At 66.6% G+C, this 111,611-nt stretch carries 105 protein-coding genes (1 of these 105 cut by a window edge); 56 read left to right on the top strand and 49 right to left on the bottom strand.

Translation table 11 applies throughout. The features are described 5' to 3' along the window. Positions 1 to 140: 140 nt before the first annotated feature. From ACQY46_RS22435 to ACQY46_RS22405, 7 genes are all read left to right on the top strand, one after another. Complete coding sequence (locus ACQY46_RS22435) at positions 141 to 1,691, top strand: extracellular solute-binding protein (RefSeq protein ID WP_428698176.1); 1,551 nt, start codon at positions 141 to 143, stop codon at positions 1,689 to 1,691. Positions 1,692 to 1,893: 202 nt separating this feature from the next. Further along, entirely contained in the window at positions 1,894 to 2,835 is a 942-nt protein-coding gene (locus ACQY46_RS22430; RefSeq protein WP_428698175.1) for a carbohydrate ABC transporter permease, read from the top strand. Between the two features lie 3 nt (positions 2,836 to 2,838). After that, positions 2,839 to 3,681, top strand: a complete 843-nt coding sequence (locus ACQY46_RS22425) for a carbohydrate ABC transporter permease (protein ID WP_428698174.1) — start codon at positions 2,839 to 2,841, stop codon at positions 3,679 to 3,681. Positions 3,682 to 3,685: 4 nt separating this feature from the next. Continuing rightward, positions 3,686 to 4,741, top strand: coding sequence for an ABC transporter ATP-binding protein (locus ACQY46_RS22420; protein ID WP_428698173.1), 1,056 nt, complete (start codon positions 3,686 to 3,688; stop codon positions 4,739 to 4,741). Further along, the gene (locus ACQY46_RS22415; protein ID WP_428698172.1) at positions 4,738 to 5,685 is read left to right on the top strand and encodes a carbohydrate kinase family protein; all 948 of its coding nucleotides are present in this window, start codon (positions 4,738 to 4,740) and stop codon (positions 5,683 to 5,685) included. Before ACQY46_RS22420 ends, ACQY46_RS22415 begins: the two co-directional genes overlap by 4 nt. Before the next feature lie 68 nt (positions 5,686 to 5,753). Then, a complete protein-coding gene (locus ACQY46_RS22410) occupies positions 5,754 to 6,446 on the top strand; it encodes a hypothetical protein (RefSeq protein WP_428698171.1) in 693 nt (230 codons plus the stop codon). Positions 6,447 to 6,453: 7 nt separating this feature from the next. Then, complete coding sequence (locus ACQY46_RS22405; protein WP_428698170.1) at positions 6,454 to 7,074, top strand: hypothetical protein; 621 nt, start codon at positions 6,454 to 6,456, stop codon at positions 7,072 to 7,074. Positions 7,075 to 7,084: 10 nt separating this feature from the next. Here ACQY46_RS22405 and ACQY46_RS22400 read toward each other — a convergent pair whose 3' ends face one another. From ACQY46_RS22400 to dctP, 4 genes are all read right to left on the bottom strand, one after another. Next, positions 7,085 to 7,540 (bottom strand): type II 3-dehydroquinate dehydratase, encoded by a 456-nt coding sequence (locus tag ACQY46_RS22400; RefSeq protein WP_428698169.1) that lies wholly within the window; start codon positions 7,538 to 7,540, stop codon positions 7,085 to 7,087. A 4-nt stretch (positions 7,541 to 7,544) separates the two neighbouring features. Then, entirely contained in the window at positions 7,545 to 8,840 is a 1,296-nt protein-coding gene (locus ACQY46_RS22395) for a TRAP transporter large permease (RefSeq protein WP_428698168.1), read from the bottom strand. After that, positions 8,837 to 9,340: a TRAP transporter small permease gene (locus ACQY46_RS22390; protein WP_428698167.1), complete on the bottom strand. Its 504-nt coding sequence runs from the start codon at positions 9,338 to 9,340 to the stop codon at positions 8,837 to 8,839. Before ACQY46_RS22390 ends, ACQY46_RS22395 begins: the two co-directional genes overlap by 4 nt. A 96-nt stretch (positions 9,341 to 9,436) precedes the next feature. Next, positions 9,437 to 10,423 (bottom strand): TRAP transporter substrate-binding protein DctP, encoded by a 987-nt coding sequence (gene dctP / locus ACQY46_RS22385; protein ID WP_428698166.1) that lies wholly within the window; start codon positions 10,421 to 10,423, stop codon positions 9,437 to 9,439. Between the two features lie 194 nt (positions 10,424 to 10,617). On the opposite strand from dctP, the gene ACQY46_RS22380 reads away from it, so the two are divergent. From ACQY46_RS22380 to ACQY46_RS22370, 3 genes are all read left to right on the top strand, one after another. After that, a complete protein-coding gene (locus ACQY46_RS22380) occupies positions 10,618 to 11,304 on the top strand; it encodes a GntR family transcriptional regulator (protein ID WP_428698165.1) in 687 nt (228 codons plus the stop codon). A 37-nt stretch (positions 11,305 to 11,341) separates the two neighbouring features. Then, positions 11,342 to 12,028 carry a GntR family transcriptional regulator gene (locus ACQY46_RS22375; RefSeq protein ID WP_428698164.1) on the top strand — a complete coding sequence of 229 codons (687 nt, stop codon included), beginning with the start codon at positions 11,342 to 11,344 and terminating at the stop codon, positions 12,026 to 12,028. Positions 12,029 to 12,150: 122 nt separating this feature from the next. Next, positions 12,151 to 13,005 carry a shikimate dehydrogenase family protein gene (locus tag ACQY46_RS22370; protein ID WP_428698163.1) on the top strand — a complete coding sequence of 285 codons (855 nt, stop codon included), beginning with the start codon at positions 12,151 to 12,153 and terminating at the stop codon, positions 13,003 to 13,005. 19 nt (positions 13,006 to 13,024) lie between these two features. Here ACQY46_RS22370 and ACQY46_RS22365 read toward each other — a convergent pair whose 3' ends face one another. Further along, complete coding sequence (locus tag ACQY46_RS22365) at positions 13,025 to 13,699, bottom strand: methyltransferase domain-containing protein (RefSeq protein ID WP_428698162.1); 675 nt, start codon at positions 13,697 to 13,699, stop codon at positions 13,025 to 13,027. Between the two features lie 4 nt (positions 13,700 to 13,703). Next, the gene (locus ACQY46_RS22360) at positions 13,704 to 14,837 is read right to left on the bottom strand and encodes a CaiB/BaiF CoA transferase family protein (protein WP_428698161.1); all 1,134 of its coding nucleotides are present in this window, start codon (positions 14,835 to 14,837) and stop codon (positions 13,704 to 13,706) included. A gap of 243 nt (positions 14,838 to 15,080) precedes the next feature. Here ACQY46_RS22360 and ACQY46_RS22355 point away from each other — a divergent pair, with 243 nt between their 5' ends. Continuing rightward, positions 15,081 to 15,917 (top strand): HpcH/HpaI aldolase/citrate lyase family protein, encoded by an 837-nt coding sequence (locus tag ACQY46_RS22355; RefSeq protein ID WP_428698160.1) that lies wholly within the window; start codon positions 15,081 to 15,083, stop codon positions 15,915 to 15,917. 60 nt (positions 15,918 to 15,977) lie between these two features. On the opposite strand, the gene ACQY46_RS22350 is transcribed toward ACQY46_RS22355, so the two are convergent. The 8 genes from ACQY46_RS22350 to ACQY46_RS22315 all read right to left on the bottom strand — a co-directional run bounded on the left by ACQY46_RS22350 (position 15,978) and on the right by ACQY46_RS22315 (position 23,951). Then, positions 15,978 to 16,727 carry an SDR family oxidoreductase gene (locus ACQY46_RS22350; RefSeq protein WP_428698159.1) on the bottom strand — a complete coding sequence of 250 codons (750 nt, stop codon included), beginning with the start codon at positions 16,725 to 16,727 and terminating at the stop codon, positions 15,978 to 15,980. Between the two features lie 9 nt (positions 16,728 to 16,736). Then, positions 16,737 to 18,191: an aldehyde dehydrogenase family protein gene (locus ACQY46_RS22345; RefSeq protein WP_428698158.1), complete on the bottom strand. Its 1,455-nt coding sequence runs from the start codon at positions 18,189 to 18,191 to the stop codon at positions 16,737 to 16,739. Further along, complete coding sequence (locus ACQY46_RS22340; protein ID WP_428698157.1) at positions 18,191 to 18,868, bottom strand: ABC transporter ATP-binding protein; 678 nt, start codon at positions 18,866 to 18,868, stop codon at positions 18,191 to 18,193. The genes ACQY46_RS22345 and ACQY46_RS22340 overlap by 1 nt, the downstream gene beginning before the upstream one ends. Further along, entirely contained in the window at positions 18,868 to 19,617 is a 750-nt protein-coding gene (locus ACQY46_RS22335; protein ID WP_428698156.1) for an ABC transporter ATP-binding protein, read from the bottom strand. Before ACQY46_RS22335 ends, ACQY46_RS22340 begins: the two co-directional genes overlap by 1 nt. Beyond that, positions 19,614 to 20,582: a branched-chain amino acid ABC transporter permease gene (locus ACQY46_RS22330; RefSeq protein ID WP_428698155.1), complete on the bottom strand. Its 969-nt coding sequence runs from the start codon at positions 20,580 to 20,582 to the stop codon at positions 19,614 to 19,616. Before ACQY46_RS22330 ends, ACQY46_RS22335 begins: the two co-directional genes overlap by 4 nt. A 10-nt stretch (positions 20,583 to 20,592) precedes the next feature. Next, positions 20,593 to 21,498 carry a branched-chain amino acid ABC transporter permease gene (locus ACQY46_RS22325; protein WP_428698154.1) on the bottom strand — a complete coding sequence of 302 codons (906 nt, stop codon included), beginning with the start codon at positions 21,496 to 21,498 and terminating at the stop codon, positions 20,593 to 20,595. A 142-nt stretch (positions 21,499 to 21,640) separates the two neighbouring features. Next, positions 21,641 to 22,930: an ABC transporter substrate-binding protein gene (locus ACQY46_RS22320; RefSeq protein ID WP_428698153.1), complete on the bottom strand. Its 1,290-nt coding sequence runs from the start codon at positions 22,928 to 22,930 to the stop codon at positions 21,641 to 21,643. A 58-nt stretch (positions 22,931 to 22,988) separates the two neighbouring features. Continuing rightward, positions 22,989 to 23,951 (bottom strand): cyclase family protein, encoded by a 963-nt coding sequence (locus tag ACQY46_RS22315; protein WP_428698152.1) that lies wholly within the window; start codon positions 23,949 to 23,951, stop codon positions 22,989 to 22,991. Between the two features lie 212 nt (positions 23,952 to 24,163). Between ACQY46_RS22315 and ACQY46_RS22310 the strand changes: the two genes are divergently transcribed. Continuing rightward, the gene (locus ACQY46_RS22310) at positions 24,164 to 25,288 is read left to right on the top strand and encodes a zinc-binding dehydrogenase (RefSeq protein WP_428698151.1); all 1,125 of its coding nucleotides are present in this window, start codon (positions 24,164 to 24,166) and stop codon (positions 25,286 to 25,288) included. Positions 25,289 to 25,394: 106 nt separating this feature from the next. After that, positions 25,395 to 26,333: a LysR family transcriptional regulator gene (locus tag ACQY46_RS22305; RefSeq protein ID WP_428698150.1), complete on the top strand. Its 939-nt coding sequence runs from the start codon at positions 25,395 to 25,397 to the stop codon at positions 26,331 to 26,333. A gap of 59 nt (positions 26,334 to 26,392) precedes the next feature. Here the strand turns inward: ACQY46_RS22305 and ACQY46_RS22300 are convergent, their stop codons facing one another. The 3 genes from ACQY46_RS22300 to ACQY46_RS22290 are packed head-to-tail and all read right to left on the bottom strand — an operon-like array spanning position 26,393 to position 29,714. Beyond that, entirely contained in the window at positions 26,393 to 27,217 is an 825-nt protein-coding gene (locus tag ACQY46_RS22300) for an FAS1-like dehydratase domain-containing protein (RefSeq protein ID WP_428698149.1), read from the bottom strand. 2 nt (positions 27,218 to 27,219) lie between these two features. After that, positions 27,220 to 28,536 (bottom strand): MmgE/PrpD family protein, encoded by a 1,317-nt coding sequence (locus tag ACQY46_RS22295; protein ID WP_428698148.1) that lies wholly within the window; start codon positions 28,534 to 28,536, stop codon positions 27,220 to 27,222. Next, complete coding sequence (locus ACQY46_RS22290) at positions 28,533 to 29,714, bottom strand: acyl-CoA dehydrogenase family protein (RefSeq protein ID WP_428698147.1); 1,182 nt, start codon at positions 29,712 to 29,714, stop codon at positions 28,533 to 28,535. The genes ACQY46_RS22295 and ACQY46_RS22290 overlap by 4 nt, the downstream gene beginning before the upstream one ends. A 237-nt stretch (positions 29,715 to 29,951) precedes the next feature. Here ACQY46_RS22290 and ACQY46_RS22285 point away from each other — a divergent pair, with 237 nt between their 5' ends. Both ACQY46_RS22285 and ACQY46_RS22280 read left to right on the top strand, forming a co-directional pair. Then, positions 29,952 to 30,275 (top strand): 2Fe-2S iron-sulfur cluster-binding protein, encoded by a 324-nt coding sequence (locus ACQY46_RS22285; protein ID WP_428698146.1) that lies wholly within the window; start codon positions 29,952 to 29,954, stop codon positions 30,273 to 30,275. 93 nt (positions 30,276 to 30,368) lie between these two features. Beyond that, positions 30,369 to 31,556, top strand: a complete 1,188-nt coding sequence (locus tag ACQY46_RS22280; protein WP_428698145.1) for a cytochrome P450 — start codon at positions 30,369 to 30,371, stop codon at positions 31,554 to 31,556. A gap of 47 nt (positions 31,557 to 31,603) precedes the next feature. Here ACQY46_RS22280 and ACQY46_RS22275 read toward each other — a convergent pair whose 3' ends face one another. From ACQY46_RS22275 to ACQY46_RS22260, 4 genes are all read right to left on the bottom strand, one after another. Beyond that, on the bottom strand, positions 31,604 to 32,665 hold the full coding sequence (locus ACQY46_RS22275; protein WP_428698144.1) for an ABC transporter ATP-binding protein: 1,062 nt from the start codon (positions 32,663 to 32,665) through the stop codon (positions 31,604 to 31,606). Further along, positions 32,665 to 34,785, bottom strand: coding sequence for an ABC transporter permease (locus ACQY46_RS22270; RefSeq protein ID WP_428698143.1), 2,121 nt, complete (start codon positions 34,783 to 34,785; stop codon positions 32,665 to 32,667). Before ACQY46_RS22270 ends, ACQY46_RS22275 begins: the two co-directional genes overlap by 1 nt. 136 nt (positions 34,786 to 34,921) lie before the next feature. After that, the gene (locus ACQY46_RS22265) at positions 34,922 to 35,965 is read right to left on the bottom strand and encodes an ABC transporter substrate-binding protein (RefSeq protein WP_428698142.1); all 1,044 of its coding nucleotides are present in this window, start codon (positions 35,963 to 35,965) and stop codon (positions 34,922 to 34,924) included. Positions 35,966 to 36,042: 77 nt separating this feature from the next. Continuing rightward, positions 36,043 to 36,858, bottom strand: coding sequence for an inositol monophosphatase family protein (locus ACQY46_RS22260; RefSeq protein ID WP_428698141.1), 816 nt, complete (start codon positions 36,856 to 36,858; stop codon positions 36,043 to 36,045). Between the two features lie 306 nt (positions 36,859 to 37,164). Between ACQY46_RS22260 and ACQY46_RS22255 the strand changes: the two genes are divergently transcribed. From ACQY46_RS22255 to ACQY46_RS22205, 11 genes are all read left to right on the top strand, one after another. After that, positions 37,165 to 38,883 carry a Na/Pi cotransporter family protein gene (locus ACQY46_RS22255; protein ID WP_428698140.1) on the top strand — a complete coding sequence of 573 codons (1,719 nt, stop codon included), beginning with the start codon at positions 37,165 to 37,167 and terminating at the stop codon, positions 38,881 to 38,883. A 205-nt stretch (positions 38,884 to 39,088) separates the two neighbouring features. Further along, positions 39,089 to 39,421, top strand: a complete 333-nt coding sequence (locus tag ACQY46_RS22250; protein WP_428698139.1) for an ArsR/SmtB family transcription factor — start codon at positions 39,089 to 39,091, stop codon at positions 39,419 to 39,421. 11 nt (positions 39,422 to 39,432) lie between these two features. After that, positions 39,433 to 39,939, top strand: coding sequence for an arsenate reductase ArsC (locus ACQY46_RS22245; RefSeq protein ID WP_428698138.1), 507 nt, complete (start codon positions 39,433 to 39,435; stop codon positions 39,937 to 39,939). Further along, positions 39,939 to 40,355: an arsenate reductase (glutaredoxin) gene (gene arsC, locus ACQY46_RS22240; protein ID WP_428698137.1), complete on the top strand. Its 417-nt coding sequence runs from the start codon at positions 39,939 to 39,941 to the stop codon at positions 40,353 to 40,355. Before ACQY46_RS22245 ends, arsC begins: the two co-directional genes overlap by 1 nt. Positions 40,356 to 40,405: 50 nt before the next feature. Next, the gene (arsH, locus tag ACQY46_RS22235; RefSeq protein ID WP_428700551.1) at positions 40,406 to 41,083 is read left to right on the top strand and encodes an arsenical resistance protein ArsH; all 678 of its coding nucleotides are present in this window, start codon (positions 40,406 to 40,408) and stop codon (positions 41,081 to 41,083) included. 144 nt (positions 41,084 to 41,227) lie between these two features. After that, the gene (locus ACQY46_RS22230) at positions 41,228 to 42,115 is read left to right on the top strand and encodes a LysR family transcriptional regulator (protein ID WP_428698136.1); all 888 of its coding nucleotides are present in this window, start codon (positions 41,228 to 41,230) and stop codon (positions 42,113 to 42,115) included. A gap of 383 nt (positions 42,116 to 42,498) precedes the next feature. Continuing rightward, complete coding sequence (locus tag ACQY46_RS22225; protein ID WP_428698135.1) at positions 42,499 to 43,197, top strand: TetR/AcrR family transcriptional regulator; 699 nt, start codon at positions 42,499 to 42,501, stop codon at positions 43,195 to 43,197. A gap of 2 nt (positions 43,198 to 43,199) precedes the next feature. Further along, positions 43,200 to 43,862: a dihydrofolate reductase family protein gene (locus ACQY46_RS22220; RefSeq protein WP_428698134.1), complete on the top strand. Its 663-nt coding sequence runs from the start codon at positions 43,200 to 43,202 to the stop codon at positions 43,860 to 43,862. A gap of 157 nt (positions 43,863 to 44,019) precedes the next feature. Beyond that, a complete protein-coding gene (locus ACQY46_RS22215; protein ID WP_428698133.1) occupies positions 44,020 to 44,475 on the top strand; it encodes a YybH family protein in 456 nt (151 codons plus the stop codon). A 56-nt stretch (positions 44,476 to 44,531) separates the two neighbouring features. After that, positions 44,532 to 45,020, top strand: a complete 489-nt coding sequence (locus tag ACQY46_RS22210; protein WP_428698132.1) for a VOC family protein — start codon at positions 44,532 to 44,534, stop codon at positions 45,018 to 45,020. A gap of 259 nt (positions 45,021 to 45,279) precedes the next feature. Further along, positions 45,280 to 45,489, top strand: coding sequence for a cold-shock protein (locus ACQY46_RS22205; RefSeq protein WP_306029541.1), 210 nt, complete (start codon positions 45,280 to 45,282; stop codon positions 45,487 to 45,489). A 134-nt stretch (positions 45,490 to 45,623) separates the two neighbouring features. On the opposite strand, the gene ACQY46_RS22200 is transcribed toward ACQY46_RS22205, so the two are convergent. Continuing rightward, entirely contained in the window at positions 45,624 to 46,373 is a 750-nt protein-coding gene (locus tag ACQY46_RS22200; RefSeq protein ID WP_428698131.1) for an SDR family oxidoreductase, read from the bottom strand. A 14-nt stretch (positions 46,374 to 46,387) separates the two neighbouring features. Between ACQY46_RS22200 and ACQY46_RS22195 the strand changes: the two genes are divergently transcribed. Then, entirely contained in the window at positions 46,388 to 47,377 is a 990-nt protein-coding gene (locus ACQY46_RS22195) for an AraC family transcriptional regulator (RefSeq protein ID WP_428698130.1), read from the top strand. A gap of 40 nt (positions 47,378 to 47,417) precedes the next feature. Here the strand turns inward: ACQY46_RS22195 and uxuA are convergent, their stop codons facing one another. The 9 genes from uxuA to uxaC form a co-directional block, all read right to left on the bottom strand. After that, entirely contained in the window at positions 47,418 to 48,611 is a 1,194-nt protein-coding gene (gene uxuA, locus ACQY46_RS22190; protein WP_428698129.1) for a mannonate dehydratase, read from the bottom strand. Continuing rightward, the gene (locus ACQY46_RS22185; RefSeq protein WP_428698128.1) at positions 48,604 to 50,049 is read right to left on the bottom strand and encodes a mannitol dehydrogenase family protein; all 1,446 of its coding nucleotides are present in this window, start codon (positions 50,047 to 50,049) and stop codon (positions 48,604 to 48,606) included. Before ACQY46_RS22185 ends, uxuA begins: the two co-directional genes overlap by 8 nt. Beyond that, complete coding sequence (kduD, locus tag ACQY46_RS22180) at positions 50,039 to 50,797, bottom strand: 2-dehydro-3-deoxy-D-gluconate 5-dehydrogenase KduD (protein WP_428698127.1); 759 nt, start codon at positions 50,795 to 50,797, stop codon at positions 50,039 to 50,041. The genes ACQY46_RS22185 and kduD overlap by 11 nt, the downstream gene beginning before the upstream one ends. Beyond that, entirely contained in the window at positions 50,794 to 51,618 is an 825-nt protein-coding gene (kduI, locus tag ACQY46_RS22175) for a 5-dehydro-4-deoxy-D-glucuronate isomerase (protein WP_428698126.1), read from the bottom strand. The genes kduD and kduI overlap by 4 nt, the downstream gene beginning before the upstream one ends. Before the next feature lie 68 nt (positions 51,619 to 51,686). Then, the gene (locus ACQY46_RS22170; RefSeq protein ID WP_428698125.1) at positions 51,687 to 52,004 is read right to left on the bottom strand and encodes a cupin domain-containing protein; all 318 of its coding nucleotides are present in this window, start codon (positions 52,002 to 52,004) and stop codon (positions 51,687 to 51,689) included. A gap of 16 nt (positions 52,005 to 52,020) precedes the next feature. Next, positions 52,021 to 53,301 (bottom strand): TRAP transporter large permease, encoded by a 1,281-nt coding sequence (locus ACQY46_RS22165; RefSeq protein WP_428698124.1) that lies wholly within the window; start codon positions 53,299 to 53,301, stop codon positions 52,021 to 52,023. Positions 53,302 to 53,306: 5 nt separating this feature from the next. Further along, positions 53,307 to 53,786, bottom strand: coding sequence for a TRAP transporter small permease (locus ACQY46_RS22160; protein ID WP_428700550.1), 480 nt, complete (start codon positions 53,784 to 53,786; stop codon positions 53,307 to 53,309). A gap of 111 nt (positions 53,787 to 53,897) precedes the next feature. Further along, positions 53,898 to 54,878, bottom strand: a complete 981-nt coding sequence (locus ACQY46_RS22155) for a TRAP transporter substrate-binding protein (protein WP_428698123.1) — start codon at positions 54,876 to 54,878, stop codon at positions 53,898 to 53,900. Between the two features lie 32 nt (positions 54,879 to 54,910). Beyond that, on the bottom strand, positions 54,911 to 56,317 hold the full coding sequence (gene uxaC / locus ACQY46_RS22150) for a glucuronate isomerase (protein WP_428698122.1): 1,407 nt from the start codon (positions 56,315 to 56,317) through the stop codon (positions 54,911 to 54,913). 276 nt (positions 56,318 to 56,593) lie between these two features. Here uxaC and ACQY46_RS22145 point away from each other — a divergent pair, with 276 nt between their 5' ends. From ACQY46_RS22145 to ACQY46_RS22135, 3 genes are all read left to right on the top strand, one after another. After that, complete coding sequence (locus ACQY46_RS22145) at positions 56,594 to 57,295, top strand: GntR family transcriptional regulator (RefSeq protein ID WP_428698121.1); 702 nt, start codon at positions 56,594 to 56,596, stop codon at positions 57,293 to 57,295. 87 nt (positions 57,296 to 57,382) lie between these two features. Beyond that, positions 57,383 to 59,098, top strand: a complete 1,716-nt coding sequence (locus tag ACQY46_RS22140) for a type I secretion system permease/ATPase (RefSeq protein ID WP_428698120.1) — start codon at positions 57,383 to 57,385, stop codon at positions 59,096 to 59,098. After that, entirely contained in the window at positions 59,095 to 60,420 is a 1,326-nt protein-coding gene (locus tag ACQY46_RS22135) for an HlyD family type I secretion periplasmic adaptor subunit (protein ID WP_428698119.1), read from the top strand. Before ACQY46_RS22140 ends, ACQY46_RS22135 begins: the two co-directional genes overlap by 4 nt. 33 nt (positions 60,421 to 60,453) lie before the next feature. Here the strand turns inward: ACQY46_RS22135 and ACQY46_RS22130 are convergent, their stop codons facing one another. The 7 genes from ACQY46_RS22130 to ACQY46_RS22100 all read right to left on the bottom strand — a co-directional run bounded on the left by ACQY46_RS22130 (position 60,454) and on the right by ACQY46_RS22100 (position 68,540). Beyond that, positions 60,454 to 61,536, bottom strand: coding sequence for a D-TA family PLP-dependent enzyme (locus ACQY46_RS22130; protein WP_428698118.1), 1,083 nt, complete (start codon positions 61,534 to 61,536; stop codon positions 60,454 to 60,456). After that, on the bottom strand, positions 61,526 to 63,037 hold the full coding sequence (locus ACQY46_RS22125; protein WP_428698117.1) for a M81 family metallopeptidase: 1,512 nt from the start codon (positions 63,035 to 63,037) through the stop codon (positions 61,526 to 61,528). Before ACQY46_RS22125 ends, ACQY46_RS22130 begins: the two co-directional genes overlap by 11 nt. Then, a complete protein-coding gene (locus ACQY46_RS22120) occupies positions 63,037 to 64,035 on the bottom strand; it encodes an ABC transporter ATP-binding protein (protein WP_428698116.1) in 999 nt (332 codons plus the stop codon). The genes ACQY46_RS22125 and ACQY46_RS22120 overlap by 1 nt, the downstream gene beginning before the upstream one ends. Further along, positions 64,032 to 65,021, bottom strand: coding sequence for an ABC transporter ATP-binding protein (locus ACQY46_RS22115; RefSeq protein ID WP_428698115.1), 990 nt, complete (start codon positions 65,019 to 65,021; stop codon positions 64,032 to 64,034). The genes ACQY46_RS22120 and ACQY46_RS22115 overlap by 4 nt, the downstream gene beginning before the upstream one ends. A gap of 4 nt (positions 65,022 to 65,025) precedes the next feature. Beyond that, a complete protein-coding gene (locus ACQY46_RS22110) occupies positions 65,026 to 65,877 on the bottom strand; it encodes an ABC transporter permease (protein WP_428698114.1) in 852 nt (283 codons plus the stop codon). A 58-nt stretch (positions 65,878 to 65,935) separates the two neighbouring features. Beyond that, positions 65,936 to 66,883 (bottom strand): ABC transporter permease, encoded by a 948-nt coding sequence (locus tag ACQY46_RS22105; protein ID WP_428698113.1) that lies wholly within the window; start codon positions 66,881 to 66,883, stop codon positions 65,936 to 65,938. 115 nt (positions 66,884 to 66,998) lie between these two features. Beyond that, positions 66,999 to 68,540, bottom strand: coding sequence for an ABC transporter substrate-binding protein (locus ACQY46_RS22100; RefSeq protein WP_428698112.1), 1,542 nt, complete (start codon positions 68,538 to 68,540; stop codon positions 66,999 to 67,001). Positions 68,541 to 68,777: 237 nt separating this feature from the next. Between ACQY46_RS22100 and ACQY46_RS22095 the strand changes: the two genes are divergently transcribed. The 15 genes from ACQY46_RS22095 (at position 68,778) to ACQY46_RS22025 (ending at position 87,034) form a co-directional block, all read left to right on the top strand. Then, positions 68,778 to 69,167, top strand: coding sequence for a RidA family protein (locus ACQY46_RS22095; RefSeq protein ID WP_428698111.1), 390 nt, complete (start codon positions 68,778 to 68,780; stop codon positions 69,165 to 69,167). Between the two features lie 52 nt (positions 69,168 to 69,219). After that, on the top strand, positions 69,220 to 70,098 hold the full coding sequence (locus ACQY46_RS22090) for a MurR/RpiR family transcriptional regulator (protein ID WP_417769031.1): 879 nt from the start codon (positions 69,220 to 69,222) through the stop codon (positions 70,096 to 70,098). Between the two features lie 80 nt (positions 70,099 to 70,178). Continuing rightward, positions 70,179 to 70,766: an ANTAR domain-containing response regulator gene (locus ACQY46_RS22085; protein WP_428698110.1), complete on the top strand. Its 588-nt coding sequence runs from the start codon at positions 70,179 to 70,181 to the stop codon at positions 70,764 to 70,766. 8 nt (positions 70,767 to 70,774) lie between these two features. Then, entirely contained in the window at positions 70,775 to 71,956 is a 1,182-nt protein-coding gene (locus ACQY46_RS22080; protein WP_428698109.1) for a CmpA/NrtA family ABC transporter substrate-binding protein, read from the top strand. Positions 71,957 to 72,348: 392 nt separating this feature from the next. Beyond that, positions 72,349 to 73,716 carry a CmpA/NrtA family ABC transporter substrate-binding protein gene (locus ACQY46_RS22075; RefSeq protein WP_428700549.1) on the top strand — a complete coding sequence of 456 codons (1,368 nt, stop codon included), beginning with the start codon at positions 72,349 to 72,351 and terminating at the stop codon, positions 73,714 to 73,716. A gap of 82 nt (positions 73,717 to 73,798) precedes the next feature. Next, entirely contained in the window at positions 73,799 to 74,881 is a 1,083-nt protein-coding gene (locus ACQY46_RS22070) for an ABC transporter permease (protein ID WP_428698108.1), read from the top strand. Positions 74,882 to 74,889: 8 nt separating this feature from the next. After that, positions 74,890 to 76,668 (top strand): ABC transporter ATP-binding protein, encoded by a 1,779-nt coding sequence (locus tag ACQY46_RS22065; protein WP_428698107.1) that lies wholly within the window; start codon positions 74,890 to 74,892, stop codon positions 76,666 to 76,668. A gap of 11 nt (positions 76,669 to 76,679) precedes the next feature. Continuing rightward, a complete protein-coding gene (gene nirB / locus ACQY46_RS22060; protein WP_428698106.1) occupies positions 76,680 to 79,130 on the top strand; it encodes a nitrite reductase large subunit NirB in 2,451 nt (816 codons plus the stop codon). A 5-nt stretch (positions 79,131 to 79,135) separates the two neighbouring features. Then, on the top strand, positions 79,136 to 79,468 hold the full coding sequence (nirD, locus tag ACQY46_RS22055) for a nitrite reductase small subunit NirD (protein WP_428700548.1): 333 nt from the start codon (positions 79,136 to 79,138) through the stop codon (positions 79,466 to 79,468). Between the two features lie 6 nt (positions 79,469 to 79,474). After that, on the top strand, positions 79,475 to 82,183 hold the full coding sequence (locus ACQY46_RS22050) for a molybdopterin-dependent oxidoreductase (RefSeq protein WP_428698105.1): 2,709 nt from the start codon (positions 79,475 to 79,477) through the stop codon (positions 82,181 to 82,183). Then, positions 82,158 to 83,303: an NAD(P)-dependent oxidoreductase gene (locus tag ACQY46_RS22045; protein WP_428698104.1), complete on the top strand. Its 1,146-nt coding sequence runs from the start codon at positions 82,158 to 82,160 to the stop codon at positions 83,301 to 83,303. Before ACQY46_RS22050 ends, ACQY46_RS22045 begins: the two co-directional genes overlap by 26 nt. Positions 83,304 to 83,441: 138 nt before the next feature. After that, positions 83,442 to 83,984, top strand: coding sequence for a 3-hydroxyanthranilate 3,4-dioxygenase (locus tag ACQY46_RS22040; protein WP_428698103.1), 543 nt, complete (start codon positions 83,442 to 83,444; stop codon positions 83,982 to 83,984). 96 nt (positions 83,985 to 84,080) lie between these two features. Then, a complete protein-coding gene (locus tag ACQY46_RS22035; protein WP_428698102.1) occupies positions 84,081 to 85,067 on the top strand; it encodes a TRAP transporter substrate-binding protein in 987 nt (328 codons plus the stop codon). A 144-nt stretch (positions 85,068 to 85,211) separates the two neighbouring features. After that, positions 85,212 to 85,775 carry a TRAP transporter small permease gene (locus tag ACQY46_RS22030; protein ID WP_428698101.1) on the top strand — a complete coding sequence of 188 codons (564 nt, stop codon included), beginning with the start codon at positions 85,212 to 85,214 and terminating at the stop codon, positions 85,773 to 85,775. Next, a complete protein-coding gene (locus tag ACQY46_RS22025; RefSeq protein WP_428698100.1) occupies positions 85,772 to 87,034 on the top strand; it encodes a TRAP transporter large permease in 1,263 nt (420 codons plus the stop codon). Before ACQY46_RS22030 ends, ACQY46_RS22025 begins: the two co-directional genes overlap by 4 nt. Before the next feature lie 31 nt (positions 87,035 to 87,065). On the opposite strand, the gene ACQY46_RS22020 is transcribed toward ACQY46_RS22025, so the two are convergent. Both ACQY46_RS22020 and ACQY46_RS22015 read right to left on the bottom strand, forming a co-directional pair. Further along, positions 87,066 to 88,019, bottom strand: coding sequence for a LysR substrate-binding domain-containing protein (locus ACQY46_RS22020; protein ID WP_306029575.1), 954 nt, complete (start codon positions 88,017 to 88,019; stop codon positions 87,066 to 87,068). 74 nt (positions 88,020 to 88,093) lie between these two features. Then, positions 88,094 to 88,894: an aspartate dehydrogenase gene (locus tag ACQY46_RS22015; protein WP_428698099.1), complete on the bottom strand. Its 801-nt coding sequence runs from the start codon at positions 88,892 to 88,894 to the stop codon at positions 88,094 to 88,096. Between the two features lie 185 nt (positions 88,895 to 89,079). Between ACQY46_RS22015 and ACQY46_RS22010 the strand changes: the two genes are divergently transcribed. Together ACQY46_RS22010 and ACQY46_RS22005 are read left to right on the top strand one after the other, a co-directional pair. Next, the gene (locus ACQY46_RS22010; protein WP_428698098.1) at positions 89,080 to 91,260 is read left to right on the top strand and encodes a xanthine dehydrogenase family protein molybdopterin-binding subunit; all 2,181 of its coding nucleotides are present in this window, start codon (positions 89,080 to 89,082) and stop codon (positions 91,258 to 91,260) included. A 4-nt stretch (positions 91,261 to 91,264) separates the two neighbouring features. Next, positions 91,265 to 92,218 (top strand): dihydrodipicolinate synthase family protein, encoded by a 954-nt coding sequence (locus ACQY46_RS22005; protein ID WP_428698097.1) that lies wholly within the window; start codon positions 91,265 to 91,267, stop codon positions 92,216 to 92,218. A gap of 62 nt (positions 92,219 to 92,280) precedes the next feature. Here the strand turns inward: ACQY46_RS22005 and ACQY46_RS22000 are convergent, their stop codons facing one another. The 3 genes from ACQY46_RS22000 to ACQY46_RS21990 are packed head-to-tail and all read right to left on the bottom strand — an operon-like array spanning position 92,281 to position 97,088. After that, positions 92,281 to 93,447, bottom strand: coding sequence for an osmoprotectant NAGGN system M42 family peptidase (locus ACQY46_RS22000; protein WP_428698096.1), 1,167 nt, complete (start codon positions 93,445 to 93,447; stop codon positions 92,281 to 92,283). Beyond that, positions 93,444 to 95,303: an N-acetylglutaminylglutamine synthetase gene (gene ngg, locus ACQY46_RS21995; RefSeq protein WP_428698095.1), complete on the bottom strand. Its 1,860-nt coding sequence runs from the start codon at positions 95,301 to 95,303 to the stop codon at positions 93,444 to 93,446. The genes ACQY46_RS22000 and ngg overlap by 4 nt, the downstream gene beginning before the upstream one ends. Before the next feature lie 9 nt (positions 95,304 to 95,312). Continuing rightward, positions 95,313 to 97,088, bottom strand: coding sequence for an N-acetylglutaminylglutamine amidotransferase (locus ACQY46_RS21990; protein ID WP_428698094.1), 1,776 nt, complete (start codon positions 97,086 to 97,088; stop codon positions 95,313 to 95,315). A 166-nt stretch (positions 97,089 to 97,254) separates the two neighbouring features. Between ACQY46_RS21990 and ACQY46_RS21985 the strand changes: the two genes are divergently transcribed. Beyond that, a complete protein-coding gene (locus tag ACQY46_RS21985; protein ID WP_428698093.1) occupies positions 97,255 to 97,755 on the top strand; it encodes a MarR family winged helix-turn-helix transcriptional regulator in 501 nt (166 codons plus the stop codon). Between the two features lie 91 nt (positions 97,756 to 97,846). On the opposite strand, the gene ACQY46_RS21980 is transcribed toward ACQY46_RS21985, so the two are convergent. The 3 genes from ACQY46_RS21980 to ACQY46_RS21970 form a co-directional block, all read right to left on the bottom strand. Then, on the bottom strand, positions 97,847 to 99,217 hold the full coding sequence (locus ACQY46_RS21980; protein WP_428698092.1) for an aspartate aminotransferase family protein: 1,371 nt from the start codon (positions 99,215 to 99,217) through the stop codon (positions 97,847 to 97,849). Between the two features lie 60 nt (positions 99,218 to 99,277). After that, on the bottom strand, positions 99,278 to 100,765 hold the full coding sequence (locus tag ACQY46_RS21975; RefSeq protein WP_428700547.1) for an NAD-dependent succinate-semialdehyde dehydrogenase: 1,488 nt from the start codon (positions 100,763 to 100,765) through the stop codon (positions 99,278 to 99,280). A 147-nt stretch (positions 100,766 to 100,912) separates the two neighbouring features. Beyond that, entirely contained in the window at positions 100,913 to 101,398 is a 486-nt protein-coding gene (locus ACQY46_RS21970) for an Lrp/AsnC family transcriptional regulator (RefSeq protein WP_306029583.1), read from the bottom strand. A 160-nt stretch (positions 101,399 to 101,558) separates the two neighbouring features. Between ACQY46_RS21970 and ACQY46_RS21965 the strand changes: the two genes are divergently transcribed. Together ACQY46_RS21965 and argE are read left to right on the top strand one after the other, a co-directional pair. Beyond that, positions 101,559 to 102,740 (top strand): M24 family metallopeptidase, encoded by a 1,182-nt coding sequence (locus tag ACQY46_RS21965; protein WP_428698091.1) that lies wholly within the window; start codon positions 101,559 to 101,561, stop codon positions 102,738 to 102,740. 37 nt (positions 102,741 to 102,777) lie between these two features. Then, positions 102,778 to 103,941 (top strand): acetylornithine deacetylase, encoded by a 1,164-nt coding sequence (gene argE / locus ACQY46_RS21960; protein WP_428698090.1) that lies wholly within the window; start codon positions 102,778 to 102,780, stop codon positions 103,939 to 103,941. Between the two features lie 13 nt (positions 103,942 to 103,954). Here argE and ACQY46_RS21955 read toward each other — a convergent pair whose 3' ends face one another. Further along, positions 103,955 to 104,308: a DUF5368 domain-containing protein gene (locus tag ACQY46_RS21955; RefSeq protein WP_428698089.1), complete on the bottom strand. Its 354-nt coding sequence runs from the start codon at positions 104,306 to 104,308 to the stop codon at positions 103,955 to 103,957. A gap of 11 nt (positions 104,309 to 104,319) precedes the next feature. Beyond that, positions 104,320 to 105,594 (bottom strand): NAD(P)/FAD-dependent oxidoreductase, encoded by a 1,275-nt coding sequence (locus ACQY46_RS21950; protein WP_428700546.1) that lies wholly within the window; start codon positions 105,592 to 105,594, stop codon positions 104,320 to 104,322. 274 nt (positions 105,595 to 105,868) lie between these two features. Here ACQY46_RS21950 and ACQY46_RS21945 point away from each other — a divergent pair, with 274 nt between their 5' ends. Together ACQY46_RS21945 and ACQY46_RS21940 are read left to right on the top strand one after the other, a co-directional pair. Next, the gene (locus ACQY46_RS21945; protein WP_428698088.1) at positions 105,869 to 106,399 is read left to right on the top strand and encodes a hypothetical protein; all 531 of its coding nucleotides are present in this window, start codon (positions 105,869 to 105,871) and stop codon (positions 106,397 to 106,399) included. Positions 106,400 to 106,402: 3 nt separating this feature from the next. Next, positions 106,403 to 107,644 carry an HlyD family secretion protein gene (locus tag ACQY46_RS21940; RefSeq protein ID WP_428698087.1) on the top strand — a complete coding sequence of 414 codons (1,242 nt, stop codon included), beginning with the start codon at positions 106,403 to 106,405 and terminating at the stop codon, positions 107,642 to 107,644. A 23-nt stretch (positions 107,645 to 107,667) separates the two neighbouring features. Here the strand turns inward: ACQY46_RS21940 and phnF are convergent, their stop codons facing one another. Continuing rightward, complete coding sequence (gene phnF, locus ACQY46_RS21935) at positions 107,668 to 108,417, bottom strand: phosphonate metabolism transcriptional regulator PhnF (protein WP_428698086.1); 750 nt, start codon at positions 108,415 to 108,417, stop codon at positions 107,668 to 107,670. 331 nt (positions 108,418 to 108,748) lie between these two features. On the opposite strand from phnF, the gene phnG reads away from it, so the two are divergent. The 4 genes in view from phnG to ACQY46_RS21915 are tightly spaced (each overlapping or abutting the next) and all read left to right on the top strand, a layout consistent with a single transcriptional unit that may run on beyond the window. Next, positions 108,749 to 109,240, top strand: a complete 492-nt coding sequence (gene phnG / locus ACQY46_RS21930; RefSeq protein WP_428698085.1) for a phosphonate C-P lyase system protein PhnG — start codon at positions 108,749 to 108,751, stop codon at positions 109,238 to 109,240. Further along, positions 109,240 to 109,866: a phosphonate C-P lyase system protein PhnH gene (phnH, locus tag ACQY46_RS21925; protein ID WP_428698084.1), complete on the top strand. Its 627-nt coding sequence runs from the start codon at positions 109,240 to 109,242 to the stop codon at positions 109,864 to 109,866. The genes phnG and phnH overlap by 1 nt, the downstream gene beginning before the upstream one ends. Beyond that, positions 109,866 to 110,990 carry a carbon-phosphorus lyase complex subunit PhnI gene (locus ACQY46_RS21920; protein ID WP_428698083.1) on the top strand — a complete coding sequence of 375 codons (1,125 nt, stop codon included), beginning with the start codon at positions 109,866 to 109,868 and terminating at the stop codon, positions 110,988 to 110,990. The genes phnH and ACQY46_RS21920 overlap by 1 nt, the downstream gene beginning before the upstream one ends. Continuing rightward, positions 110,987 to 111,611, top strand: the 5' portion of a protein-coding gene (locus ACQY46_RS21915; protein ID WP_428698082.1) for an alpha-D-ribose 1-methylphosphonate 5-phosphate C-P-lyase PhnJ. Its footprint extends 305 nt past the window's final position; 625 of the gene's 930 nt are visible here — the first part of the coding sequence; the start codon lies at positions 110,987 to 110,989; the stop codon falls past the right edge of the window. Before ACQY46_RS21920 ends, ACQY46_RS21915 begins: the two co-directional genes overlap by 4 nt.

The following is a 111,611-nucleotide window of genomic DNA, read 5'->3' as shown; positions in this document are numbered from 1 at the left end:
AACATTAGTGTCTATGCAATCTCATATGTTCATGTGGGGTGTGGCTGATCTTGCCACGAGGAGGAGCATCGTCGACAGTCGGCCGACCTGAGGTGATTCAGGGCCGGCCGCGGGAATTCCAATGGGAGGAAAGACAAGTGATGCAACAGACACTGATCTCACGCCGGTCGCTTCTGAAGACCGGTGCCGCCGCCGGCGCGATGGGAATGTCGCTGGGCGGCGTGGCCCTGCCGGCCTTCGCGCAGTCCGATCTGCCCGATCCCGCGAAGGTCCTGGCCGACATCTCGGTGCCCAAATATGTGCGCGCCGACTACCGCGAACTCTACAAGATGGGCGATGCGCCGCTCTGGGATCCGGCGATCGACTGGATCCGCACCGTCGACTGGGAGGCGGTGCGCAAGGAGCTGGCCGGCACGACGGTCCGTTTCGCGATCGGCGCGGCCGATCAGGAATCCGCCGCCGAGGGGCTCGTTCCCTTCGAGCTGCTGTCGGGCATCAAGGTCGAGCTGGTTCCCATCCCCGACGACAGTTTCTACGACAAGGCGCTGGCCGAATTCATTTCCGGCAATGCGAGCTTCGATGCGCTGCAGTTCTTCTCGCCCTGGCTCGGCGATTTCGCCGCGCCCGGCTTCCTTGCCCCGCTCCAGGAATATGCCGACAAGTGGAAGCTGCCGCTCGACGACTTCTATGACACCTATCGCCTGAACTACGGCTATTTCAACGGCGAGATGTACGGCATCCCCTTCGATTGCGACGTGCAGATGGTGCATCTGCGCAAGGGCTATGTGGAGAAGGTGCTCGGCGGGCCGATCGACACCTGGAACTCGGTGCCCACCTATGACGAACTGATCCGCCTGTCGGGCGAGCTCAACAAGGTGGAGCCGGGCGTTTCCGGCGTCGGCCTGCTCGGCGCGCGCGGCTTCTGGTCGACCTATACGTGGGAACATGTCGCCGCGCAGGCCGGCATGATGCTGTTCGACGAGAACTGGGAGCCGGTCTTCAACGGCGATGCCGGGCAGAAGGGTCTCGAGGTCATTCTCGAACTGTCGAAGAACGCCATCGAGGGCTTTGCCGCAGCCGGCTGGGGCGAGAACCGGGCCGCCTGGCTCGGCGGGCAGGTCGCCACCAACATCAGCTGGCAGGACAGCGGCACCCAGGCGATGCGCCCGGACCAGTCGCAGATCGTCGGCGATTTCGTCACCATCTACGAGCCGCGCATTGCCGGCGGCCGGTTCGCGCCGCCCAACATCGCCGGGTCGACCTCCTGCGTCGCGGCATCGAGCCAGAACCCGGAAGGCGCCTTCCTGATGCTCGCCTTCCTGACGACCTCGTCGATCATGGCGATGAACGAGGCCAACGCGAACGGTGTTGCGCCGGGTTACCGGTCCGTCCTGACCAACCCGGACCTGCAGAAGGTCAGCCAGCCGGCCGAGGTGTGGAGCAAGTCTCTCGACTACGCCTGGTGCGCGCCGCGCCTGCCTGGCATGTTCGAGATGGAGCAGGCGATCGGCAATGAGCTGAACCGTGCCTTTGTCGGCCAGGTCGCGGGCAAGGAGGCGCTCGACAACGCCGCCGCCGCCGTGCGCAAGATCATGGATCGCAACGGCTTCTATGGCGGCCGTCCGCCGGTCGACTATGCAGCGGTCGCGCCGGGGCTTTATGTCGGCGAGGGCAAGGCGCTTCCGTTCTAGTCACCCGAATTCGGAGTTCGTTTCACGCCATGAGAGGCCTGGAACGAACCTCGAAACCCAAGAGGATGACTGGCAAGTCAATGTTTCCAGTGTGATCTTCGGATCTGAATTCGCGCCCGGGCTTGCTGCAGCCAGGGCCGCGAATTTCAGATCCACCACACTGGATCGCTCCGTCAAACTTATAGCAATGCAGGTTCCCGCCATGAGCGATTCGACCCTGCCGGCTTCCGGGGTGGCTCTTGTCACCCCGGTTCGCGTGGCAGTCGCAAGAAAGCGCCGCAGCAAGCGCATGCGGACACTCTTTCCCTATCTTCTCGTGGCTCCGGCGGTTCTCTACCTGCTGATGATCACCCTCTATCCGGGCGCCTATGCGGTCTACCAGAGCTTCTTCCTGGTGCGCTTCAACTCCTGGACCCCGATCGGGTTCGAGAATTACGCGGACCTGTTCGCCGACCGGGAGTTCTGGGCGGCGCTGTGGAACACGCTGGTCATCGGGGTTCTGGCACTGGCGCTGGAATGCTTCTTCGCGCTGATGCTGGCCTATTTCGCCTATCGCGATCCGTGGGTGCAGGGCTGGCGCATCGCCTTCCTCGTGCCGATGCTGTTCATGCCCTCGGCGGTCGCCTTCATCTACAAGCTGGCCTTTCTCGACGGCCGGGTGATCTCCGATCTCCTGATGCGGGTCGGGCTGATCTCCGAAAACCTTGCGATACCGTCCTCGATCTGGCTGTCGCGGGCAACGCTGATCCTTGCCGATGTCTGGCAGTGGACGCCGTTCCTGTTCATCATCTTCGTTGCCGCGCTGCAGGGTCAGGACGAGGAAGTGGAGGAGGCCGCGCGCCTCGACGGGGCAAGCTGGTGGCAGATCTTCTGGAACATCTCGCTGCCCCTGATGCGGCCGGTGATCGCGGTCGCCCTGGTCCTGCGCGGCATCGACATCACAACCATGTTCGCCAATGTCTTCATCATCACCAAGGGCGGCCCTGGCGGGGCAACCGAGACGATCAGCTATTTCATCTACCGGCTGGGCTTCAAGAGCTTCAACTTCGGCTATGCCTCCGCCGCCTCGGTCATCATGCTGGTGATCACCATCGTCGTCGCGCAGCTCGTGGTGAAGCGCGCCTTTCGCTCGGGGAGGACCTGACCCATGGCCTCGCAACGCGGTTCCAGGGGCGAAAGCCTGCTCGTCCGTTATCTCATCCTCACGGCCTGGGCGGTTTTCTGCCTGGCGCCCGTCTTGTGGTTCCTGTCGATCGGCCTGCGCCCGCGCACCGAGATCGTCACCCCGCAGCCGATCTACTGGCCGACATTCTCGCTCGATGCCTGGCACATGATCTGGTCGGACTGGCCGATGGCGGCCTATCTGCGCAACTCGGTGCTGGCGATCATCGGATCGGTGGTGATCGACCTGGTGCTGGCCATTCCGGCGGCCTATTCGCTGGCCCGCTACACCTATCGCGGACGCGAGGACATCGGCTTCTACATCCTGTCGACGCGGATGATGGCGCCGGCGATCGTGGCGATCCCGATCTTTTTCCTGTTCCGCAATCTCGGCCTGCTCGACACAATCTGGGCATTGATGCTGATCTATGCGGCAATCAACCTGAGCGTCGTGACCTGGATCATCCGTTCCTACATGCTCGACATTCCGAAGGAGCTGGAAGACGCCGCGCGCACGGACGGTGCGTCGGACATGCGCATTCTGTGGGAGATCATCATTCCCGCGATCCTGCCCGGCATCATCACCGCCGGCGTCATCGGCGCGATCTTCGCGATCAACGAGTTCCTGTTCACGCTGCTGATCGCTTCGACGTCGCGCGCCTACACCATGTCGGTGGCGCTGGCGAATTTCACCGGCGGATCGGACGGCGTCATCTACAACGCGATCGCCCTGGTCGCCTTCCTCGCCTTCATTCCGGTCTTCCTGGTCGTTGTGGCGATCCAGAAACACCTCTCGCGCGGCCTGACGATGGGCGCGGTCAAGGGATAGAGACATGGCACGTATCGAACTGACTGGCATTCAGAAGAAGTGGGGCTCCGTGTGGGGCGTGCGCGATGTCGACCTCGACATCGCCGACGAGGAACTCGTCGTGTTCCTTGGCCCTTCGGGCTGCGGCAAGACCACGACAATGCGCATGATCGCCGGGCTGGAAGATCCCTCCGACGGCGAAATCCGGATGGACGGCGAGGCGATGAACGACGTCGACGCGCGCGACCGGGACGTTGCCATGGTGTTCCAGGGCTATGCGCTCTATCCGAACATGTCGATCTACGAGAACATCCGCTTCCCGCTGCGTATGCGCGGCGTGCCCAAGGCCGAACACGACGCGCGCGTCCGGCAGGCGGCCGGGATGGTGGAACTCGGCGACTATCTCGACCGCAAGCCGGGCGCGCTTTCCGGCGGCCAGCGCCAGCGTGCGGCGCTCGCCCGGGCGATCGTGCGCCAGCCGCAGGTCTTCCTGATGGACGAGCCGCTCTCCAATCTCGACGCCAAGCTGCGCCAGGCGATGCGGGTGCAGATCAAGCACCTGCAGCGCCAGCTGAAGATCACCACGATCTACGTCACGCACGACCAGATCGAGGCGATGACGCTCGCCGACCGGATCGTGATCATGGAAGGCGGGCGCGTCCAGCAGATCGGCACGCCCGACGAGATCTATTCCGATCCGGCCAACACCTTCGTCGCCGGCTTCATCGGCTCGCCGCCGATGAACCTTGTCCGCGGGCGCGTCGATGGCGGCCGGTTCACGGCGCCGGGCATCGACATCGCCGGCATCGGCATTGCGGGCGTGCGCGAGATCGTGCTCGGGGTGCGCCCGGAGGACTGCCGTGTGACGGCGGAGGGCGCGCATCTGTCGGGGCAGGTGTTCGGCGTCGAGCCGACCGGCGACATGACCTACCTGACGATCCGCACGGATGGCCTCAACATCGAGGTGAAGGCGGATCGCGACTATCGCTCAGAACTCGATGTCACCGAGACGGTCGCATTCGATCGCGATCGGCTCTATTTCTTCGATGGTGAAACCGGACAACGCATTCGGCAGGCATGACCACATTCGACTACACCTCGATGGGCTTTTACACGTTCGACTGCCTGTGTCGGCCCGTGAACGAGATCCCGTCCGGCGGCAACACCTCCTTCGTCGAGGAGTTCACCATCGCCGTCTCCGGTGCGGCGGGCAGCGCCGCGATCGTTGCCGCCAAGCACGGGCTGAAGGTCCAGGCGGTGGGCGGCGTCGGCGAGGACGACATGGGCGACTGGGTGCTGGCGAAGCTCGGGCGGTTCGGCATCGACGTCGCCAACATGGAGCGCTGCAGCGGCTTCACCACGTCCTCCTCGATCGTCACCACCCGGCCGAACGGGCAGCGCCCGGCGCTGCACAAGCGCGGGGCGACGGCGGGCTTTTATGTCACCGACGAGCAGGTCGACCGGGTGCTCGACACGAAGATCTTCCATGTCGGCGGCGTCGGGCTGATGGACCGGATGGACAAGGGCCGGACGGCGGAGATCATGGCGGCGGCGAAGGCGAAAGGCTGCCTGACGACGCTCGACGTGTTCGCCTCGACCCCGGACGACATGCCGCTGATCGCGCCGCTGCTCAGTAACACCGACTATTTCATGCCCTCCGAAGAAGAGGCGATGGCGCTGTCGGGAATGACGGATTTCGAGGATATCGCCAGCTTCCTGCTCGACCAGGGCACCGGCGCGGTGATCCTGACGCTGGGCGAGAAGGGGGCGATGTATCGCGACCGCTCGGGGCGGCGCATCGACATTCCCGCCTACCGGATAGACGTCGTGTGCACCTGTGGCTGCGGCGACTGTTTCAACGCGGGCTTCGCCACCGGCCTGCATCTTGGCCTAACGGTGGAGGATTGCGTCCGGCTGGGGCAGGCAAGCTCCGCCCAGAACGCCATGGGACTGGGCTCGCAGGCGGTGGTGAGCTCGCTTGAGGAGACCTTGCAGTTCATGGACAGGACGCCGCTGATATCCTAATCTTGTCACCCGTTCCCGGGCTGCCATTCAGAGTTCGCGACATGTTGCCAGCGCCGAAAATCCCGAGATTGCAGGACCTTGCCCTTCCGCTTCGCGATATCATGCGCGGCGCGATGGCGCTTGAGGCCGACACGCGTTCGCGGCTGGAGCCGGCCAAGCGCCACATTCCCGCGGGCCTTCGCCGGCTGCTGAGTTCGGTCGCCGATGCGGGCGAAGGGATCCATGCGGCCAATCTTGCGGAAAATGCCCCCTCGCGCGCGGACGTTGCGCGCGCGGCCCGCGACATCGCGGCCTGGGATAGCGATTGCGATCCGGCGAATTTCGGCCATGTCGCGGCCCATGCCCTGACGCGGGCGCTCGGCGATGCGCGCCTTCTGGTCAGCGAGACGGTGGCGGCGCTGGTCTTTTCGCAGGTTGCCGCGCGCGCCTCCGCCGGAGATGCGGACGTGGCCGCGGCCGAATTGCTGCTGGCTCTCGAATCCCACCATGTCGCCGGACTGGCTCCGGGGGTCGAAGGCGCTGTCCGCGACGAGGAGCGCATGCAGGTCCATGTCGCGGTGACCGGCCTCATCCTCTGGCTGATGGCCGAACGGCCGGTCGCGCCCGATACGGAGGAGCGGCTGCTCGACCTGTCGCTTGCCGTTGCACGCGCCATCGAGCCGGATACGTCGGCGGCATCAGGCGACAGCGCCCGCCGGAATGCCGTTGCCGACGCGGCCGCGCTGGCACCCGTCCTGCGCCGCCATGCGGGCGTGATCTGAGGCCGCCATGACCGGTTCCGCACTCGATGTTCCCCAGGCGGATCGCCAGCCGATTCGCCGCGCCATCCGGCGCCTGCGATGGTTCGTCGGCTCCTTTTCCAGCCAGCTCGACGAGATTTCGCGGGAGACCGGGGTCGTGTTCTCGCTCGACGAGCAGCGGCTGGCGGACGTGTTCATGGCGTGGCTGCGCGACTTCGAGGCGCAGAAGCCGCGGGATCCGCGCGACCGGAAGTCCTATGTCGGCTTCGCGGCCGGACTCATGCTGCGCAATCTCATGAGCAAAAAGCCCGTCACGGTGGTGTCCTCGCCCACGGACGCGGACAAGACCAACCCGGCCTATTACTGGCCGGAGGGCTATGCCTATGTCGCCTACTGCCTGAATGTGCGCTCGGCCGTGCTGGAGCAGGATTTCGACGAGGCGCGCGCGACCAGTCCGGAATTCGACGAGATCCGGACCTGGTGGTCGTTCAGGGAGAATGTCGGGGAAGACCCGAACCTGGCCATCGCGTTCCTGAACGCGTTCGCCGGCGATGAGCCCGACTGGACGATGCCAGCCCTGTTCCAGTCCGGGCGTATCACCGAGATCGCGCCGAGCTTCTATCAGGCGCGACTTTCCGACAAGGGCTAGGGTCGGGACCCTAGGGGATGCCCTGGCGCCCCGCATCGATATGCTCCTTCAGCGCCCGTATGGCCGTCGGATACCCTTGCGGTCCGAGCCCCGCAATGACGGCCGTCGCGATCTTCGAGACCAGCGAGCGGTGGTAGATGTCCTCGCGCCGATGGATGTTGGAGATGTGCAGCTCCACGATCGGGCCGGGGAACATCTTCAGCGCATCCAGAATGGCGATGGAGGTGAAGGTGAAGGCGGCCGGATTGATGACGATCCCGCCGGCCGGGGCGTCGATCGCCTCGTGCACCCAGTCGATGATCTCGTATTCCCGGTTCGACTGGCGGAAGACGACCGGCGTGTCGCCGGCGGCCTTTCGGCACATCGCCTCGACCTCGATCAGTGTCGTGGTGCCGTAGATTTCGGGCTCGCGGGTGCCGAGGCGGTTGAGATTGGGCCCGTTGAGGACATGGATCGGCGCGGTCATCGGATCATCCCTGGTAGCCGAAGAGGCGGGGAAGGAAGAGAACGAAATCGGGGAAGAGGGTGATGGCCGCCAGGGCCGCCAGCATGGCGTAAAGGAACGGCAGGACCTCCCCGACAAGGGCGCGCAGGGACACCTGGCCGATATTGGTCATGATGAACAGCAGCAGCCCGTAGGGCGGCGTGATCAGGCCGATCATGATGTTGACGACGCAGACGATGCCGAAATGGACGAGGTCGACGCCAAGCGCCTCGGCGGTGGGGATCAGCACCGGCAGGACGATGAGAATGATCGTCGTTCCTTCCAGCAGGCAGCCGAGCGCCAGCAGCAGGACGTTGACGATCAGCAGGAACATCAGCGGCGAGAGGTCCATCCCTTGCAGGAAGACGGACAGGGTGCGCGGGATGTTCTCGATGGTGATGACATAGTTGAAGACGAGGGCGCCGGCGATCAGCATGCCGATGGAGGCGGTGGTGCGGGCGCTCGACAGGAGCGAGCGATAGGTGCCCCGGAGACTGACCGTGCGGTAGAGCAGGGCGGAGATCAGGAAGGCATAGGCGGCGGCGATGGCGGCGGCCTCGGTCGGCGTGGTGATGCCGGAATAGATGCCGCCAAGCAGCACGACCGGCATCATCAGTGCGGGGATCGCACGCAAGGTGATGCCCGGGATCTCGCGCAGCGGCACCGGCGCCTCGACCGGGAAATCGCGCTGGCGGGCGGTCCACACGACGATGCCCATCTGGGCCAGCCCCATCAGCAGGCCGGGGAGCATGCCGGCAAGGAACAGGTAGCCGATGGAGGCGTCGGAGACGAGCGCGTAGAGGACGACGGGAATGGACGGCGGGATGATCGGACCGATCACGGCGGTGGCGGCGGTCAGCGCGGCGGCGAAGCTTGCCGGGTAGCGACCGCCGTCGGTCATCATCTTCTGCATCATCTTGCCGGTGCCGGCAGCATCGGCGATGGCCGAGCCGGACATGCCGGCGAAGATGATCGACTGGACGACATTGACCTGGGCCAGCCCGCCGCGAAAACGGCCGACCAGCGCGTTGCAGAAACCGAGGAGGCGGGTCGTCATGGAGCCGGAATTCATGATCTCGGCCGAGAGGATGAAAAGCGGCACGGCCAGCAGGATGTAGCTGGAATACATGCCGTTGAGCAATTGCTCGGCCGCCGTGCCCATGTCGAGGCCGGCCAGGTAGAGATAGAGGATCGAAGCGGCGATCATCGCATGGCCGATCGGCAGGCCGAGCAGGGCGAGGACGAGGATCGTGACGATGCACAGGGCGAAGGGGTCGATCATGTCCGCTCCCGCGTGTCGTCCTGGAGGCCGTCGCGTCCGGCAACCGCGCTGGCGAGGATCCACAGATACCGGCAGATCACGGCGACGGCGAAGACGAGATAGATCGAGAAGAGGTGGTCGAAGCGGATCTTCATGTAGGCGGTGGACTGCACTTTCATGAAAGTGACGTAGTCATAGGCCGCCGGCATCGACAGCAGGTAGAGCGCCAGCAGCGCCAGCGCGCCAATGATCGTCATGATCCTGCGGGCCCGCCCCCTGACCGAGCTGTAGACGAGATCGAAGCGGATTTCCTCGTCCTCGCGCAGAACGAAGGCGGCGCCCCACAGGACCAGCCACAGCCACATGACGACGGTCAGCTCCGAGGCCCAGCCGACCGGCAGGTTGAGCAGGTAGCGGAAGGCGATCTGGGTGATGAAGGCGAGGAACATGACGGCCAGCATCAGGGCCAGGATGTTCTCAGCGCGCCGATGGAAGAACCGCGCCACGCGTTTCAGCCGCATGTCGACCTCCGGGAGGGGTATCGGGCGCGACCGGCGCGCCGCCAGAGGGAGAGTGTGACCCGCACGCGGGCGGGTCACAATCCCGGCGTCACCGCGTCACAGCGCGTTGATGCGCTCGACGATGCCTTCCGGCCAGTCCTTTGCAAGATCCGACCCCAGATAGAGCTTCTGGGCGTGGGCGCGGAACGCATCGACATCCGGCTTGTAGATCTCCAGCCCCTGCTCCTTGAAGAAGGCGGCGAGTTCGCTTTCCCGCTTCAGGTGCTGTTCCGTGCTCCAGGCAATCGCCGCGTCGGCGGCCTCCTGGACCTTCTGCTGCTGCTCTGCCGACAGCTTGTTCCAGGTGGGGAGCGAGATGGTCAGGAGATCGTAGCCGACCAGATGCGAGGTCTGAACGATCTGCTTCATCACCTCGTAGAACTTCATGTTCTGGACGTTGGGGAAGGGGTTGTCCTGGCCGTCGATGGCGCCCGTCTGCAGGGCCGTGTAGACCTCGGCATAGGCGAGCGGCACCGGGTTGGCGCCAAGCGCCGTGCCGAGAAACTGCCAGGCGTCGCCGCCGGGCATGCGCAGCTTGACGCCGGCAAGGTCTGCGGGCGTCGTGATCTTCTTGTCGATCCTGAGGCCGACCTGGCGCGAGCCGAAATAGGTCGGGCCGAGGACCTTGACGCCGAGCTGCTCCTCGACGAGCGCCGTCATTTCCTTGCCGACATCGCTGCGGAAGAAGGTGGCGAGGTGCTCCGCGTCGCGGAACAGGTAGGCCGATGTCAGCACCGACCAGGCCGGGATCTGGTTGGAGACATCCTGCGGGGCGATGTTGCCCATCTCCAGGTTGCCGCGCTGCAGGGCGACAAGCTCGGTGCCCTGCTTGAACAGGGTCCCGCCATAATAGCCTTGATAGTCGAAGTCGCCGCCAATCCCTTCGGCGAACTTCTTCATCATCTCGGCGCGGATGTCCTTTTCCGAGAACACCGCCGAGAAGCGGATCTGGACCTTGTCCTGGGCCGCCGCCGGGACGGCAAGGCCCGCGGCGAACAGGACGGCACCCGCCGCCATCAGTGCCCGTCTGGTGAAAATCTTCATGATAGTCCTCCCTTACCAACATGACGCGACGGCTCCTGTGCGGAAGCCTGCCTCCCCGGACTCATGCCACTAGACAGATGACGGATCAATAGGCATTAGAAAAAATATCCTATATTATGAGTTATGTCATTTAATCCGAAGCGCCGTGCACCCGGGGACGGGGCAGGCGGGGCGAGCAAGAGGAGGCAGGACGAATGCCGGCAGCCGGGGTAGCGGGCGACACCGCGGGCGAAACGGCCTATCGGCGCATTCGCCACGACATCCTGTTCGGCGCCCTGCGGCCGGGTGCCCGTTTGCGACCCGAACGGTTGCGCGGCCCCTACGGGGCCAGCACCAGCACCCTGCGGGAGATCCTCTATCGCCTGTCGTCGGAGGGGCTGGTGGTCGCCGAGGGGCAGAAAGGCTTCGGGGTCTCCCCCGTTTCCGTGCAGAATTTCCGGGAAATCGCCGGCATGCGGCAGCTCCTGGAGAGCCATGCGATCCGGGAGTCCTTTCGCCGGGGCGATGTCGACTGGGAAGCCGATGTCGTTTGTGCGCACCACAAGCTCGCCCGGCTGGAGCGGCGGATGCTCTCGGGCGAGCGCGGGATAGCGCAGGACTGGAAACGCTATGACCTGGAATTCCACAAGGCGCTGATTTCCGCCTGCGGCTCGCAGGCCCTGATGGACGTCCACGCGCAGGTGCTCGATCACTACCTGCGCTATCAGGTGATCGCGGTGATCTTTCGGGGCGAGGTGGCTTGCGAGGAGCACCGGCAGCTGCGCGACACGGCGCTGGCGCGCGATGCGGATCGCGCCTCCGCAATCCTGCACGCGCATGTCGAGGCCTGCGTCGACCATGCGATGCAGGCCGGGCGACTGGCCGGGCCTTGCGGGGATTAGCGTTGCTTCGGGGTCTCGCCGACAGTATCACTTGGCCATGAAAACCGACGAACACGCCGCCAACGAGACCGCACCCGCCACGATCGGAGAAAACGCTTATCGTCGGATCAGGACGGACATCGTCTTTGGTCGCCTCGAGCCCGGGCAGAAGCTGAGGCTCGAGAAGCTGCGGGACACGTACGAGGCCAGCATCAGCACGCTGCGCGAGATCCTGAACCGGCTCTCGTCGGAGGGGCTGGTGGTGGCGGAGGGGCAGCGCGGCTTCGAGGTTGCGCCGGTCTCCGTTGAAAACCTTCGTGAAATCGCGGCCCTGCGAACGCTGCTGGAAATCCATGCGCTGGAGCAGTCCTTCGAGGCGGGCGATATCGAGTGGGAGGGCCGCGTCGTTTCGGCCCATCACAAGCTGGCGACGCTGGAGCGGCGCATGCGCGAGGGCGATCGCAGCGAAACCGAGCTGTGGAAGCGTTACGACTGGGAGTTCCATCAGGCGCTGATCTCGGCCTGCGGCTCGCGGGTCCTGATGGACACCCACGCCGCTGTCTTCGACAAGTATCTGCGTTACCAGATGATCGCCCTTTCTTTCCGAGGAGACATTGCCGCCGACGAGCACCGGACCTTGCATGATTGCGCGCTGGCGCGCGATGCAGGGCGCGCCCGCAAGGTTCTGGTGCGTCATATCGAGGGCGGCGTCGAGCACGCCCTGGCGACCGGAACGATCAGGTGATGGCTGTATTTTTGAATGATGTTTTTGAAAACATATGACGAAACAAAAAATGTGTGTTGCGGAATTTCGGGCCGCTCACTACCCTGTGGCACACTATCGTTGAACCAGCAGGAAGTGTGCAGATGGCCCGCGTGCGGCTCGGCCTGATCGGCGACAACATCACCCGGTCGCAGTCACCCAGGCTTCATTTCGAGGCCGGGCGGCTGAGCGGCATCGATGTTTCCTATGAGCGGCTGATCCCCCGGGACCTGGGTCTGGATTTCGACGCCGTCTTCGACCGGTGCACGGCCGAAGGGTTTCGCGGCATCAATGTCACCTATCCCTACAAGGAGCAGGTGGTGCCGCGCCTCGACATGCCCGACCCGCTGATCGCGGGAATCCGGGCCTGCAACACGGTCCTGTTTTCCTCACCCCGGCCGGAAGGGCACAACACCGACTATTCCGGCTTTATCGCGGCCTTCCGCGCCCGCTTCCCCGGCGAGACGCCGGGCAGGGTCGCGATGGCGGGCGCAGGCGGTGTCGGCAAGGCCGTCGCCTTCGCGCTGGCCGGCCTCGGGGCGGTGGAACTGCGTGTCTACGACAGGGATCCGGGGCGGGTGCAAGGACTGGCGAAGGCTCTCGCCGCCGCCGGCATCGCCATGCCCGTGGTCTCATGCACCTCGATGAATGAAGCGGCGGGGAGCATCGACGGTCTCGTCAACTGCACCCCGCTCGGCATGATCGGCCATCCGGGAAGCGCAATGACCTTGCCGCAGATGCGTGGCGCCGCCTGGGCCTTTGACGCGGTCTATACCCCCGTAGACACCCAGTTCCTGCAGCAGGCGGACGAGGTCGGGGCCCGGACCCTGAGCGGCTACGACCTGTTCTTCCACCAGGGCGTCGACGCCTTCCGCCATTTCACCGGCATCGACGTCGATGCAGGCGCCCTGCAGCGGGCGCTTTCCGGCGACATGCGCGAGGGAGCGCGGCAAGGATAGGACACGGCCCGTCCTCCGTTCACCGTTCAGGAGAAACGGCGACCAGGAGCATCGGCTGCGTCAGGCGGAACCCGTTTTCGGCGGGCGTGGCGCGTTCCTTCAGCAGGGCGTCGAGCTCCTTCCGCAGCGCCCCGGCGATCGCGCGGCGCGCCGGATCGACCGCCACCAGATAGTCGATGAAGTCGTCGACCGAGGCGAAATCGGTGAAGCGGTCATACTGCTGTTCGTCGATCCGCGACCAATGCCCTTCCGCCATGTCGGCGCGAAGCGCGACGAGCGCCTCGCGGCGGATGGCGGTCTCGTCCTCGACCGGGCGCATCACCTCGAAGAAGGAGCCTTCCGCCAGCGGCTCGACGACGATCAGCGTGCCGCCCGGGCGCAGCACCCGCCGGACTTCGGCAAGAGCCTGGCGCATCAAGGGCACGGGCACATGGTGCAGGGCATTGAGAAAGACCGCCGCATCGAGGCTGGCATCGGTGAAGGGCAATGCCTCGGCCGTTGCCTGTTCGAACCGTGCATCCGGTACGCTCTCGCGGGCGCGGGAAACGGCGTCCGCATCGGGATCGATGCCGGTCACCGTGTGGCCGTGGGCGGCGAGCACACGCGAGAGGGCTCCGCTGCCGCAGCCGATATCCGCGACGGTGCGCGCGCCGGCATCGGCCAGGATGGCGAGGATGCGCTCGGGTGTCTGCATGATGTCAGGCATCGATCCGTGAAAACTCCGCGCGCACTTTTTCCGTCTGCTCGCCAAGTGCCGGCACGGGGCCGAACCCGGGCGACTTGCCGTCGACCAGCGCGCCGGGGGCGAGCAGACGGACGGGGCCGGTCGGCGTGTCCGCCTCGACATGGCGGTTCTGCGGGTGGTGGACAAGATCTTCCATCGTGCTCACCCGCCCGAAGGCGATGCGCGCGTCGCGCAGCTTGTCGGCGAGCGCGTCGCGGGGGTGGTCGGCGAAGACCTCCCGGATGATCGCGTCGAGCTCGGCGCGGTGGGCGACGCGGCGCGAGTTGCTGGTGAAACGGGTGTCGGTCGCCACGTCAGGCCGCTCCAGCACGCCGCTGCAGAAGTTGGCCCATTCGCGCTCGTTCTGGATGGAGAACAGCACTTCCTTGCCGTCGCTTCCCGAATAGGCGCCGTAAGGGGCGATGGTCGGATGGTTGAGGCCGTTCCGCTCCGGGTCCTTGCCGCCATAGGCATATTGCAGGTACGGCACGTTCATCCAGTCGGCGAGCGCGTGGAACAGCGAGACCGAGATATGCCGGCCCTTGCCGCTGCGCTCGCGGGCAAAAAGTGCCTGCAGCACGGCCTGGTGAGACGTCATGCCCGCGGCGATGTCGCAGACGGAGACGCCGACGCGCGCCGGGCCTTCCGCGTTTCCGGTAATGGCCGAGAGGCCGCTTTCCGCCTGCACCAGCAGGTCATAGGCCTTCAGGTCGCGGAACGGGCCGTCGTCGCCATAGCCCGAGATCGACACGGTGATGAGGCGTGGATTGGCCTCGCGCAGCCGGTCGGGAGCGAAGCCGAGGCGGTCGATGGCGCCGGGCGCCAGATTCTGGATGAAGACATCCGCCTTGAGGATCATCGTCTCCAGCAGCGCCTTGTCCTTGTCCTGGCGCAGGTCGAGGCAGACGGATTCCTTGCCGCGGTTGAGCCAGACGAAATAGGCGCTCTCGCCATGCACCAGATGGTCATAGGCACGGGCGAAGTCGCCTTCGGGGCGCTCCACCTTGATGACGCGGGCACCGGCCTCGGCAAGCCGCCCGGACAGATAGGGCGCGGCGACGGCCTGCTCCACGGAAACCACAAAAAGACCGGAAAGATCACCCTGCATCGTCGACGCGTCTCCCTTTTGATTGCGGCCAGTATGCCTCATGGCCCCGGCAAGGGGTAATAGAGGCGATGCCGCGCAGCTATTGCAGGAGGCTATGTCTCCGCCCCCGTCCCAGGCTCTGCCTGTCGCCCGCAGTGCCCGCCATAGACCGGTGCAATGGAACCACGCCGAAATCGCTATTGGCCATCGTCTCCGTGTACGCGCAGGCTGGGAAACGGCTCTTTACACCAATGGACGGACGCGATGAAAGACAAGACAGAAAAACATCAGGCCGGGGCGATCGACCGCATCACCTTGCCGCTCTTCGTTCCCGGCGACCGGCCGGAGCGCTTTGCCAAGGCGATGGCCGCCGGCGCCGACGCGGTGATCATCGACCTGGAGGATGCGGTCGCCCCCGATGCCAAGGAGCATGCACGCGCCGGGCTTGCCGCAGCCCTTTCCGGGCTTGCCGGCAGCGTGCCGGTCCTCTTGCGGATCAACGCGCGCGGCACGCCGTGGCACGCGGGCGACCTTGCCGCCTGCGCCGGGCTGCCGCTTGCCGGCATCGTCCTGCCCAAGGCGGAGACGGGCCCTGATTGCGTCGCCGTCGGCGCGGCAACGGGCCTGCCCGTGGTGGCGCTGGTGGAGAGTGCGCTTGGCCTGCGCAATGCGGAGGAGATCGCCATGGCGAGCCGCCGCATCGCCTTCGGTTCCATCGACTTCGCCGCCGATCTCGGTATTGCCCACGAGCGCGACGTCCTGCTGCCCGCGCGGTTTGCCCTCGCCGTGGCGGCACGGCTCGCCGGCCAGGCCGCGCCCATCGACGGGGTGACGACGGCGCTGCGCGATGAGGATGTCATCGCCGAGGATTGCCGCCATGCGGTTGCCATGGGCTTTGGCGGCAAGCTGATCATCCATCCGGCGCAGATCGCGGCCGCGCGCAAGGGCTTTGCCCCCTCTGAGGGGGAATGCGACTGGGCGCGGCGGGTGCTTTCGGCGGTGGAGGGCGGCGCGGCCGCAATCGCTGTCGACGGCGCCATGGTCGATGCGCCGGTGATCGCGCGCGCGCGGCGCATCCTGGAGCGGGCCGCCGCGTCCTGAGGAAAAAAAGCCCGTGCCGAGGCACGGGCTTCGCAGGCGATGGGGCCTTGCGCAAACGCGTCAGACGGTTCTTCCGCCATCGACCTCGAGGATCACGCCGGTGATGAAGTCGGCTTCGTCCGAGGCGAGATAAAGCGCCGCATTGGCGATGTCGCGCGGCTCCGACAGGCGGCCCATCGGGATCGTCGCGATGAATTTCGCCCGGTTCTCCGGCGTGTCGGGCACGCCCATGAACTGCTCCAGAAGGCCGGTCGCGCCCATCACCGGGGCGATGCCGTTGACGCGGATCCTGTCGGGGGCGAGTTCCACCGCCAGGCTGCGGGTCATCAGGTTCACCGCGCCCTTCGACGAGTTGTACCAGGTCAGGCCGGGACGCGGACGGATGCCGGCGGTCGAGCCGACATTGATCATCACGCCGCTGCCTTGCGCCCGCCAGACCGGCACGCAGGTCTTGGTCATGTGGAAGATCGACAGGACGTTGATGTCGTAGATCTTGCGGAAGGTCGCCTCGTCGGTCTCCATCAGGGGCCGGTTGGGATTGGTCCAGCCGGCATTGTTGACGAGGATGTCGAGCGATCCGAAAGCCTTGACGGTCGCATCGACCGCTGCCTGCACGTCCTCGGCCTTCGAGACGTCGCACTTGATGGCGATGGCCGCATCGCCGAGTTCGGCAGCGACCGCCTTCGCGCCCTCCTCGTTGAGGTCGACGATGGCGACCTTTGCGCCCTCGCGCACATAGGTCTCGGCAATGCCCTTGCCGAAACCGGAAGCGGCGCCGGTGACGAGGGTGGTCTTTCCTTCAAGTCTCATGTGCTGTCCTTAGCCGTGATTGTTGACGACGGTCTTGATGCGGGAGAATTCGTGCAGCGCCGCAAAGCCCTTCTCGCGGCCGTGGCCGGACTTGCGGATGCCGCCGAAGGGCAGTTCGATGCCGCCGCCCGCGCCGTAGCCGTTGATGAAGACCTGGCCGCAATGCATCGCCTTGGCCATGCGCTGCTGGCACCCGCCATTGCTGGTCCAGATGCCGGCGACAAGGCCGTAGTCGGTGCCGTTGGCGATACGGATCGCGTCCGCCTCGTCATCGAAGGGAATGGCGCACAGCACCGGGCCGAACACCTCTTCCTGGGCGATCTTCGAGCCGGGCTCGCAAGGGCCGAAGAGGGCCGCGGCGACGTAGTAGCCGCCCTCCGGCGAGCCTTTCGCGATAGAGCCACGGGCGACCAGCGGCGCGTCGGCCTCGGCGATGTAGGTCTCGACGCGCTTTTTCTGGCGGGCGGAGATGAGCGGACCGAGGACGGCGTCCTCGCCGGAGTCGGAGGCGACAACCGCCTCGAAGCGCGTCTTCAGCTCGGCCATCACCTTGTCGTAGATACCGCGCTGGATGAGCACCCGCGCGCCGGCCGAGCAGGTCTGGCCGCCATTCTGGATGATGGCGTTGACGAGCACCGGATAGACGGCCTCGAGATCGGCATCCTCGAAGACGATCTGCGGAGACTTGCCGCCGAGCTCCAGGGTGCAGCCGATGAAGTTCCTCGCCGCCGCCACCTGGATCATCACGCCCACTTCCGGCGAGCCGGTGAACGACATGAAGTCGACGCCGGGATGCTCGGAGAGCGCCTTGCCGGCGACCTCGCCGCGTCCGGTGACGATGTTGATCGCACCCGCCGGGAAACCGACCTCGGTGGCCAGTTCGCCGATGCGCAGCGCGGTCAGGCAGGCGTCCTCGGCCGGCTTCAGCACGGTCGCGTTGCCCATGGCGAGCGCCGGGGCGATGGAGCGGCCGAACATCTGCGCGGGATAGTTCCACGGGATGATGTGGCCGGTGACGCCGTGCGGCTCGCGCCGCACCTCGGCATGGTAACCGGTGAGGAAGGGAATGACCTCGCCATGCACCTTGTCGGCACCGCCGCCGTAATACTCGAAGTAGCGGGCGGTGGCGATCATGTCGGCGCGGGCCTGCTTGATCGGCTTGCCATTGTCCATCGTCTCCAGCCGGGCAAGCTCTTCCGCCTCGTCGAGAATGCGCAGACCGAGACGCATCATCAGGCGGCCTCGCTCGGCCGCCGCCAGCTTCGACCACGCGCCGCCGTCGAAGGCGGCACGGGCGGCCGCGACGGCGGCGTCCACGTCCTCGGGGCCCGAGTCGGCAATCCGGGTAAAGGCCTCGCCGTCGATGGGCGAGCGGACGTCCATCTCCCTGCCGGAGGCCGCCGTCACCCATTCGCCATCGATCAGGTTGAGCGGGCGCGGCAGGCGGATGCTGTCAGCTTTCATCAGTCAGTCCTTTCGTGCTCAAGCGAGCTTTCGGAAACTTCCCCGCGCTCGATCAGGAGCGTGCGGTCGGCAAAGCCGCGCAGCAGGGAGGGATTGGATTCGGTGATGATCAGGGTGACGTTGCGGTCGGTGTCGCGCAGCGCCTTCAGCGCGTCCGCGTAGCGCAGCGCCAGCGCCGGGGCGAGGCCCTGGAACGGCTCGTCGAGCATGACGAGCCTGGTGCCGAGCATCAGGGCGCGGCCGAGCGCCACCATCTTGCCCTGTCCGCCGGAGACGTTGCCGGCCGGGCGGCCGGCCATTTCCTTCAGTTCGGGAAGGATGTGATAGACGCGCTCGATCCGCTGCTTGGTCTCGGCCGCGTCGAGGCGGGCGACCTGCGCCGGCAGGAGAATGTTCTCCTCTACCGTGAAGGCGGAGAAGAGGCGCCGGTCCTCGGGCGCATAGCCGATGCCAAGGCCCGGGCGCTTCGCCGGGGCGAGCCCGGTGATGTCCTCGCCCTCGAAACGGATCGCGCCGCTGACGGCAGTGAAGCCCATTACCGAGCGCAGGAATGTGGTCTTGCCGGCGCCGTTGCGGCCGATCAGCGCCACGGTCTCCGCCGCGCCGACCGAGAAGTCCAGGTTGCGCAGGATCGGGATGATCCCGATCGAGGCGCCGACATTGCGAAACTCGAGCATCACACGACCTCCCCGATCACGTCGCGGATCACATCCGGATGTTGCAGGATCTCCTCGGGCGAGCCGCGCATCTGCACATTGCCGGCGGCCCATACGGCGACCTCGTCGGCGTAGCGCGAGACGATGCCCATGTCGTGCTCGACGAAGACGCTGGTCACCTTTGCCTCGGCGAGCGCCTTCACCAGGATTTCCATGATCTTGAATTTCTCCGAGGAAGCGACGCCGGAGGTCGGTTCGTCCATCAGCAGTAGCTTCGGCTTCAGGGCCAGCGCCACGGCGATGTCGATCAGCTTGCGCTGGCCTTCCGACAGCTCCACCACCGGCCGGTCGGAGACGTCGGCGCAGCCGACCATGTCGAGCAGGTGAAGCATTTCTCCGCGCTGGCGGATCGTGTGCATGTCCTGCAGCGGGTTGCGCAGACCTTCGCGTGCGGAGACCGAGATCAGCAGATTCTCCAGCGCTGTGTGTTCGGTGAAGAGCTGCGGGATCTGGAAGGCGCGGGCAACGCCGAGCCGAACGATCCGGCGCGGGGCCAGCGACGTGATGTCCTTGCCCTGAAACAGGACCGTCCCCTTGGCCGGCTTCAGCCAGCCGGTGCAGATGTTGAGGAACGTGGTCTTGCCGGCGCCGTTCGGGCCGATGATCGCCATGTTCCTGCCGCGCTCGATGGTGAGCGAGACGTCGTCGGCGGCGATCACGCCGCCGAAGCGGATCTGCAGGTTGCGGGCCTCGAGAAGGATCTCGCTCATTTGCGCGTCTCCCCGTCGTTCGCCCGGGTGCCGGTCAGGCGGGCAAGGGTTGCGTTGTAGATGCCGATCACGCCTTTCGGGGCGAAGATGACGATGACAAGCAGGAAACCGCCGAGCAGCATCTGCCAGATGTCGCCGGCAAAGGCGGAGGCGTAGGTGCGCACGATCTCGTAGATCGCGGCGCCGACAAAGGCGCCGGCAACGGATCCGGCGCCGCCGAGAACGGCAATGAAGACCATTTCGCCGGAGCGGATCCACCAGGCGAACTCGGGCGTCACGACGCCCTGGACGATGCCCATGATGACGCCGCCCGTTCCGCACAGCGCGGCGGAGAGAACGTAACCGGTAAGCAGCGCGCGCTGTGGCGAGACGCCGAGATACTGAAGCCGCGTCTCGTTGGTCTTGATCGTCTGGAAGAGCTGGCCGGCGGGGGATGCGAACCAGCGCACCGTGAACCAGCCGAGGAGGATCACCAGCGACAGGGAGAGATAGAACATGATGAGCTCGAACGGGCCGCGCTCCAGCGCCATGCCGAAGACGGTCGGGCGCGGCAGGCGGATGCCGTCGGCGCCGCCCGTGTAGTGGTAGAACTTTTCCAGGATCGACCAGAAGATCATCGAGAAGGCAAGGTTCAGCATGCCGAAGAAGATGCCGCGATAGCGCACCACGAAGAGGCCGACGAGAATGCCGGAGATGGCCGCGCCGGCGACGGCGACGACGAGCACCAGCACGAGATCGGCGCCGGGCATCGTTGCCGACAGGAACGCGGCCGCATAGGCGGCGATGGCGAAGAACAGGGCATGCCCGAAGGACACCTGTCCGGCGCGCAAGAGCACGGTGACGCCGACGACGGCGATGCCCTTGGCCAGCGCCAGGTTCATCAGCAGTTGCAGCGAGGGCGCGGCAAAGGGGATCGCGGCGACGGCGAGGAGGATCATGGCCGGGACGGCCAGTCGGACGGTCATCTCTGGCTCCTCAGATCTTGCGCGCGGTCGGGCTGCCGAACAGACCCTCGGGCCGCACCAGCAGGACGATCAGCATGATCAGGTAGGGGACCAGCACCGCGGTTTCCGGCCAGACATAGACCGCGAAGGACCGACCGAGGCCGATCAGCAGGGCGGTGAAGGCGGCGCCCTCGATCTGGCCGAGGCCGGCGGTCGCCACCACGGCGAAGGAAAGCACGATCATGTCGGCGCCCATGCCGGGCAGGATCGAGGTGGTCGGCGAGGCGAGCGCGCCGCCGAGGCCGGCAAGGGCGGCGCCGACGATGAAGGTCAGCAGGAAGACCTTGTCCGCGTCGATGCCGATCGACTGGGCCGCCTCGCGATCCTCGGTGGTGGCCAGGATCAGCTTGCCGAGAATGGTGTGGCGCAGGAAGAAGCGCAGGCCGACCAGCAGCACCAGCGCGACCAGAGGCAGGATGATGAGCTGGTAGACGGTGTAGTTGACGCCGAAGACCCGGATCATGCCCATCGCCTGCAGGGCGGAGGCCTGGAAGTAGGGCTGGGTTCCCCACACGAGCCGCTGCACGTCCTCCAGGATCATGAAGACCGCGAAGGTGACGAGAAGCTGCAGGACCTCGGGCTTGTTGTAGATGCGCCTGAGCAGCAGCCACTCGATCGGCCCGCCCAGAAGGACGCCGACAAGCACGGCCGAGACGATCATCATCGGGAAGGCGAAGACCGGGGCGAAGCCGAGCGCCAGGATGTAACCGGTCAGGGACACGGTCAGATAGGCGCCTACCGCGTAGAGCGAACCATGCGCCACGTTGAGGATGCGCATGACGCCGAAGATCAGCGTCAGTCCAACGGCGACGCTGAAGACGAGGGCCGCGTAGGCGATGCCGTCGAACAGGGCCAGGAGGAAGATTGTGAGGTTCATGGGCGTCCATTCAGCTCAAAGGGCGGAGGCACGGGCGGCAATCTGCGAGTCGTAGCTGCCAGTCGTGGTCGCGTAGCGGTAGCCCCGGGCGACGGGCGCCCGGGGCCTGGGAGGAAGCGGGGCGTCAGTGCCCCGGCTTCGATCACTTGTCGTAGCTGTCGACCTTGACGCTTGCAGCATAGTCCGAAGTCAGCTTGCTGACCCATTCGACGGATTCCTGGCCGACCGGGGTGGTCAGTGCCGCGCCGTCGAAGATCATGATGTTCTCCAGGGTGGCGAAAGGATAGTCGCCGGTCTGGACGCTGGTGCCCAGAAGCTGCGCCTCGACACCCTGGTTGTCCTCGCGGATGGTCACTTCACGCCCCAGTCCCTGGAAGGTCAGGCCCTCGAAGGCCGCGATCACCTCGTCCTCGCTCGGCCACTCGCCGCCCTTGGCCGCGACCGCCTTGTCGTAGGCGGCCTCAAGCGCGGCCAGCGCCTGGCTCATGTGGAAGACGGGATAGATCGCATGCGCGCCGGTCTTCTCCTCGAATGCTGCCATGAACTCCTTGAAGTCGGCATCGTCCCGGCGCTCGGGATGCAGGAAGTAGTGGTCGCCGCGCGCGCCGACGATATGGCCGGTCGGCAGGGTCGAACCGAGACGCTCGAGCGAGCTTTCGGCGAGCGGGATGACGAAGGTCGAGGTGTTCATCAGACCGCGCTGGGCCGCCTGCTGGATGAACGTGTCGAGATCGCCGCCCCATGAGGTCGACAGGATCACGTCGGGCTGCATCGCCTGCAGGCGGGAGATCTCGGTGGAGAAGTCGGCAGCGCCGAACTTCGGGAAGAACTCGCCGACCACCTCGACATCCGGCTTCAGGGCCTTCAGCGCGGTGGAGAAGATCTGCCAGCTGTCCCGGCCCCAGGCATAGTCCTGGTTGACCACGGCGATGGTCTTGAAGTCCGGCTTGACCTTCAGCAGGTAAAGCACCGTCGCCAGCATTTCCGGCGTCGCGTTGGCCTGGGTGCGGAAGACGTACTTGTAGTCGTTCTTCTCGAAGATCTGCTGCGTGCCGCAGTCCCACATCAGGTTGAGGACCTTGAGATCCTCGGCAAGCGGAGCGAGCGTCTGGCAATTGCCAGAGGAGATCGCGCCCATCATCGCATGCGCGCCTTCGCTCTCGACCTGGCGGCGGAACTCGGAGGTCAGCGCCTCGGCGCCGGCGCCCTCGTCGATGAAGGAGAGCTTGAGCGGAACGCCGGCGATGCCGCCGTCGGCATTGATCTTCTCGACGAGGATCTCGGCCGCATCGCGGGCCGGGACGCCGAAGACCGAGGCCGGGCCGGTGAGGAAGGTGGTGACGCCGACCTTCAGTTCGGCCGGCTTGTCGGCGGCGAAGGCCGCCAGCGGTGCGGCGAGGATCGCCGCGGTCGTCAGAAACAGTTTTCTCATGGTTTCACTCCCTGGTTCGCCGCGGGCGGTTCATGCCGCCCGCGTGTCCGTTTCCCGATCAGCGGATGGCGATCGGATTGATGATCATCTGGACCGCGCCCTTCAGGCGGGCCTGGCCGAGCACGAAGAGGAACTCGTACGCCTCGTCCTTCGCGAGTTCGCGCGTGTCCATGTTCTCGAGGATGTAGATGCCGTTTTCCGGCTGCAGGATCTGGTGGGCGCGGAACGCTTCGCCCTCCTTCTCCGCCGGCACGACCTCCATGCCCCAGGTGTCGGCACCGACCGCCATCACGCCAAGTTCGGCGAGGTATTCGGCGCCGCTGACGCCAAGGCCCGGTTCCGCCGCGCCGAAGCGCTTGGGGTCGGGATTGGCCCCGTCGAGCAGGTTCATCCAGTTGGAGTTGAACAGGACGACGTCGCCCTCGCGCAACTCGACGCCCTGCCTGGCAGCTGCCGCCTTCACGTCGTCGGCGGTGTAGGCCTTGCCTTCCTCGACCATGTCGACGCCGTAGAACCTGGCCATGTCGAGCAGCACGCCGCGGCCGACGAGGCCGGGCAGGTTGTGCAGGCCGAGTTCCGTCAGTCCGGCGGCCTTGGCGAAATCGCTGTCCTTGTGGCCGTTATAGTAGACATGGTCGACGCCGGCATGGCCGAGGCCGTCGATCTGGGGGCCGATGCCCAGCCAGCCCATGAAGATGTCGTCATTGTAGGTGAAGGCATTGTTGCCCAGGCCGCTGTTGGAGATCTGGTTCGGCTGGAGCACCGTCACCGACAGGCTGCGCGGGGGAAAGGCCGGCGTGTCGCTGCCGACGATCATGCCGAGGCTGTAGACCTTGCCGGTGGTGACGAGGCTGCTTGCCGCCTTGACGCGCTCCGGCGTCATCAGGTTGGCGGAGCCGATCTGGTCGTCCGGCCCCCAGCGCGACTTGGTCCAGTCATGGGCGCCGTCGGCCTGCGCAAGGCAGGTCGATGCGGCGAGCGCCAGTCCGGCGATCAGTTTCAGGCTGAAGACGTTCCTCATAGCTTCCTCCCAGAGCATTCGAGATATCGAAGCCTAGGTATTGCTGCGAGGGTGCACCAATAAATTGGGCCGTACCCGGTTATTGAAAAAATCTATGACTGAGGGTCAAATGCAAACTCCGGCCTGTCATCGGTCCCGTTTGCCGCTAGCATCGGGTGCAGGGAGACGTCCGGTATGCCGGACAGGCAGGAACCTTGAGGGATGGAAGGCGCATGAAAATTACCGCTGCCGTGCTTGAACGCGGAGGCATCACCTCCGGTTATGCCGAGGAAAAGGCCCTCACGGTCCGTCAGGTGGATCTCGATCCGCCGGGGCCGGGCGAGGTGCTGATCCGGCTGGCGGCGGCCGGCGTGTGCCATTCGGACCTGTCTGTGATCAACGGCACCCGGCCGCGCCCGCTGCCGATGGTTCTCGGCCACGAGGCCTCCGGCTATGTCGAGGAGGTCGGGGCCGGCGTCGACGATCTTTCGCCGGGCGATCACGTCGTGTGCATCTTCGCGCCCGGTTGCGGGCGCTGCACGCCCTGCGCCGAAGGCCGGCCGGCACTTTGCGAAAAGGCCGCGCAGCATCATGGCGTCGGCGAACTGATCACCGGGCACAGGCGGCTGTCGATGGATGGTCGCCCGGTCAACCATCATGTCGGCATCTCGGCCTTCGCCAGCCATGCGGTGGTGGCGCGCCAGTCGCTGGTCAAGGCCGATGACGACATCCCGCCGCATATCTCGACGCTGTTTTCCTGCGCCATGCTGACGGGCGCGGGGGCGGTCTTCAACACCGCCCATATCAAGGCCGGCGCCAAGGTCGCGGTCGTGGGCATCGGCGGTGTCGGCATGGCCGCGATCCTGGGCGCGGCGGCGGCCGGCGCGGGCCAGATCGTTGCTATCGACCCGTTCGAGAACAAGCTCGAGGTGGCACTCAGGATGGGCGCCACCCACGCGATCAAGGCCGACGCGGAGACGGTCGCCAAGGTGCGCGACATCACCGGCGGCGGGGTCGATTATGCATTCGAGCTGGCAGGCTCCGTGCGGGCGCTGGAAACCGCCTATGACGTGACACGGCGCGGCGGCACGACGGTCACGGCCGGCCTGCCGCATCCCGATGCGCGCATGCCGCTCAACGCGCTCAGGCTGGTGGCCGAGGAGCGCTCGCTGAAGGGCAGCTTCATCGGCTCCTGCGTGCCGCAACGCGACCTGCCGCGCATGTTCGCGCTCTACCGGCGCGGGCTCTTGCCGGTGGAAAAGATGCTGACCCACCGGCTGCCGCTTGCCGATATCAACGTGGCGATGGACCGCCTCGACGACGGCTCCGCGATCCGCCAGGTCGTCGATCTGGGCTGACGGGCGAGGAAACACCGCCTTCACGCGGACCGGAGGGAGCCGTGCTGCTTCCTCCGGTTCGCCGTCCTGTTTTCACGCGTGCCACGGGAGACGCTGCCGGCCAGTCATGGACATCCGTCATCTTCGCTATTTCATCGCCATTTCCGAGGCGCCGTCCCTTTCGGCGGCGGCGCAGGTGCTTGGCGTCGCGCAGCCCTCGCTGTCGCAATACGTACAGCGCATGGAGCAGGAACTGGGCGTCCAGCTGGTCGACCGCTCGCCGCGCGGCACCGTGCTCACCGAGGAGGGGCACCTGCTGGTGCGCCACGCCCGCGAGATCTGCGGCAGCATGGAGCATTGCATCGCGGAGATGCGCGATCTTGGCGGCGGCGTGCGCGGCAAGGTCGGCTTCGGCATGCCGCCCTCGGTGTCGATGGTCATGTCGGTGCCGCTGGCGGAGACGGTGCGGGTCGAACTTCCGGATGTGCGGCTGCGCGCCATCGAGGCAATGAGCGGCTATATCAAGAGCTGGATCGAGGACGAGACGGTCGATATCGGCTTCATCTACGATCTGGAGAAGGTCGAGCATTTCCGCATCATCCATGTTCTGGACGAGCAACTCTTCTTCTTTTCCGCGCCGGATACCTGGCCGCTCGACACGCCGCCGGGCGCGCCGGTGCCGATGCACGCGCTGGAAAAGCTGGAGATGATCCTGCCTGGCGTCTCGCACGGGCTGCGCAAGACCATCGAGCGCCACGCGGCGGCCTGCGATGTCAACCTCAACGTCGTCATCGAGATGGACGCGATGACCCAGATCAAGGAGCTGGTGGCGCGCGGTTCCGGCCACACGATCTTCGCGCCGGCGGCGGTGCACGACTTCGTCGCGCGCGGCGAGTTGCTCAAGGCGCCGATTGTCGAGCCGACGATTTCGCGCCCCGTCTATCTCGTCAGCAAGCCGACCCGGTTGATGAGCCGCGCCTGCCGGGCGGTCGAGGACATCACGCTGGAAGTTGCCCGCGACCTGGTGCGGCGGAACATCTGGGAAGGCCGGCTGATCGAGAGCTGACCGGCCGGATGCCGTGCATGCTTTGGAAACCGCTCCGGCGTGTCGGGGCAGGGTTTGACTCAGCCAGGTGTCGTTGCCTGCATGGTCACGACCCCGTCCTCGTCCCGGCGCACACGCAACTCCAGTCCGCCGCCGTCCGTCTCCCGCGCTTCCACCGTCACCGGCCGCTCGCACGTCAGCGGCGACAGGCCGCGATAGGAGAAGCTCTCCGGCAGCTTTCCCAGCAGCGTGGCGGCGAGGTTCTGCATCCAGATCGATTGCAGCGGACCATGGACGACGAGCCCGTCATAGCCCTCGACGCCGGTCGCGTAAGGCTGGTCGTAATGGATGCGGTGGCCGTTGAAGGTCAGCGCCGAATAGCGGAAGAGCAGGGTCGGCGTCGGGGCGATCTTCCAGCTGGCGATCGGCGACCAGTCCTCGGCGGGCTTTGCCGCAACGGCGCTGCCGGGCTTCGGGTCCTCGCGATAAACGATGTCGTGCCGCTCGACGATCCGGGTCTCGCCCGCCACCTCGTAGGCGTGATCGAGCGTGACGAAGCCGAGCGGACCGCTGCGCCCCTGCTTGAAGGTCACGTCGCGAATGGTCGAGATGCGGGTCACCATGTCGCCGGGCATCAGCGGCGCGCGGTATTCGAGCGCGCCGCCGGCCCACATGCGGCGCGGCAGCGGCAGCGCCGGCAGGAAGATACCGGTGCGCGGATGGCCGTCGCGGCCGAGTTCAGCCGGTTCGACCACGTCGGGGGCCAGGCACCAGTGGAAGCCGGCGGGGACCTCGCCGGGACCGAGCGCGCCGGCAAGCGTTGCCCGGTACTGCGACAGAAGCCGTTCGCCGACCTTTTCGGTGACACGCCGCTCGCGGCCTATCCAATCGGAATAGTCGCTCATGTTCAGGCTCCCGTGTGGCGGCCGAGTTCGCGGGCGGAGAGTGCCGAAAGACCCTGCATCGCCTGCCAGAGAACCTCGCCCCTGTCGCCGAGCAGGGCGCGGGCCTTGTTGCGCAACCCGGCCGCAAGTTCCGCCTCCGGCAACTGCCGGCCAAGATCGTGGTCGATGGCCAGCTGCGTGCCGTCGGCGAGTTTCAGAGACCCTTCGGCCTGCATGTCGGTGAGCGATGCGTCGCCCTCCACCGTGATCCGCCCGGCGAAAGCGCCGAGTTCCGGATCGGCGGCAAGCGCATCGGAATAAGTGTCGTCGCGGGCGGTGTCCTTGCCCGAAAGCACCATGCCGGCGAGCCAGTTGTAGCTGAACTTCACCTCCAGCCCGGTGCGCGGTGCCTTGATGTCGCAGACCGCCAGCCAGCGCGGGTTGGTGCGCAGATGCAGGCTTTCCACCGTCACGGTCGAGAGGTCCGGCGTCTCGCGCCGCGCCGTCAGGAGCGCCTCGATCATTGCATGGGTGCCGTGGCAACAGGCATGCAGCTTGTACTTGATGTCCTCGAACAGGAAGGTCGCGGGCGGCGGTGTCTCCCAGCCGGCCTCCGTATCCGGGGCATCGGAATGGGTCGGGATGAAACCCTGCGCGCCGGCCAGCCCGTCATCGGCCGAGGTGAAACCGAGCTTTGCGAGCCTCGCGCATTCGACACCGTTGGAGGCGGCGATGCCGGCATTGTAGGGCTTGCCCATCGTGCCGAACTGCGACTTGAGGCCCGAGGCGCGCGTTGCGCAAAGTCCGATGGCAGCGCGCATCTCCTCGCGCGTCAGCTCGAGAATGCGGCCCGCCGCGATGGTGGCACCGAAGGCCCCGGCGGTTGCCGTCTGGTGGAAGCCGCGATTGTAGTGGACGGCGCCGAGCGCCATGCCGATGCGCACGGACGCCTCCGCGCCGACGAGAAACGCTTCGACCACCGACTGCGCGGATGTCCCGGCTTCCTCGGCAACGGCGAGCGCTGCGGGGAAGATCGCCACGGAGGGATGGCCGACATGGCCGAAATGGGTGTCGTCATAGTCGAGCGCGTGGCTGGTCGCGCCATTGACCAGCGCAGCCATGCGCGCCGGTGCCGGCGCGCCGCCGAAGACCGAGGCCGCGCCGCGTCCGCCTTCGTCCTCCGCCAGCCGGCGCAGTTTGCCCGAAAGGGGCTCGTTGATGCCGGCGCGGCCGCAGACCAGCCAGTCGAACAGCGAGAGGCGGGCCATGGCGAGTGCGGGTTTCGGCAGGACGCCGGCGGGCAGCGCGGCGAGGTCGAGGATCCGGTCGATCAGGCTCATGCTTTCGGCGCTCCGTAGGATTTCGGCAGGCCGAGCACCTGCTCGGCGATGAAGCAGAGGATCAGGTTGGTCGAGATCGGCGCCACCTGGTAGAGCCGCGCCTCGCGGAACTTGCGCTCCACGTCATACTCCTCGGCGAAGCCGAAGCCGCCATGGGTTTGCAGGCAGGCCTCGGCCGCCTCCCAGCTCGCATCGGCGGCAAGCATCTTGGCGCTGTTGGCCTCGACGCCCGGATTGTGGCCGGCATCGTACATGGCGGCCGCCCGGTAGACGATCGCCTCGGCCGCCATCATGTGGGCATAGGCACGCGCCAGCGGGAACTGGACGCCCTGGTTCTTCCCGATCGGCGTGCCGAAGACGACGCGCTCCTTGGCATAGTTCGATCCCTTTTCGATGAACCACTTGGCATCGCCGATGCATTCGGCGGCGATCAGGATGCGCTCGGAATTCATGCCCGACAGGATGTAACGGAAGCCTTTTCCTTCCTCGCCGATCAGGCTGGAGGCGGGGATGCGAGCGTTGTCGAAGAAGATCTCCGTCGTCGCGTGATTGATCATCGTGCGGATCGGACGGATCTCGACGCCGTTGCCCTTGAGCTCGCGCAGGTCGATGAGGAAGACGGAAAGCCCGTCGGTCTTCGACTTCACCTGGTCGCGCGGGGTGGTACGGGCGAGCAGCACCATCAGGTCCGAATGTTCGGCGCGGGAGATCCAGATCTTCTGGCCGTTGACGACATAGTCGTCGCCCTCGCGCCGGGCGGTCGTCTTCAGGGCCAGCGTGTCGGTGCCGCTGGTCGGCTCGGTCACGCCGAAGGCCTGCAGGCGCAGCGTGCCGTTGGCGATGCCCGGCAGGTACTGCGCCTTCTGCTCCGGGCTGCCATGCCGCAGGACGGTGCCCATCGTGTACATTTGCGCATGGCAGGCCGCGGCGTTGCAGCCGTTGCGATGGATTTCCTCGAGAATGACGGCGGAGGCGGACAGGTTGAGACCGGACCCGCCATATTCCTCCGGGATCATCGCGGCGAGGTAGCCTTCGCGGATGAGGGCGTCGACGAAATCCTTCGGATAGGCGCGCCGCGTATCGAGGTCGCGCCAGTACTCGCCGGGAAACTCCGCGCAAACCCTGGCGACACCGTCGCGGATCGGGGCGTATTCTGCGGTCGGATCGAAAGCGTTCATTGGCATCCCTGTCGGTTGTCTCCGGCCAAAATCGCAGGTCCGCCGCCTTGCGGGAAATATCTTTGCATGTACGGAGCTATTGGCGGTTCTTATAGCACTGCCCGTGTCACCGCGGATCCAGGCATGCATAACCGTTTGCACAAGTGAGCGCCTGAAAAGTTGGGTTTAACCGGGCGCCGCTTGCCGTCATTATCGCAGGCACACGAAGACACAGGGGGCAGGCAGGGGGAGGCCGCCATGGTGAAGGTCACATACATTTCCGCAAGCGGTGTGGAAACAACCGTGGACGGGCGCGAGGGCGACAGCGTCATGGCGACCGCGGTCGCCAACAACATCGACGGCATTGTCGGCGAGTGCGGAGGGTCGATGGCCTGCGCCACATGCCATGTCTATGTCGATCCCGCCTTTGCCGACCGCCTTTCGCCGCGAAGCGACGACGAGGAGGCGATGCTGGAGGGTGCTGCCTCCGATCCGCGCCCCGAAAGCCGCCTGTCCTGCCAGATCCGGCTTTCCGCCGATCTCGACGGACTTGTCGTGCGCATGCCGGAAGAACAGATGTAACCGCGCCAGGGCAGGCGGGTCGAGGCCGCCTGCCGGGGCTGCAACATATCGAGACCGGCGGGGCGGGTGCGGCCGGTTCGGGAGGAGAGACACGTGCCGGATACCGTTGAGCTGGCGCCGCTGGACGAGGCGATCACCATCGCCGCGCTGACGAGCGATCCCTATCCGATCTACAAGCGGCTGCGCGCCGAGAGCCCGGTGCTTCGGGTGACGTCGGTCGGGCGCACCTTCCTGACCAAGGCTTCGGATACAAAGCTGGTCAAGGACAACGCGGTGCTGTTCAGCTCCGACGACCCCAACACGCCGATGAAGCGCGCGTTTCTCGCTCATACATTGATGCGCAAGGATGGCAAGGAGCACATGCGCGAGCGCATGGCGATGCTGCCGGCCCTGATGCCGAAGACCATCGGGGCCCATTGGGCGCCGCTCTATGAAAAGCTTGCGGCCGACTATGTCGGGCGGTTGCCGCGCGGCGAGGTCGTCGACCTGTTTCCCGCGCTCGCCGGTCCTCTCGCGGCGCGCATCCTCGCCCATATCATGGGCATTCCCGATGCCAGCGACGAGGAGATGCAGCGCTGGTCGCAGGTTTTGATCGACGGGGCTGGCAATTTCGGCTGGCGACCGGAGCCGTTCGAGGCTTCCGACCTGGCCAATGCCGAGATGGATGCCTGCCTGGAAAAGAACGCGGCGCGGCTGCGCGCCGAGCCGGACGCCTCGGCTCTCTCCATCATGATCAACTCGGAAAAGGCCATCCCCTGGAGCCAGATCGTCGCCAATGTGAAGATCGCCATCGGCGGCGGCATCAACGAGCCGCGCGACGCGCTCCTGACCATCCTCTACGGGCTTTTGAGCGAACGCGACCAGCTTGCCGAGGTGCAGCGCCGGGAGGCCTGGGCTGAGGCATTCGAGGAAGGGGTACGCTGGTGCGCGCCGATCCAGGCAAGCTCGCGGCTTGTCATGGAAGATACCGAGATCCGCGGCTTCCGCATCCCGAAGGGCGACACGGTGATGACGATCCAGGCCTCGGCCAACCATGACGAGGAGTTATACGACGACCCCGACCGCTTCATCGTCTTCCGGGAGCGCAACCCGCATCAGGCGTTCGGCTCGGGTCCGCATCACTGCGCCGGGGCGCATGTGTCGCGGCGCACGGTCGGAGCGATCCTGCTGCCGATGCTGTTCGACCGCTTCCCGGACATGGAGATCGTCGATCCGGGCTCCGTCGTCTGGCACGGCTTCGGCTTTCGCGGCCCGCTCAACCTGCCCGTCCGGCTGAAATAGATCCTGCGGCTGCCGGCTTCACGCGGGCCGACCTCATTTGGCCGGGGTCACTCCGGAATAACGGCGATGCCGTGGCCTTTCGGCGTGAGCCGGACGTCGTCGCCGACACCGCATTCGCCGCCGTCGGCGGGTGCCGTGACGAACAGGTCGCCGAGCGCCGTTCCGATCTCGTATTCCATGTATTTGCCCAGATAGCTTGCCGTGCGAACCGTGCCGGCGATGCCGCTCGCATCCGGCGTATCGCTGCGCGCGACCTTCAGCGCATCGGGGCGGATCGCCACCTTCACCGGGCCCTTGACCAGGCCTCGCGCCGGGGCGCTGGTCCGGGTGCCGTCAAGCTCCAGCGCCGCGACGTCGCCGTCGAGGGCGGTGATCGTACCGTCGACCACGTTGGCATCGCCGATGAAATCGGCGACGAAGAGATTGGCGGGCGCTTCCCACAACTCGCGCGGGCTTGCCTTCTGGGCGATGCGGGCATTGGACATGACAATGACCTCGTCGGAGACGGCGAGCGCTTCCTCCTGGTCGTGGGTGACATAGACGACGGTCAGGCCGAGGTCCTTCTGCAGCGCACGGATATCCTCGCGCACCTTGCGCCGGAGCCGGGCATCGAGATTGGAGAGCGGCTCGTCGAAGAGCAGGATCGAGGGTTCGAGCACCAGCGCCCTTGCGACCGCGACGCGTTGCTGCTGGCCGCCGGAGAGTTCCGAGGGCAGGCGCTGGTCGAAGCCGGAAAGGCCCAGAAGCCCGAGTTTCTCGCGCGCCATCTCGGCCGACTGTTCCTTGCCCATCCCCGAGGAGCGCGGCCCGTACATGACGTTTTCCAGAACGTTCATGTGGGGGAAGAGCGCATAGGACTGGAACACCATCGTGACGTCGCGCTCGGCCGCCGACAGGTGGGTAACGTCGCGCCCGTCGATCAGGATCCGGCCCTCGCTGGCAAGCTCCAGCCCGGCGATCATGCGAAGCGTCGTCGTCTTGCCGCAGCCCGAGGGGCCGAGCAGCGTCGTCAGGCTTCCCGCCTCGCAGCGGAACGAGACGTTGTCGACGGCGGTGACGGCGCCGTAGCGCTTGATGACGTTGACGAAGTCGAGGCTCGCCGGTCCCATCAGTTTCCTCCAGAGACGATTTCGCCCGAGCCGCGACGGCCGAGACGGGCCTCGCCGACAACGAGGCGGATGGTGGCGATAGCGGCGATCATGAAGACGATCATGAAGGCGCAATAGGCGATGGCGAGCGAGTATTCGCCCGCCTCCACCCGGCCGACGATATAGGCGGTGGCCATGTTGTAGCGCGCGGTCACCAGGAAGATGATCGCCGAGACGGCGGTCATCGCGTGGACGAAGGAGAAGACCAGCGTCGCGACGATGGCCGGTTTCATCAAGGGCAAGACCACGGCGACCAGCGTCCGTCCGGTGCTTGCCCGCAAGGTGGCCGAGGCCTCGTCGAGCGAGGGATCGATCTGAGACAGGGCCGCGATGCCGGCGCGAACGCCGACCGGCATGTTGCGGAAGACGAAGCAGGCGATGAGGATGAAACCGGTGCCGGTGATCTCCACCGGCGGCACGTTGAAGGCCAGGATATAGGCAACGCCGATCACCGTGCCGGGGATGGCGAAAGACAGCATCGTCAGGAATTCCAGCGACCGTCGTCCGCGAAAGTGCTGGCGGGCCAGAACATAGGCGGTGAGCAACCCGATGATCGTTGTCAGCGGCGCGGCGGCGGCGGAGACCAGCACCGTCGTCCAGAACGAGTCCCAGGCCGAGCCTGCCCAGAACAATCCGTTGTCGGTCCACTCGACGAGGAAGCCGGTGCGCAGGTGGTCCAGCGTCGGCGTCATGTCGAAGCGGCCGATATCCTTCACGAACCCACCGATCAGCACGATCGTGTAGACGGCGACCGTCAGCGCGATCCAGGGCACGATGACGCCCCACAGGCCTGCCGGCAGCCCTTTCGGCAGTTCCGTCGGCACGCCGCTGTCGCCCTTGCCGGAGACGGTGACGAAGGACGTCTTGCCGAGCAGGCGCATCTGCAGGACGAAGGCGGCCAGCGTGAACGCGAGAAGCACCATGGCGAGCACGGCGGCGCGGCCGGGCTCGTGCTGGGCGCCGACCACGGCGAAGAAGATCTTGGTCGACAGGACCTCGAAATTGCCGCCGAGCACCAGCGGATTGCCGAAATCGGCGAGGCTCTCGACAAAGGCGAGCAGGTAGGTGTTGGCGATCGCCGGCAGGAGCAGCGGCAGCGTCACCGTCATCAGGATGCGGGTGCGGGTGGCGCGCAGGGTCTGGGCGGCTTCCTCCAGTGTCGGCGACAGGGCCTTGAGCGCGCCGACCAGGATCAGGAAGGAGAGCGGCACCTGCGACAGCACCTGGGCAAGCAGCACGCCGGGCAATCCGTAGAGCCAGCGCGAGCGCGGAATGCCGAACAGGTCCCACATCGCCGTGGTGATGATGCCGGTGCGCCCGAACAGCACGATCAGCGCCAGGCCGATGACGAAGGGCGGGGTGATGATCGGCAGGATCGCCAGCGCATCGAAAGCGCGGGGAAAGCGCACGTTTGTGCGTACCGCGATCAGCGCCAGACCCAGCGCCAGCGAGGTGGAGAAGAAGGCCGCGAGAACGCCGAGAATGACCGTGTTGGGGGCAACGCCGCAGCGCACCGTCGACCAGAGGCAGGCGAGGGACCAGATGTCGCCCTGCAGCAACCGGTCGATGAAGACCCGGGCGGCGACATCGCTCTCGCCGTAAAAAGCCTCGGACAGCATCCGCATCACCGGCCAGAAGACGAAGAGCACGACGAGCGCACCGATCATGACGACGCTGACGGAGACGAAGCGGTCGTTGCGGAAGGCTCCGAAACGGGCAATCGAGCCGGCAAAGAGCGCGACCAGCGCGCCGGACATGATGGCGGCACCGGGACCGAGCGGGCGGGCGATCTCGCCTGCCGAAAGGCCGATGGCGGTTGCTGTCGCCGGCAGGAAGCCGGCAATAATGACGAGTGTGAGCGCCAGCAGGCTGCCACAGGCCCCGACAAGGGCCCCGGCCCGCGTGGCGCCGGCAAGGGCGGCGGCACCCGTTGCCGCGAATACCAGCGCGGCAAGGGCGGGCACCGCATGACCGGCGGCAAGGACGCCGGCAAGGCCCGCCGGGTCGTCCGCGTGAAACGCTAGCACCGCCGGGCAGAGGAGCCCGGCGGCGGTGACGAATACCGGAAAACGGTCGATCATCCTGACGCTTTCACTCCGGACCAGCGGGCGTCCGGCCGAAACCGGTCGAACCCCCACAGGCCGATCTTTCCCGAAATGCCGGGGCAGGACGCCTGCGCCCGGGAAGGCTCAGGGTGCCCCGGCAACGTCAAGGGTGTCACTTCGGCGCGGCGCCGACCTCGGCGTCCCACTTCGACAGAAGGCGGGTGCGCTCGTCCTTGGAGCCGTATTTGGCGAAGTCGTAGTCGATCAGCTTGATCGTGGAGAGGTCCGGCGCCTCCTTCGGCGCCTTGGCGCCCTTGTTCGACGGCACCTGGAAGGAATTGGCCGCCGCGCCCAGTTCCTGCGCCGCCGGCGTCAGGGCCCAGTCGTACCACTTCTTCGCGTTGTCCGGGTTCGGGCCGCCCTTGATGATCGACATGGAGCCGATCTCGTAGCCGGTTCCCTCGCAAGGGGAGACGACCTTGACCGGGGCGCCCTGCACCGCCTGGGTGACCGCGTCATGCTGGAAGGTGATGCCGATCAGCGTTTCACCGGTGGCCGCCGCCCGGGCCGGGGCCGCGCCCGACTTGGTGTACTGGTTGACGTTCTTGTGCATGCCCTTCATGAACTCGAACGCCTTGTCCTCGCCCATCAGCTGCACCAGCGTCGCGACCATCGTGTAGGCCGTGCCCGAGGAGTTCGGATTGGCGACCTGGATCTCGTCGCGGAACTCTTCCTTCAGGAGATCGGCCCAGCAGGCTGGCTCCGCCGCGCCGGTGGAGGCGAGCATTTCGGTGTTGAAGGAATACCCAAGTGCGCCGGCATAGATGCCGACGGTCTTGTAGCCGGACTGCTCGGCCTGGCTTGCCGCCCAGGGCTGCAATTCCGCCAGCATCGGCGACTTGTACTCGACCGTGAGCCCTTCCTCGGCCGCCTGCAGATGCGGATCGCCGGTGCCGCCCCACCACACGTCGCCGCGCGGGTTGGCGCCTTCCGCCTTGACCTGGGCCAGCGTCTCGCCGGAGGACTTGCGGGTCATGTTGACCTTGATGCCGGTCTCGCGCTCGAAGGCCTGGACCATCGGCCGGCACCATTCCTCCTGGACCGAGCAATAGACGGTGAGCTCGCCGTCGGCGGCGGCCGGCAACGACCAGAGCAACCCGGCAAGGCCGAGCGTCGCTCCGGATGCAAGTGCCCGCAGGCTCGTCGAGATCTTCATGCAGTCCTCCCTTTAACGTGCTGTTTTGCACAGCTGTTCATTAGTTGGCTGATCTTGAACGCTGGAAGGGGCGTCCGTCAATCGGTTCCGCTCGCCGCAGCGGAAAGGGCGATGCCCGACACCTCCGCGACCGCATCGGCGACGCCGGGTGCCGCGACGATGATCGGATTGCCCGCGGTCCACTCGCCGCTGAAGAAGTCGCTGACCCGCGCGCCCGCCTCGGCCGCGATGACGACGCCGCCGGCAACGTCCCAGGAATTGATGTGTCCTTCGACATAGCCATCCGTGCGCCCGCAGGCGACGGCGGCAAGGCCCATGGCGCCGGAGGCGGAACGCTTCACATTGGCGCCGGCGCCGAAGAGCCGTGCAACGGTCGCCAGATACTGCTCGACCGGCAGGCGCGGCGACCAGCCGTGTTCCAGCGTGGAGCGGGTAATGTCGTTCGTCGCCGCCGCGCGGATCGGCTTGCCGTTGAGGGTCGCGCCGTGGCCCTTGCGGGCCAGATAGATCTCACCGAGGGCCGGAGCTGCGATGCAGCCGAGTTCGGGCGTGCCGTTCATCATGAAACCGATGGAGACGCACCACGTGCGGTCGCCATGGGCGAAATTGGCGGTGCCGTCGATCGGGTCGACGATCCACAGCCTGTCGGCGACAGCGCCGCCGCCTTCCTCGCCCAGGACCCCGTCATCGGGAAAGGCTTCGGCCACCCGCCGGCGGATGAGCGTCTCGACGGCACCGTCCGCCTCGGTGAGCCAGTCCTGCGCGCCTTTCAGCGAAATGGCGAGCGAATCACGGTCCTCGAAGTAGCGCATCGCCAGCGCCGCAGCTTCCGCGGCGATGCCTTGAAGTGCCAGAAAACGCTGCGTCAATTCCATGTCGCGACTGCTGCTCATGCTCGCCTCTTACTTAGCCGACAAATATCTGTCATCATTGTTTTTCCACGTATTAGGCGGATGCGAAAGTCACAGGCCGGCATGTCGGCGCCATCTTTCGGTCCTAGAATGCGTCCACCGGAACTGCCGCGCCGCCAGCATCTTGCCGCGAAGCGGGAATGACAAGCCGGTTTCGAGGGCGTTTTGGAAACGTATCCAGAGCTGCCGATCGCAGCTCCGGCAATGGCGGCCTGATCCGGCCCGCTTCAGGGAATTGCAACAGGTTCGGGCGATACTGAGCCCGCCCTGTATGGAGGTCTAGAGACGATGATGAGTGCGAGTGCGGTCTTCGTGCATCTGATCGGCGGCGTTGCCCTGCTGATCTGGGCTGTGCGGATGGTGCGGACGGGGGTCGTGCGGGCGTTCGGGTCGTCGCTGCGCTCGGTGCTGGCTTCGGCGACGCGCAACCGCGTCACCGCCGTTCTCGCCGGGGCGGGTGTCACGGTCCTGATGCAGAGCGCCACCGCGACGGCGATGTTGCTGACCTCCTTCTCCCGGCGCGGGCTTGTGCCGCTGGCGATGGCGCTTGCGGTGGTGCTCGGGGCCGATGTCGGGTCGGCGGTCGCCGCCCAGCTCCTGTCGCTCAACGTCTCGCATCTGTGGCCCGTCTTCGTTGCCGCCGGCGTCGTCACCTTCCTTGTGTCCGATGCCGACCGGCCGCAATGTATCGGGCGCGCCCTTATCGGCCTCGGCCTTCTGACCCTGTCGCTGCAGCATCTGCGCTCGACCGTGGTGCCGCTGGCCGAATCCGAGACGTTCGGGCTGGTGCTTGCAGCGCTTGCCGGAGAGCCCATCCTTGCCGCTATCCTCGCCGCCGGCATCACCTGGGCCGCGCATTCATCGCTCGCCGTCGTTCTGGTGATCGCGACGCTGGCGCTTACCGGCGCGGTGACGCCGACGCTCGCCATTGCCGCGGTTCTCGGAGCCAATGTCGGTGCGGCGGCCGCACCGCTGTCCGCCAACTGGGGAGCGGCCGCGGAAACCAAGCGCGTGCCGTTCGGCAACCTGATCATGCGCGGCGCGGTTGCGGCCGTGCTCATCCCCTTTGCCGGTTCTCTCGCCGAACTCGCTGCCTCCTTCGGGCTCGACGGGGCCCGGCTGACGGTCGACGCGCATCTTGCGTTCAACATCATGGTCGCGCTGATCTTCGTGCCGCTGATCGGGCCCGTCTCGCGGCTGCTGGAGCGCATCGTTCCGGCAACGCCGCAACCGGCGGATCCGGCCCGCCCACGCTATCTCGCCAGCGTTCCTGCCGATGTCTCGTCCGAGGCGCTGGCGGCGGCGCATCGCGAGGCGCTGGCGCTGGGCGACCGGGTCGAGGCGATGCTGATCAAGTCGATGGAGGCGCTGGAAAGCGGCGACCCGAAGCTCATCCGCGAGCTGCGCCTGGCCGATGACGCGGTCGACGCGGTCAACGAGGCGATCAAGCTGCACCTGGTCCGCATGTCGCGCAAGGGCATGTCGGAGGAGGATTCCCGACGCTTCATGGAGATCCTTTCCTTCACCACCAACCTGGAGCATATCGGCGATGTCATCGACAAGCAGCTGCTCGAGATGGCGGAGAAGAAGGGGCGGGCGCATCTGGCGTTCTCCAGCGAGGGGCTGGCCGACCTGAAGGCCTTCCATGCCCGTGTGGCGTCGAACTTCTCCACCGCGCTCAACGTCTTCGCCACTGGCGACCCTGACCTTGCGCGCCGGTTGTTCGCCGAGAAGACGGCGATCCGCGACCTGGAGCGCCACTTCGCCGAACGGCACTATGCGCGGCTGCGGGCCGGCGTCACCCTGTCGATGGAGACGACCTCGATCCACATGGACGTGCTGCGCGACCTGAAGCGGATCCACGGTCACTTCGTCGTCGTCGCCCAGCCGATCCTCGAGGCTTGCGGCGAGCTGTCGGACACGCGGCTCAGGTCGGGCGATCCGGCCGGCCCCGGGCGTCCGGCCTCCTATCGCCGGACCGAGGCGGACGGCGCCCAGCCGGCTTGAGGATGCTGCCGGCCCGATACTTTTTCCGGCGTTCCGGCGCGGGGCCGTGAGTGGCCCGCCCGGCCTTTGCCTTCGAACCCGGCGCACCGGCGACCGCCGGGTTTCATCGCGGCATGCGCGGGAAACCTCTTCCCTCGCGGACAGGTGCCGTGTCACGGCATCAATAGGCGCTTGCGTTCTCATTTATATCTAGTATTCTTGATATATGGATAAAAATACCGCGCTTGAGGCCTTCGCGGCCCTGTCACAGGAAACCCGGCTCGACGTATTGCGCCTGCTCATCCGCGCCGGCGGCGAAGGGATGCTGGCCGGAGACATCGCAGTTGCCCTCGATGTGCGGCAGAACACGATGTCGACCAATCTTGCCGTGCTGCATCGCTCCGGGCTTGTGCGCAACGAGCGACAAGGCAGGGCGGTGCGCTATTTCGCCGATATGGCGGGCCTGCGCTCGTTGCTTGTCTTCCTGATGGAGGATTGCTGCGGCGGTGCGCCGGACCTCTGCCGGCCGGTGCTTGATGCCCTCGTTTGCGATTGTTGAGGAGAAGTCCGATGGATGGAAAGACCTATAATGTGCTGTTCCTGTGCACCGGCAATTCGGCGCGCTCGATCATGGCCGAAGCGATCATGAACCGGGTCGACGGCTTTCGTGCCTTCTCCGCCGGTTCCCAGCCCAAGGGCGCGCCGCATCCCATGACGCTAGACCTGTTGCGCGGCCTTGATATCGACACCTCCTTCGCCCGTTCCAAGAGCTGGGAGGAGTTCGGGGCCGAGGGCGCTCCGGAGCTCGATTTCGTTTTCACCGTTTGCGACGACGCGGCGGGCGAAGCCTGTCCCGTGTGGCCCGGCCAGCCGATGACGGCGCATTGGGGCGTGCCCGATCCGGCCGCCGTCGAGGGCAGCGAAGCGGAGCGTCGTCTTGCCTTCTCCGAAGCCTACCGGATGCTGAATGCCCGTATCACCGCCTTTGCCAGCCTGCCGCTTGCCAGCATCGACTCGCTCTCCCTGCAGGGGCGTCTTGACGACATCGGCCACAAGGACAGGCAGGAGAGCGCCTGATGGCTGTTGTCATTCACCACAATCCCGACTGCGGTACCTCGCGCAACGTGCTGGAGATGATCCGCGCCGCGGGCGAGGAGCCGGTCGTGATCGAATACCTGCAGACCGGCTGGACGCGGCCTCAGCTTCTGGCGCTCTTCGCCGGGGCCGGGCTGACGCCGCGCGAGGCGCTGCGTGTTTCCAAGTCGCCGGCGGAAGAGCTCGGCCTGACCGATCCTTCGGTGGATGACGAAACGATCCTTGCCGCGATGCTGGAACATCCGGTTCTCGTCAACCGGCCGATCGTGGTGACGGTGAAGGGCATCCGCCTTTGCCGTCCGTCCGAGACGGTTCTTGAGATCCTTCCCGCCCCGTTGGCGGACGCCTTCGTCAAGGAAGACGGAGAAATCGTCCCTGCGGCCGGTGGAGCATCGTGACCTTGCGCGCGGATCCCCTTGCCGAACTGCCGAACATCGACGGCACCCAGATGCAGCCGGTCGACCCGGGCCTTTATGCCGCAAGCGACGATCCCGGCCACGCGCCGCGCATCCTGCTGCTTTACGGCTCGCTCAGGGCGCGCTCGTTTTCCAGGTTGGTGGCCGAGGAGGCGCAGCGGCTGCTGGCCTGGCACGGTTGCGAGGCACGGCTTTTCGACCCGCGCGGATTGCCGCTTGTCGATGCCGAGCCCGTCGATCATCCCAAGGTGCGCGAATTGCGCGAGGCGGCGATGTGGTCGGAGGGAATGATCTGGGTCTCTCCGGAGCGCCACGGGGCGATGACCGGCATCATGAAGACGCAGATCGACTGGCTGCCCTTGTCGCTTGGAGGCGTGCGCCCCACCCAGGGCAAGACGCTTGCCGTGATGCAGGTCTGCGGCGGATCGCAGAGCTTCAACGCGGTCAACCAGTTGCGCATTCTCGGCCGCTGGATGCGGATGGTGACCATCCCCAACCAGTCGTCGGTGGCGCGCGCCTTCGCCGAGTTCGGCGAGGACGACCGCATGAAGCCGTCCTCCTACTACAACCGCATCGTCGATGTGGTGGAGGAACTGGTGAAGTTCACCTGGATGGTGCGTGGCCGCGCCGGGCCGCTGGTCGACCGTTATTCGGAGCGGGTCGAAACCACCGCCCAGACCTCCGCCCGGGTCAACCAGCGCTCGATCTGAACCCCTGCCGCTGCCATGTCGCGGGCGTGCCGGAGCGCGCCGTTTTGCGCCTGTGTCCGCCCCGTGAAAATCGGCTAGTCTCCTCAACGGGTTCACATGGAGGCGACGGCGGGCATGCCTGCCCTGGCTATGGTATCAACGGGCATGATCGACAAGCTGGAAATGTTCATCGCGCTGGTCCGCGAGCGTCACTTCGGACGCGCTGCGGAGAGCATCGGCATCACGCAGCCGACATTGTCCTCCGCCATCCGGCAGCTGGAGGACCAGCTCAACGTGCAACTCGTGCATCGCGGATCGCGGTTCCAGGGACTGACGCCGGAGGGCGAGCGGGTGCATGCGCTGGCGCTCAGGATCGTCGGCGACATGCGGGCCCTGCGCGAGGAGATGCGGGCGGTGCGCTCCGATCTTGAGGGGACGCTGCGCATCGGCGTCGTGCCGACGGCGCTGCCGATGGTGGCCGACCTCGTGTCGCCCTATGCCGCGCGCCATCCCGGCGTGCGCTTCCAGATCCTGTCGCGGACATCGGCCGAGATCCTCGAGCAGATCGACCGGCTCGATCTCGATGCGGGCATCACCTATCTCGATAGCGACGCGCTGCGTCGGCGCACGCGCTTCCCGCTCTACGAGGAGCGCTATTGCCTGCTCGTCTCCGTATCGGACCCGCTTTCGGCGCGCGAGACCGTCAGCTGGCAGGAGGTTGGCGGCGAGCAGCTTTGCCTGCTGACACCCGACATGCAGAACCGCGCCATCGTCGACCGGCATCTGGCTGCTGCCGGCATCACCGCGCGGGCGCGGGTGGAGTCCAATTCCATCATCGCCCTTGCCGCCCATGTGATGACCGGCAAATGGGCCTCCGTGGTGCCGGAAAAGCTTGGCGCGATGTTCGTGTCCGGCGGGCTGCTGGCGGCCGTGCCGATCCGGGGTGACGATGTGGAAGGCTCCCAGACGATCGCCATCGTGGTGGCGCAGCGCGAACCGCTGACCCCGCTGCTCTCGGCACTTGTCGACATAGCCGGCGGCCGGCGCGGTTGACGGCGCGCGGCTTCCGTCGGAACACGGGCTGAACAGTTCTTGATAGAAATCCGATCAATATCGACAAGTTTTGCGTTCGATATTTTCGAGATTTATCGCTTCCGCGCGCTCCACCGGGTGGTTTGACGACCGCGCCGTCCTTCCTTGCATCTTCCTCGCGCCGTACGTTTCGCCGTACCTCCTGCCTTGCCCCCTCCGCCTGCCTTTCCCGACCGCTGTCGTAGGGGCAGCCGGTTTTCGATAACATACCGACTGGTGGGTATTGACATCATGCCCACCGGTTGGTATCCATTTCGCATACTGACCGGTATGGAGGTTGTCGCCGCAAGACGCTATTGCAAGCGGATGACAGTTTCACCGGCGACAGGAGAGGATCCGGAGAGATGGCAAGGGGCACGACAGCGATCGGGACGGGCGTGGCCAAAGGCTCTGGCGACGGGGCGGCCGCGACTGCGGGTGCGGCGGCGAAGGCCGAGGAGCGGCACCGCTCCAAAACCCGGCTGCTGGAGGCGGCGCTGAGCGTCATCCGCACGAAGGGCTACACCGCGACCCGTGTCGAGGATGTCTGCGAGGCGGCGGGCCTGACCAAGGGCAGCTTCTTCCACCATTTCAAGAGCAAGGAGGAATTGGCGGTGGCCGCGGCCGACTACTGGTCGCAAACGACGGACGCCTTCTTTGCCACCGCGTCCTACCACGCCCCGTCCGACCCGCTGGAGCGGCTGCTGGCCTATATCGACTTCCGCAAGGAGATCCTGGTCGGCGAGGTGCCGGAATTCACCTGCCTTGTCGGAACAATGGTGCAGGAGGTCTACGAGACGGTTCCCGCGATCCGCGATGCCTGCGACCGCTCGATCTCCGGCCACGCAGCCGAACTGGAAAAGGACATCGCCAAGGCCAAGGCGCTTTACGCACCGGACGCGACATGGACGCCGGAAAGCCTGGCCCTGCACACCCAGGCGGTGATCCAGGGCAGCTTCATCCTGGCCAAGGCGCGCATGGGCGCGCAGGTGGCGGCGCAGTCGCTCGACCATCTGCGCGCCTATGTCGAAATGCTTTTCGCGCAATCGAAAAAGGGAGACTGACCATGCGCAGGATCACGGCAACCGTCTTCCTGACGCTCGACGGCGTCATGCAGGCACCGGGCGGACCGGAGGAGGACCAGGAGGGAGGCTTTGCCCATGGCGGCTGGAGCGTGCCGCACTGGACGGACGCGATGATGGCGGAAATCAACCGGCGCTTCGCCGAACCGCTCGAGTTGCTGCTCGGCCGGCGTACCTACGAGATTTTCGCCGCCCACTGGCCGCATGCCGGCGACGATGTGTTGGCGCTCAAGATCAACACGGTCACCAAATACGTGGCGACCTCGCGTCCCGAGGGGCTCGACTGGCAGAACAGCGTGAGCCTCGGCGAGGATGCGGCCTGTGCACTGAAGCCTGTGCTCGCAAGCGAGGGACCGGACCTGCTGCTGCAGGGCAGCAGCGTGCTGGCGCAGACGCTGCTTGCCCAGGACATGATCGACGAATTGAGCCTGTGGACCTTTCCGGTCTCCACGGGAAGCGGCAAGCGCTTCTTCGGCAGCGGGGCAATGCCGGCAAGCTTCCGGCTGGTCGAGGTGTCGCGGTCCGAAAGCGGCGTGCTGATGACGACCTACCGGCGCGCCGGCGAGATTGTGACCGGATCCTTCGCGATCGATCCGCCAAGCGCGGCGGAACTGGCGCGGCGGCAGGTCCACGCGGCCGGCGGCTGAGGCCGAACCCGGGCAAAGCCCGCAAGAAGAGCCCGTAAACGGGACATCCAGACACGAACCTATTGCCAGACGCCGGGGCGGGTGCGCCGCCGGCAACGGGAGAGCCGTGTCCGGCATCAGGCCGGCGGCATCCCGTTTCACCAAGGAGGAGTGAGAGATGAACACGCATGTGAACCCGAGCGTCGACCGGGCGGCGGAGGCCGAGATCCGGGCATTGGTCGTCGAGTGGTCGGCGGCACTGGAAGCCCGCGACACGGAAAGGCTGACGGCCGCCTATACGGATGAGACCGTGCTTTATGACGCGATCCCGCCGTGGCGCACCGTCGGCCGCGCCGCGATCAAGGCTGCCTGGGACGCCTGCATGCCGCATCTGCCGGAGCGCTTCACGTCCCGGCATGATGAGCTTGAGGTCAAGGTTTTCGGCGACGTGGCGCTGGTCCACGGGCTGCACAGGATGATGCCGGAGGACGGCGAGCATCCGTGCGGCATGACCCATATCCGCGTCACCTCGGTGTTCCGCCGGGTGAACGGGCGCTGGCAGGTGGACCACGAGCACGTGTCGGTGCCCTTCGATCCGATGACCGGCCAGGTCGCCGCGATCACCGAAATCTGACGTCGGCCGAAAGTCCCGACCGGAACCGGCGGGACGGAGAAACGAGGAGAGAGACAATGACAAGTGTGATCGAAAAGGCAGCCAGCCAGGGCGTCCACAGCCTCAGCCCGCATCTGGTCTGCGCGGGTGCCGCGGATGCGATCGAGTTCTACAAGAACGCCTTCGGCGCGGAGGAACTGATGCGGCTTGCCGGCGCGGACGGGCGCATCATGCATGGCTGCGTGCGCATCAACGGTTCGTCGGTGATGCTCGTCGACGAGGCGCCCGACTGGGGCCTGTCCGGTCCGAAGGCGCTGGGTGGCACGCCGGTGACCCTGCACCTGGTCGTGGAGGATGCGGATGCGGCTGCCGCGCGCGCCGTCGAGGCGGGCGCGACGCTGGTCATGCCGGTCGCCGACATGTTCTGGGGCGACCGCTACGGTCTCGTCGAGGATCCGTTCGGTCATCGGTGGTCGGTCTCCACGCCGGTGCGCGAGATGAGCGCCGAGGAGATCCAGATGGCGGCGAAGGACGCCATGTGCGGGGAGGCGGCCGCGCCCGCGTGACACCTCAAAGGCTTGAGGCGCCGAGGGGCGGGCGGAATGCGGCCCGCCCTTAGGGCGTCCTGTTTTTATTTTTCTCAACTGCCTTGTTTTGACCATGCTTGCGGTCTATATGTCTCTCATCGATCTTGCATGTCGAACTTTGTTCCTGGCGCCAACCGCGCCTTCGGCGATCTTCCTCTATCAAAATCGATCTGAACCGTTCGCCGCGTTCCATGCGCGGTGAGCACCTATCCGTTCGCGATTCGAAAAGGAAATCGTCATGAACACTGGTACCGTCAAGTTCTTCAATTCGGCCAAGGGCTTCGGCTTCATCGAGCAGGGCAATGGCCAGCCGGACGTCTTCGTCCACATCTCCGCTGTCGAGCGCGCTGGCATGCACAGCCTCGTCGAAGGCCAGAAGGTCAGCTTCGAGATCGTCAAGGACAGCCGCAGCGGCAAGAGCGCTGCCGAGAACCTTCAGGACGCATAAGGCGCAAGCCGCGTTCATGAAATCGCGCTTCTGATACCTGACCACGGATGTACTGGCAGGGATCATTGAGGCGCAGGAGAAGGCCGGGTTCGCCCGGCCTTTTTGCGTTTTGTCGCTGCCCGGCCTGACCCATGTCAGGCGGCAAGCGCCTCGGCATCACTGCCGGCCGGCAGGCGCAGCGGACAGCCCGGATCGGTGACAGCGCGCCAGATGGCGCGAACCACATCCTCGGACCGGGTAGGTTCTTCCGAGGCACTTTCCATGAACGCGCTCATGACCTTCTCGATGAAAGGCTTGTAGGCCTCCGGCGTCTCTTTCGCTTCCGCCATCGAGGCTCTCGCGTTGCTGCCGAAGCTCGTCGAGGGGGCCCGTCCCGGCAGGACCAGTGCGGTGCGGATGCCAAGTGGCGCGAGTTCGAGAGCCAGGCATTCTGTATAGGCATTCACGGCAGCCTTGCTGGCCGTGTAGACCTGCAGCAGCGGCAGCGGTTTCAGCGTGACGCTGGACGAGACGTTGACAATGACACCCGCGCCCCTTGCCCGCATTTGCGGCAGCACGGCGCGGATCATCTCGAACGTGCCGAATGTGTTGGTCTCGAAGATCCGCCGGACGGTATCTTCCGAGGCGCTTTCGAAGGCGGACAGCCAGCCGACCCCGGCATTGTTGACCAGCGCATCGATCTCGCCGGCGGCTTCCACGGCGCGGGCGATGCTCCGGGTGTCGGTCACGTCCAGCGGCAGGACACGCAAACGCTCCGAGGCGGGCAGCAGCGTCTCATCGGGCTTGCGCATGGTGGCAAGGACGGACCAGCCCCGGTCGAGGAAGTGGCGCGCGGTTTCAAGACCGAAGCCCGAGGAACATCCTGTGATCATCACGGTCGTCATGGAGAAGTCTCCTGTTGTTGGACGGCTTTGATATCGACCGGATGAACCGGATGTTCTATGGACTGAAGTCCTTTTCTGTTTATCGAAAGTCCGAAATGGCTGATCCGCTCTCAGAAGTCATCTCGCTTTTGCGACCGCAGGCGCCCCGTTCGAAGCTCGCCGAGGCGTCGGGGCCCTTCCGTGTGCGACGGGATGACGTCGACGAGGTGTTCTATTGCATGGTGCTGGCCGGGAGGCTTCGTCTGCAGGTGGATGGCAGGCCGCCGCTGGATCTTTGTGCCGGTGACTTTGTCCTTGTTCCCGCTGTCGCTGCCTTCACGGTTTCAAGCCTCGATCCGCCTCCGCCGCCGGGCCTCGTCAGCCGTCCCGTTGCCGGTGAGGACGGCATTGTCCGAATCGGGGCTTCCCCGGGCCGCGCCGAGGTCGTGCAACTGATCGGGCATTGCAGTTTTGCGAGCCCCGATGCCGGGCTTCTGGTCTCGCTTCTGCCGGACATGGTTGTGGTGCGCGGCGAAGGCCGCCTGGCCACCCTGGCCGCACTGGTGCGGGACGAGGCGCGCGCGGATCGCCCGGCGCGGGATGTGGTCGTGGAGCACCTTCTGCAGGTCCTGCTGATCGAGGCTTTTCGTTCATCCACCGGCTCCGAAGCGCCTTCTGGACTGCTCGGCGGCCTGACCGATGCTCGCGTCGGGCCGGCGTTGCGGGCATTGCATGCCGCGCCCGGCCATGGCTGGACCGTGCCCGACCTGGCGAAGCAGGCAGGGCTGTCCCGCTCGGCCTTCTTCACGCGCTTCAACCGGATCGTTGGCGTCGCGCCAATGGGTTACCTGCTGAACTGGCGGATGACACTGGCAAAACACATGCTACGCGCGGGGTCTCATGGGATCGCCGAAATCTCGGACAGGATCGGTTACGGCTCCGTCAGTGCATTCAGCACCGCGTTTACGCGTCATGTCGGATGCCCTCCGGCGCGTTTTGCAAAGACCCTGGCTGCCGCGGAGTGAGCGGAGGCAGGTGCCGGAGGGCGGAGGGTGCAGCAGCTGCTTACCGCCAACCAGTCCTCTCGTGCGACAGGGCCTTGATGACGCCGCGCAGTTCCGCAAGGCCGCGCATGCGGCCGATCAGCGGGTAGCCGGGATGGGTGTCGCGGCCAAGGTCCGACAACAGCGCGTGGCCGTGGTCGGGGCGGTAGGGGATTTCCGCATCACGCCGGCCCTCCCTCTCGCGGCGGCGCTCCTCCGCCAGCAGCACGGCGGCAAGCGCCACCATGTCCGTGTCGCCGGAAAGATGCGCGGCCTCCTCGAAGCTGCCGTCCGGGTCTTTCCTCACATTGCGCAAGTGGGCGAAATGGATGCGGTCCGCGAAGCGGGCGGCGATCGCCGGCACGTCGTTGGCCGGATTGGCGCCGAGCGAGCCGGAACACAGCGTCAGGCCGTTCTCCAGCACCGGCAGGCAGTCGAGGATCCAGGCGATGTCGTCTTCGTCCGAGACGATGCGCGGCAGGCCGAGAATGTCGCGCGGCGGGTCGTCCGGATGGACGCAGAGCCGCATGCCGAGTTCCTGGGCGACCGGTATCACCTCCTTCAGGAAGCGGGCGTAATTGGCGCGGAGCGCGTCGGCGTCGATGCCCTCGTAGCGGATCAGTTCCCGGCGCAGGGCCGGGATGTCGTAGCGGTCATAGGCACCGGGCAGTCCCGCCATGATGGCATGGGTCAGCCGTGCACGGGCGGCCTCGTCCGAGGCCTCGAACCAGGCTTTGGCACGGGCGCGCAGCTCCGGCGGGTGGTCGTCCTCGGCACCTTCGCGCTCCAGCATGAAGAGATCGAGCGCGCAGATATGGACGGCCTCGAAGCGCAGGCAGGTGCCGCCGCCCGCAACCGGGCTTTCAAGCTCGGTACGGGTCCAGTCGAGCAGCGGCATGAAATTATAGCAGATGGTGGTGATGCCCTCGGCGGCCAGATTGGCGAGCGACTGGCGATAGCTGGCAAAAAGCGCGGAAAGATCGCCCTCGCCGCGCTTGATCCGCTCGTGCACGGGCAGGCTTTCCACCACGGTCCAGGCAAGGTCGGGATGAGAGGAAGAGACCAGGCCCTTGCGCGCCGCGATCGCCTCGCGCGTCCAGACCTCGCCATAGGGTACCTCGTGCAGGGCGGTGACGATGCCGGTGGCGCCTGTCTGCGCGATCTCGTCGAGCCCGATGCGGTCGAGCGGTCCGTACCAGCGCCAGCTTTCAAGCATGGGAGACCTCGGCCATGTGGCGCGCGCCGTGACGGCCAAGCCCGGCATGGGCCTCTACCAGGGACGTGCGGAAGGTTTCGTCTGCGGCAAGGGAGGCCGGGAAGATCTCCCTGAAGGAGAGAAGGGCTGCGACCTTGGTCGCGCTGTCGGGCGCGCCGTCCAGCGCGGCGCGCAGGCGGGGGCCGAGCGGATCGCGCACGTCGATGGGTTTGCCGAAAAGGTCCGTGCCGCCGACATAGGTCATCCAGGCGGCGACGGCGAGGATGAGGCCGGACATCGGCCGGCCGGCCGCAAGCCCTTCGGCGAGCTGGGACAGGATGCGCTGCGGCAGTTTCTGCGAGCCGTCCATGGCGATCTGCCAGGTGCGGTGCCGGATCGCCGGGTTTGCGTAGCGGGTCTTCAGCGCGGTGGTGTAGGCGGCAAGGTCGGTGCCGGGCGGCGGAGTGAGCCCGGGAACAATCTCGTCGGTCCAGACCCTGTCGGCGAAGCGTGAGAAGGCGGGGTCGGCGATCGTGTCGGCGATGGTCTCGTGGCCGGCGAGATAGCCGAGATAGGCAAGCGCCGAATGGGTTCCGTTGAGGCAGCGCAGCTTCATCAGTTCATACGGGGCGACATCGGCGACGAGTTCGACCCCGGCCGTGGCAAGGTCGGGTCGGGCGTTGCCGACGAAATCGTCCTCCACCACCCATTGGCGGAACGGTTCGTGCAGCACCGGGCTCTCGTCGCGCCGGCCGATGATCTCGGCGACGCGGTCGAGATCTTCCGGTGTCGTTGCCGGGACGATGCGGTCGACCATGGTGGAGGGGAAGCGGGCTTCCGCTGCGATCCATTCGGCAAGGGCCGGCTCGACAAGTCCGGCGAGTTCCAGCACGACGCCCTTCACCAGATGGCCGTTGTCGGGAAGGTTGTCGCAGGTCAGCACGGTAAAGGGCGGGATACCGGCCGCGCGGCGGCGGGCGAGCGCGGCAACGAGAAAGCCGATGGCCGAGACCGGGCGGTCCGGGTCGGCGAGATCGGCGAGGATGTCCGGATGGGCGCGGTCGAGCCGCCCGGTTGCCGGCTGGTGGCAATACCCCTTCTCGGTGACGGTCAGCGTGACGATCTTCACGCCCGCGGCGGCCATCAGCGCGACGACTGCTTCCGGATCTTCCGGCGCCACCAGCACATCGGTCAGCACTTCGACGGTGCGGGCGGTGCGGCATTCGGGGTGGAGCTCGAGCGCGGTATAGGCAAAGCCCTGGGGGGCGAGCCGGTCGCGCTGGTCGGGGCGCTTCAGGGACACGCCGGCAATGCCCCAATCGCCGCCCGAGGCGGCCATCGCCTGGGCGATGTAGAGGGCGCCATGAGCGCGGAAGAAGGCGCCAAGGCCGAGATGGACGATGCCGGTTGCGGGGCGGGGTGCGGGCGACCTGGACAGGCGGAGCAGATCAGCGGGCAAGCCAGCCTCCGTCGACCGGGATCACCGCGCCGTGGATGTAGCGGGCGGCGGGGGAGGCGAGGAAGACGGCGGTGCCGGCGATGTCCTGCGGATCGCCCCAGCGGCCGGCGGGAATGCGCTCCAGGATGGCGGTGTTGCGGGCCGTGTCCTCGCGCAGTGCCTCGGTGTTGGCGGTGGCGATGTAGCCGGGCGCGATGGCGTTGACGTTGATGTTCTTCGCCGCCCACTCGTTCGCGAGGATCTTGGTGACGCCGGCAACGCCGTGCTTGGCGGCGGTGTAGGAGGGCACGCGGATGCCGCCCTGGAAGGAGAGCAGCGAGGCGATGTTGACGATGGAGCCACCTTCGTCCCTGGCGAAAAGCTCGCGGCCGAAGGCCTGGGCGGTGAAGAACAGCGCCTTCAGGTTGGTGTCCATCACCGCGTCCCAGTCGGCCTCGGTGAAGTCGGCGCTGTCGGCGCGGCGGATGATGCCGGCATTGTTGACGAGGATGGTGTAGCCGGCGCCTGCGAAAGTATCGCGCGCGGCCATCGGGTCGGCGAAGTCGAGGATCAGGCTGCCGGCCGATCCGCCGGCAGCGGCGATGGCGGCCACCGTTTCGTCCGAGGCGCGGCGGCCGGCACAGGTGACGCTGGCGCCGGCAGCGGCGAGCGCCACCGCGATAGCCTGGCCGATGCCGGCATTGGCGCCGGTGACCAGCGCCTTGCGTCCGGCAAGCGAGAAGGGGGCGGCGGGCTGTGCGGCGGTCATTTCATCTCCGCCATGCTGACGAAGTCCATGTCGGTGTAGTCGACATTGTCGCCGGCCATCGCCCAGATGAACGTGTAGGAGCCGGTTCCCGCGCCCGAATGGATCGACCAGGGCGGCGACAGCGCGCCCTCCTCGTTGGCGACAACGAGATGGCGGGTCTCCTGCGGCTCACCCATCAGGTGCAGCACGCGCTGTTCGTCCGACATGTCGAAATAGAGATAGGCCTCCATCCGCCGGTCATGGACATGGGCGGGCATGGTGTTCCAGACCGAGCCGTCCTCAAGCGTGGTGTAGCCGAGCACGAGCTGGCAGCTTTCCATCACCAGCGGATGGACGAACTGGTTGATGGTGCGCTTGTTGGAGGTCTCGACGGCGCCGAGCTTGACGCAGTTGGCCTCGGTCAGGCGGATCAGCCGCGCCGGCAGGGCGCGATGCGCCGGGGCGGAGGTGATGTAGAAGCGGCCCGCGCCGGAGAAGCTGACCGCGCCAGTGCCCATGCCCAGATAGAGCACGTCGCCGCGCTCCAGCGTCCAGCTTTCGGTCCCGGCCGAAACCTTGCCGGTCTCGCCGATGTTGACGATGGCCATCTCGCGCCGTTCCAGGAAGGTCGCGGTGCGGGTCTCCTCGACCTTGTCGAGGACGAGGGTTCCGGCACCGGGCACGGCGCCGCCCATGACGAAGCGGTCATAGTGGGTGTAGACGAGGCGGATCTCGCCCTCGCGGAACAGGTCGCCGACATGGAAGTGGCGGCGCAACTCGTCCGTTCCCATGGTCTTTGCATGGTCCTGGTGGATGGCGTGGCGGGTTTCAACGCTCAGCATGGCGGATCCTCGAAACGGGGTGGGTGCGGCCTGCGGGGCTGCCGGCCGCGAAACGGGTGCGCGAACGATCAGAGAAAATCGTCGCGGCGCGGGGTGAAGCCGTCGACCAGACGGCCACCCTCCAGGCAGCGGCAGCCATGCACCGCGCCGGAGGGAATGACGAAACTGTCGCCCGGACCGACCTCGAACTCCTCGCCGGCAAGCGAGAAGACGAAGCGGCCGCTCTCGACATAGGTCGACTGGATGTGCGGGTGGTTGTGCAGTTTCCCTTGGGCGCCGGCCTCGAAATCGAAGGCGACGACCATCAGCTGCGGGCTGTCGGAAAGGACCTGCCGGATGACGCCAGGGTCGGCGGTGACGGCGGGAAAGGTCTGGAGGGCCGGCATGGCGAAGGCTCCCGGATCAGCGGAACAGGGCCGGCAGCCACAGCGACAGACCCGGCACATAGGTGACGAGCAGCAGCGTGCCGACGGCGGCGAAATAGAACGGCCAGATGGTGCGTACGGCCTGCCAGACAGTGATGCGGCCGACGGCGCAGCCGACGAAGAGGACCGCGCCGACCGGCGGCGTGCACAGGCCGATGCCCAGGTTGAGGATCAGGATGACGCCGAAATGGACCGGATCGACGCCGAAGGCCTGGGCAACGGGCAGGAAGATCGGCGTGGTGATGACGATCAGCGGCGACATGTCCATGAAGGTGCCGAGCAGCAGCAGCAGCACATTGATCAAGAGCAGGACGACGATCGGGTTCTGCGAGACGTCCTGCATGAAGGCGACAAGAGCCGTCGGCACCTTGAGATAGGCGAGCAGCCAGCCGAAGGCGGCGGCGCAACCGATGACGAGCAGTACCATGGCGGTGGTGCGCACGGCTGCCGTCGTGGCGGCGACGAAGCCGGTCCAGCTCATCGTGCGATAGGCAATCGCCGTGACGAAGAGCGCGTAGACGACGGCGATGCAGGAGCTTTCCGACGCGGTGAAGACGCCGGAGCGGACGCCGCCGAAGATGATGGCGATCAAAAGGATGCCGGGAATGGCGTTGACGAAGAGATAGCCGATCGCGCCCCAGCCCTGGAACTTGTCGATCGGGTATCCGCGCTTCCTGGCCACGTGCCAGGCGGCAACCATCAGGGCGAGCGCCAGCAGCAGGCCCGGGATGATGCCGGCGGTGAACAGATCGGCGATCGAGATGCGCCCGCCGGCAGAGATCGAATAGATGATCATGTTGTGCGAGGGCGGCAGCATCAACGCGATGATCGAGGAGACGACGGTGACGTTGACGCCGTAGTCGACATCGTAGCCGCGCTCCTTCATCTGCGGGATCATCAGCCCGCCAATGGCCGAGGCGTCGGCTGCCGCCGAGCCGGAAATGCCACCGAAGAGGACCGAGGCGGTGATATTGACCTGGCCGAGACCGCCGCGCAGGTGACCGACAAGGGCGCCGGCCAGAGCCACCAGGCGCCGGGCGATGTCGCCGCGCACCATCAGTTCGCCGGCGAAGATGAAGAAGGGGATCGCCATCAGCGCGAAGACCGAGACGCCCGAGTTCAGCCGCTGGAAGACGACGACGGGGGGCAGCTCCAGATAGAGGATGGTGGCGAAGGAGGCGACGCCCAGGCAGAAGGCAACGGGCGTGCCGATCAAGAGCAGGAAGGTGAAGGTTCCAAAGAGGATCCAGAGCTCCATAGAGGTCAATCCTCCAGTTCGGTTTCGCCGAAGCGGGCGGTCGGCAGGCCGGCGGCCCGGCGCGCCAGGCGCTCCAGCGAGAACAGCACGACGAGCACGCCGCCGGCGACGAGGGGCAGGAAGTCGAAGGCACCCGAGATGCCGAGCGAGGGCAGCTTGTTGGCGGCGGTCTTTTCGGCAAGCTGGGCCCCGTACCAGATCATGCCGAAGCCGAAGGCGACGACGACCACGTCGGAGACCGAGTGCAGCATCAGCTTGACGCGGTCGGGCAGGACATAGAGCAGCACGTCGAAGGACAGGTGATAGCCTTCGCGGATGCCGACGGCGGCGCCGAGGAAGATGAACCAGCCCATGATCATCACCGAGGCGGGCTCGGTCCATGACTGGCTGTCGTTGAGCACGTAGCGGAAGAACACCTGCACGGCGATGAAGGCGGTCATCAGCACCAGCCCGGTGCCCGAAAGCCACAGGGCGATCCGGGCCATGACGGCGGTGGTTCGGGCAATGCCCTTCAGTGTGTCCTGCAAGATCCCGTCCTCCCGGCGTGAAACGGCCCGCGGCGGTGGTTCCGCCGCGGGCCCTTGCCTACAAGCAGGTTATTTCGTCGCCTGGATGCGCGCGACCATGTCCTTCAGCTTGTCGGAGGTCACGTATTTCTCGTAGACCGGCTTCATCGCCTCGATGAAGGGCGTCTTGTCGATGTCGGTGATGATCTCGACGCCGGCCTCGCGGACCTTGGCCTCGGACGCGGCCTCGCGCTCGGCCCACAGCTTGCGCATGTGCGGGACGGAGTCCTTGGCCGCCTGGCGGACGATGGCCTGGTCCTCTGCCGAGAGCTTCTCCCAGGACTTCTTCGACATGACGAGGACTTCCGGCACGATCAGATGCTGATCGAGCGTGTAGTACTTGGCGACCTCGAAATGGCCGGAGCTCTCGAATGAGGGCCAGTTGTTCTCGGCACCGTCGATGACGCCGGTCTGGATCGAGGAATAGACCTCGCCATAGGGCATCGGCGTGGCGTTGGCGCCAAGGGCGCTGACCATGTCGACGAACAGGTCCGACTGCATGACGCGGAACTTCATGCCGGAAAGGTCGCCCATCGAGGCGATCGGCTTCTGGCTGTTGTAGAAGGAGCGCGAGCCGCCGTCATAGAAGGCGAGACCGATCAGGTCGTGGTCGGCGAAGGCGGCAAGGATCTCCTCGCCGACGGGGCCGTCCATGACCTTGTGCATGTGCTCGACCGAGCGGAAGATATAGGGCAGCGAGGGGATCTGTGTCTCCTCGATGATGTTGTTGAACGGCCCGAGCGAGACGCGGTTCATGTCGATGACGCCGAACTGGGTCTGTTCGATCGTGTCCTTTTCCTGGCCGAGCTGGGCGGAGTGGAACACCTCGATGCCGAGACGGCCGTTGGTGCGCTCCTCGAGCAGCTTGCCCATGTGCTTGACGGCCTCCACCGTCGGATAGCCGTCCGGGTGGGTGTCGGACGACCGCAGCACCATGTCCGCGGCCTGCGCCGAAAGCGCGGATGCCGCCAGCAGCGTGACCGCCGCCGTCAGGTTCTTCCAATGTTTCATGCTCGTTCCTCCCTTGAGCAGTGACAACCGGGTCAGAGCTTGTAGGCGGCCTTGACCAGGGTATAGGTGAGGTCGCGGGCGACCTCGTATGCCTCGCTTTCGCCAAGCCGTCCCGAGACGACGAGGCTGGCGAGGAAAGCGGCATCGACCCGCCGCGCCACGTCATGGCGGGCGGGGATGGAGCAGAAGGCGCGGGTGTCGTCGTTGAAGCCGACCGTATTGTAGAAGCCGGCGGTCTCCGTCGCCATCTCGCGGAAACGACGCATGCCTTCCGGGCTGTCGTGGAACCACCAGGGCGGACCGAGGCGCAGCGCGGGATAGACGCCGGCAAGCGGCGCCAGTTCGCGGGCATAGGATGTCTCGTCCAGCGTGAAGAGGATGATCGTCAGGCCCGGTTCCAGACCAACCGCGCCGAGCAGCGGCCTCAGCGCGTGCACATAGTCGGTGCGGGTGGGGATGTCGAAGCCCTTGTCGCGACCGTGACGGGCCATGATCCGGTCCGAATGGTTGCGGAAAGCGCCGGGATGGATCTGCATGACAAGCCCGTCGTCGAGGCTCATTCGGGCCATCTCCGTCAGCATGTGAGCGCGGAAGCGGTCTGCTTCCTCCGCGTCGCAGCGACCGGCAAGTGCCTTGTCGAAAAGCGCGGCGGCGGCCGTCTGCGACAGGTTCTCGGTGCGTGCGTTCGGCACGCCGTGATCGGTCGAGGTGGCGCCGTGGGCCTTGAAGAACCCGCGCCGCGTCCGGTGCGCGGCGAGATAGCCGGTCCAGCCGGTCGCATCCTCGCCGGTCAGTTCGCCGAGACGGGCGACATTGTCGGCAAACCCCTCGAACTGCGGATCGATGACGGCATCGGGACGATAGGCGGTGACGACCCGGCCGGCCCAGTCGCCATCGCGGATGGCGCGATGATGGTCGAGCGGATCGAGAGCCTGCTCCGTGGTGGCGATAACCTCGATGTTGAACCGTTCGAACAGCGCGCGCGGGCGGAACCCGGGGCGGGCGAGGCAGTCGGCGATGTGGTCGTAGCTGGCATCGGCCGTCGCCGCCGAAAGCGGCTCGTCGATGCCGAAAACGTCCTGGAAGGCGTGGTTGATCCACATTGCCGAGGGGGTGCCGCGGAACAGGTGGAAGTTCCCGGCGAAGAGGCGCCAGATCCGGCGCGGGTCCTGTTCGGTGTCACCGCCGTCGACGCGCGGGACGCCGAGATCGGTCAGCGAGATCCCTTGCGAGCAAAGCATGCGGAAGACGTAGTGGTCGGGCACGACGAAGAGGCGCGCGGGGTCGGGAAAAGGCTCGTTCAGCGCGAACCAGGCCGGATCGGTGTGGCCGTGGGGACTGACGATCGGCAGGTCGCGGATCGAGCCGTAGAGCGCACGGGCAAGGCCGCGCGTCCGCTCATCCGCCGGAAACAGCCGGTCATCGTCCAGTAGCGGCATTCCAGTCCTCCCGGAAAGTGTCGCCGAGGCCACCTTCTTTTTGGGTGGCGATCAAGCTAGTAATCTAATATGTTAGTCTGCAAGTTGAGTCAACGCCCTCCCGGCCGGCTACGACGAATTGTCAAACCGGTGGCCAGTCTGTAGGACGAGGCGTCCGCGAAGGAGGCGGGGAGGCGATGCCTCGGCTCCCGTTCCCGGCATTGGGCCGGGGGCACGGCGGACACGGGCGGAACCCGCCACACAAGACGGGGCCGCGCCACAGGGAGAGACAGGCGGATGACGGAACAGATCAAGCTTCGGGCGCTCGACATGTCGCGCGTGCCGTCCGTGACCGATCTCGTCTTCGCCGAGCTCTACAACCGGGTTGTCGACCTCGACCTTCTGCCCGGCACCAAGCTGTCGGAGGCGGAGGTTGCCAAGCGCATGGGGGTCAGCCGGCAGCCGGTGCGCGATGCCTTCTACCGCCTGTCGCAGCAGGGGTTCGTCTCGATCCGTCCGCAACGGGCGACCGTGGTGACGCCGATCTCCATCGAGGCGGTGCATCGGGCACGCTTCATCCGCACCGCGCTGGAGCTTGAGACGGTGCGTGCGGCGATGGCAAAGATGGCGGCGAGCGACATTGCGGAACTCGAGGTGCTGTTGGGCAAGCAGAAGAAAGCGGTCGACCGTGACGACCGTTCCGGCTTCCACGCGCTCGACGATGCCTTTCACAACCGGATTTGCGAGATCGCCGGCCATGGCCATGTCTGGGCGCTGATCCGCGATCACAAGGCGCATATGGACCGGGTGCGCTACCTGTCGCTGCAAAACGGCGCGCAGCTGGCGCTGGACGACCACATCGAGATCCTCGATGCGCTGCGATCAGGCGACGAGGAGGCCGCGATCATGCGCATGCGGGCGCATCTGGGGCGCATCGCCGGGATCATCGAGGAGATCCGGGCGGCGCATTCGGAGTATTTCGATCCGGACGAGAGCTGAGGCGCGGTCCCCTCTGCTGTGGACAGACGTGCCAAATGCAGTCAGATTGCACCACTTTCCGAAGGTTGCATATTACGGGAAACAGCAATGGTCGACAAAGCGGGCGCGCGGCACGGTTCGGTGGTGTCCGAGGCACTGCGGTCCCTGAGGGCAGCGCTTGCGGGCACCGGCGGCCTCAGCCTCCTGATCAACCTGCTGATGCTGACCGGTCCCTTGTTCATGCTGCAGGTCTATGACCGGGTGCTGGCGAGCGGGTCCGTGCCGACGCTGGTCGTGCTCGGCGGACTGACGGCGGTGCTCTTCATCTTCTTCGGCCTGCTCGAAACGCTGCGCGGCCGCATTCTCTCCCGCCTCGGGCAAAGGGTCGATGCAAGGCTGTCGGCCATCGCCTACCGGGTGTCGAACCGCCTGCCGCTGATGCTCGGCCAGCGCGGCGAGGCGGTGCGCCCCGTCCAGGACCTCGACGCGCTGCGTCATTTCCTGTCGGGGGCCGGGCCGTCGGCGATCTTCGACCTGCCCTGGATGCCGGTCTATCTGGCCATCGTCTACCTGTTCCATCCCGTGCTCGGCTATGTGGCGGTTGCCGGCGCGCTGGTGATCTGCGCGCTGATCGCCCTCAACGAGGCCTTCTCGCGCGGGCCCGCGGCGGAAGCGGCGCGCGAAGGCGCACTCAGGGCCGCCCATGTGGAGACAGGCCGGCGCAATGCCGAGGCGGTGCGCGCCATGGGCATGGGGGAGGCGCTGAAGTCGCGCTGGGAGGAGGCCAACGACCGCTTCCTGGTCAAGCAGCGGATCGCGACCGACCGGATGACGCTGTTCGGCTCGACGATCAAGGCATTTCGGTTCCTGCTTCAATCGACAATTCTCGGTGTCGGTGCCTGGATTGCCATTGGCCAGGAGATCACGCCGGGCGTGATGATCGCCGCCTCGATCCTGACCTCGCGGGCGCTGGCGCCGGTCGAGCAGGCCGTCGGCCACTGGCGCGGCTTCGTCACCGCGCGGCAGGGGCTTGCCCGCCTGCGCCAGACGCTTGGCGACGAGACGCTGGCGGAACCGCGCCTGGCCCTGCCGCTGCCGGAGAAGAGCCTGAAGCTGGAGCAGGTCTTCTGCGCGCCGGTCGGCCTGCGCGAACCGCTGGTTCACGGGGTGAGTTTTGCGCTCAATGCAGGCGACGGGCTCGGCATCATCGGTCCGTCCGGCTCCGGCAAGTCGACGCTGGCGCGGGCCATTGTCGGCGTGGTGCCGGCGATGCGCGGGGCGATCCGGCTGGACGGGGCCGAGCTTTCCCAATGGCCGGACGAGCGAATTGCCCGTTTCATCGGTTATCTGCCGCAGGACATCCAGCTCTTCGAGGGCACGATCGCGGAAAACATCGCCCGCTTTGATCCGCAGGCCCGTGACGAGGACGTGATCGCCGCCGCACAGCTGGCCCAGGTGCACGAGATGATCGTCGGGTTGCCGGACGGCTACAACATGCCGATCGGGGGTGCCGGGCTGACCCTTTCGGGCGGCCAGCGCCAGCGCATCGCGCTTGCCCGGGCGCTCTACCGCAATCCCTTCCTCGTGGTGCTCGACGAGCCGAATTCCAATCTCGACGCGGAGGGCGAGGCGGCACTGACCCAGGCGGTCGCGGCGTTGCGCGAGAAAGGCTCGATCGTCATTGTCATCGCCCACCGGCCGAGCGCGATCGCCGCGGTCGACACGATCCTGCTGCTGCAGGAGGGGCGTGTCGCTGCTCTCGGCCCGAAAGCCGAGATCCTGAAGAAGATCATCGCCCCGGCGCGGCAGCAGGGAGTGGCATGATGGTCGCCCGTGAAGCAGCGTCCGAGGCGACCAGCGACCGCATGCTGACGCGCAGCATTCGCCGGCATCTCCTGATGGCGCTGGTGCTTGCCTTCCTGCTCGTCGGCGGCGTCGGGGCCTGGGCGGCATTGACGGAGATTTCCGGCGCCGTGGTGGCGAGCGGCACGGTGGTGGTGGAAAGCAATGTCAAGGACGTGCAGCACCGCGAGGGCGGCATCGTCAAGGAAGTGCTCGTGCGCGACGGCGACAGCGTCGCGGCCGGCGACCTGCTGGTGCGCCTTGATGACACGGTGACGCGCGCCAACCTGGCGGTGATCACCCGCCAGCTCGTCGAGCTCGGCGCGCGCCAGGCGCGGCTGGTCGCCGAGCAGACCGGCGAGGAGGAGGCGGATTTTTCGACCGGCGGCTATGACGGGCCGGGCCGGGCGGAGATCGAGGAGAGCCAGCAGGCGCTGTTCGCGGCACGGCGCAGCACGCTTGCCGGCCGCAAGCAGCAGCTCGGCGAGCAGATCGTCCAGTTCGAGCGCCAGATCGAGGGGTTCGCCGCGCAGCGCGACGGCAAGAGCGACGAGATCCGGCTGATCGAGGACGAGTTGCGCGATCTGGAAGACCTGCTTGCCAAGAAGCTGATCGCCCGCAACCGGGTGACGGCGCTGCGTCGCGACCGGGCGCGGCTGGTCGGCGAGCGCGGCGGCTACATCGCGCAGATCGCGCAGGCGCGCGAGGCGATGAGCGAACGGCGCATCCAGGTGCTGCAGCTCGACGACGAGCGTCGCGCCGAGGTGCTGCAGGAGCTACAGGAGGTGCGGGCCCGCATCGCGCAGCTGGAGGAGCAGAAGATCGCCGCCGAGGACCAGCTCAGCCGCATCGAGATCCGGGCGCCGCGCGGCGGCTATGTGCACCAGCTCGCCGTCCACACGATCGGCGGTGTCGTGGCGCCGGGCGAGACGGTGATGCGCGTCGTCCCGCAGACCGACCAGCTGGTCATCGAGGCGCGGGTCCCGCCGGTCAGCATCGACCAGATCGGCGCCGGGCAGAAGGCGCGGGTCCGATTTCCGAGCTTCGACCAGCGGGTGACACCCGAGGTGCTGGCGCATCTGGCCAGCATCGCGCCCGATCTCAGCCGGGACGAACGTACGGGCACGGACTACTACACCGCCCGGTTGACCATCGACGAGGGCGAGCTTGCCAAGCTCGACGGCAAGGCCCTCCTGCCCGGCATGCCGGTGGAGGTCTTCGTCGAGACCCAGGAGCGCACCGTGCTCTCCTATCTGGTCAAGCCGCTCGGCGACCAGATCGCGCATGCGATGCGCGAGCGCTGAGGGACGCCCTTCTACGGCTTTCGTGAAAGCGGCTCAGGTCACGCGGCCGCGTGCGGCAATGGCGATCTCCCCGATCGTGCCGTCGGACTTCTTCAGGAAGGCCGTGTCGAAGAGGTTGGACACCACGCAGACATGGTTCGGCACGATGCGGACGCGGTCGCCGACCGCAAGGCTGCCGGCGGGCACCTCGATGGTGCCGTGTTCCTCGCTGAGTGCGACGATCCTTGCCTGCGGGTGGCCGATGACGGTGCCATGGCCGGTCAGGCCGAGAAGGTCCGAGGACAGCGCCTTGGACCCGGCATCGACAATGGCACGGGTCGGCGTCGGCAGGCTGACCACGGTCGCCTCGACGACAAGGGCGCAGTCCTCAAGCGCGCAGGCGCCGCGCTCGACCAGCGAGCGGTCATTGTAGATATAGGTTCCGGCGCGGTACTCGGTAACAACGCTCTTTTCGCCGCCCGGCCCGCCGGCCGCCCACATGTCCGGCGAGCCGCCCGACGAGATTTCCGGGCAGGCGATGCCGCGCTCGGCAAGCGCCGCGAGCGCTGCGCCCATGAAGCGCTCGACATCGGCCGCCCCGCCGGGGGCCGGGTAGGTCATCAGTCCGGCGAAGACAAGGCCGGCAGCGGCGTCGATCCGGGCGGCCAGCACAGTGGCCTCTTCCGGCGTCTGCACGCCGCAGCGCCCGGCGCCGGTGTCGCACTCGACCATGACATGAAGCTTCGCGGGCCCATTGGCGAACGTGGCGGCGAGACCGTCAACGGTGACCGCGCTGTCGGCGGTGACGGCAAGGCGCGCGATTCGGCCGGCCAGCGCCTTCAGCCGGGCAAGCTTGGCCGGCCCCAGGATGTTGAAGGTGATGAGGATGTCGTCGAGGCCGGCATCGGCCATGACTTCCGCCTCGCCGATCTTCTGGCAGGTGATCCCCTTGGCGCCGGCCTCGATCTGGGCCCTGGCGAAGAGCGGCAGCTTGTGCGTCTTGATATGCGGGCGCGACTTGACGCCATGGCCGTCGAGATGGGCCTGGAAGCGGGCGATGTTGCGCCGGGCGACGGCCTCGTCGATGACGATGGCGGGCGTTTCGGCGATGAGGCTTTCGGGCGCATCAGCGCGCATGGAGGCGTTCCTGTCCGGTTGTCGCGGCGTGCGGGTCCTCGACGCGCGGCCAGATGGCCCGGGTGAGGTTCCTGTAGTCGTTCTTCGCCGGATCGCTGGGGTAGGGCCCGTCGACTGCCGCATAGAGAATGTCGGAGGCGATCCGCGAGAAGGCATCGTGGAAGTGATTGGTCGACTTCACAACCAGGATTTTCTTCGAAAGCGGGTCGATCCCCATGTTGGAAAAGGCATCGGGGCTGAAGATCTGCGAGCGCACGGTGTTGAGCACCACCTTGATGCCGGCGACGCGGATGGTGACGGAATCGCCGAGCGGCACGACGCTGGTGCCGAAGCTCTGCACCGCGTCGCGCACGACCTTTTCCACGCTCACCTTTGCATCGATCGGCTCGCCGGCGGCCGCCGACATCTTGCCGCCGAAGCGCAAGGGCAACTGCGCGCCCTCGCCGGCGGAAATGCAGGTGCGCACGGCGATCGGATCCCAGATCGAGGCAAGCGCCGCATCTGCGACGCCGCGCGCCATCATCTCGCGCAGGACGATGGTGGAATCGCCGGGCACGCCGCCGCCGGGATTGTCCCACACGTCGGCGATGACGACAGGTGCGCCACCTCCGTTGGCGGTGAGGCCCGCCGCCACGTCAAGGGCGGCCGCGGGGGTGAGAAACTCGGGCCGCGTCCGGCCGCGGAAGGAGTAGAGCTCCATGCCGAGGCGTTCCGCCAGCCGGTCTCCGGCGGGCGCATCGTCATCGGTGACGACGACGATCCGGGAACCGAGATCGGGCACGTCGGCGGCCATGAAGCCGTGAATGGTGGAGACGGAGAGGATGCCGCCGCGTCCCTCAAGCGCCTTCATCCGGTCGACGAAGCCGCGCATCGGTTCGCGACTGGTCGGCAGCACCTCGATCATGCGGCAGTCGAAGACGGAGATGCGCGGGCGGACCTCTCCGGTCGAGGCGCGATGGACGAGATCGACGAGGCTTTCCGCCGCGATGACGAAGTCGGTGTGCGGGAATTCCTTGAAGACAACGACGATGTCGGCATTGCCGGTGCGTTTCGCGCTGAGGTGGCTGTGCGGGTCGAAGGTGACGCCGATGACGGCGTGCGGGCCGACGATGCGGCGCACGGCCTCGATGATCTCGCCTTCGCAGTCGAGGCAGTTTTCCGCCACCATCGCGCCGTGCAGGCCGAGGAGGACGATGTCGAGCGGCATGGCCGCGCGTACCTCGTCGAGCAACTGGTCCCTCAGGAACTCCCAGGTGCGGCCGTTGACGATGCCGCCGGGCTCGGCCCATGTGGCGGTGCCCTCGATCACCTCCCAGCCGTACTGGCGGGCGCGTTCGCGGGCGACGGGAAAGACGGCGCTGCACAGGGTCGGCGTCGGCGGATGGGCGCCGGGAGGGGCGTAGAAGCTGTCCTTGAAGTCCTGCAGGTCGGTGCGAAGCGGCGAGAAGGTGTTGGTCTCGGTCGCAAGCGATCCGACGAAGACACGTTTAGGCACGGCCATCAGGCGGCCTCCCCGAGAAGCTGGCCGGCATGGTGGCAGGCGGTGGATTGTCCCTCGCCCATGTCCGCAATTTCCGGCCGGGTGGTGCGGCAGATATCGGTGGCGAAGGGGCAGCGGGGATGGAAGGCGCAGCCTGGAGGCGGCGCGGCCGCATTGCCCGGCTCGCCGAGGTCGGTCACGGGCTGGCGTCCGGGGCGGATGCGCGGGATCGAGGCGAGCAGCAGGCGCGTGTAGGGATGCGCCGGTCGGTTGAACAGGACGGATTTCGGCGCCGTCTCGACGATGCGCCCGAGATACATGACGGCGACGCGATCCGAAATGTGCCGCACGACGCCGAGGTCGTGCGAGATGAACAGCATCGAGATGCCGCTTTCGCGCTGCAGGTCCTTGATCAGGTTGAGCACCTGCGCCTGGATCGAGACGTCGAGCGCGGAGACCGCCTCGTCGGCGATGACGAGGCGCGGCTCGACGATCATCACCCGCGCGATTCCGATGCGCTGGCGCTGGCCGCCGGAGAACTCGTGCGGGTGGCGGTGCATCACCTTCGGATCGAGGCCGACCTTGGAAAGCGTGTCGGCGATGCGGGCGCGGATCGCTTCGCGCCCCTTCGCCAGCCCGTGGATGCGGACGGGCTCGGCCAGGGTCTGCTCGATGGTGAGACGCGGATTGAGCGAGGCGAAGGGATCCTGGAAGATCATCTGGATGTCGCGGCGCAGCGGCCGGAAGGCGGAGGGCGACAGGGGCAGGATGTCGCGCCCGTCAAGAAGCGCCTCGCCGGCGGTCGCCGGTTCCAGCTTCGTCAGGGTGCGCCCGACCGTCGACTTGCCGCAGCCGCTCTCGCCGACAATGCCGAGCACCTCGCCCTTCGCAAGGTCGAAGGAGACGCCGTCGACGGCCTTCAGCACGCGCGCCTTGCCGCCGAACAGGCCGGCCTTGCGCAGGGAGAAATGGGTCTTCAGGTCGCGGACCCGAAGGAGGGGCGTTGCGGTGTCGCTCATGCGTCCTGCTCCAGCGGGTAGTGACAGCGGGCAAGATGGGAGGGGCTGATCACGTCGAGGCCCGGCACGACCTCGTTGCAGCCGCGGCCGGCGCGGAAGCAGCGCGGATGGAAGGCGCAACCGGCGAGCGTCTCGTCCAGCATCGGCACGCGGCCGGGAATGGCGGTGAGCCGCTCGACGTCCTCGTCGGCCTCGGGGATCGAGTCCAGCAAGCCGCGCGTGTAGGGATGGCGCATCGAGCCGAACAGGTCGGCGGCGGTGGCGGTTTCCACGCAGCGTCCGCTATACATGACGGCGATGCGGTTGCAGGTCTCGGCGATGATGCCGAGGTCGTGCGAGATCAGCATCACGCCCATGCCGGTCTCCTTCTGAAGGTCGACGATGAGCCTGAGGATCTGCGCCTGGACCGTGACGTCGAGCGCCGTTGTCGGCTCGTCGGCGATCAAAAGGCGCGGCGATCCGGCGAGCGCCATGGCGATCATCACGCGCTGGCGCTGGCCGCCGGAGAGCTGGTGCGGGTAGCTGTCGAGGCGGCCCGCGGGATCGGGGATGCGCACCATGGTGAGCAGTTCCAGCGCCCGCTCCCGCGCCGCCCGTTTCGACATCCGCCTGTGCTCGCGGACCGTCTCGACGATCTGGTCGCCGATCCGGTAGACCGGGTTGAGCGAGGTCATCGGCTCCTGGAAGATCATCGACATCTCGTTGCCCATGATCGCCCGCCGCTCGCGTGCCGGCAGGCGCAGGAGGTCGCGACCCTGGAACAGGATCTCGCCGGAAAGCACGCGCACCGGCGTTCCTTCCAGCAGGCCCATGATGGCGAGCGAGGTCAGGCTCTTGCCGCAGCCGCTCTCGCCGACGATGCCGAGCGTCTCGCCCGCGTCGAGCGTCAGCGAGAGATCCTTGACCACCGTCAGCAGTCCTTCGCCGGTGGCGACGGCCAGCGTCAGGCCGCGCATGTCGAGCAGTCTTTCAGCCTTGCTTGTCATCGCCTCAGACCCCCTTGATGTCGTTCTTGAAGCGCGGGTCGATGCTGTCGCGCAGCGCATCGCCGACGAGGTTCATGGAAAACACCGACAGGATGATCAGCGCGCCGGGGAAGAGCAGCAGCCAGGAGGCGCGGGTCACGTAGATGCGCGATTCCGCCAGCATGTTGCCCCAGCTCGGCACCTCCGGAGGCAGGCCGAGGCCGAGGAAGTCGAGGGCGGCGGCCTGGAGCTGGGCGAAGGCGAAGATGAAGCTTGCCTGGACAAGCAGCGGCGAGACCAGGTTGGGCAGGATGTGGCGGAACAGGATGCTGGCATTGCCGGCGCCCGAACAGGTGGCGGCGTCGACGAACACCTCGCCCTTCAGCTTCAGCGTCATGCCGAACAGGATGCGGGCGGTGGTCGTTGCGTAGACGATGCCGATGACGATCACCGTGTTGACGACGCTGCGTTCCAGAAGCGTCATCAGGACGAGGGCGAGCAGCAGCGCGGGGAAGGCCATGAGCACGTCGACGACACGCATCAGGACGCTGCCGAGCCGGGTGTAGTAGGCCGAAAGCATGCCGGTGAGCCCGCCGGCGACCAGCGCCACGAAGACGGAGCCGATACCGATGACGATCGCCATGCGGGCGCCGTAGATGCTGCGCGAGAAGGTGTCACGGCCGAAATGGTCGGTGCCGAACAGATGTTCCGCGCCGGGCGGGGTGAGACGGACGACCGGATCGATGTCGAGCGGATCGTAGGGCACGATCAGCGGTGCGAAGATTGCGGCGAGGACGACGAGGCAGAGCCAAGCGAGGCCGAGGCTGGCCAGCAGACGGCCGCGGAAAATGCGTCCCGTGACGGCGAGCACGGTCATGCCGGACCTCCTTGCGCGACGGTGGAAGGGGCGAGTGCGCGGGGGGCGGTGAAGCGGGTCATTTTAGCGACACTCTCGGGTCGAGCCAGGCATAGGCGAGATCGACCAGCAGGTTGATGACCATGTAGAGCACCACGATGATCAGGATGACGCCCTGGATGACGGGATAGTCGCGCCGCAGGATCGACTGGACGACGAGGCGGCCGATGCCGGGCAGCGAGAAGACGGTCTCCGTCACCACGGCCTCGGAGACGAGGGCGGCGAAGGTGAAGCCGAAGGCGGCGGCGACGGCGATCAGCGCGTTGCGGAAGACATGCTTTGTCGCGACCTTCCAGGGAGCGAGGCCCTTGGCGCGGGCGGTGCGGACATGGTCCTCGCGCTGCACGTCGAGCATGGAGGCGCGCACCAGACGGATGATCAGCGCCGCGTTGGGAGCCGCGAGCGTGAAGCTCGGCAGCAGCAGGTAGCGCAGGTTGGCGAGCCCGCCATCGTCGGAAACCGACGGGAACCCGGACGAGGGCAGCCAGCCGAGCGTCACCGAGAAGATCAGGATCAGGTAGAGGCCGAGCCAGAAGGTAGGCACCGAGGCGAAGAGCATGGCGCCGCCGGAGGTGACCTGGTCGATCCAGGTGCCGTGCTTCGTCGCCGCCGTGACGCCGATCGGCACGCCGAGAAGGACGATCCAGACCATCGTCATGACGGCCAGCAGGACCGAGGTCTCGGCGCCGTCGGCGATGACGCTGGTCACCGGCGTGCGGAAGAAGATCGAGGTGCCGAAGTCGCCCTGCAGCACGTTGCCGAGCCACAGCAGGTATTGCTGGTAGAGCGGCTGGTCGAGACCCATTTCGCGGGTCAGCGCGTCGATTTCCTCCGGCGTCGCGCTGTCGCCGAGCAACACCGCTGCCGGGTCGCCGGGGATCAGGTGGACGAAGAGGAAGACGAGCAGGGAAGCGGCCAGCAGCGTCGGCACGAGCGCCAGCAGTCTCCGCGTCGCATATCCGAGCATGAGCGTATCTTTCCGCGATGTATCGGGGGCGGCCAGCCCGCCCCCGGCCCTTGCGTTCAGTGTCGTCCGACGGACGGCGTTTCGCAAAGGCCGGAGGGGACCGGGAGGAAGCCTCTTACTTGGAGACGTTCCAGAAGTGCGGCCAGATCAGGGTCGCTTCCCCGAGGCCTTCAAGACGCGGCGAGGCGATGTTGTAGGTGTAGATGTCGCCCGTCTTCATTGTCGGCACCTGCTCGTAGATCAGGGCCTGGATCTCGGACCAGAGCTTCTGCCGCTCGGCCGGGTCGGACGAGGCGGTGAACTTCGCCTTCAGCGCCGCCTTTTCCGGGGTTGCCCACCAGCCGGGGTAGTTGTTGTTCATGACCGAGATCAGGATCGGGTCGGGAACGAAGCCGTGATGGGTGAAGAACAGGTCCCACTGGTCCGGTTCGGCGCGCTTCTTGATGAGCGTCGCCCAGTCATAGACCTGAAGGTCGATGTTGAAGCCGGCCTGGGCGAGCTGCTTGGTGTAGACGATCGCCGTGTCGTAGTGGAACGCGTAGTTGGTCGAGACCATGAACTTGATGGGTTCGCCGTTGTAGCCGGCCTCGGCCGCCAGCGACTTGGCCCCGGCCGCGTCGCCCTTGCTGAAGTTGTCGGTGCCTGCGTCGGTGTACCAGACATTGCCTTCCGGCTGGAACGAGCCGTTGGCGCGCCACAGCTTTTCCGGGCCGATGGCGACCTGAAGGGCCGGCGTCTTGTTCAGCGCCGCCTGGATGGCGCGGCGAAGGGCGAAGTTCTCCTTCAGAGGTCCGTCCTTGGAGTTCAGGAAGACGAGGCCGAAGATCGGGCCGCCATTGAGGATCGTCTTCACGTCCGGGTTGGCGTCGAGATCGGCGAAGAGGTCGCCCGGAATGTTCTCGGCATAGTCGTAGTCGCCGGCCTGCAGGCCGCTGACGCGGGTGCCGACATCGGGAACCGGGATGAAGCGCAGGGCGTCGAACCCCGCCTTGCGGGCACCGCCATAGCCGTTCGGCTCGCCGGCGGGCGAATCGTAGTCGTCGAAGCGGACGAGCTCGACATGGCGGTTCGGCTGCCATTCGCCGAAGCGGTAGGGACCGGTACCGATATACTGTTCGGGGGCGATCGGCTCCTTGCCGGCGCCCTGGGCGACGGAGGCCGGATAGATCGCCGGGCCACCATTGATGAAGGCCATCAGGTTCTTCCAGGGGCCGAAGGGCTCCTTCAGGCGGATGGTGACCTCAAGGTCGCCGGTCGCCTCGACGCTCTCGACATTGGCGAACAGCAGGCTGCCGCGCGAGCCGTGCTCGCCCCAGCGCTCCAGCGAGGCGACGACGTCGGCGGACGTCATGTCCTCGCCATTGTGGAAGGTGACATCCTTGCGCAGGGTGATGACGATGGTCTTGCCGTCATCCTCGATCCGGTCGCTCTCGGCGAGCAGCGGCACGGGCGCGTTGCTGGCGTCGAACGTGTAGAGCCCCTCGAACATGTGATGGGCGATGGTGGTCGCGAGATCCGAGGTGACCACGTGCTGGTCAAGGCTTGGCGGCTCGCCGATCGTGGCGTAGCGCAGGGTGCCGGCGGCAAAGGCCGTGCTGGCCATCGACGTCGCAAGGGCGGCGGCGAGCACCGTTTTCCAACGATTCTTCCGAAACATGTCACTCCTCCAGTGCAAGGGACCTCTGGTGGCTCCTATGGTGTCAGGCCGGATGATCCGCAGTCCCGCGAAATATCGGGGCGAGACAGGTCATCCAACGATCGCCGGTTCTTCGATCGGCTGCTCGTTATGTAAAAAATTTTCATAATTGTGCGAAACTGTCAAACGGGAATTTGAAAAATCAGCTAAACTGCGGTAGATAATGAAAGAAACTTTCATATTGATTGGAGAAACAAGATGACCCTTGGCATTACTCGCTATGATACGGCCGATCTGGCGGCGGGCGGGCAGAAGCGCCCCTTCGCCAAGGCGGTGCGCGCCGGCGACTTCGTCTATGTCTCCGGCCAGGTGCCGGCGGAAGGCGGCGAGATCATTTCCGGCGGCATCGTCGCGCAAACGGAAAAGGTGATGGAGAACATCAAGTCCGTTCTGGCGCTTGCCGGCTGCGGACTGGAGCACGTGGTCAAGGTCAATGTCTGGCTCGACGACGCGCGCGACTTCTCCAGCTTCAACGCCGTGTTCGAGCGGCATTTCATCGACAATCCTCCCGCCCGCTCGACGGTCCAGTCGCCGCTGATGGTGGATGCCAAGGTCGAGATGGATGTCATCGCCTACAAACCCGAATAACCTTGCACGCAACGCGCGCCCGTCCGGCGCGCGGCAGGAGGGCGGGGAGGCCGTGACCAAGGTCATCGACATCATTGCGCAGTTGCGGCGGCTGGACGGCGCGTTTGCCAAGCGCGAGCAGCGGGTGGCGGACTATGTGCTCGCCAACCTGGAGACCATCGCCTACCAGCGGCAAAGCGAGATCGCGGCCGGTGCCGGCGTGTCGGACGCCACCGTCAACCGCTTCTGCCAGACGCTGGGCTGCGACGGGTTCAAGGACTTCAAGATCCGCTTCGCGCAAAGCGTTGCCGTGTCGCTGCAGTATCTCGGCGGACCGGGCAATGACAGCTCGGTCTCCGACCAGCTCGTCGCGCAGGTCTTCGGGGCGCTGGTCGACACGCTCAACACGGCGCGCGGCCAGCTCGACAGCGCGGCGATACAGGCGGCCATCGACCTGCTTGCCGGGGCGCGGCGCATTATCTTCTTCGGCGTCGGCGGCGGTTCGGCCAACGTGGCGCGGGAGGGCGCCAACCGCTTCTTCCGCCTCGGCATCCCGGCGGAGGCGCATTCGGACGGCTACCTGCAGCGGATGCTCGCCTCGACGCTTGAGCGGGGCGACGTGGTCTTCGCGGTCTCGGCCAGCGGTTCGCCGGCGGAGCTGCTCGACAGCGTGGCGATCGCCCGGCAATACGGAGCCCAGACCTTGAGCCTGACCAAGGCGGGCTCGGACCTGGCGCTGGCGACGGACATCACCATCGGGGTCGACTTGCCGGAGGACCAGGATATCTTCAAGCCGAGCGCGTCGCGGCTGGCCTTTACCGCGATCGTTGACGTTCTTGCCGCCGGCGCTGCCCGCAAGCGGCCGGAGCGGGTGAAGGAGTACCTGCGCCGTATCCGTACTTCGCTGATGCCGCTGTCCAAGGATGTCGGCCCGAAGCCGATCGGCGACTGACGCGACGTTTTCCACCGGCTTGCGTTGCGTCGCAGCAAAAGCGTGATTGAACAAATTTGCGGCATGCGCATAATATGGGCATGCGTGAACCGCTCTCCATTCTCGTGATCGATGCCAACAGGATCCGCTCGTCCATCATCGAGCAGGGTTTGCGCGATGCCGGCCACGAGCGGGTGATCGTCGTCGACACCATGGACGGTCTCGTGCGGCGGATCACCGAGGTCGATCCGGACGTCATCGTCATCGATCTGGAAAACCCCAATCGCGACCAGCTCGAGCACATGTTCCAGGTGTCGCGCGCCGTGCGCCGGCCGATTGCCATGTTCGTCGACCGATCCGAAAGCGGTGCCATCGAGGCGGCGGTCGATGCGGGCGTTTCCGCCTATGTGGTCGACGGGCTCAAGCGGGAGCGGGTGAAGCCGATCCTCGACATGGCGATCAGCCGCTTCAAGGCCTTCAGCCGGCTCTCCCAGGAACTGGAGGAGGCGCGCACGGAGCTTGCCGATCGCAAGACAATCGAGCGGGCCAAGGGCATCCTGATGCGCAATCGGGGCGTCGACGAGGATGAAGCCTACCAGCTCCTGCGCAAGGCGGCGATGAACCAGGGGCGCCGGATCATCGAGGTGGCCGAAGGGCTGGTCATTTCAAGCGGACTTTTGGAGAAGTAGGGCACGCGATGAACCGATCCGATGGCGACAAGGTGATTGCCGGTTTCATTCCGCTTCTCGACAGCGCGCTGCTGGTCGCGGCGGCCGAGCGGGGCTTCGCCGCGGCCGAGGGCGTCGACCTGCGGCTGGTGCGGGAGACCTCGTGGGCGAACATCCGCGACCGCATCGCCATCGGCCATTTCGACGTCGCCCACATGCTGGCGCCGATGCCGATCGCCGCCTCTCTCAACATCACCTCGCTCGCGGTGCCGATGCTGGCGCCGATGACGCTGGGGCTCGGGGGCAATGCCATCACGGTCTCGACGGGGCTCTGGCGTGCGATGGAGCAGGAGGGGGCGGCCGCCAACGGCGACCCGGGGTCGACGGGGCAAGGGCTTGCCCGGGCGATCGCGAAACGACCGGTGGACGGGACGCGGCTGCGCTTCGGCGTTGTCCACCCCTTTTCCGGTCACGCCTACGAATTGCGCTACTGGCTTGCCGCATCGGGCATCGATCCGGATCGCGATGTCGAGATCACCGTGCTGCCGCCGCCGCTGATGGCCGATGCGCTGAAGGCCGACCGGCTCGACGGCTATTGCGTTGGTGAACCGTGGAACACGGCCGCCGCCCTTGCGGGCACGGGGCGGATCGTCACCACCAAGGCGGCGATCTGGCCGGGCAGTCCGGAAAAGGTGCTGGGCGTGACCCGCAAATGGGCGGATGCCAATGGCGAGACGCTGGCCGCGCTGATCCGGGCGCTGGCGAAGGCTGCGATCTGGTGTGGCGACGCGGCCAATCATGCGGACCTTGCGGTGCTTCTGAGCGGGCCGGACTATCTCGACTGCCCGGCCGAATGGTGCCGGCCGGCGCTGGGCGGGCTGATCGCCGTGTCGCGCGATGTGGCGCTCGCTGTGCCCGACTTCCTCTCCTTCACAGCGCCCGGCGCGCTGCAACCCTCCACCGATCACTCGCTGTGGTTCTACAGCCAGATGTTGCGCTGGGGGCAGGTGGAACACGATCCGGAGCGTGAGGCGATTGCCCGCGAGACCTACCGGCCGGACCTTTTCGCCGCGGCGATGCCGAAGGCGGGAGACCCGGGTGCTGGTGCCCGCCGCGACCGGGCGGGGCCGCCGCAACGCTTCTATGACGGGGTCGAGTTCACCCCGGGCGATGTCGCCGGTTATGTCGCCGGTTTCGCCATCCGCGCTTGAGGCCTGCCTCGTCTGAAACGCGGTTGCCTTGTTTTGTGCATTGCACAAGAATTGATCAGCTGCCCTGTCCCTTTGCCTTGCCTTTTGGCGCTGCGCTGTCGGGTCCGTTCCAGGGCTCTTCCCGAAAACACAATTGAATCAACCCTTCGGGTGGATTCCCTCAGTTGGCATGTCTCCTGCATTGAAGGTGTTGGGCCAAAGATGGCCACGACATAACGCGTCCAAGGACGGACGCTTCGGCAAAGCCGCCGTTGAGAACGACCAGCGCCCTCCCGCGCCGGTCTCTCGACGGCGGCTTTTTTTGTTGGTGACGCGGGCAGGCCAGGGGCATGCCGCGCGCAGGAGGGAGAACAGTCGTGATCCAGATCCCGCTTTCCATCACGCGAAAGGCGATGGCCGGGCTTCTCGGCCTCGCGATCATGGCGGCGACGCCGCTTGACGCGCAGGCCCAGGCCTTGCTGCCGGAGAAGGACGAACTGAAGTTCGGCTTCATCAAGCTGACCGACATGGCGCCGCTGGCGATCGCCTACGAGAAGGGCTTCTTCGAGGACGAGGGCCTGTTCGTGACGCTCGAGCCGCAGGCCAACTGGAAGGTGCTGCTCGACCGGGTGATCACCGGCGAACTCGACGGCGCCCACATGCTGGCCGGGCAGCCGCTCGCCGCGACCATCGGCTTCGGCACCAAGGCGCATATCGTGACGCCCTTTTCCATGGACCTGAACGGCAACGGCATCACCGTCTCGAACGAAGTCTGGGAGATGATGAAGCCGCATCTTCAGATGCAGGCCGACGGCAAGCCCGTCCATCCGATCCCGGCAAGCGCCCTGAAGCCTGTCGTCGACAGCTTCAAGGCGCAAGGGAAGCCCTTCAACATGGGCATGGTGTTCCCGGTCTCGACCCACAATTACGAACTGCGCTACTGGCTCGCCTCCGGCAACATCCACCCCGGCTTCTATTCGGCTTCCGACATTTCCGGGCAAATCAAGGCCGATGCGCTGCTCTCGGTGACACCGCCGCCGCAGATGCCGGCAACGCTCGAGGCCGGCACGATCAACGGCTATTGCGTCGGCGAACCGTGGAACCAGCAGGCGGTGTTCAAGGGCATCGGCGTGCCGGTGATCACCGACTACGAGATCTGGAAGAACAACCCTGAGAAGGTCTTCGGCCTGACGAAGGAGTTCACCGAGGCCAATCCGAACACGACGCTGGCGCTGACCAAGGCGCTGATCCGCGCGGCGCGCTGGCTCGACGAGAACGACAATGCCAACCGGATGGAGGCGGTCGAGATCCTGTCGCGGCCCGAATATGTCGGTGCGGATGCCGAGGTCATCGCCAATTCGATGACCGGCACGTTCGAATACGAGAAGGGCGACACGCGCGAGGTCCCGGACTTCAACGTCTTCTACCGCTATTTCGCGACCTATCCCTACTATTCCGATGCGGTCTGGTACCTCACCCAGATGCGCCGCTGGGGCCAGATCGGCGAGCACAAGCCCGACGACTGGTACGCCGACGTCGCAAAGAGCGTCTACCTGCCGGATGTCTACCTGAAGGCGGCGCGGATGCTGGTCGAGGAAGGCCATGCGGAGGAGGGAGAATTTCCCTTCGAGAGCGACGGCTACCGCGCCCCGACGCCGGCCACCGACGTCATCGACGCCATCCCCTATGACGGCCGTGCGCCCAACGCCTACATCGACAGCCTTCCGATCGGACTGAAGGGCAATCAGACCGTCGACGGCAACGAGGTGGTCGGCGGCTGAGGCTGCCCGCGCCCGGCCGGCGGCGCTGCCGCCCGGCCGGGTGTCCTCCCAGCATCCTGCGCAAGGACAAGGACTTCACAACATGGCAAATGCCGAAACCGCCACCATCGATGCCCCGGCCGCCGGCCGCCGCCGCGAACGGCTGCTTGCCGGACTTGGCCGTACCGCCGGCTGGCTCGACGCGCTCGGCCTCTCGTTCCTGGTGCCGCTTGTCCGGCTGGTGCTGGGCGACAGCCCGCGCGAGCAGCTTGGCGAGTTGAAGCGCGTGCTGGTCATTCCGATGATCGGCATCGTCGCCTTCCTCGTTGCATGGGCCGCTTTCGCCCCGCAGATCCAGACCTCGCTCGGCGCGGTGCCCGGCCCGGCGGCGGTGTGGGAGCAGGCGGGCAACCTGTGGGAGGACCACCTGCGGGAGCGCGAGAAGGCCGCGGCCTTCCATGAGCGCCAGGACGTGCGCAATGCCAAGCTGGAAGCCGCCGGCCAGCATGACCGGGTGAAGTGGCGCAGCTATACCGGCAAGCCGACCTATCTCGACCAGATCGTCACCTCGCTCATAACCGTCGGGCTCGGCTTCGTCATCGCGACGCTGATCGCGGTGCCGCTCGGCATCGCCTCGGGCCTGTCGCGCACCGTCAATGGCGCGATCAATCCGCTGATCCAGATCTTCAAGCCGGTCTCGCCGCTCGCCTGGCTGCCGATCGTGACGATGATCGTTTCGGCGCTCTATGCGGATCCGGCCGACTGGCTGCCGAAGTCGCTGCTCATCTCGGCGGTGACGGTGACGCTGTGCTCGCTCTGGCCGACCCTGATCAACACAGCGCTCGGCGTCGCTTCGGTCGACAAGGACCTGATGAATGTCGGCCGGGTGCTGCAACTGCCCACCCGCAAGACGGTGATGAAGCTGGTGCTGCCCTCGTCGCTGCCGCTGATCTTCACCGGCCTGCGCCTTTCGCTCGGTGTCGGCTGGATGGTGCTGATCGCGGCCGAGATGCTGGCGCAGAACCCGGGCCTGGGCAAGTTCGTCTGGGACGAGTTCCAGAACGGTTCCTCGCAGTCGCTGGCGCGCATCATGGTGGCGGTGTTCACCATCGGGCTGATCGGGTTTGCCCTCGACCGGGTGATGTATGCGCTGCAGCGCGCCTTCACCTTCTCCGCGACACGGTGAGGGGCGTAATGACCATTCTCGAGATTTCCAGGCTTTCAAAGTCCTTCGGAGAGGGCAGGTCGCGCAACGACGTGCTCGCCGATATCGATCTCAAGGTCGGCGAGGGCGAGTTCATCGCCATCGTCGGCTATTCCGGCACCGGCAAGACGACGCTGATCTCGCTGCTCGCCGGCCTCATCGAACCCGACCAGGGCGGCGTCATCTTCAAGGGGCGCGAGATCGACGGCCCGGGTCCGGAGCGCGGCGTCGTCTTCCAGTCCTATTCGCTGATGCCGTGGCTTTCCGTCTTCGGCAACGTGATGCTGGCCGTCGACAGCGTGTTTTCGAAGTCGCCGAAGGCGGAACGGGTCGCCATTGCCGACAAGTACATCGCGATGGTCGGTCTTGCCCATGCCCGCGACCGCAAGCCGGCGGAGCTTTCCGGCGGCATGCGCCAGCGGGTCGCGGTCGCACGGGCGCTCGCCATGCGCCCCGAGGTGCTGCTGCTCGACGAGCCGCTGTCGGCGCTCGACGCGCTGACCCGTGCGAAGCTGCAGGACGAGTTCGCGGCGATCTGCAACGAGGAAAAGAAGACCATCGTCCTCATCACCAATGATGTCGACGAGGCGATCCTGCTCGCCGACCGCATCATCCCGCTGGTGCCGGGCACGCCTGCGACGCTGGGCCGCGCATTCACCGTGCCCTTCGCTCGTCCGCGCGACCGGGGCGAGCTCAATCACGATGACGCCTTCATCGCGCTCCGGGCCGAGGTGACCGAATACCTGATGGAGGTCGGGGCCGGTCGCGACGCGGGCGCAACGCGCGAACTGGTGCTGCCCAACGTGGTGCCGATCGGACAAAAGCCGGCAAAGGCGGCGAACGAACCCTCCGCCGATGCGCCGCCGGAGGCCTATGGCCAGGCAGCCGCTGGCGGGCGCGTCGAGCGCTATCTCGAATTCAGCCAGTTGAAGAAGGTCTATCCGACGCCGAAAGGGCCGCTCACCGTCGTCGACGGGTTCGAACTCTCGATGACCAAGGGCGAGTTCGTCACGCTGATCGGTCATTCGGGCTGCGGCAAGTCGACGGTGCTGTCCATGGCCGCCGGCCTCAACCCGATCACCGAGGGCACGGTGATCCTCGACGGCACCCATGTGACGAAAGCCGGTCCCGACCGGGCGGTGGTGTTCCAGGCGCCGTCGCTGATGCCGTGGCTGACGGCCTACGACAATGTCGCGCTCGGTGTCGACCAGGTCTATCCGCATGCGAGCGCCGCCGAACGCCGCGACATCGTCGAGTATTACCTCGCCCGCGTCGGTCTGGCGGAGAGCATGGACCGGGCGGCGAGCGATCTTTCCAACGGCATGAAGCAGCGGGTGGGCATTGCCCGCGCCTTCGCCCTGTCGCCGAAGCTGCTGTTGCTCGACGAGCCGTTCGGCATGCTCGACAGCCTGACCCGCTGGGAACTGCAGGACGTCCTGATGGATGTCTGGGCCCGCACCCGGGTGACGGCGGTCTGCGTCACCCACGATGTCGACGAGGCGATCCTGCTCGCCGACCGGGTGGTGATGATGTCGAACGGTCCGAACGCGCGCATCGGCAACATCATGGACGTGGACCTGCCGCGGCCGCGCTCGCGCAAGACGCTGATCAATCATCGCGACTACTACGCCTATCGCGAGGAACTGCTCGATTTCCTGGAAGCCTATGAGGGCGGCGCAAATCCGGGGCCGGAGCAACTCAGCGCCATCACCGCCAAACGGGCGTCGCGGATCGCGCGCCAGAAGGCCGCCGCCGAAGCGGCCGAATAGGAGGAACCGCCATGACCATCAAACAGAAACTCGTGGTGATCGGCGCCGGGATGGCGTCCGGCCGGATGCTGGAGACCCTGCTGGAGACGGCGCCTGATGCCTATGAGGTGACGCTGTTCGGCGCCGAGCCGCGCGGCAACTACAACCGCATCATGCTGTCGCCGGTCCTGTCCGGCGAGAAGAGCTACGAGCAGATCGTCACCCATGATGCGGCCTGGTATGCCGCAAACGGGATCGACTGCCGCTTCGGCGAAACTGTGACGCGGATCGACCGGTCCGCAAAGACCGTCACCACGCCGGCCGGCGAAACGCCTTACGACAAGCTGGTCATCGCCACCGGCTCGGCGCCCTTCATCATTCCGATTGCCGGCCGCGACCTGCCCGGCGTGCGCGCCTTCCGCGACCTTGACGATGTGGAGGCGATGGTGGAGGCGGCCGCGCGCCCCGGCGCGAAAGCCGTGGTGATCGGCGGCGGGCTGCTCGGGCTTGAGGCGGCGGCGGCGCTCAGGTCACGCGGCATGGAGGTGGTGGTCCTGCACCTGATGGGACACCTGATGGAGCGGCAGCTCGATCCGGCCGCCGGCCATCTGCTGCGGCGGGAACTGGAAGGGCGCGGCATCACCGTCCACACCGAGGCGCAGACCAAGGCGATCCTTGGCGAGGACCGCGCCGAGGCGGTGCTCCTTGACGACGGCACGATCTACCCTGCCGACCTGGTGGTGATGGCCGTCGGCATCCGCCCGGAAGTGCGTATCGCCGTGGATACCGGGCTGCATGTGGAACGCGGCATCGTCATCGACGACCGCACAATGACCTCCGATCCGGACATCCTTGCAATCGGCGAATGCGTCGAGCACGAGCGCGTCTGCTACGGCCTCGTCGCGCCGCTCTACACGATGGCCGGCGTCGCGGCGAAGACGCTGCTCGGCGAGGACGCGGCCTTCCGGCCGCTGGAGACGGCGACGCAGCTCAAGGTGACCGGCGTCAGCCTATATTCCGCCGGTGACTTCGCCGATGGCGAGGACCGCGACGAGATCGTGCTGCGCGATGCCTCGGCAGGGGTCTACAAGCGCCTGGTGCTGAAGGAAAACCGCATCGTCGGTGCGGTGCTCTACGGCGAGGCGGCGGACGGGCCCTGGTTCTTCGATCACATCCGCAACCGCACCGATGTCTCGCAGATGCGCGAAACGCTGATCTTCGGCCAAGCCTACCAGGGGGGTGCCCCGCTGGACCCTACGGCGGCCGTTGCAGCCTTGCCGCCTGAGGCGGAAATCTGCGGCTGCAACGGCGTGTGCAAGGGAACGATCGTCACGGCCATCGAGACAGGCGGGCTGACCACGCTCGACGAGGTGCGTGCCCACACCAAGGCGTCCGCTTCCTGCGGCACCTGCACCGGGCTGGTCGAGCAACTGATGCAGGCAACGCTCGGAGAAGCCTTCGCGGTGCAGGCGGTGAAGCCGGTCTGCGGCTGCACGCATCATGGTCATGACGAGGTGCGCCGGCTGATCAAGGCAAAGGGGCTGAAGAGCATTCCGGCCGTCATGCAGGAACTGGAATGGACCTCGTCGGGCGGCTGCGCCAAGTGCCGGCCGGCGCTCAACTACTATCTCGTCTGCGACTGGCCGGACGAATATGCCGACGATTACCAGTCGCGCTTCATCAACGAGCGGGTGCACGCCAACATCCAGAAGGACGGGACCTATTCCGTCGTGCCGCGCATGTGGGGCGGAGTGACCTCGGCGGCGGAACTCCGCGCGATTGCCGACGTGGTCGACAAGTTCGACATCCCGGCGGTGAAGGTCACCGGCGGCCAGCGCATCGACATGCTCGGCATCCGCAAGGAGGACCTGCCGGCCGTGTGGGCCGATCTCGGCGAGGCGGGCTTCGTTTCGGGGCACGCCTATGCCAAGGGCCTGAGGACCGTGAAGACCTGCGTCGGTTCCGACTGGTGCCGCTTCGGCACGCAGGATTCGACCGGCCTCGGGATCGCCATCGAGAAATTCATGTGGGGCTCCTGGACCCCGGCGAAGGTGAAGATGGCGGTGTCCGGATGCCCGCGCAACTGCGCCGAGGCGACCTGCAAGGATGTCGGCGTGATCTGCGTCGACAGCGGGTTCGAACTCCATTTCGCCGGTGCGGCAGGCCTCGACATCAAGGGCACCGAAGTGCTCGGCCATGTCGCCACGGAGGAGGAGGTGATGCGCCACATCGTGGCGCTGGTGCAGATGTACCGGGAGCAGGGCCACTACCTGGAGCGCATCTACAAATGGGCCAAACGCATCGGCCTTGACGAGATCCGCCGGCAGATCATGGACGAGCCGGAACGGCGCGAGGCCTATTACGAGCGCTTCGTCTTCTCGCAGAAATTCGCCCAGGTGGATCCGTGGTCGGAGCGTGTTTCCGGAAAGGACAAGCATGAATTCAAGCCGCTGGCGACCCTGGAACTGGAGGCGGCGCAGTGACGGCGATGACGACGGACTGGATCGAGATCGGCCTGCTGGAAGACGTCCCGCGCGAGGGCGCAAGGCTGATCAGGACGCCAAGTGGCTGCATTGCCGTGTTCCGCACGGCGGGCGACGAGGTGCATGCGCTTGACGACCGCTGTCCGCACAAGGGCGGCCCGCTCAGCCAGGGCATCGTCCACGGCACGTCGGTGACCTGCCCCTTGCACAACTGGGTCTTCGACCTTTCCACCGGCATGGCGCAAGGCGCCGACGAGGGGCGGGTCGCGACCTATCCGGTGCGCGTGCGGGACGGGGTGCTGCAGATCGCCGCCGGCCAGCTTGTGACGCAGGGGTGACGAGCCATGCCGGATAGCGTGCGCACGACCTGCCCCTATTGCGGTGTCGGCTGCGGGGTGATCGCCACCCGGCAGGACGACGGCCGGGTGAGCGTTGCCGGCGATCCCGGGCATCCGGCGAATTTCGGCCGGCTCTGTTCGAAGGGGTCGGCGCTTGCCGACACGCTTGCCGATCCGGACCGGCTGCTCTTCCCGGAAATCGCAGGGAAACGGGTCGGCTGGGACGCGGCGCTCGACATGATCGCAACGCGCTTTGCGGAGATGATCGCTGAGCACGGTCCCGACAGCGTTGCCTTCTATGTGTCGGGACAGATCCTGACCGAGGACTACTACGTTGCCAACAAGCTGATGAAGGGGTTCATCGGTTCGGCCAATATCGACACGAATTCAAGGCTCTGCATGGCCTCGTCGGTCGCCGGCCACCGACGTGCCTTCGGCTCCGACACGGTGCCGGGAACCTATGAGGACCTGGAGGAGGCCGATCTCGTCGTGCTCGTCGGTTCCAACCTCGCCTGGTGCCATCCGGTTCTCTACCAGCGACTGGAGGCGGCGCGCGCCCGGCGGCCGAACCTGAGGCTGGTGGTGATCGATCCGCGCCGCACGGCGACGGCGGCGAGCGCCGATCTGCATCTGGCCTTGGCGCCGGATACGGACGTCGCGCTTTACAACGGGTTGCTCGCCGCCCTGGAGAGCGCGGGACGGATCGACCGCACCTATGTCGCGGAGCACACGCATGGGCTGGAGGCTGCGCTGGAGATTGCGCGCGGTTTCGACATCGCCACTGTCTCGACGGAAACGAGGCTCGCGGCGGCCGACATCGCCCGCTTCTACCAGTGGGTGGCGGAAACGCCGAAGACGGTGACGGTCTACAGTCAGGGCGTGAACCAGTCGGTCGTCGGCACCGACAAGGTCAACGCGATCCTCAACACCCATCTGGCGGCGGGTCGCATCGGCCGGCCCGGCTGCGGTCCCTTCTCCGTCACCGGCCAGCCGAACGCCATGGGCGGGCGCGAGGTTGGCGGGCTCGCCAACATGCTGGCTGCCCACATGGCCATTGAGAGCCCGGCGCATCGCGGCATCGTGCAGGGCTTCTGGAAAAGCCCGCGCATCGCCGAACGTCCCGGGCTGAAGGCGGTGGAGATGTTTCAGGCCTTGCGCGAGGGGCGCATCAAGGCGATCTGGATCATGGCGACCAATCCGGTCGACAGCCTGCCGGATGCCGACGGCGTGCGCGAAGCGCTCGCGGGTTGCGATTTCGTTGTCGTCTCCGACGTGACGAGACGCACGGACACCGTGCCTTTCGCCGATGTGCTGCTGCCGGCGGCGGCCTGGGGCGAGAAGGACGGCACGGTGACCAATTCCGAGCGACGGATTTCGCGCCAGCGCGCGTTCCGAGTGCCGCCCGGCGAGGCGCGCACCGACTGGTGGGCGCTTGCGCAAGTGGCGCGGCGGATGGGTTTTGCCGATGGCTTCGCGTATCGGCGGCCCGCCGACATTTACCGCGAGCACGCGGCCCTTTCGAGCGAGCAGAACGACGGGTCACGCGATTTCGATATCGGCGCCCATGCGGCGATCGATCAGGCGGAATATGAAGCGCTCGAACCCTTCCAGTGGCCGCTGCGAGCCGATGGCAGCGGTGCGGCGCGGTTCTTCGCGGAAGGTGGGTTCTTTACCGCCGACGGCCGGGCGGCGATCTGGCCCGTTGCCTATCAGGCGCCAAGGAAGCGCGAGCGGCGCTATCCGCTAGTGCTCAACACGGGCCGTATCCGCGACCAGTGGCACATGATGACGCGCACCGGCCTGAGCCCGCGGCTTCTCACCCACATGGCCGAGCCGTTTTGCGAAGTCCATCCGCGCGATGCCGAGCGGGCCGGCGTCAACGACGCGCAAGTCGTCGTGCTGGAAAGCCCGCATGGACGCGTCCTGCTGCGCGCGCTGGTCAGCGACCGGGCGCGGGAGGGCTCGGTCTTCGTGCCGATGCACTGGAGCGACCAGTTCGCGGCCGCCGGCCGGGTCGATGCGCTGGTGGGGCCTGAGACCGATCCGGTGTCGGGCCAGCCGGGCTCGAAGTTCACGCCCGTCGCGCTGCGGCCTTTTGTGGCGGGCTGGTACGGTTTCGCCGTGCTGCGGGAGCGGCCTGAAAAGATCGATACGGACTACTGGGCCATCGCCCCGGTCGAGGGCGGTTGGCGGGTCGAGCTTGCGGGACGCGGAGAGGGGACTGCCGACGCGCTTTTCCGGGTGCTTGCCGCTTCCTCCGGCGAGCAGGGCGACCGGCTCTCCTACCGGGATACGGCAAGCGGCGAGGAGCGGCTTGCCTGCTGGGAGGGCGGGCGGCTTGTCGCGGCCCTGTTCACGGGCCCCGCGCCGGTCGGCGTGTCGCGAGCCTGGGCGTGCGGACTGCTGGCGACCGAGTTTCCCTTGCTGGGCGACCGGGCGTCGGTGCTGGCCGGCCGGCCGGGCGGCGCGGCGCCGGATATAGGCGCCATCGTCTGCTCCTGCCGCAATGTGGGGCTCAACCAGATTACTGCGGCGATCGAGGCGGGCGCCTGCGACGTCGCCACCATCGGCGAGGCCGTCGATGCGGGAACGCAATGCGGGTCCTGCCGGTCAGAGATCGGCACGATCCTGGCGAGGGTGCAGGCCGGCGCATCGCAGGCCGTTGGAACACAGGCAGCGGAGGATGCGGATGAGCAGGTCGCGGAAGCCGTCTGAGACGGAGAAGCGGCGGGCACCGCCGCGCATGGGTCGGCTTGCCTGCCTGCCGGTCTTCCTGCCGCTCGAAGGGCGACGTGTGCTTGTCGCCGGTGGCGCGGACGCGGCCGCATGGAAGGCGGAACTTCTGGCGGCCTGCGGAGCGGAGGTTCATGTGTTCGCCGAGACCTGCGATGCCGCGATGGCGGCGCTGGTCACGGAAGGAGCCGCTGCCGGGTCCTTCGTGCATCATGCCGCGCTATGGAAACCGGAAGACCACGCCGGCATGGCGCTTGCCGTTGCGGATGCGCAGGAGGAGGCGGAGGCGTCGGCCTTTGCCGAAGCCGCGCGGGCGGCAGGCGTTCCCTGCAACCTGATCGACCGGCCGGATTTCTGCCAGTTCCAGTTCGGGTCCATCGTCAACCGCTCGCCGGTGGTGATCGGCATCTCGACGAGCGGCGCGGCGCCCATTCTGGGCCAGGCGATCCGCCAGCGGATCGAGACGCTCCTGCCGCCGACACTCGCCGACTGGGCAGAGCTTGCCACCGGAATGCGCGGCCGGGTGATGGATGTGCTCGCGCCCGGTGCCGGGCGGCGCGCCTTCTGGGAGGGTTTCGTGCGCCGTGCCTTTTCCGGTCCCCTCGATGCGGTGGCGGAAGCCGGCGTCCGCTCCTTGCTGGCGCGTATCGCAGCGTCACCGGACATGGCGCGGGGGCGGGTGACACTGGTCGGTGCCGGACCGGGGGATGCAGGTCATCTCACCATGAACGCGATCCGGGCGCTGCAGGGTGCCGAGGTGGTGCTCTATGACGCCGGCGTTTCCGCCGAGGTGCTGGAGCTGGCGCGGCGCGAGGCGAAACGCATGCTGGTCGGCGCGGTGACAGGCGGGGGCGAGGCAGAACGCGAGGGGGTTCAACTCGCCGCGACGCTGGCCGGTCAGGGACGGCAGGTTGTGCGGCTGGTGCCGGGCGATCCGCGTGAGGCGGGAGACAGCGGACTGGCCGGGGAACTGCGGGCGCTTGGCGTGAGCGTCGAAATCGTTGCCGGCGTCCGGGAGACGAGCGAAGCGAGGGGCCGGGATGCCGGAGGGATACGGACAGAGACCGGCCACCTCGCGGCTGGCTATCCGGTTTCGTTATAGCGCCTTCGAATATTGGTATTTGATTGACATATCACTCTGCCGTCTCCTGAGCTGCGAAATGCGTGTGGACGCCCGTCGGCGAGAGCCTTCCGAGAAGCGGTCGCCACACGCGCCAAGCCAGTTCGGGGAGCCCCATCGATGTCGAGACTGTCGGCCTTCAATTTCCAGAAATGGATCGACGAGCACAAGCATCTGCTGAAGCCGCCGGTCGGCAACCAGCAGGTCTGGAAGGACGCGGACCTGATGGTCACCGTCGTCGGCGGACCGAACAAGCGCACCGATTATCACGACGATCCGGTCGAGGAGTTCTTCTACCAGCTCAAGGGCGACATGCTCCTCAAGGTCTATGACGGCAAGGAGTTCTACGACGTGCCGATCCGCGAGGGCGAGATCTTCCTGCTGCCGGCGCATGTGCGCCATTCGCCGCAACGCCCGCAGGAAGGCTCCATCGGTCTCGTGGTCGAGCCGGCGCGCCCCGAAGGCGCACTCGACGCGATCGAGTGGTACTGCTTCGAGTGCGAGCACCTGGTGCACCGCTCCGAGCTGGATCTTGAATCCATCGTCGACGACCTGCCGCCGGTCTACAAGGCGTTCTACGCGTCCGAGGATGCACGCACCTGCCCCAATTGCGGCACGGTCCATCCGGGCAAGGAACCGCCGGAAGGCTGGGTGACGCTCTGAACGCCGGCGGCATCCGCCGCCACCCTACGTCCAACCGTTTTTCATCAGCATCGCGCCGGGCGCCCCAGGGCCTTCCCGGCGAGGGAGGAGCATGACATGAAATCCGTATCTCACCTGGCAAGCCTGGTTCCCGCGGCCGCGCTGGCGCTGTCGCTGGGCACGGGCGCTGCCCAGTCGAAGGAGTTTCGTCTCGGCCTGATCACGCCGCCGCCGCATATCTGGACGGTGGCGGCGACAGCCTTCGGCGACGAGCTCAAGTCGGCCTCCGGCGGCAAGCACACGGTCACCGTTTTTCCCTCGCAGCAGCTCGGCAACGAGGCGCAGATGATGCAGCAGCTGCAGACCGGCGCGCTCGACATGGCCTTCCTGACCATCGCCGAAGTGTCGAACCGGGTGCCAGATTTCGGCGCATTCTATGCGCCCTATCTGGCCGACGATGTCGCCCATGCCGGCCGTATCCTGCGTTCCGACGTGGCCAAAGACCTGCTGAGCGGTCTGCCGCAGAAGGCCGGCGTCATCGGCATCGGCTATTCGATGGGCGGTCTTCGCCAGATCGTCAGCCGCGATCCGGTCACGAGTGCCGCCGACCTTGCCGGCAAGAAGCTGCGCATCACGCCGTTCGAGCCGATCAAGGACTTCTACAACGCGCTCGGCGCAGCCTCGACGCCGATGCCGCTTCCGGCGGTCTATGACGCGCTGGCCAATGGTCAGGTCGATGCCATCGACATGGACGCGGAGCTGATCTGGGCGCTCAAGTACTATGAGCATGCCGACACGATCCTGATCTCCAACCACATGATGTTCCCGATGGTGGGACTGGTCTCGGCCCGCGTCTGGCAGTCGCTGTCGGAAGAGGATCGCGCGATGATCGGCAAGCTGATGGCGCGCCATCTCGACGGGGCGATCGACACCTATGTGCAGAAGGAAGGCGACTGGCTGCTCTCGGTCGAGGGCACCGGCCGCACCATCGTCGAGGCAGACGCCGCCTTCTTCGCCGATGCGATCGGCAAGTGGGAAGCGATCTGGACCGAAAAGGCCCCGGTCTTGAAGGACCTGCGCAAGGTCGCCGAGGAAACGCGCTGACGGGCAACCCGGCCGCCCCTTGCGGGCGGCCCCGGTTGTCGTGTGAAATGGCTCCGTGATCAGGGCGCGGACTGGCTGCCACGGTGGTTCGTCCGCGCTTTTTCATGACGGGCCCGCGCGGACGCGGGCGACGGGAGACAAGGGATGCTTTACCGGTTGTCCGCCTTGTGGGCGCGCGCGGAGATCGCGCTCGCCGCACTTCTTGCCGCCCTGGTCACCGTGCTTATCCTTGTCAATGTCGCGACACGCTCGGCCCGGATGGCGATCTTCTGGATCGACGAGGCGGCGATCTACGCGATGATCTGGATGACTTTCCTCGCCGCGTCGGCCGCCGTCCACCAGCGTACCGCCGTTGCCGTGACGCTGGTTCCCGACATGCTGAGCGGGCGTTCCAGGGCGCGCCTCACGGCGGTGCTCGACCTTGTCGCGCTGGGCTTCGGGCTTGCCATCGCATGGTTCTGCTGGATCTGGTTCGATCCGGCGGGCTTTGCCGCTGCCGGTTTCGATATCGAGGCGTTCCAGGGCGCCACCTTCAACTTCATCTACGCGGAACCGACCACCACGCTCGGCATCCGCAAGGCCTGGGTCTGGCTGATCATGCTGATCTTCTCCTTCGGCTTCGTGCTGCATGCACTGGCCAACCTGTCGCGCTCGTTGCCCGTCGCCCTCAAGGGGGGCGAGGAGGCCTCCACCGGAGATGCCGCATGACCGGCGCGGTCTTTCTGGTCCTGCTCTTCGCCGGCGTTCCGATCAGCCTGGTGCTGTGCCTGTCGGCGGCCTGGTACATCCAGGCGAGCGAAAACACCGTGCTCTACGCGAGCTTTGCCCAGCAGCTGTTCTCCGGCGTGGAGAGCTACGGTCTGCTCGCCATTCCGCTTTTCATGCTGACCGGCGAGTTGATGAACGAGGGAGGGCTGACACAGCGCCTGATCCAGGCCGCGCGCGTCTTCGTTGGCGGGTTTCGCGGCGGCCTCGCCTATATCAACCTGCTTGCGAACATGTTCATGGCGGCGATCATCGGGTCGGCCGCCTCGCAGATCGCGGTGATGTCGCGGGCGATGGTGCCGGCGATGGAGGCCGAGGGTTACCGGCGCGAGTTCGCCGCCGCGACGACAGCCGCCGGCGGCTTGCTGTCACCGATCATTCCGCCGTCGATGCTGTTCGTCATCTACGGCGTGCTTGCCCAGATCCCGATCGGTGACATGTTCATGGCCGGTATCGTCCCGGGCCTGATCCTGTCGGCCTCGTTCTTCGTCATCGTCACGCTGGTCGGCCTGCGCGAGGGGTTCCCGCAAGGGCGCTGGATGTCCGCGCCGGAAGTGCGCGCCGCGCTGATCGATTGCCTGCCGGCATCGCTCATTCCTGTCGCCATCGTCGGCGGCATCCTGCTCGGCATCGCGACGCCGACGGAGTCTGCCGCCGTTGCCTCGCTGGTCGCGCTGGTGATCGGGCGGTTCGTCTATGGCGAGTTGAAGCTTGACCGGCTCGCGGCGCTGTTCGTGCGAACCGCGACCAATTCGAGCCTGGTGATCTTCCTGATCGCCGCCGCCAATGTCTTCGGCTGGGTGATCATCTACGAAGCGATCCCGCAGAAGCTCGCGGCCCAGATCATCACGCTGACCGAGGATCCCTTCGTCTTCCTGCTGATCGTCAATCTCGTGCTGTTCGTGATCGGCATGGTGATCGACGGGATCGCGGCGCTGATCCTGGTGGTGCCGATCCTGCTGCCGATCGCCCAGCAGCACTACAATGTCGATCCCTACCAGTTCGGGGTGATCGTCTGTCTCAACCTGGTGCTGGGACTGCTGACGCCGCCGGTCGGCGCGGGGCTCTACATCGCCTCGGCGATGAGCGGGGCGCGACCGATGGCGATCTTCCGCGCGCTCTATCCCTTCCTTGCGGCGGTGGCGCTGGTGCTGCTGCTGCTCAGCTGGGCGCCGATCCTGTCGACCATCCTGATCAGGTAGCCGGGTGGTCGGTCGGGCCGGGCCGGCAGCTTCAGAAGCTTCCCGCGACCTGGCGCAACTGCTCGAGGAAATAGCTGACGGCGGGCGTCAGGCCCTTGCCCTTGCGATAGGAGACACCGACGGGCCCGATGGGGATCGGCACATCCCAGGGCAGGCGGGCGAGGATGCCGGCGGCGATGTCCTGGTCGACGACATGGCTCGGCAGCATGCCGATCATCGTCGAATTGGCGAGCAGGCTGCGATTGGCAAGGAAGGAAACGGATTCCACCGCGTTGATCGGCGAGGACAGGCCGTGGTCGAGAAAGACCAGGTCGATCTGCCGGCGCAAGGTGGTTTCCGGCGGCGGCAGGATCCAGCCATATTCCATCATGTCGGCGAAGCCGACACGCTTGCGCGACACCAGCGGATGGTTGACGCCGGTCACCGCGATCACCTTTTCCTCGTAGAGGCGCTCCTGCAGCAGCTCGTCCCGGTGGCGATGGGTGGGAAGCCGGCCGACAACGAGATCGAGCTCGCCCGAGCGCAGCGCCGGCATCAGCACCTCGTTGGTGCCTTCCTGGATCTTGATCGACAGATTGGGTTTTTCCGCGAGCACCCGGGTGATGGTCCTGGGCAGGAGAAGCGAGGAGGCGGCGAGCAGCGTGCCGATGACGATGCGGCCGCTCGACCCTTCGGCGAGATCGTCGAGCTCCTGTGCCGCGTGGGAGATCTGGGCGAAGATCAGCTTGCCGTGGCGGGCCAGCGCCTCGCCGTAAATGGTCGGCACCACGCCGCGATTGGTGCGCTCGAACAGCATGACGCCGAAGTCGGCTTCAAGGTCCTTGATCAGCTTGGTGGCGGCCGGCTGCGACAGGTTCAGTTCGCGCGCCGCATGCAGGATCGAGCTGTGCCGTTCGACGGCGACAAGCAGGCGAAGCTGCTTCAGCTTCAGCCGCGTCAGGATGCGCTCGACGATGCGGAAATGCTTCTGGGTCGGTTCGCTCATCGGACCTTGCGCCGTTGCGCGAGCCGCCGCCGACGGGCGGTCGCCGATCTCAGGCGGTAGCCGATCCACGTCGGTCACGCAACCAGGATCGGGGTCTCGAGCGACAGGGCGGCATGGATCATGCTCATGGCCGTGAGCGCGGAGGATTTGGGGTTGTCGGGAAGCGGCCGGCCCTGCAGGCGGAGCGTGAAGGTGCCGAAATCGCCCTCGGCTTCCAGCTCATGGCAATTGCTGGTGCAGGCCGGGTCGGCGATCAGCTCGACCTCGGTCGCGTCGAAGCCGATGCCGGCCAGCGCAATGCTGGCCGTGACATTGGCATTCTTCGGGTAGAGACGCGCCGCCTCGCGCGCTGAGCCGCGAAAATGGGTGCGCGCGGCATCGAGGCGGTCGAGATCCAGGATGGTTTCGGCGGGTGTGCCGCGCCAGCTCGCCGGCGGCTTGCGGCCGCGATAGGTCACCCGGGCAAGGCCGCCCTCGCGCGCGGAGGCGAGAACGTCGAGCCCGCCGATTGCGCCGGCCGCGATGCGCAGCCTCGCTTGGCCGTCGCGGGCGGCCGCGGCCAGCGTGTCCCTCAAGCTGTCGTCGGCCAGCGCGCCAGCCGCGACGCTGGTCAGGTCGATGCCCTGGCGAAGGATCCTCTCGCCATGGGCGATCAGTCCGGAGTGACCGGCGCAATCGAGCACCAGGTCCGGGCGGGCAGGCAACTCGCAGATGTCGCCGACAACGGCCAGGCCCTCGCCCATCGCCGCCCGCGCTGCACCGAGGCCGTCCGCCCGGCCGATGACGCCGGCGAGGCGGATGGTCTCGCGGCCGGCAAGCGCACCGGCGACATGTCGTGCGATCGCGCCGTATCCGATGATGGCGACAAGCTTCATTCACTGCTCCGGAGCTGGCTGGAAACCTTGTGCAATTCTGGGGCAGAGCGGGAGGTTTTGATATCCAATATACAGATAGCAGATTTGAAACATGATATTTGCCGCGATATCTGAAGAGCGTCACTCTCCGGCAAACCCCATCCGGGCACGTCCGTGGCCCAGCCTCAGAAAGCGGGTAATTTGCCGTGACGATCGATACCGCGGGCCATGCCTTGGCCAGCCCCTTTTCCGCCGACGGGACGCGTGCTCGCGGCGAAGCGCAGATCGGTCGCGCGGTGCGGCGGCGCGAGGACGATGCCCTGGTGACCGGGCAGGGTTGTTATGTGGCCGACGTGCCGCTCGACAAGCCGCTGCATGTCGCCTTCGTGCGCAGTCCGATGCCGGCGGGCGAAATCCTCTCCTGCGACGGGGAGGGGGCGCTGGACATGGCAGGCGTTGCCGGTTTCGCCTGCGGCGAGGACGTCAGGCATCTTGGCCGGCTCAGCGTCAATCCCGTCCTGACGATCGAGGGCGAGGCGCCGTTCCCGGTGCTGGCCCGCGGCCGTGTCGCAGCCGTCGGACAACCGGTCGCCGCTGTCTTTGCCGAAAGCCGGGCTCTTGCCCAGGACGCTGCCGACATGGTGATGCTCGATATCGGGGATGTGCAGGACGGGCCGTCCCTGGATGGCGACGCGCGCATTTCGGGTCATTGGCGAGAGGGCGACGTCGAGGCGGCGATGGCATCCGCTGCCCATGTCGTGGAGGTTCGGGTCGAGCATCCGCGCCTGGCGCCGTCGCCGCTGGAACCGCGCGGTATCGCGGTCGCGTTCGATGCCGCCACGGAAAGCGTCACCGTCTGGTACTCGACGCAGACACCGCATCGCGCGCGGCGCGAACTCTGCCGCATCCTCGGTGTCGAGGAGGCGCGGATCGCGGTCAAGGCGCCGGATGTCGGCGGCGCCTTCGGCATGAAGGCTTCCCTCTATCCCGAGGAAGTGCTGTGCGTGTGGGCCGCCTTTCGGTTTCGCCGCGACATGCGCTGGATTGCCTCGCGAGCTGAGGACCTGCTCTCGGCCAGCCACGGGCGCGGCGCGACCAGCCGGGGACGGCTGGCGGTTGACGCCGAGGGCCGCTTTCTGGCGCTTTCCGCCGAGATCGAGTGCCCGCTCGGCCATTGGTTGCCCTCGAGCGCTGCCATCCCGCCGTGGAATGCCGGGCGCATCCTGCCGGGCGGCTACGCGCTCGGCGTCATCGACGTGCGCTCGCGCGCCCGGCTTTCCAACAGTGCCGCTGTCGGCATCTATCGCGGCGCCGGCCGGCCGGAAGCGAACTGCCTGATGGAACGGCTGGTCGACGAGGCGGCGGCGGCGACCGGTCTCGATCCGCTGGAGATCCGCCGGCGCAACCTGCTGCCCCCCGAAATTTTCCCTCATCGTACGGCGAGCGGCGTCACGCTCGATTCCGGCCGCTATGGCGCGCTGCTCGAAAAGCTGGCGGCGGAGGCCGGTTATGCGGACCTGCGCGAGGCCGTCGCGGCGCGACGCGCGCATGGCGAGATCGTCGGACTGGGGCTCGGCTTTTACATCGAGCCTTGCGGCACGGGCTGGGAGAGCGCCCGCGTGACGCTGCATCCCGATGGCCGTGCCGAAGTGGCGGCCGGCGGCAGCAGCCAAGGGCACGGGCGCGAGACGGCCTTCGCCCAGATTGTCGCCGACCGGCTGGCGCTGCCGCTGGAACGGGTGGCGGTCCGGCACGGCTCGACGCAGGACTGTCCGACCGGGATCGGTGCGCTGGCGAGCCGCAGCACCGCGATCGGCGGCGGCGCGCTCGTTGCCGCCTGCGACGAGGTGCTGGCGAAGCGTGCGGCCGGCGAAGGCTCGGACGTGCCGGTGAGCGCCGAGGTGATCTACGAGACCGAAGGCGAGGCCTGGGGCTACGGCGCTTATCTGGTGCTTCTGTCTATCGATCCGGAGACGGGCGCTCCGACCATCGAGCGCGCCCATTGTGTCGACGACATAGGCACGGTGATCAATCCGATGCTGGTCGAGGGGCAGATCCGCGGCGGTTTCGCGCAAGGGCTGGGCGAGGCACTGATGGAGCGCATCGTCTATGACGGCGACGGCCAGCTCGTGACGGGATCGCTGATGGATTACGCATTGCCGCGTGCCTCCGACATGCCGCCGCTTGCCATTGGCAAGACGGTGACGCCCTCGCCCTTCAATCCGCTCGGCGCCAAGGGGGTCGGCGAAGCCGGCACGATCGGTGCGCCCGCGGCCATCCTCAACGCCGCCAGCGACGCGCTGCGTCCGTTTGGTGTCACCGACCTTGCCATGCCGCTCACCGCCGAAAGGCTGTGGGAGGCGCTTCGTACCGCCCGAAAGAGGTGATTAGATGAACTATTCCCGCCTGGACGCCAAGGACCATGCCCGCGCCAACATGAAGGGCATCTGGGCCGCCGCGCTCAATCCCTTCAACGAGGATTTCTCGTTCAATGAGGCAGGCTTGAGGGCCAATATCCGCCACTGGGTGGACGACCTCGGCATTGCCGGCCTGTTCATCGCCGGCAAGCAGGGCGAGTTCTTCTCCATGTCGCTCGACGAGCGCAAGCGCAATTTCGAGATCGCGGTGGAGGAGACGTCCGGCCGGGCCGGCACGATCATGTCCTGCTCCGACCAGAATTTCGACACGGTGATCGAGCTGGCGAAACACGCCGAGGCGGTCGGTGCCGACTACATCGTCGTGCATGCGCCGGTGCTCAATTTCGTCACCGATCAGGATGACACCGTCTACGCGTATTACAAGGCGATCTGCGAGCAGGTGAACATCGGCATTGCCATGTGGAGCCATCCGGATTCCGGTTACCTGATGAGCCCGGAACTGTGCGCCCGCGTTGCCGAATTGCCCAATATCGTGGCCATCAAGTACAGCGTGCCGCGGCCGATGTATGTGAAGCTGACCGAGATGGTCGGCGACAGGATCCTGGTCTCCACCGCCTCCGAGGAGGAGTGGCTCGACAACATTCTCGAGCTCGGATGGCAGCTCTACCTGTGCTCCTCGCCGCCCTATCTGCTGCAGAGCGCCAACGACCGGCGCATGCACGACTACACGCTGGCAGCTTTCGCGGGCGATGCCGCGCGGGCGCGGGAGATCAGCGCCAGCCTCGATCCGGTGCGCAAGGCCCTGCGGGGGACGCGACCGGGCGGCAAGCCGCAGGCGCACCAGAAATACTGGCAGGAACTGCTCGGCCAGGTCGGCGGGCCGGTGCGTCCGCCGCTGCTGCAGCTGACGGATGCGGAGCGCGCGGCGACGAAGGCCGCCTTCGAGGCCTGCGGGCTGAAGCTCTGAGGCTGGCAAGCAGACGGACACGTGAAGGGCCGCCAATGGCGGCCCTTTGAGTTTCAGTTGCCTCAGGCTTGCGGAATCTCGGTGTTTTCCGCATCGGGCGTCAGGCTCTGCTCGGCCTCCGCCGTCGGCTGCCGGGTGAAGCCGGAGACGCCGGCGGTTTCCTCGTAGTCGCGCGGGATCTCGACAGGGCTTGCCACATAGGCAGTGATCAATTCGGCGAGCGAACGCAGCGCATGCATGTGGATGCGCTCGTAGCCATGCGAGCTGTCGATGCCGAAGGTGATCAGCGCGGTGCGCACATCGGCTCCCGCCTCAACCGCGCTGGCCGAATCCGAGCGGTAGTAGCGGAACACGTCCTTCTGGTAGCGGATGTCGTTCTCCTGGCAGAGTTCGACGAGCTTCTTGGTCAGGTGGTAGTCGAAGGGGCCGGTCTGGTCGGCCATCGAGAAGGTGACGCCGAACTCGCTGGAGTTCTGGCCCGGCGCGGTGGTGCCGTTGTCCACCGCGATCAGCGAGGCGACGTCGTGGGTGATGATCGAGGACGCGCCGACGCCGACTTCCTCGGCGATGGTGAAGAGCCAGTGGATGTCGACGGGCGTCTCGACATTGGCCTCCTTCAGCGCCTTCAGCGCGGCAAGCATGACCGCAACGCCGGCCTTGTTGTCCAGATGGCGCGAGATGATGAAGCCGTTTTCCAGGAATTCCGGTTGCGGGTCGATGGCGACGATGTCGCCGACCTCGATGCCGAGCCGGTCGAGATCGCCGCGGCCGAAGGCCAGCGCGTCGACCCGCAGTTCGACATGGTCCCAGCCGATCGGCGAGGTGTCGATCTCGTCGTTGAAGGTGTGGCCGGAGGATTTCAGCGACAGGATCGTGCCGCGATAGGCGCCGGACTGCGAGAACATGGTGATGCGCGCGCCTTCGGCGAAGCGCGCCGACCAGTTGCCGATCGGAACCAGCGCGAGGCGGCCGTTCTCCTTCAGGTATTTCACCTGTGCGCCGAGCGTGTCCAGATGGGAGACGAGGGCCCGGGCACCGCGGGTCTCGCGGCCGCGGCGGATCGTGCGGATCGCGCCGCGCCGCGTCAGTTCCACCGGCAGTCCGAGACGCTCCAGCTCGGCCGAAACGAAGCGCACGACCGTGTCCGTGTAGCCTGTCGGGCTCGGGATCATGAGCAGCGCTTCCAGGGTTTGAGCGAGGTATTCGGTGTCGATGGTCAGTCGTGTCATGGGGCCCCCTGGTTGGTGTGCTGGTCGGTGACAGCCTGGCGGGCGGTCGCCGGCATGGAAAGCGGAAACAGAAGATCGACGAACCGCTCGGCCGTCGGTTGCGGTTCGTGGTTGGCAAGGCCGGGACGCTCGTTGGCCTCGATGAACCGGTAGCCGGCCTCCGTCGGTGCCTTGACCATCAGGTCGATGCCGGTCACCGGAATGTCGATGGCCCGCGCGGCGCGCACCGATGCCTCGACAAGCGTGGGGTGAACGATGTCGGTGACGTCGTGGATGGTGCCGCCGGTATGCAGGTTGGCGGTGCGCCGCACCAGCAGTTCCTCGCCGGCGGGAAGCACCGTGTCCATGTCGTGCCCGGCCTGGCGAACCGTTCGCAGGGTTTCGGCATCGAGGGGAATGTGCGATTCGCCCCCGGTTGCCGCCGCGCGGCGGCGGCTTTGCGCCTCGATCAGTTCGCGGATGCGGCTCGACCCGTTGCCGACCACAGACGGCGGGCGGCGGATTGCGGCGGCCACCAGGCGGTAGTTGATGACGATCAGGCGCAGGTCCTGGCCTTCCACGCATTCCTCCACCAGCACCGTGTCGCAGAGCCGTCCGGCTTCCTCGATGGCGGCGTCGATGTCCTCCTGCGAGGTCAGGCCGACGGCAACGCCGCGGCCTTGCTCGCCTCGGGCCGGCTTGACGACGACCTTGCCATGCTCGCGCAGGAAGTCCTCGAGATCGCCGTTGCCCTGTCCGGCGACGATCTGGGCCGGAACGTGTACGCCGGCGCCCTCGACCACCTTGCGGGTCGCGGTCTTGTCGTCGCAGATCGACATGGCGACGGCGCTGGTCAGTTCGCTCAGGCTCTCCCGGCAGCGGATCGTGCGGCCGCCCTGCGAGAGCGAGAAGAAGCCCCGCTCGGCATCGTTGACCTCGACGCGGATGCCGCGCCGGCGCGCCTCGCGCACGATGATCTTGGCGTAGGGGTTGAGCGCCTCGTCCATGTCGGGGCCGGTGTAGAGCGTCTCGTTGATCGGGTTCTTTCGCTTCACCGTGAAGAAGGGAACGCGGGCGAAGCCGAGCTTCTCGTAGAGGGAGATTGCCTGGTCGTTGTCATGCATGACCGACAGGTCGAGATGGGCAAGGCCGCGCGCGGCGAAATAGTCCGCCAGGTGGCGGACAAGCGCCTGGCCGACGCCGGGGTGGCGGGCCTGGGGATCGACGGCGAGGCACCAGAGCGAGGCACCGCGTTCGGGATCGTTGAAGGCGCGGGCGTGGTCGACGCCGGTCACGGTGCCGAGGATCTCTCCGCTGGCCTCGTCCTCGGCGACGAAATAGCAGATCGAGCGCGCGTCGCGCTTCGACCAGAAGAAGTCCGGCGGCACCGGCACCATGCCGCGCGCGGCGTAGATGCGGTTGATCGCCTCCGCGTCGGTCTGGGCGGTGAGGCGGCGCAGGAAGAAGCCGGCCGGCGCCTTTTTCGACGAGCGATAGGTGGCGAGGTCGAGGCGGAACGTGTGCGAGGGGTCGAGGAAGATCTCCTGCGGGGCGTTGGCCAGCAGCACATGCGGATCGCGCACATAGACCGCGATGTCGCGCCGGTCGGGCAACTCGCCCTCCAGCGTCGTCAGCAGTTTCTCGGTGTCGTGGAAGGTCTGGCCGAACAGCAGGCGCCCCCATCCGAGATCGAGCGCGCAATTCTCCAGCGGCACGGGCGTGTCGGCATGCTGGTTGTCGATGGGCGGCTTCAGCCCGTGCTCGCGCATGCGCTTGAGCCGGTATGCATAGGCATCCCGGTGACGGGTATCGCGTGCGGCCCGCGCGGGGGCGTCCGTTCCCTTGCCGCCCTTGCCGCCGGTTTTCTTCGCCGTCATGACCTGCCCTCAGATGTCGTTGGTCTGCAGCCACAGCTCGAGCAGGGCGACCTGCCAGAGCTCGGACCCTTGCAGCGGCGTGATATGCGCCGTCGGATCCTGGAACAGGGTCTCCAGATAGCTTTCCTGGAACAGGCCCCGCTCGCGCGCCGACTGCGACGTGAGCGCGTCGCGCACCATGTCGAGATAGGGGCCCTGGATATATTTGAGCTGGGGCACCGGGAAGTAGCCCTTCTTGCGGTCGATCACCTCGTGGGGGACGACCTTGCGGGCGGCCTCCTTGAGCACGCCCTTGCCCCCTTGCGCCAGTTTCAGCTCCGGCGGGATCCCGGCGGCAAGCTCGACGAGTTCGTGATCGAGGAACGGCACGCGCGCCTCCAGTCCCCAGGCCATCGTCATGTTGTCGACCCGCTTGACCGGATCGTCGACCAGCATGATCTCCGCATCGAGGCGCAGCGCCCGGTCGACCGGGGTCTCGGCCCCGCCCTGCATCAGGTGGGCGGCGACGAAATCGTGCGCCTCGTCGCGGCTGGCCATCCAGTCCGGCGACAGGTGCCGGGCCATCGTCTCGCGCGAGCGGTCGAAGAAGACGCGCGCATAGTCGGCGACCACGTCGTTGGAGCCGGCGAGCGGGGGATACCAGTGATAGCCGCCGAACACCTCGTCCGCTCCCTGGCCGGACTGCACCACCTTGATATGCTTCGACACCTCCCGGCTGAGGAGGAAGAAGCCGATATTGTCATAGGAAACCATGGGCTCCGATTGCGCCGCGATCGTATCGGGCAGCGACGACATCAGGTCGGCGGAGGGAACGAAGATCTTGTGGTGATCGGTGCCGAAATGCTTGGCGATGAGGTCGGAATAGACAAACTCATCGCCTTTCTCGCCGTTTGCCTCCTCGAAGCCGATGGAGAAGGTCATCAGGTCCTTCTGCCCCTCCTCGGCGAGCAGGCCGACGATCATCGAGCTGTCGACGCCGCCGGACAAGAGCACGCCGACCGGCACGTCGGCGACCATGCGGCGGCGCACGGCGACGCGCAATGCCTCCAGCACCCTGTCGCGCCAGTCGTCGGCGGACAGGTTCCGGTCTTCCTCGCGGCGGGTGTAGGAGGCGTTCCAGTAGCGATGCTCGCGGGTGCTGCCATCGGCCTCGATGCGGCGAACGGTTGCCGGCGGCAGCTTGCGCACGCCATTGAGGACAGTGCGCGGGGCAGGCACGACCGCGTGGAAGCTCATGTAGCAGGCAAGGGCTGCCCTATCGATGCCGGTGTCGACGTCGCCGCCAGCCAGCAGTGCCTGCAGCGTCGAGGCGAAGCGCAGGCGCTTGCCCTTCTCCGCCAGGTAGAGCGGCTTGATGCCGAAACGGTCGCGGGCCAGCGTCAGCGAGCCGTCTCGGCGGTCGTGGATGGCGAAGGCGAACATGCCGTGGAAGCGCTTGACGCAGTCGGGCCCCCAAGCATGGAAGGCCTTGAGGATGACTTCGGTGTCGCCGTGGGAGAAGAAGGAATAGCCCTTCTCCTGCAGTTCCTTGCGCAGCTCCGGATAATTGTAGATGCAGCCGTTGAAGACGATGGCAAGCTCCAGCGCGGGATCGGCCATCGGCTGGGCGGCCTTTTCGGTAAGGTCGATGATCTTCAGCCGGCGATGGCCGAGCGCCACCGGGCCCTGTGCCATCACGCCGGATCCGTCGGGACCGCGTGGCGCGAGGTGTTCGGTCATCCGGGCGACCGCCTCTGCCTCCGCAAACTGTCCATCGAAACGCATCTCTCCGGCAATTCCGCACATGAGCGACTGCCCTTTCCTGTCTGGTCTTCCGTGTCCTGCGGGCCGTGGTCCGGCCTGCCGTGCCGGGACATCCCGGTTGGTTCACGAGATAGTTAGGATACAAATGATTTGAAATCAAATGTTTTGTGCTGTAATGATTCCTGTGAAGATTTGGAAGGAGAAGCGCTTGCAGGAAGATCGCGATTACGCCCCGCAGGATGCGGCCGACGTCATCCGCTCGATCCGCAGGATTGTGCAGGCCATGGACGTGCGCTCGAAGCGGGTGGCGCGGGAAACAGGGATGACGATCCCGCAGATCGTGGTGCTCAATGCCGTCCGCGATTTCGAGACGGCGACCACAGCGGACATCTCGCGCGTTGCCAATATCAGCGCGGCGACCACGGTGACGATCCTGGAGAAACTCGAGGCGCGGGGCATCGTCAATCGCCGGCGCAGCACCGTGGACCGGCGGATCGTGCATAACGAGCTGACCGGCGAGGGGCGGGAAATGCTGGCATCGGCGCCGCCGCTCATTCACCGGCGGTTCTTTTCCGGCATGGCCGGGCTCAGCGAAGGCGAGCAGCAGACGATCATTCGCGCCTTCCAGACGGTGGCGGACCTGCTGGAACCGGACGAGCCGCAGCCGCGCGGCCTGATGGACGGAAGCGAGGCCGGCCTGCCCGCCTGAGGCCTGTGAGACCCGCGACACGAAAAAGGGGCCGGCGCATCGCGCGCCGGCCCCTTTTCCTGTTTGCGGCGACCCTGTCGGGCGCGCCCGTTCAGCCGAAGACGTCGTCGACGGCGGCGCGGGTGTCGGCGACGATCCGGTCGGCCTCTTCCGGCGTCAGGCAGAGCGGCGGTGCGAAGCCGAGAATGTCGCCCTGCGGCATGGCGCGACCGATGACGCCGCGCTTGAGCAGCGCGCTGGCCAGCGCCGGGCCGACCTTGGCGGACGGGTCGAAATAGGTGCGGCTTGCCTTGTCGTCGACGAACTCGATGGCGCAGAGCATGCCTTCGCCGCGGATCTCGCCAACCTTGGGATGGTCCGCAAGGGCCGTGCGCATCGCCGCATTCAGGTGGGCACCGGTCTCGCGCGCGTTGGCGACGAGGCCGAGATCGTCGATCAGCTTGAGATTGGCAACGCCGGCGGCGGCTCCGATCGGATGGGCGGAATAGGTCCAGCCATGGCCGATGGCGCCGTTCTCGTCGGTGCCGCGCTCCAGCACCTCCCACACCTTCTTCGAGATGATCGAACCCGACAGCGGCGCATAGGCCGAGGTGAGGCCCTTGGCGATGGTGATGATGTCGGCTTCCATGCCGTAGTGGTCGGAACCGAACATGGTGCCGAGACGTCCGAAGCCGGTGACCACCTCGTCGGCGATCAGCAGGATGTCGTGACGCTTGAGAACCTTCTGGATCCGCTCCCAGTAGCCGGCGGGCGGGGGCACGATGCCGCCGGTGCCCAGGATCGGCTCGCCGATGAAGGCAGCGATGGTGTCGGCGCCCTCGCGGGCGATCAGGGCCTCAAGCTCGGCCGCGCAATGCTCGACAAAATCGGCCTCGCTCATGTCGAGGTCGTGGCGGCGGAAGTAGCAGGGCGCCTCGGTGTGCAGAACCTGGGAGAGCGGCAGGTCGAACTTCTTGTGGAACAGTTCCAGTCCGGTCAGCGAGCCGGTCACCAGCCCGGAGCCGTGATAGCCGCGCCAGCGCGAAATGATCTTCTTCTTCTGTGGCCGGCCGAGGATGTTGTTGTAGTACCAGACGAGCTTGACGTTGGTCTCGTTGGCATCCGACCCGCCAAGGCCGAAATAGACCTTCGACATGTTGTCCGGCGCCCGCTCCAGAATCATGTGGGCGAGCGTGATCGAGGCTTCCGTGCCGTGGCCGACATAGGCGTGATAATAGGCCAGCTCATGCGCCTGGGCGGCGATCGCCTCGGCGATCTCCTTGCGGCCGTAGCCGACATTGACGCAGTAGAGCCCGGCGAAGGCGTCGAGCAGGCGGTTGCCGTCGCGGTCCTGGATGAAGACACCCTCGCCGCCGGTGACGATGCGGGTCGGGCTTTCGCCGCGCGCATGCTGGGCAAGGTGCGTGGAGGGATGGAAGAAGCTTTCCCGGTCCCATTGGTCGAGCTGGTCATTGGTCAGCATTGACGGTCTCCTTGTGGTTGTTTCTGGCGGTTCGCCGGGTTGTTCTTGCGCGAGCGGCCATCAGCCCCAGTCGCGGCAGACATATTTGAGGTCCATGAAGGCACGCATGCCGTCGGCGGCGCCCTCCCGGCCGATGCCGGACTGCTTCATGCCGCCGAAGGGGATCGGGGCGCCGGTGACCTTGGTGCGGTTGACGGCGATCATGCCATAGCGCAGCGCCCGCGACAGCCGGTAGATCCGGCGCGGATCCTCGCTGTGCAGGTAGGCGACCAGACCGTATTCGCTGTCATTGGCCAGCGTCACAGCCTCCTCCTCGCTGTCGAAGGGGCGGATCGCGGCGACCGGCCCGAAGGTCTCCTCGCGCATGATCAGCGCGTCGGCCGGGACATCGCCAAGTACGGTCGGGCGATAGAACAGGGACCCGGCCGGATGGCGTTCCCCGCCGGTCAGGAGCCTGGCGCCGCGCCGGAGCGCATCGGCGACATGTTCCTCCTGCTTGGCGACCGCCTTCTCGTTCATCAAGGGGCCGATATCGGCGTCGTCCATTCCGGGAGCGACGGTGAGGGCAGCGGCGGCTTCCGCGAAGCGCTTGCAGAATGCCTTGTAGAGCGGGCGGGCGACAAGGAAGCGGTTGGCGCCGAGGCAGTCCTGGCCGGAGGTCGCGAACTTGGCCTTGACGGCCTCGGCAACGGCACGGTCGAGATCCGCGTCGGCGAAGACGATGAAGGGCGCATGACCGCCCAGTTCCAGCACCAGGCGTTTCACCGTGGCCGAGGCCTGCCGGTAGATCAACCGGCCGATCTCGGTCGAGCCGGTGAAGGAGACGGCGCGCACGCGCGGATCCTCCATCCAGGCGCCGACGATGGTCGCGGCATCGCCGGTCACCACATTGAAGACGCCGGCGGGAAAACCGGCGCGTTCGGCAAGTTCGGCCAGTGCCAGCGCCGAGTATGGTGTCTCGTGCGAGGGATGAACAAGGACCGTGCAGCCGGCGGCAAGGGCCGCGGCCGCCTTGCGGGTGATCATGGCGCAAGGGAAGTTCCACGGCGTCACGAGGGCGGCAACGCCGACCGGCTCCAGCCAGGTCTCGACCTCGGCATCGGCGAGATGCGAGGTAATGCCCTCGACATTGGGGCGGCGCGCCTCCTCCGCGTAGAACTCGATGAAGGCGGCGGCATAGTCGATCTCCCCGCGCGCCTCGGACAGGGGTTTGCCCTGTTCCAGCGTCATCAGGCGGGCGAGGTCTTCGCGATGTTCCAGGACGAGGTCGTGCCAGCGCCGCAGTATTTTCGCTCGCTCCTGCGGAAGCAGGGCCGACCAGCCGGCAAAGGCCCGGTCGGCCGGATCGACGGCGGCCCGGGCCTCGTCCGCCGAGAGGCTTGCCACGTCGCCGAGCCGGCTGCCATTGGCGGGATCGCGGACTGTGAAGCTTCGCCCGTCGCCTGCGGCGCACCAGCGCCCGTCGATATAAGAGAACTGCCTGAGCAGGCGTGCATCGCCAAGGGCGGGTTGCGTGCGTTCGCCGGTGCCGGTCGCGGTCGTCGTCATCATCCGTCCTCCTCGTCGCGTCACGTCCAGGGGCGGGTTCATGACCCGCCTGCAAGGACAGGATGCGTCGAAACAGGGCGAACAAGCGTCTTTAACGGCCCGGGGCGCCAGACGATTCGTCTTTTTTTGCCGCCCTCGGGCGACCGTTCAGCCTGCTCCGCCCAGCAGCATGTCCAGGGGAGGGGCGTGACCGGTCTTGACCGGCTTGGTCACGATGTAGGTGTAGTAGCGGGCGAGGCCCAGGCCCTGGTCGAGCAGCCGGTCGATCAGCCGCTGATAGCTGTCGACATCGCGCGTGACCACCTGCAGGAGGTAGTCGAAACCGCCGCCAAGGGCCCAGCACTGGACGATCTCCGGATGGGTCTCGACCGCCCGTTCGAAAGCCTGAAAGGCCGCGGCGCTGTGGTTTTCCAGCTCCAGCGTCACGAAAACAGTGACATGGGTGGCGGTCTTGCGCAGCGCGATCTCGGCCCTGTAGCCTTCGATCACGCCGGCTTTTTCCAGCCGCTTGAGGCGTTCCCAGCAGGGCGTCGGGCTGAGATTGATGCGCCGCGCCAGGTCCGCCTTGGACAGGCGGCCCTCGCGGGAAAGCACCTTCAGGATGGCAATGTCGCGGTCATCGAGGCGGATCATGGTAGCGTCATAGCGGGCAAGGGGCAGGAGAGTCCATCTACTGTGGCGTCGGCTTGCGCCGCGCAAGCTGCGAGCCGCTTGAAAAATCATGCTGTCCAAGCGCCGAGTCGGCTGTGTAAAGATCGCCGGAGGCCGCAATGCGACGCATGGAGGAGAAGGAATGCCGGCGACCGAGCTACCGTTTACCGATGCGGAATTCTCCAGGCGCCTTGAAAAGGTGCGCGCGGCGATGCGCGAGAAGGATATCGACGTCCTTTTCGTCGAGGACCCTGCCAACATGGCCTGGCTGACCGGCTATGACGGCTGGTCCTTCTACGTCCACCAGGGCGTTCTCGTCTTCCATGACGCCCATCCGATCTGGTGGGGGCGGCGTCAGGATGCCAACGGCGCCGTGCGCACCGTGTGGATGGATGACGACCGGGTTGCCGCCTATCCCGACCACTATGTCCAGTCGACCGTGCGCCATCCGATGCAGACGCTCGCGGCCCTGATCCGCGAACATGGCCACGGGCGCTCGCGCGTCGGCGTCGAGCTGGAGAATTACTATTTTTCGGCCAAGGCCTTCCTGACCATGCAGGAGGAACTGCCCGAGGCGTCGTTTGTCGACGCGACGGCGCTGGTCAACTGGCAGCGGGCGGTGAAGTCCGAGGAGGAACTGGTCTTCATGCGCCGGGCGGCGCGCATTTCCGAAAAGATCATCGACGGCGTCTTCGACCGGATCCGGCCGGGGATGCGCAAGACCGATCTTGTCGCCGACATCTACGCCGATGCGATCCGCGGAACGGAGGATGCCTGGGGCGACTATCCCTCGATCGTGCCGTTGCTGCCGAGCGGGTCGGACGCGGCCGCGCCTCATCTCACCTGGGATGGGCGGCATATCGAGCCGGAGACGGCGACCTTCTTCGAGATTGCCGGGTGTTATCGCCGCTATCATGCGCCGTTCTGCCGGACGGTGTTTCTCGGCACGCCGCCGAGATACCTGCTCGATGCGGAGACGGCGCTTGTCGAAGGGCTGGAGGCAGGGCTCGACGCGGCGCGCGCCGGCAACACGGCTTCCGACATTGCCAGGGCGCTGGGCGCGCCGCTGGAGCGGGCTGGCATCGACCGTTCGGCGCGTTGCGGCTACCCGATCGGGGTTTCCTATCCGCCGGACTGGGGCGAGCGCACCGTCTCGCTCAGGGTCGAGGACGACACGGTCCTGGAAGCCGGCATGACCTTTCATTTCATGCCCGGCCTGTGGATGGACAGCTGGGGGCTGGAGATCACCGAGAGCATCGTGATCATGCCCGAGGGGCCGGCGGAATGCCTGTGCAATCGGCCGCGCGCGCTTTTCGTCAAATAGAGCATCTCGCGGGGACCGAACGGCAGGGAGCGGCACGATGGCACTCATCGACGACACCAAGGAGATCCTGGGCGAGCTGATCGCCTTTCCCACGATCTCGAGCGACAGCAATCTGGAGCTGATTGCCCATGCGGCCGACCGGCTGGGGGCGCTCGGGGCAGAGACCCGGGTGCTGGTCGACGAGACGGGCTCCAAGGCCAATCTCTTTGCCACGCTCGGGCCGGAGCGTGACGGCGGCATCGTGCTGTCGGGCCACAGCGATGTGGTGCCGGTGGCCGACCAGGACTGGTCGGCCGATCCCTTCGCCATGCGCGAGGCCGACGGCCGTCTCTATGGACGCGGCGCCTGCGACATGAAGGGGTTCATCGCCGCCGTCCTGGCGGTGGCGCCGCTTTTCGCGTCCCGACAGCTGTCGCGGCCGCTGCATGTGTGCCTGACCTATGACGAGGAGGTCGGCTGCCTTGGCGCGCGCAAGCTTGTCGGCGACCTTGCCGCCATGGACATCCGCCCCTCGCTCGCGATCATCGGCGAACCGACGGAAATGCGCATCATCGAGGGGCACAAGGGATGCTGCGAATACACAACCGTGTTTCGCGGCCTTGAAGGGCACGGCTCGGTGCCCGATGCCGGCGTCAACGCGGTCGAATACGCGGTGCGCTATGTCGCCCGCCTGATGGAGCTGCGCGAGGTGCTGAAGGCGCGTACGCCCGACGGCAGCCGGTTCGAGCCTCCCTGGACGACGCTGCAGGTCGGGCGGCTTGCCGGCGGCGTTGCGCATAACGTCATTCCCGGCCTTGCCAGCGTCGACTGGGAGCTGCGACCGGTGAGCGAGGCCGACCGGCATTTCATCTGCGAGCAGGTCGATGCCTATGTGGCCGGCGAGTTGCTGCCGGCGATGCGCGCGGTGCACGGGACGGCGGATATTGTCCGGCACGTCATCGGCGAGGTCGCGGGGCTCGAGCCCGTTGACAACAACGAGGCCCGGCGCATCGTCGCGGCCCTGACCGGGGCGAATGGCGCCGATGTCGTCTCCTTCGGAACCGAAGCGGGGCTGTTCCAGCAGTTCGGCATGTCGGCGGTGGTCTGCGGGCCGGGCTCGATCGCCCAGGCGCACAAGCCGGACGAGTTCGTCGAGGTCAGCCAGCTCCAGGCCTGCATTGCCATGCTGACGGGCCTTGCCGACAAGCTCGCCGCCGCCTGAGTTCGGCGCGCTTTCAGCCCTGCCTGCGACCCTCGATGACGGCCTGCGCCACATAGGCGAGGATGGTGAGGCCGACGGCGCCGAGAGCTCCGATCAGGATCATGACGATGGCGTCGACCGGGCCGCCGAGATCCGAAAGACCGGAACTGGTGATCGTCAGGACGAAGAGGATGGCGGCGATGGCGCCGAGCGGGGCGGTCAGTTCGGCCCGCAGCAGGCGGCTGCCGACCAGCTTGCGGTCGCGCAGCAGCACGTAGACGAAGGCCAGCGTCACGATCAGCGCCGTGACGACCAGCGCCCAGAACAGGGCGGTGCCGAAGATTTCCTCGAAGACCGCGAGCAGGGTCGAAAGCGTCAGTTCCTTCATGGTCGTTTCCTTCAGGCGCGGCCGCGCAGCATGGCGTTGTAGGTTGCCTTGAGGGCGATTTCCTTCATCAGCCAGGACACCCACAATTCCTCCAGCGGGGCGATCAAGCCGGGGAAGGAGGGGACGAGATTGTTGCGGTAGTCGAACTCGACCAGCATCGCCCGGCCGATGCGGGTGATCAGCGGACAGGAGGTGTAGCCGTCATAGCGGGTGGTGCTCTCGATGCCGGCGATCTGCGCGGCCAGCTGGTCCTCGACCACCGGCACCTGCCACTTGACGCTGGCCGCCGTCTTGCCCTTCGGCACGCCGGCGACATCGCCAAGGGCGAAGACATCCGGATAGCGCAGATGGCGCAACGTGTGCCGGTCGACCTCGATCCAGCCGTCGGCGGCGAAGGGACCTGACTGCCAGGAAAGCGGGCTGTTGAAGCGTACCGCATCGGGCGCGCGCATCGGCGGGATGACGTTGGTGAAGTCGTAGCCGATTTCCTTGCGGCCCTCCGGCGTGTCGAAGGTGGCGATGCGGCGACCCGGGTCGATGGCCGTCATGACGTGGTTTTTCACCGTGGCGAAGCCGCGATCCTCGAACAGCATGCGCACCTTCTCGTTGACGATCGGCACGGAGAAGAAGGCATCGGAATGGGCGGCGTAGAGGATTTCCACCTTGTCGCGGGTGCCCTTGCGGCGGGCGATGTCGTCGGTGATGAAGGCATATTTCAATGGCGCGCCGGCGCATTTCATCTCGGTCGCGGGGCGTGTGAAGAGGGCGGTGCCGCCCTTCTCCACAAAGCGGCTCATCTCCGCATGGGTCGCCGCCGCATGCTCCGGTCCTGCATAGACGGATCCGATGCCGTTCTTGCCGATGAGGTCCGTCGACATGCCCTCGATCGCCGCGTAGTCCAGCGTCAGCCCGGTGGCGACGACGAGATAGTCGTAGGCAAGCGTCGTGCCGGAGGAGGTGACGACCCGTTTTGCTTCCGGGTCGACCTCGGCTGCGGCCTCGGCGATCCATTCGACGCCGCGCGGCAGCCACTCGGCTGTCCGCGAGACCGAATAGGAAACCGGCTTGAGCCCGGCGGCGATCAGGGTGAACCCGGGCTGATAGAAGTGCGCCTTGCGCGGGTCAAGCAGGGTGATGCGGGCGCCGGGCAGGCGCTGATGCAGCCGGTTGGCGAGCGCTGTTCCCGCAGCTCCCGCGCCAAGGATCAGGATGCTGGCGGTCGTCGGCACCGGTTGGGCCCGTGCCGATGCGGCGATGCCTGGCAGAGCCGCGGCTGCGGCACCCATCGCGAGAAACTGGCGTCTGGTGGTGATCAAGGCATTCCTCCCGGTCGAACCGTGCCGTGGCGACCGCACGGCTTGCGTCAAATTATTAGTTTCGAATAAGTTTAAATAGATGACGTCGCATTGATCTGGCGCAATCGGAAGGCGGGAGCTGAGAGGATTGCGAAAATGCGTCTCCCGATGCTGTCTTGTCGATTGCCAGTCGCGGGAAGCTGTGTAGGATCAGACCGTATTGCCGGGCCTATGATTTCGATACAGGCCTGCTGCGGAGACATTGATGGTGGAATCCCTGCATCCCTTGGCTCCTCATTCCATTCCGTTCTTTCTCCCGGATGCCGATGGTGGCGACCAGTTGATGACGACGATGCTCGTCGGGCTGGTCGTTGCGATCGTCGCGCTGGGCTCGCTCTACATGCGCCTGCATTCGCTGCCCGAGCGGATCGCTCATGGCAATGACCGCATGCAGTTCGAGATCGTTGCGATCCTTGCGCTGCTGGCACTGTTCACGCACAACAACCTGTTCTGGGTGGCGGCCCTGTTGCTCGCCTTCGTCCGGCTGCCGGACTTCGTCACGCCGATCGGCTCGATCGCCGAATCGCTGAGGGTGCTGGCCCGCCGGGAGCCGGTTGCACAGGCCGGGCGCGACACGGTCAGCGAGGATCCAACGCAACCACCAATGCCCGATGCGCTGCACCGGGAGGAAAGCCGCGCTGATGATGCGCCCGCCGCCCCGGCCGGGGAAGTGGATGCTGCGGCGCCGTCCTCGTCTCCGTCTCCGGCGGACACTCAGACCACCGGGAGGAACTGAGGCATGTTCGAGCTCATCTTCTGCTCGCTTGTGACGATCCTGCCCGACTATCTCTACCGCCGCTATGTCCAGGGCAAGCGGATCGGCCGGGAGATCACGCTCTATTCGGTCTGGTTCGAGCTGCGCTACGGCATCGTCACATGCGCGATGCTGACCGTCTCGGTCATAACGATGGTCTTCTACTACCATCCGACGGCGACCGGCGCGGTCTCGGTCTACCGCACCGTGCCGATCCTGCCCGACAGGCCCGGCCGGGTCGCCGAAATCTATATCGACCTGGGGCTGGAGTCCGCGGTCAAGGCGGGCGATCCGATCTTCCGGCTCGACAGTTCCCAGCAGCAGGCCGAAGTCGAGATCGCCACGAAGCAGGTCGGGGAGATCGAGGCCGACCTGGCCCTGGCCCAGGCGGAGCTGCGGGTGGCGCAGGGACAGGTCGACCAGGCCACCGCCGCCTTGACGCAGGCCAGCGACGAACTCGACAGGACCCGGGAACTGATGGCGCGCAACGCCAATGTTGTCGCGCAGCGGGAGATCGATCGGCTCGAGAACACCGTCAGCAGCCGGCAGGGCGGCGTGGCGGCGGCGATCGCCAACCGCGAGATGGTGGAGACGAAGATCTCGGTCGCCCTGCCGGCACGGCTTGAAAGCGCCAGGGCTCGTCTGAAGGAAGCGGACGTCGCACTCACCAAGACCACCGTGCATGCCGGGGTCGACGGGACCATCACCCAGTTCAACCTGCGGGTCGGGGACGTCGTCAATCCGATGCTGCGTCCCGCCGGCCTCCTGGTTCCGGCCGACACGGCGCATGCCCGCATTGCCGCCGGTTTCGGCCAGATCGAGGCGAAGGTGATCAAGGTCGGCATGGTGGCGGAAATCGCCTGTGCCGCCGTGCCCTTCACGGTCATTCCGATGGTGGTCACCGAGGTGCAGGCGAGCATCGGAGCCGGGCAGGTCTCCGCGAGCGACCGGGTCCAGGACGTTTCGCAAATGGCACGGCCGGCATCGATCACCGCGCTGCTGGAACCGCTCTATCCGGGCGGGCTCGACGAGGTGCCGCCGGGCAGCCAGTGCATTGCCAACGCCTATACGAGCAACCACGAGCGGCTGGCCACGGATTCCTCGCTTTCGACCGGCGAGTACGTGTTCCTGCACGTGGTCGATACTGTCGGCGTCGTCCACGCGGCGATCCTGCGCCTGCAGGTCCTGTTGTTCCCGATCCGCACGCTGGTGCTGTCCGGCCACTGAGCGACGCCGCCAGCCCGGCGGCGTCAGGGCAGGTCGGTTGCCGTCTCGTCCGGGGCGACGGACAGTGTCACCCTGTCGGCGGCGAAGCGGCTCCGGCTTGCCTGGATGGGACGGCCTTGCGGGTCGGCGTTGACCGAGCGGGTCAGCAGCACCACGGCGCCGGGCTGCAGGGCAAGGTCCTCGCGATCCGCGCCTGTCGCGGGTGCCGCCGAGATTTCCGTCGAGACGCGGACATAGTCGGAAACCCCGCAGGCGGCGAGCGCGCGGGTGATCGAGCCTTCGCGACCATAGGCCTCGACCAGTCCGGAAAAGCGTTCGGCATCGAACCAGTGGACGGCGCGCGACAGCGGCACGCCGTCCGCCTCGCCCAGCGTCTCGAGACGCAGCAGTGGCGCGCCCGGGGCGACACGGAGTAGCGTGGCCAATTCCTCGCCCGCGGCCTCCGTCGAGGAGGCGATCAGCCGGGTGACGGCGGTCGCGACCTGACCGCCGAGGCCGGCGGAGAAACGGGTGCGCGCGCCGATCGGATAGGTGACGCGCCGGCGCGGAACAATCGTGGTGCCACGACCCTGCACGGTCTCGACGACGCCCTCGCGCGCAAGGGCCGCGATCGCCTGGCGCACGGTGTGGCGGTTGACGTCGAAACGCGCCGCGAGCGCGGCCTCGGTCGGCAGGCGGCCGTCCTCGTGGTCGCCATTGCCGATCGCCGCGCGAATGTCGTCGGCGATCTGGCGCCAGAGCGCGACACCTGTCCGCCGTTCGATGCCGCTCATCCCGTTCCCTTCCCGTGTCCGCGAAACCCTGCGGCGGATCCTTTCCCTTCTACGCAACCCCGATGGCGGACGGCAAGCGCCCTGGTATGGCGCGCCGATATCGGTGCGAGGGGCAGCGCAATTCGTAGTCGGGCCTTCATCGCGGCGTCATGAGAGGCCTGTATCTTTTGAATGTCGGTTGTCTATAATACTAGACAAATAATGGGCGCGGGTATAGGACGGTTGCACGAGGCGACGGGTCGGAACCCGCGATCGCCGGCCTTCTTCACCGGGAGGTCGCGGATGGCGGGCGGATCGGGACGGATCCGGCCTGCAAGGCATGGAGCGGGACATGACGACATCACGGACGGAGCACGCCGGGGCGGCAGGCGGGACTGGCGATCCCGGCCGCGAGCTGAAGGCGCTGATGGACATTCTCGCAGCTTCGCCCGGCGGGGAGATTACGGCGGCGGCGGCTGCACTCGGCAAACTGCCGGACGCCACACCCGTGCGCGGGCCGGAGACCGGCCTTGTCATGTTGCGGGGCCGCATCGGCGGCGACGGCGCACCTTTCAATCTCGGGGAAGCAGCGGTGACGCGGGCAACGGTCCGGCTTTCCGGTGGTGCCGTCGGCCACGCCTATGCGCTCGGCCAGGACCGGGAAAAAGCGCGGCTTTCCGCGGTGCTCGCAGCACTGTGGAGCGAAGGGAACCGGCGCGAGGAGATCCTGCGCGACGTGCTCGAGCCGCTGGCCGAAGCGCGTGCGGCGGAGACCTCGCGCACCCGCCGCGAGGCCGCCGCGACCCGCGTCGATTTCTTCACCATGGTCCGGGGAGACGACTGATGACGATGCCCCAGTTCGACGTGCAAGCCGTTTCCGGCGGCTTCACCGATCCGGTCTTCGAGGCGCAGGCGGCGTTTCGCGCCCTTATGGATGCGAGCGCGCGGCCCGGTACGATCCATGACCTGCCGGCCGGTCTGGCGCCGCCGGCGCCGCTCGGCGCGGGGCCTGCTGCAGTGATGCTGGCGCTGTGCGATCCCGACACGCCGGTCTGGCTTGCCGAGGCGCTGTGCGGCGAGGCCACCTCCGCCTGGATCGCCTTCCAGTGCGGCGCGCCGTTTGTCGGCGACAGCGCGAGGGCGGCCTTTGCCTTTGCCGGTGCGGACGACATGCCGGCGCTCTCCGCGCTCAACGCGGGAACGCAGGAATATCCCGACCGGGCGACGACGCTGGTCGTCGAGGTCGAGGCGCTTGAAGGCGGCGAGGAGATCATCCTCGAAGGCCCCGGTATCCTCGGCCGGTGGCACATCGCGCCGAAGGGCCTGCCGCAATCCTTCGTGAGCGAGCGCGAGGACAACCGGGCTCTCTTCCCGCGCGGCGTCGACGTGGTGCTGGTCGCCGGCTCGCGCGTCATGGCGCTGCCGCGCACTACGGTGCTTTCGCGCAAATCCGAGATGGAGGCGAACTGATGTATGTCGCGGTAAAGGGCGGCGAGGCGGCCATCGCCAATGCCCACAAGATGCTGGCCGACCGCCGTCGCGGCGATCGCTCGCTGCCGGCGATCACGGTCGAACAGCTGGTCGAGCAGTTGGGACTTGCCGTCGACCGGGTGATGGCGGAGGCCTCGCTCTACGCGCCGGCGCTTGCCGCGCTCGCCGTCAAACAGGCGCGCGGCGACATGATCGAGGCGATCTTCCTGCTGCGGGCCTATCGCACGACGCTGCCGCGCTTCGGCGCGTCACGGCCGCTGGAAACGGGCGAGATGGTCGCCGAGCGGCGTGTCTCTGCGACCTACAAGGACCTGCCGGGCGGGCAGGTGCTCGGCCCGACCTTCGACTACACCCACCGCCTGCTCGACCCCGAACTTGTCGCCGATGCGCCGGTCGATCCGGCGCCGGCGCGCGAGCACGAGGGCGAGCCGCTGACAAGGGTGAGCGACATTCTCGCCCATGAGGACCTGATCGAACGCGCCTTTGCCGGCGATCCGGACGAGATGCCGGAGGAGCCGTCGGGCGACCTGACGCGCGAGCCGATGGAGTTCCCCATGCCCCGCGACCTGCGCCTGCAGGCGCTGGCTCGAGGTGACGAGGGCTTCCTGCTGGCGCTCGGCTATTCGACCCAGCGCGGCTACGGTCGCACCCATCCCTTCGCTGGCGAGATCCGTATCGGCGAGGTCGAGGTGGAGATGGACGTTCCCGAGCTCGGTTTCGCCGTCTCTCTCGGGCGCATCCGCGTCACCGAGTGCCAGATGGTCAACCAGTTCGCCGGTTCGGCCACGCTCGCGCCGCAGTTCACCCGCGGCTACGGCCTCGTCTTCGGCCAGTCAGAGCGCAAGGCGATGGCGATGGCGCTGGTCGACCGTTCGCTGCGCGCCGGCGAGCTCGGCGAGGACCGGGTGGCCCCGGCGCAGGACGAGGAATTCGTCATTTCCCATGCCGACAACGTGCAGGCGACGGGCTTCGTGGAGCACCTGAAACTGCCCCACTATGTCGACTTCCAGGCGGAACTCGACCTCGTCCGGCGGCTGCGCGCCGAGTTCGAGGCGGCGCGCACGGGCAAGGACGACGAGACCGCACGGGAGGCTGCCGAATGAGTGCGAGCGCGGGAATGAGCCAGGATCTGGCCAGCTACAATTTCGCCTACCTGGACGAACAGACGAAGCGGATGATCCGCCGGGCGATCCTCAAGGCGATCGCCATCCCGGGCTACCAGGTGCCCTTCGCCAGCCGCGAGATGCCGATGCCCTATGGCTGGGGCACCGGGGGCGTGCAGGTGACGGCCTCGATCATCGGCCCCGACGACACGCTGAAGGTGATCGACCAGGGTGCCGACGACACCACCAACGCCGTGTCGATCCGCGCCTTCTTCCAGAAGGTCGCCAATGTGGCGGTGACGACGAGGACGCGCGAGGCGTCGATCATCCAGACCCGCCACCGCATCCCGGAGGAGAAACTCTCCGCCGGTCAGGTGCTGGTCTATCAGGTGCCGATCCCCGAGCCGCTGCGCTTCCTGGAGCCGCGCGAGACCGAGACGCGCAAGATGCACGCGCTCGAGGAATACGGCCTGATGCATGTGAAGCTCTACGAGGACATCGCCCGGCACGGCCATATCGCCACCACCTATGCCTATCCGGTGCTGGTCGCCGGGCGCTATGTGATGGACCCCTCGCCGACGCCGAAATTCGACAACCCGAAGATGGACATGAGCGAGGCGC

The sequence above is a fragment of the Stappia sp. genome, assembly GCF_965276915.1.
In the GTDB taxonomy this organism is placed as follows: Bacteria; Pseudomonadota; Alphaproteobacteria; order Rhizobiales; family Stappiaceae; genus Stappia.
The sequence above is the reverse complement of the archived record's forward strand: the minus strand, read 5'-3'. Positions and strand labels throughout refer to the sequence as shown.

Bases quoted from the DNA above. Each gene is read 5' to 3' on its own strand.
- ACQY46_RS22435 (WP_428698176.1), top strand. From the start codon at position 141: ATGCAACAGACACTGATCTCACGCCGGTCGCTTCTGAAGACCGGTGCC.
- ACQY46_RS22430 (WP_428698175.1), top strand. From the start codon at position 1,894: ATGAGCGATTCGACCCTGCCGGCTTCCGGGGTGGCTCTTGTCACCCCG.
- ACQY46_RS22425 (WP_428698174.1), top strand. From the start codon at position 2,839: ATGGCCTCGCAACGCGGTTCCAGGGGCGAAAGCCTGCTCGTCCGTTAT.
- ACQY46_RS22420 (WP_428698173.1), top strand. From the start codon at position 3,686: ATGGCACGTATCGAACTGACTGGCATTCAGAAGAAGTGGGGCTCCGTG.
- ACQY46_RS22415 (WP_428698172.1), top strand. From the start codon at position 4,738: ATGACCACATTCGACTACACCTCGATGGGCTTTTACACGTTCGACTGC.
- ACQY46_RS22405 (WP_428698170.1), top strand. From the start codon at position 6,454: ATGACCGGTTCCGCACTCGATGTTCCCCAGGCGGATCGCCAGCCGATT.
- ACQY46_RS22400 (WP_428698169.1), bottom strand. From the start codon at position 7,540: ATGACCGCGCCGATCCATGTCCTCAACGGGCCCAATCTCAACCGCCTC.
- ACQY46_RS22395 (WP_428698168.1), bottom strand. From the start codon at position 8,840: ATGATCGACCCCTTCGCCCTGTGCATCGTCACGATCCTCGTCCTCGCC.
- ACQY46_RS22390 (WP_428698167.1), bottom strand. From the start codon at position 9,340: ATGCGGCTGAAACGCGTGGCGCGGTTCTTCCATCGGCGCGCTGAGAAC.
- dctP (WP_428698166.1), bottom strand. From the start codon at position 10,423: ATGAAGATTTTCACCAGACGGGCACTGATGGCGGCGGGTGCCGTCCTG.
- ACQY46_RS22380 (WP_428698165.1), top strand. From the start codon at position 10,618: ATGCCGGCAGCCGGGGTAGCGGGCGACACCGCGGGCGAAACGGCCTAT.
- ACQY46_RS22375 (WP_428698164.1), top strand. From the start codon at position 11,342: ATGAAAACCGACGAACACGCCGCCAACGAGACCGCACCCGCCACGATC.
- ACQY46_RS22370 (WP_428698163.1), top strand. From the start codon at position 12,151: ATGGCCCGCGTGCGGCTCGGCCTGATCGGCGACAACATCACCCGGTCG.
- ACQY46_RS22365 (WP_428698162.1), bottom strand. From the start codon at position 13,699: ATGCAGACACCCGAGCGCATCCTCGCCATCCTGGCCGATGCCGGCGCG.
- ACQY46_RS22360 (WP_428698161.1), bottom strand. From the start codon at position 14,837: ATGCAGGGTGATCTTTCCGGTCTTTTTGTGGTTTCCGTGGAGCAGGCC.
- ACQY46_RS22355 (WP_428698160.1), top strand. From the start codon at position 15,081: ATGAAAGACAAGACAGAAAAACATCAGGCCGGGGCGATCGACCGCATC.
- ACQY46_RS22350 (WP_428698159.1), bottom strand. From the start codon at position 16,727: ATGAGACTTGAAGGAAAGACCACCCTCGTCACCGGCGCCGCTTCCGGT.
- ACQY46_RS22345 (WP_428698158.1), bottom strand. From the start codon at position 18,191: ATGAAAGCTGACAGCATCCGCCTGCCGCGCCCGCTCAACCTGATCGAT.
- ACQY46_RS22340 (WP_428698157.1), bottom strand. From the start codon at position 18,868: ATGCTCGAGTTTCGCAATGTCGGCGCCTCGATCGGGATCATCCCGATC.
- ACQY46_RS22335 (WP_428698156.1), bottom strand. From the start codon at position 19,617: ATGAGCGAGATCCTTCTCGAGGCCCGCAACCTGCAGATCCGCTTCGGC.
- ACQY46_RS22330 (WP_428698155.1), bottom strand. From the start codon at position 20,582: ATGACCGTCCGACTGGCCGTCCCGGCCATGATCCTCCTCGCCGTCGCC.
- ACQY46_RS22325 (WP_428698154.1), bottom strand. From the start codon at position 21,498: ATGAACCTCACAATCTTCCTCCTGGCCCTGTTCGACGGCATCGCCTAC.
- ACQY46_RS22320 (WP_428698153.1), bottom strand. From the start codon at position 22,930: ATGAGAAAACTGTTTCTGACGACCGCGGCGATCCTCGCCGCACCGCTG.
- ACQY46_RS22315 (WP_428698152.1), bottom strand. From the start codon at position 23,951: ATGAGGAACGTCTTCAGCCTGAAACTGATCGCCGGACTGGCGCTCGCC.
- ACQY46_RS22310 (WP_428698151.1), top strand. From the start codon at position 24,164: ATGAAAATTACCGCTGCCGTGCTTGAACGCGGAGGCATCACCTCCGGT.
- ACQY46_RS22305 (WP_428698150.1), top strand. From the start codon at position 25,395: ATGGACATCCGTCATCTTCGCTATTTCATCGCCATTTCCGAGGCGCCG.
- ACQY46_RS22300 (WP_428698149.1), bottom strand. From the start codon at position 27,217: ATGAGCGACTATTCCGATTGGATAGGCCGCGAGCGGCGTGTCACCGAA.
- ACQY46_RS22295 (WP_428698148.1), bottom strand. From the start codon at position 28,536: ATGAGCCTGATCGACCGGATCCTCGACCTCGCCGCGCTGCCCGCCGGC.
- ACQY46_RS22290 (WP_428698147.1), bottom strand. From the start codon at position 29,714: ATGAACGCTTTCGATCCGACCGCAGAATACGCCCCGATCCGCGACGGT.
- ACQY46_RS22285 (WP_428698146.1), top strand. From the start codon at position 29,952: ATGGTGAAGGTCACATACATTTCCGCAAGCGGTGTGGAAACAACCGTG.
- ACQY46_RS22275 (WP_428698144.1), bottom strand. From the start codon at position 32,665: ATGGGACCGGCGAGCCTCGACTTCGTCAACGTCATCAAGCGCTACGGC.
- ACQY46_RS22270 (WP_428698143.1), bottom strand. From the start codon at position 34,785: ATGATCGACCGTTTTCCGGTATTCGTCACCGCCGCCGGGCTCCTCTGC.
- ACQY46_RS22265 (WP_428698142.1), bottom strand. From the start codon at position 35,965: ATGAAGATCTCGACGAGCCTGCGGGCACTTGCATCCGGAGCGACGCTC.
- ACQY46_RS22260 (WP_428698141.1), bottom strand. From the start codon at position 36,858: ATGAGCAGCAGTCGCGACATGGAATTGACGCAGCGTTTTCTGGCACTT.
- ACQY46_RS22255 (WP_428698140.1), top strand. From the start codon at position 37,165: ATGATGAGTGCGAGTGCGGTCTTCGTGCATCTGATCGGCGGCGTTGCC.
- ACQY46_RS22250 (WP_428698139.1), top strand. From the start codon at position 39,089: ATGGATAAAAATACCGCGCTTGAGGCCTTCGCGGCCCTGTCACAGGAA.
- ACQY46_RS22245 (WP_428698138.1), top strand. From the start codon at position 39,433: ATGGATGGAAAGACCTATAATGTGCTGTTCCTGTGCACCGGCAATTCG.
- arsC (WP_428698137.1), top strand. From the start codon at position 39,939: ATGGCTGTTGTCATTCACCACAATCCCGACTGCGGTACCTCGCGCAAC.
- arsH (WP_428700551.1), top strand. From the start codon at position 40,406: ATGCAGCCGGTCGACCCGGGCCTTTATGCCGCAAGCGACGATCCCGGC.
- ACQY46_RS22230 (WP_428698136.1), top strand. From the start codon at position 41,228: ATGATCGACAAGCTGGAAATGTTCATCGCGCTGGTCCGCGAGCGTCAC.
- ACQY46_RS22225 (WP_428698135.1), top strand. From the start codon at position 42,499: ATGGCAAGGGGCACGACAGCGATCGGGACGGGCGTGGCCAAAGGCTCT.
- ACQY46_RS22220 (WP_428698134.1), top strand. From the start codon at position 43,200: ATGCGCAGGATCACGGCAACCGTCTTCCTGACGCTCGACGGCGTCATG.
- ACQY46_RS22215 (WP_428698133.1), top strand. From the start codon at position 44,020: ATGAACACGCATGTGAACCCGAGCGTCGACCGGGCGGCGGAGGCCGAG.
- ACQY46_RS22210 (WP_428698132.1), top strand. From the start codon at position 44,532: ATGACAAGTGTGATCGAAAAGGCAGCCAGCCAGGGCGTCCACAGCCTC.
- ACQY46_RS22205 (WP_306029541.1), top strand. From the start codon at position 45,280: ATGAACACTGGTACCGTCAAGTTCTTCAATTCGGCCAAGGGCTTCGGC.
- ACQY46_RS22200 (WP_428698131.1), bottom strand. From the start codon at position 46,373: ATGACGACCGTGATGATCACAGGATGTTCCTCGGGCTTCGGTCTTGAA.
- uxuA (WP_428698129.1), bottom strand. From the start codon at position 48,611: ATGCTTGAAAGCTGGCGCTGGTACGGACCGCTCGACCGCATCGGGCTC.
- kduD (WP_428698127.1), bottom strand. From the start codon at position 50,797: ATGACCGCCGCACAGCCCGCCGCCCCCTTCTCGCTTGCCGGACGCAAG.
- kduI (WP_428698126.1), bottom strand. From the start codon at position 51,618: ATGCTGAGCGTTGAAACCCGCCACGCCATCCACCAGGACCATGCAAAG.
- ACQY46_RS22170 (WP_428698125.1), bottom strand. From the start codon at position 52,004: ATGCCGGCCCTCCAGACCTTTCCCGCCGTCACCGCCGACCCTGGCGTC.
- ACQY46_RS22165 (WP_428698124.1), bottom strand. From the start codon at position 53,301: ATGGAGCTCTGGATCCTCTTTGGAACCTTCACCTTCCTGCTCTTGATC.
- ACQY46_RS22160 (WP_428700550.1), bottom strand. From the start codon at position 53,786: ATGGCCCGGATCGCCCTGTGGCTTTCGGGCACCGGGCTGGTGCTGATG.
- ACQY46_RS22155 (WP_428698123.1), bottom strand. From the start codon at position 54,878: ATGAAACATTGGAAGAACCTGACGGCGGCGGTCACGCTGCTGGCGGCA.
- uxaC (WP_428698122.1), bottom strand. From the start codon at position 56,317: ATGCCGCTACTGGACGATGACCGGCTGTTTCCGGCGGATGAGCGGACG.
- ACQY46_RS22145 (WP_428698121.1), top strand. From the start codon at position 56,594: ATGACGGAACAGATCAAGCTTCGGGCGCTCGACATGTCGCGCGTGCCG.
- ACQY46_RS22140 (WP_428698120.1), top strand. From the start codon at position 57,383: ATGGTCGACAAAGCGGGCGCGCGGCACGGTTCGGTGGTGTCCGAGGCA.
- ACQY46_RS22135 (WP_428698119.1), top strand. From the start codon at position 59,095: ATGATGGTCGCCCGTGAAGCAGCGTCCGAGGCGACCAGCGACCGCATG.
- ACQY46_RS22130 (WP_428698118.1), bottom strand. From the start codon at position 61,536: ATGCGCGCTGATGCGCCCGAAAGCCTCATCGCCGAAACGCCCGCCATC.
- ACQY46_RS22125 (WP_428698117.1), bottom strand. From the start codon at position 63,037: ATGGCCGTGCCTAAACGTGTCTTCGTCGGATCGCTTGCGACCGAGACC.
- ACQY46_RS22120 (WP_428698116.1), bottom strand. From the start codon at position 64,035: ATGAGCGACACCGCAACGCCCCTCCTTCGGGTCCGCGACCTGAAGACC.
- ACQY46_RS22115 (WP_428698115.1), bottom strand. From the start codon at position 65,021: ATGACAAGCAAGGCTGAAAGACTGCTCGACATGCGCGGCCTGACGCTG.
- ACQY46_RS22110 (WP_428698114.1), bottom strand. From the start codon at position 65,877: ATGACCGTGCTCGCCGTCACGGGACGCATTTTCCGCGGCCGTCTGCTG.
- ACQY46_RS22105 (WP_428698113.1), bottom strand. From the start codon at position 66,883: ATGCTCGGATATGCGACGCGGAGACTGCTGGCGCTCGTGCCGACGCTG.
- ACQY46_RS22100 (WP_428698112.1), bottom strand. From the start codon at position 68,540: ATGTTTCGGAAGAATCGTTGGAAAACGGTGCTCGCCGCCGCCCTTGCG.
- ACQY46_RS22095 (WP_428698111.1), top strand. From the start codon at position 68,778: ATGACCCTTGGCATTACTCGCTATGATACGGCCGATCTGGCGGCGGGC.
- ACQY46_RS22085 (WP_428698110.1), top strand. From the start codon at position 70,179: ATGCGTGAACCGCTCTCCATTCTCGTGATCGATGCCAACAGGATCCGC.
- ACQY46_RS22080 (WP_428698109.1), top strand. From the start codon at position 70,775: ATGAACCGATCCGATGGCGACAAGGTGATTGCCGGTTTCATTCCGCTT.
- ACQY46_RS22075 (WP_428700549.1), top strand. From the start codon at position 72,349: ATGGCCGGGCTTCTCGGCCTCGCGATCATGGCGGCGACGCCGCTTGAC.
- ACQY46_RS22070 (WP_428698108.1), top strand. From the start codon at position 73,799: ATGGCAAATGCCGAAACCGCCACCATCGATGCCCCGGCCGCCGGCCGC.
- ACQY46_RS22065 (WP_428698107.1), top strand. From the start codon at position 74,890: ATGACCATTCTCGAGATTTCCAGGCTTTCAAAGTCCTTCGGAGAGGGC.
- nirB (WP_428698106.1), top strand. From the start codon at position 76,680: ATGACCATCAAACAGAAACTCGTGGTGATCGGCGCCGGGATGGCGTCC.
- nirD (WP_428700548.1), top strand. From the start codon at position 79,136: ATGACGACGGACTGGATCGAGATCGGCCTGCTGGAAGACGTCCCGCGC.
- ACQY46_RS22050 (WP_428698105.1), top strand. From the start codon at position 79,475: ATGCCGGATAGCGTGCGCACGACCTGCCCCTATTGCGGTGTCGGCTGC.
- ACQY46_RS22045 (WP_428698104.1), top strand. From the start codon at position 82,158: ATGAGCAGGTCGCGGAAGCCGTCTGAGACGGAGAAGCGGCGGGCACCG.
- ACQY46_RS22040 (WP_428698103.1), top strand. From the start codon at position 83,442: ATGTCGAGACTGTCGGCCTTCAATTTCCAGAAATGGATCGACGAGCAC.
- ACQY46_RS22035 (WP_428698102.1), top strand. From the start codon at position 84,081: ATGAAATCCGTATCTCACCTGGCAAGCCTGGTTCCCGCGGCCGCGCTG.
- ACQY46_RS22030 (WP_428698101.1), top strand. From the start codon at position 85,212: ATGCTTTACCGGTTGTCCGCCTTGTGGGCGCGCGCGGAGATCGCGCTC.
- ACQY46_RS22025 (WP_428698100.1), top strand. From the start codon at position 85,772: ATGACCGGCGCGGTCTTTCTGGTCCTGCTCTTCGCCGGCGTTCCGATC.
- ACQY46_RS22020 (WP_306029575.1), bottom strand. From the start codon at position 88,019: ATGAGCGAACCGACCCAGAAGCATTTCCGCATCGTCGAGCGCATCCTG.
- ACQY46_RS22015 (WP_428698099.1), bottom strand. From the start codon at position 88,894: ATGAAGCTTGTCGCCATCATCGGATACGGCGCGATCGCACGACATGTC.
- ACQY46_RS22005 (WP_428698097.1), top strand. From the start codon at position 91,265: ATGAACTATTCCCGCCTGGACGCCAAGGACCATGCCCGCGCCAACATG.
- ACQY46_RS22000 (WP_428698096.1), bottom strand. From the start codon at position 93,447: ATGACACGACTGACCATCGACACCGAATACCTCGCTCAAACCCTGGAA.
- ngg (WP_428698095.1), bottom strand. From the start codon at position 95,303: ATGACGGCGAAGAAAACCGGCGGCAAGGGCGGCAAGGGAACGGACGCC.
- ACQY46_RS21990 (WP_428698094.1), bottom strand. From the start codon at position 97,088: ATGTGCGGAATTGCCGGAGAGATGCGTTTCGATGGACAGTTTGCGGAG.
- ACQY46_RS21980 (WP_428698092.1), bottom strand. From the start codon at position 99,217: ATGCTGACCAATGACCAGCTCGACCAATGGGACCGGGAAAGCTTCTTC.
- ACQY46_RS21975 (WP_428700547.1), bottom strand. From the start codon at position 100,765: ATGACGACGACCGCGACCGGCACCGGCGAACGCACGCAACCCGCCCTT.
- ACQY46_RS21970 (WP_306029583.1), bottom strand. From the start codon at position 101,398: ATGATCCGCCTCGATGACCGCGACATTGCCATCCTGAAGGTGCTTTCC.
- ACQY46_RS21965 (WP_428698091.1), top strand. From the start codon at position 101,559: ATGCCGGCGACCGAGCTACCGTTTACCGATGCGGAATTCTCCAGGCGC.
- argE (WP_428698090.1), top strand. From the start codon at position 102,778: ATGGCACTCATCGACGACACCAAGGAGATCCTGGGCGAGCTGATCGCC.
- ACQY46_RS21955 (WP_428698089.1), bottom strand. From the start codon at position 104,308: ATGAAGGAACTGACGCTTTCGACCCTGCTCGCGGTCTTCGAGGAAATC.
- ACQY46_RS21950 (WP_428700546.1), bottom strand. From the start codon at position 105,594: ATGGGTGCCGCAGCCGCGGCTCTGCCAGGCATCGCCGCATCGGCACGG.
- ACQY46_RS21945 (WP_428698088.1), top strand. From the start codon at position 105,869: ATGGTGGAATCCCTGCATCCCTTGGCTCCTCATTCCATTCCGTTCTTT.
- ACQY46_RS21940 (WP_428698087.1), top strand. From the start codon at position 106,403: ATGTTCGAGCTCATCTTCTGCTCGCTTGTGACGATCCTGCCCGACTAT.
- phnF (WP_428698086.1), bottom strand. From the start codon at position 108,417: ATGAGCGGCATCGAACGGCGGACAGGTGTCGCGCTCTGGCGCCAGATC.
- phnG (WP_428698085.1), top strand. From the start codon at position 108,749: ATGACGACATCACGGACGGAGCACGCCGGGGCGGCAGGCGGGACTGGC.
- phnH (WP_428698084.1), top strand. From the start codon at position 109,240: ATGACGATGCCCCAGTTCGACGTGCAAGCCGTTTCCGGCGGCTTCACC.
- ACQY46_RS21920 (WP_428698083.1), top strand. From the start codon at position 109,866: ATGTATGTCGCGGTAAAGGGCGGCGAGGCGGCCATCGCCAATGCCCAC.